The sequence below is a fragment of the Serratia myotis genome (genome assembly GCF_027474885.1).
Lineage (GTDB): Bacteria > Pseudomonadota > Gammaproteobacteria > Enterobacterales > Enterobacteriaceae > Serratia > Serratia proteamaculans.
Genome location: NZ_CP099707.1, coordinates 2,126,950 through 2,242,292, shown reverse-complemented (window position 1 = coordinate 2,242,292; position 115,343 = coordinate 2,126,950). Strand labels below are relative to the sequence as shown.

At 55.0% G+C, this 115,343-nt stretch carries 104 protein-coding genes (1 of these 104 running past the window's edge); 46 read left to right on the top strand and 58 right to left on the bottom strand.

What is annotated here, in order from left to right; translation table 11 throughout:
• Window positions 1-74: 74 nt before the first annotated feature.
• The 3 genes from NHG65_RS10645 to NHG65_RS10635 all read right to left on the bottom strand — a co-directional run bounded on the left by NHG65_RS10645 (window position 75) and on the right by NHG65_RS10635 (window position 2,541).
• Entirely contained in the window at window positions 75-818 is a 744-nt protein-coding gene (locus tag NHG65_RS10645; protein WP_499183291.1) for a DUF3658 domain-containing protein, read from the bottom strand.
• 249 nt (window positions 819-1,067) lie between these two features.
• Window positions 1,068-2,144, bottom strand: coding sequence for an SMP-30/gluconolactonase/LRE family protein (locus tag NHG65_RS10640; RefSeq protein WP_207977861.1), 1,077 nt, complete (start codon window positions 2,142-2,144; stop codon window positions 1,068-1,070).
• A 187-nt stretch (window positions 2,145-2,331) separates the two neighbouring features.
• Window positions 2,332-2,541, bottom strand: a complete 210-nt coding sequence (locus tag NHG65_RS10635) for a hypothetical protein (RefSeq protein WP_037422351.1) — start codon at window positions 2,539-2,541, stop codon at window positions 2,332-2,334.
• 174 nt (window positions 2,542-2,715) lie between these two features.
• Here NHG65_RS10635 and NHG65_RS10630 point away from each other — a divergent pair, with 174 nt between their 5' ends.
• Window positions 2,716-3,066: a GFA family protein gene (locus tag NHG65_RS10630; protein ID WP_207977860.1), complete on the top strand. Its 351-nt coding sequence runs from the start codon at window positions 2,716-2,718 to the stop codon at window positions 3,064-3,066.
• Window positions 3,067-3,101: 35 nt separating this feature from the next.
• Here NHG65_RS10630 and rhaM read toward each other — a convergent pair whose 3' ends face one another.
• From rhaM to rhaB, 4 genes are read right to left on the bottom strand one after another with little or no spacing between them, the layout of a single operon-like run.
• Window positions 3,102-3,416 (bottom strand): L-rhamnose mutarotase, encoded by a 315-nt coding sequence (gene rhaM, locus NHG65_RS10625; RefSeq protein WP_499183290.1) that lies wholly within the window; start codon window positions 3,414-3,416, stop codon window positions 3,102-3,104.
• The gene (rhaD, locus tag NHG65_RS10620) at window positions 3,413-4,249 is read right to left on the bottom strand and encodes a rhamnulose-1-phosphate aldolase (RefSeq protein ID WP_261415900.1); all 837 of its coding nucleotides are present in this window, start codon (window positions 4,247-4,249) and stop codon (window positions 3,413-3,415) included. The genes rhaM and rhaD overlap by 4 nt, the downstream gene beginning before the upstream one ends.
• Before the next feature lie 9 nt (window positions 4,250-4,258).
• A complete protein-coding gene (locus NHG65_RS10615; protein WP_499183289.1) occupies window positions 4,259-5,515 on the bottom strand; it encodes an L-rhamnose isomerase in 1,257 nt (418 codons plus the stop codon).
• Entirely contained in the window at window positions 5,512-6,984 is a 1,473-nt protein-coding gene (gene rhaB / locus NHG65_RS10610) for a rhamnulokinase (protein ID WP_499183288.1), read from the bottom strand. The genes NHG65_RS10615 and rhaB overlap by 4 nt, the downstream gene beginning before the upstream one ends.
• 288 nt (window positions 6,985-7,272) lie before the next feature.
• Here rhaB and rhaS point away from each other — a divergent pair, with 288 nt between their 5' ends.
• Window positions 7,273-8,097, top strand: a complete 825-nt coding sequence (gene rhaS / locus NHG65_RS10605) for an HTH-type transcriptional activator RhaS (protein ID WP_219015980.1) — start codon at window positions 7,273-7,275, stop codon at window positions 8,095-8,097.
• A 60-nt stretch (window positions 8,098-8,157) separates the two neighbouring features.
• Window positions 8,158-8,976, top strand: a complete 819-nt coding sequence (gene rhaR / locus NHG65_RS10600; protein WP_499183474.1) for an HTH-type transcriptional activator RhaR — start codon at window positions 8,158-8,160, stop codon at window positions 8,974-8,976.
• Here the strand turns inward: rhaR and rhaT are convergent, their stop codons facing one another.
• Window positions 8,977-10,011 carry an L-rhamnose/proton symporter RhaT gene (gene rhaT / locus NHG65_RS10595; RefSeq protein WP_085116351.1) on the bottom strand — a complete coding sequence of 345 codons (1,035 nt, stop codon included), beginning with the start codon at window positions 10,009-10,011 and terminating at the stop codon, window positions 8,977-8,979.
• A 303-nt stretch (window positions 10,012-10,314) separates the two neighbouring features.
• Between rhaT and aldA the strand changes: the two genes are divergently transcribed.
• The gene (aldA, locus tag NHG65_RS10590) at window positions 10,315-11,754 is read left to right on the top strand and encodes an aldehyde dehydrogenase (protein WP_499183287.1); all 1,440 of its coding nucleotides are present in this window, start codon (window positions 10,315-10,317) and stop codon (window positions 11,752-11,754) included.
• Between the two features lie 35 nt (window positions 11,755-11,789).
• On the opposite strand, the gene NHG65_RS10585 is transcribed toward aldA, so the two are convergent.
• Entirely contained in the window at window positions 11,790-12,206 is a 417-nt protein-coding gene (locus NHG65_RS10585) for a DUF2000 domain-containing protein (protein WP_099064856.1), read from the bottom strand.
• Between the two features lie 207 nt (window positions 12,207-12,413).
• On the opposite strand from NHG65_RS10585, the gene NHG65_RS10580 reads away from it, so the two are divergent.
• The 4 genes from NHG65_RS10580 to NHG65_RS10565 all read left to right on the top strand — a co-directional run bounded on the left by NHG65_RS10580 (window position 12,414) and on the right by NHG65_RS10565 (window position 16,122).
• The gene (locus NHG65_RS10580) at window positions 12,414-13,637 is read left to right on the top strand and encodes an MFS transporter (RefSeq protein ID WP_499183286.1); all 1,224 of its coding nucleotides are present in this window, start codon (window positions 12,414-12,416) and stop codon (window positions 13,635-13,637) included.
• A gap of 107 nt (window positions 13,638-13,744) precedes the next feature.
• Window positions 13,745-14,491, top strand: coding sequence for an SDR family NAD(P)-dependent oxidoreductase (locus NHG65_RS10575; protein ID WP_207977840.1), 747 nt, complete (start codon window positions 13,745-13,747; stop codon window positions 14,489-14,491).
• Window positions 14,492-14,507: 16 nt separating this feature from the next.
• Window positions 14,508-14,726, top strand: coding sequence for a tautomerase family protein (locus tag NHG65_RS10570; protein WP_099064853.1), 219 nt, complete (start codon window positions 14,508-14,510; stop codon window positions 14,724-14,726).
• Window positions 14,727-15,000: 274 nt separating this feature from the next.
• Window positions 15,001-16,122, top strand: a complete 1,122-nt coding sequence (locus NHG65_RS10565) for an AI-2E family transporter (RefSeq protein WP_099064852.1) — start codon at window positions 15,001-15,003, stop codon at window positions 16,120-16,122.
• A 107-nt stretch (window positions 16,123-16,229) separates the two neighbouring features.
• Here NHG65_RS10565 and tnpA read toward each other — a convergent pair whose 3' ends face one another.
• The 3 genes from tnpA to icd all read right to left on the bottom strand — a co-directional run bounded on the left by tnpA (window position 16,230) and on the right by icd (window position 18,980).
• Entirely contained in the window at window positions 16,230-16,688 is a 459-nt protein-coding gene (gene tnpA, locus NHG65_RS10560; RefSeq protein ID WP_129935314.1) for an IS200/IS605-like element IS1541C family transposase, read from the bottom strand.
• A 225-nt stretch (window positions 16,689-16,913) separates the two neighbouring features.
• Complete coding sequence (locus NHG65_RS10555; protein WP_499183285.1) at window positions 16,914-17,312, bottom strand: hypothetical protein; 399 nt, start codon at window positions 17,310-17,312, stop codon at window positions 16,914-16,916.
• A 414-nt stretch (window positions 17,313-17,726) separates the two neighbouring features.
• Window positions 17,727-18,980 carry an NADP-dependent isocitrate dehydrogenase gene (gene icd, locus NHG65_RS10550; RefSeq protein WP_099064850.1) on the bottom strand — a complete coding sequence of 418 codons (1,254 nt, stop codon included), beginning with the start codon at window positions 18,978-18,980 and terminating at the stop codon, window positions 17,727-17,729.
• A gap of 132 nt (window positions 18,981-19,112) precedes the next feature.
• Here icd and rluE point away from each other — a divergent pair, with 132 nt between their 5' ends.
• The 5 genes from rluE (at window position 19,113) to purB (ending at window position 23,441) form a co-directional block, all read left to right on the top strand.
• Window positions 19,113-19,739 carry a 23S rRNA pseudouridine(2457) synthase RluE gene (rluE, locus tag NHG65_RS10545; RefSeq protein WP_099064849.1) on the top strand — a complete coding sequence of 209 codons (627 nt, stop codon included), beginning with the start codon at window positions 19,113-19,115 and terminating at the stop codon, window positions 19,737-19,739.
• 34 nt (window positions 19,740-19,773) lie between these two features.
• Window positions 19,774-20,220: an NUDIX hydrolase gene (locus tag NHG65_RS10540; RefSeq protein ID WP_099064848.1), complete on the top strand. Its 447-nt coding sequence runs from the start codon at window positions 19,774-19,776 to the stop codon at window positions 20,218-20,220.
• Between the two features lie 95 nt (window positions 20,221-20,315).
• A complete protein-coding gene (mnmA, locus tag NHG65_RS10535; RefSeq protein ID WP_499183284.1) occupies window positions 20,316-21,419 on the top strand; it encodes a tRNA 2-thiouridine(34) synthase MnmA in 1,104 nt (367 codons plus the stop codon).
• A gap of 2 nt (window positions 21,420-21,421) precedes the next feature.
• The gene (gene hflD, locus NHG65_RS10530) at window positions 21,422-22,048 is read left to right on the top strand and encodes a high frequency lysogenization protein HflD (protein WP_085116342.1); all 627 of its coding nucleotides are present in this window, start codon (window positions 21,422-21,424) and stop codon (window positions 22,046-22,048) included.
• 22 nt (window positions 22,049-22,070) lie between these two features.
• Window positions 22,071-23,441 (top strand): adenylosuccinate lyase, encoded by a 1,371-nt coding sequence (purB, locus tag NHG65_RS10525; protein WP_112348289.1) that lies wholly within the window; start codon window positions 22,071-22,073, stop codon window positions 23,439-23,441.
• Window positions 23,442-23,492: 51 nt separating this feature from the next.
• Here purB and NHG65_RS10520 read toward each other — a convergent pair whose 3' ends face one another.
• From NHG65_RS10520 to pdxR, 3 genes are all read right to left on the bottom strand, one after another.
• Window positions 23,493-24,194 (bottom strand): GNAT family N-acetyltransferase, encoded by a 702-nt coding sequence (locus tag NHG65_RS10520; RefSeq protein WP_207977835.1) that lies wholly within the window; start codon window positions 24,192-24,194, stop codon window positions 23,493-23,495.
• Window positions 24,195-24,214: 20 nt separating this feature from the next.
• Window positions 24,215-24,667 carry a GNAT family N-acetyltransferase gene (locus NHG65_RS10515; protein ID WP_499183283.1) on the bottom strand — a complete coding sequence of 151 codons (453 nt, stop codon included), beginning with the start codon at window positions 24,665-24,667 and terminating at the stop codon, window positions 24,215-24,217.
• Window positions 24,668-24,808: 141 nt separating this feature from the next.
• On the bottom strand, window positions 24,809-26,320 hold the full coding sequence (gene pdxR, locus NHG65_RS10510) for a MocR-like pyridoxine biosynthesis transcription factor PdxR (RefSeq protein ID WP_499183282.1): 1,512 nt from the start codon (window positions 26,318-26,320) through the stop codon (window positions 24,809-24,811).
• 292 nt (window positions 26,321-26,612) lie between these two features.
• Here pdxR and NHG65_RS10505 point away from each other — a divergent pair, with 292 nt between their 5' ends.
• The 6 genes from NHG65_RS10505 (at window position 26,613) to NHG65_RS10480 (ending at window position 34,069) form a co-directional block, all read left to right on the top strand.
• Window positions 26,613-27,329: a gluconate 2-dehydrogenase subunit 3 family protein gene (locus tag NHG65_RS10505; protein ID WP_151415165.1), complete on the top strand. Its 717-nt coding sequence runs from the start codon at window positions 26,613-26,615 to the stop codon at window positions 27,327-27,329.
• Window positions 27,329-29,107: a GMC family oxidoreductase gene (locus NHG65_RS10500; RefSeq protein ID WP_261415887.1), complete on the top strand. Its 1,779-nt coding sequence runs from the start codon at window positions 27,329-27,331 to the stop codon at window positions 29,105-29,107. Before NHG65_RS10505 ends, NHG65_RS10500 begins: the two co-directional genes overlap by 1 nt.
• An 18-nt stretch (window positions 29,108-29,125) precedes the next feature.
• Window positions 29,126-30,406, top strand: coding sequence for a c-type cytochrome (locus tag NHG65_RS10495; protein WP_499183281.1), 1,281 nt, complete (start codon window positions 29,126-29,128; stop codon window positions 30,404-30,406).
• Between the two features lie 322 nt (window positions 30,407-30,728).
• The gene (phoP, locus tag NHG65_RS10490) at window positions 30,729-31,400 is read left to right on the top strand and encodes a two-component system response regulator PhoP (RefSeq protein ID WP_020826469.1); all 672 of its coding nucleotides are present in this window, start codon (window positions 30,729-30,731) and stop codon (window positions 31,398-31,400) included.
• Between the two features lie 5 nt (window positions 31,401-31,405).
• Entirely contained in the window at window positions 31,406-32,863 is a 1,458-nt protein-coding gene (phoQ, locus tag NHG65_RS10485; protein WP_099064865.1) for a two-component system sensor histidine kinase PhoQ, read from the top strand.
• 84 nt (window positions 32,864-32,947) lie between these two features.
• Window positions 32,948-34,069: a ribosomal protein uL16 3-hydroxylase gene (locus NHG65_RS10480; protein ID WP_099064841.1), complete on the top strand. Its 1,122-nt coding sequence runs from the start codon at window positions 32,948-32,950 to the stop codon at window positions 34,067-34,069.
• Between the two features lie 48 nt (window positions 34,070-34,117).
• Here the strand turns inward: NHG65_RS10480 and NHG65_RS10475 are convergent, their stop codons facing one another.
• On the bottom strand, window positions 34,118-35,206 hold the full coding sequence (locus tag NHG65_RS10475) for a malate/lactate/ureidoglycolate dehydrogenase (RefSeq protein ID WP_499183280.1): 1,089 nt from the start codon (window positions 35,204-35,206) through the stop codon (window positions 34,118-34,120).
• An 85-nt stretch (window positions 35,207-35,291) separates the two neighbouring features.
• Window positions 35,292-36,521 carry a peptidase T gene (gene pepT / locus NHG65_RS10470; RefSeq protein WP_219015972.1) on the bottom strand — a complete coding sequence of 410 codons (1,230 nt, stop codon included), beginning with the start codon at window positions 36,519-36,521 and terminating at the stop codon, window positions 35,292-35,294.
• A 368-nt stretch (window positions 36,522-36,889) separates the two neighbouring features.
• Between pepT and NHG65_RS10465 the strand changes: the two genes are divergently transcribed.
• Window positions 36,890-38,449: a PTS transporter subunit EIIC gene (locus tag NHG65_RS10465; protein WP_499183279.1), complete on the top strand. Its 1,560-nt coding sequence runs from the start codon at window positions 36,890-36,892 to the stop codon at window positions 38,447-38,449.
• Between the two features lie 25 nt (window positions 38,450-38,474).
• A complete protein-coding gene (locus NHG65_RS10460; protein WP_499183278.1) occupies window positions 38,475-39,860 on the top strand; it encodes a family 4 glycosyl hydrolase in 1,386 nt (461 codons plus the stop codon).
• A 17-nt stretch (window positions 39,861-39,877) separates the two neighbouring features.
• On the opposite strand, the gene NHG65_RS10455 is transcribed toward NHG65_RS10460, so the two are convergent.
• The 7 genes from NHG65_RS10455 to NHG65_RS10425 form a co-directional block, all read right to left on the bottom strand.
• Window positions 39,878-40,591, bottom strand: coding sequence for a MurR/RpiR family transcriptional regulator (locus NHG65_RS10455; protein ID WP_261415878.1), 714 nt, complete (start codon window positions 40,589-40,591; stop codon window positions 39,878-39,880).
• Between the two features lie 113 nt (window positions 40,592-40,704).
• Window positions 40,705-41,541: a Sir2 family NAD+-dependent deacetylase gene (gene cobB, locus NHG65_RS10450; RefSeq protein ID WP_085116325.1), complete on the bottom strand. Its 837-nt coding sequence runs from the start codon at window positions 41,539-41,541 to the stop codon at window positions 40,705-40,707.
• A gap of 10 nt (window positions 41,542-41,551) precedes the next feature.
• Window positions 41,552-42,472 carry an N-acetylglucosamine kinase gene (gene nagK, locus NHG65_RS10445; RefSeq protein WP_112348074.1) on the bottom strand — a complete coding sequence of 307 codons (921 nt, stop codon included), beginning with the start codon at window positions 42,470-42,472 and terminating at the stop codon, window positions 41,552-41,554.
• A gap of 55 nt (window positions 42,473-42,527) precedes the next feature.
• On the bottom strand, window positions 42,528-43,775 hold the full coding sequence (gene lolE, locus NHG65_RS10440; RefSeq protein ID WP_012006427.1) for a lipoprotein-releasing ABC transporter permease subunit LolE: 1,248 nt from the start codon (window positions 43,773-43,775) through the stop codon (window positions 42,528-42,530).
• Window positions 43,775-44,479: a lipoprotein-releasing ABC transporter ATP-binding protein LolD gene (lolD, locus tag NHG65_RS10435; protein ID WP_085116323.1), complete on the bottom strand. Its 705-nt coding sequence runs from the start codon at window positions 44,477-44,479 to the stop codon at window positions 43,775-43,777. Before lolD ends, lolE begins: the two co-directional genes overlap by 1 nt.
• On the bottom strand, window positions 44,472-45,674 hold the full coding sequence (gene lolC / locus NHG65_RS10430) for a lipoprotein-releasing ABC transporter permease subunit LolC (RefSeq protein ID WP_085116322.1): 1,203 nt from the start codon (window positions 45,672-45,674) through the stop codon (window positions 44,472-44,474). The genes lolD and lolC overlap by 8 nt, the downstream gene beginning before the upstream one ends.
• Window positions 45,675-45,791: 117 nt before the next feature.
• Entirely contained in the window at window positions 45,792-46,433 is a 642-nt protein-coding gene (locus NHG65_RS10425; protein ID WP_085116321.1) for a helix-turn-helix transcriptional regulator, read from the bottom strand.
• A gap of 86 nt (window positions 46,434-46,519) precedes the next feature.
• On the opposite strand from NHG65_RS10425, the gene NHG65_RS10420 reads away from it, so the two are divergent.
• Both NHG65_RS10420 and mfd read left to right on the top strand, forming a co-directional pair.
• Window positions 46,520-47,503, top strand: a complete 984-nt coding sequence (locus NHG65_RS10420) for a threo-3-hydroxy-L-aspartate ammonia-lyase (RefSeq protein WP_413478651.1) — start codon at window positions 46,520-46,522, stop codon at window positions 47,501-47,503.
• Window positions 47,504-47,654: 151 nt separating this feature from the next.
• Complete coding sequence (gene mfd / locus NHG65_RS10415) at window positions 47,655-51,134, top strand: transcription-repair coupling factor (protein WP_499183277.1); 3,480 nt, start codon at window positions 47,655-47,657, stop codon at window positions 51,132-51,134.
• A gap of 33 nt (window positions 51,135-51,167) precedes the next feature.
• On the opposite strand, the gene NHG65_RS10410 is transcribed toward mfd, so the two are convergent.
• On the bottom strand, window positions 51,168-52,268 hold the full coding sequence (locus tag NHG65_RS10410; protein ID WP_499183276.1) for a GGDEF domain-containing protein: 1,101 nt from the start codon (window positions 52,266-52,268) through the stop codon (window positions 51,168-51,170).
• A 198-nt stretch (window positions 52,269-52,466) separates the two neighbouring features.
• Here NHG65_RS10410 and NHG65_RS10405 point away from each other — a divergent pair, with 198 nt between their 5' ends.
• Window positions 52,467-52,952 carry a heme-degrading domain-containing protein gene (locus NHG65_RS10405; protein WP_099062349.1) on the top strand — a complete coding sequence of 162 codons (486 nt, stop codon included), beginning with the start codon at window positions 52,467-52,469 and terminating at the stop codon, window positions 52,950-52,952.
• A 230-nt stretch (window positions 52,953-53,182) separates the two neighbouring features.
• The gene (dauA, locus tag NHG65_RS10400) at window positions 53,183-54,871 is read left to right on the top strand and encodes a C4-dicarboxylic acid transporter DauA (protein ID WP_499183275.1); all 1,689 of its coding nucleotides are present in this window, start codon (window positions 53,183-53,185) and stop codon (window positions 54,869-54,871) included.
• 247 nt (window positions 54,872-55,118) lie between these two features.
• Here dauA and kdsA read toward each other — a convergent pair whose 3' ends face one another.
• The 7 genes from kdsA to NHG65_RS10365 form a co-directional block, all read right to left on the bottom strand.
• The gene (gene kdsA, locus NHG65_RS10395) at window positions 55,119-55,973 is read right to left on the bottom strand and encodes a 3-deoxy-8-phosphooctulonate synthase (protein WP_207977810.1); all 855 of its coding nucleotides are present in this window, start codon (window positions 55,971-55,973) and stop codon (window positions 55,119-55,121) included.
• A gap of 33 nt (window positions 55,974-56,006) precedes the next feature.
• Window positions 56,007-56,816, bottom strand: a complete 810-nt coding sequence (sirB1, locus tag NHG65_RS10390) for an invasion regulator SirB1 (RefSeq protein ID WP_085116314.1) — start codon at window positions 56,814-56,816, stop codon at window positions 56,007-56,009.
• Complete coding sequence (locus NHG65_RS10385; RefSeq protein WP_499183274.1) at window positions 56,813-57,211, bottom strand: SirB2 family protein; 399 nt, start codon at window positions 57,209-57,211, stop codon at window positions 56,813-56,815. Before NHG65_RS10385 ends, sirB1 begins: the two co-directional genes overlap by 4 nt.
• Window positions 57,212-57,262: 51 nt before the next feature.
• Window positions 57,263-58,099: a peptide chain release factor N(5)-glutamine methyltransferase gene (gene prmC / locus NHG65_RS10380; protein ID WP_112348082.1), complete on the bottom strand. Its 837-nt coding sequence runs from the start codon at window positions 58,097-58,099 to the stop codon at window positions 57,263-57,265.
• Window positions 58,099-59,184 carry a peptide chain release factor 1 gene (gene prfA / locus NHG65_RS10375; protein WP_012006414.1) on the bottom strand — a complete coding sequence of 362 codons (1,086 nt, stop codon included), beginning with the start codon at window positions 59,182-59,184 and terminating at the stop codon, window positions 58,099-58,101. Before prfA ends, prmC begins: the two co-directional genes overlap by 1 nt.
• Window positions 59,185-59,217: 33 nt before the next feature.
• Entirely contained in the window at window positions 59,218-60,480 is a 1,263-nt protein-coding gene (gene hemA, locus NHG65_RS10370; RefSeq protein ID WP_099062354.1) for a glutamyl-tRNA reductase, read from the bottom strand.
• A gap of 263 nt (window positions 60,481-60,743) precedes the next feature.
• Window positions 60,744-60,887: a hypothetical protein gene (locus NHG65_RS10365; protein WP_157765420.1), complete on the bottom strand. Its 144-nt coding sequence runs from the start codon at window positions 60,885-60,887 to the stop codon at window positions 60,744-60,746.
• A gap of 305 nt (window positions 60,888-61,192) precedes the next feature.
• Here NHG65_RS10365 and lolB point away from each other — a divergent pair, with 305 nt between their 5' ends.
• From lolB to prs, 3 genes are all read left to right on the top strand, one after another.
• Entirely contained in the window at window positions 61,193-61,816 is a 624-nt protein-coding gene (gene lolB, locus NHG65_RS10360) for a lipoprotein insertase outer membrane protein LolB (RefSeq protein WP_499183273.1), read from the top strand.
• Window positions 61,813-62,679: a 4-(cytidine 5'-diphospho)-2-C-methyl-D-erythritol kinase gene (gene ispE / locus NHG65_RS10355; RefSeq protein WP_499183272.1), complete on the top strand. Its 867-nt coding sequence runs from the start codon at window positions 61,813-61,815 to the stop codon at window positions 62,677-62,679. The genes lolB and ispE overlap by 4 nt, the downstream gene beginning before the upstream one ends.
• Before the next feature lie 171 nt (window positions 62,680-62,850).
• Window positions 62,851-63,798, top strand: a complete 948-nt coding sequence (gene prs / locus NHG65_RS10350) for a ribose-phosphate diphosphokinase (RefSeq protein ID WP_004943207.1) — start codon at window positions 62,851-62,853, stop codon at window positions 63,796-63,798.
• Window positions 63,799-63,988: 190 nt separating this feature from the next.
• On the opposite strand, the gene ychH is transcribed toward prs, so the two are convergent.
• Window positions 63,989-64,267: a stress-induced protein YchH gene (gene ychH, locus NHG65_RS10345; RefSeq protein ID WP_085116308.1), complete on the bottom strand. Its 279-nt coding sequence runs from the start codon at window positions 64,265-64,267 to the stop codon at window positions 63,989-63,991.
• 313 nt (window positions 64,268-64,580) lie between these two features.
• On the opposite strand from ychH, the gene pth reads away from it, so the two are divergent.
• The gene (pth, locus tag NHG65_RS10340) at window positions 64,581-65,171 is read left to right on the top strand and encodes an aminoacyl-tRNA hydrolase (RefSeq protein WP_261415872.1); all 591 of its coding nucleotides are present in this window, start codon (window positions 64,581-64,583) and stop codon (window positions 65,169-65,171) included.
• Between the two features lie 311 nt (window positions 65,172-65,482).
• Window positions 65,483-66,643 carry an RNA-guided endonuclease InsQ/TnpB family protein gene (locus NHG65_RS10335; protein WP_499183473.1) on the top strand — a complete coding sequence of 387 codons (1,161 nt, stop codon included), beginning with the start codon at window positions 65,483-65,485 and terminating at the stop codon, window positions 66,641-66,643.
• A gap of 36 nt (window positions 66,644-66,679) precedes the next feature.
• Here NHG65_RS10335 and NHG65_RS10330 read toward each other — a convergent pair whose 3' ends face one another.
• On the bottom strand, window positions 66,680-68,209 hold the full coding sequence (locus tag NHG65_RS10330; protein ID WP_499183271.1) for a SulP family inorganic anion transporter: 1,530 nt from the start codon (window positions 68,207-68,209) through the stop codon (window positions 66,680-66,682).
• 332 nt (window positions 68,210-68,541) lie between these two features.
• On the opposite strand from NHG65_RS10330, the gene ychF reads away from it, so the two are divergent.
• From ychF to NHG65_RS10310, 4 genes are all read left to right on the top strand, one after another.
• Window positions 68,542-69,633, top strand: a complete 1,092-nt coding sequence (gene ychF, locus NHG65_RS10325) for a redox-regulated ATPase YchF (RefSeq protein ID WP_085116305.1) — start codon at window positions 68,542-68,544, stop codon at window positions 69,631-69,633.
• Window positions 69,634-69,821: 188 nt separating this feature from the next.
• Window positions 69,822-70,979 carry a merozoite surface protein 3b gene (locus NHG65_RS10320; protein ID WP_283603039.1) on the top strand — a complete coding sequence of 386 codons (1,158 nt, stop codon included), beginning with the start codon at window positions 69,822-69,824 and terminating at the stop codon, window positions 70,977-70,979.
• Between the two features lie 65 nt (window positions 70,980-71,044).
• Window positions 71,045-72,451, top strand: coding sequence for a coiled-coil domain-containing protein (locus tag NHG65_RS10315; RefSeq protein ID WP_283603038.1), 1,407 nt, complete (start codon window positions 71,045-71,047; stop codon window positions 72,449-72,451).
• A 45-nt stretch (window positions 72,452-72,496) separates the two neighbouring features.
• Window positions 72,497-73,888, top strand: coding sequence for a DUF6384 family protein (locus NHG65_RS10310; protein WP_499183270.1), 1,392 nt, complete (start codon window positions 72,497-72,499; stop codon window positions 73,886-73,888).
• 56 nt (window positions 73,889-73,944) lie between these two features.
• Here NHG65_RS10310 and NHG65_RS10305 read toward each other — a convergent pair whose 3' ends face one another.
• The 10 genes from NHG65_RS10305 to ebgR form a co-directional block, all read right to left on the bottom strand.
• A complete protein-coding gene (locus NHG65_RS10305; protein ID WP_261426836.1) occupies window positions 73,945-74,538 on the bottom strand; it encodes an ATP-dependent Clp protease proteolytic subunit in 594 nt (197 codons plus the stop codon).
• A 44-nt stretch (window positions 74,539-74,582) separates the two neighbouring features.
• Entirely contained in the window at window positions 74,583-74,921 is a 339-nt protein-coding gene (locus NHG65_RS10300) for an SRPBCC family protein (RefSeq protein ID WP_207977794.1), read from the bottom strand.
• Window positions 74,918-75,232: an ArsR/SmtB family transcription factor gene (locus NHG65_RS10295; protein ID WP_207977792.1), complete on the bottom strand. Its 315-nt coding sequence runs from the start codon at window positions 75,230-75,232 to the stop codon at window positions 74,918-74,920. Before NHG65_RS10295 ends, NHG65_RS10300 begins: the two co-directional genes overlap by 4 nt.
• Before the next feature lie 82 nt (window positions 75,233-75,314).
• Window positions 75,315-76,586 carry a NupC/NupG family nucleoside CNT transporter gene (locus NHG65_RS10290; RefSeq protein ID WP_207977790.1) on the bottom strand — a complete coding sequence of 424 codons (1,272 nt, stop codon included), beginning with the start codon at window positions 76,584-76,586 and terminating at the stop codon, window positions 75,315-75,317.
• Window positions 76,587-76,711: 125 nt separating this feature from the next.
• Window positions 76,712-77,650 carry a pseudouridine-5'-phosphate glycosidase gene (locus NHG65_RS10285; protein ID WP_207977788.1) on the bottom strand — a complete coding sequence of 313 codons (939 nt, stop codon included), beginning with the start codon at window positions 77,648-77,650 and terminating at the stop codon, window positions 76,712-76,714.
• A complete protein-coding gene (locus NHG65_RS10280) occupies window positions 77,647-78,765 on the bottom strand; it encodes a PfkB family carbohydrate kinase (protein ID WP_499183269.1) in 1,119 nt (372 codons plus the stop codon). Before NHG65_RS10280 ends, NHG65_RS10285 begins: the two co-directional genes overlap by 4 nt.
• 420 nt (window positions 78,766-79,185) lie before the next feature.
• Complete coding sequence (locus NHG65_RS10275) at window positions 79,186-80,676, bottom strand: amino acid permease (protein WP_219015959.1); 1,491 nt, start codon at window positions 80,674-80,676, stop codon at window positions 79,186-79,188.
• Between the two features lie 121 nt (window positions 80,677-80,797).
• Window positions 80,798-81,250, bottom strand: coding sequence for a beta-galactosidase subunit beta (locus tag NHG65_RS10270; protein ID WP_207977786.1), 453 nt, complete (start codon window positions 81,248-81,250; stop codon window positions 80,798-80,800).
• The gene (ebgA, locus tag NHG65_RS10265; protein ID WP_499183268.1) at window positions 81,247-84,342 is read right to left on the bottom strand and encodes a beta-galactosidase subunit alpha; all 3,096 of its coding nucleotides are present in this window, start codon (window positions 84,340-84,342) and stop codon (window positions 81,247-81,249) included. The genes NHG65_RS10270 and ebgA overlap by 4 nt, the downstream gene beginning before the upstream one ends.
• Window positions 84,343-84,529: 187 nt before the next feature.
• Window positions 84,530-85,510 carry a transcriptional regulator EbgR gene (gene ebgR, locus NHG65_RS10260; protein ID WP_261415853.1) on the bottom strand — a complete coding sequence of 327 codons (981 nt, stop codon included), beginning with the start codon at window positions 85,508-85,510 and terminating at the stop codon, window positions 84,530-84,532.
• 362 nt (window positions 85,511-85,872) lie between these two features.
• Between ebgR and ygjJ the strand changes: the two genes are divergently transcribed.
• Window positions 85,873-86,943, top strand: a complete 1,071-nt coding sequence (gene ygjJ, locus NHG65_RS10255; protein ID WP_499183267.1) for a protein YgjJ — start codon at window positions 85,873-85,875, stop codon at window positions 86,941-86,943.
• A gap of 17 nt (window positions 86,944-86,960) precedes the next feature.
• Window positions 86,961-89,333 carry an alpha-glucosidase gene (ygjK, locus tag NHG65_RS10250; RefSeq protein ID WP_499183266.1) on the top strand — a complete coding sequence of 791 codons (2,373 nt, stop codon included), beginning with the start codon at window positions 86,961-86,963 and terminating at the stop codon, window positions 89,331-89,333.
• Window positions 89,334-89,383: 50 nt separating this feature from the next.
• Here the strand turns inward: ygjK and NHG65_RS10245 are convergent, their stop codons facing one another.
• From NHG65_RS10245 to NHG65_RS10235, 3 genes are all read right to left on the bottom strand, one after another.
• Complete coding sequence (locus NHG65_RS10245) at window positions 89,384-89,809, bottom strand: universal stress protein (RefSeq protein ID WP_099062374.1); 426 nt, start codon at window positions 89,807-89,809, stop codon at window positions 89,384-89,386.
• Between the two features lie 165 nt (window positions 89,810-89,974).
• Window positions 89,975-91,381, bottom strand: a complete 1,407-nt coding sequence (locus NHG65_RS10240) for a cytochrome-c peroxidase (protein ID WP_499183265.1) — start codon at window positions 91,379-91,381, stop codon at window positions 89,975-89,977.
• Between the two features lie 332 nt (window positions 91,382-91,713).
• Window positions 91,714-92,232 carry a hypothetical protein gene (locus NHG65_RS10235; protein WP_499183264.1) on the bottom strand — a complete coding sequence of 173 codons (519 nt, stop codon included), beginning with the start codon at window positions 92,230-92,232 and terminating at the stop codon, window positions 91,714-91,716.
• 238 nt (window positions 92,233-92,470) lie between these two features.
• Here NHG65_RS10235 and metQ point away from each other — a divergent pair, with 238 nt between their 5' ends.
• From metQ to lhgO, 5 genes are all read left to right on the top strand, one after another.
• Window positions 92,471-93,286 (top strand): methionine ABC transporter substrate-binding lipoprotein MetQ, encoded by an 816-nt coding sequence (metQ, locus tag NHG65_RS10230; RefSeq protein ID WP_099062377.1) that lies wholly within the window; start codon window positions 92,471-92,473, stop codon window positions 93,284-93,286.
• Between the two features lie 192 nt (window positions 93,287-93,478).
• Entirely contained in the window at window positions 93,479-94,513 is a 1,035-nt protein-coding gene (locus tag NHG65_RS10225; protein WP_099062378.1) for a TAXI family TRAP transporter solute-binding subunit, read from the top strand.
• A gap of 9 nt (window positions 94,514-94,522) precedes the next feature.
• Window positions 94,523-96,481, top strand: coding sequence for a TRAP transporter permease (locus NHG65_RS10220; RefSeq protein WP_499183263.1), 1,959 nt, complete (start codon window positions 94,523-94,525; stop codon window positions 96,479-96,481).
• A complete protein-coding gene (locus NHG65_RS10215) occupies window positions 96,471-97,187 on the top strand; it encodes a FadR/GntR family transcriptional regulator (RefSeq protein ID WP_499183262.1) in 717 nt (238 codons plus the stop codon). Before NHG65_RS10220 ends, NHG65_RS10215 begins: the two co-directional genes overlap by 11 nt.
• Window positions 97,188-97,189: 2 nt before the next feature.
• Window positions 97,190-98,380: an L-2-hydroxyglutarate dehydrogenase gene (gene lhgO, locus NHG65_RS10210; RefSeq protein ID WP_207977777.1), complete on the top strand. Its 1,191-nt coding sequence runs from the start codon at window positions 97,190-97,192 to the stop codon at window positions 98,378-98,380.
• Window positions 98,381-98,440: 60 nt separating this feature from the next.
• On the opposite strand, the gene NHG65_RS10205 is transcribed toward lhgO, so the two are convergent.
• From NHG65_RS10205 to NHG65_RS10185, 5 genes are all read right to left on the bottom strand, one after another.
• Entirely contained in the window at window positions 98,441-100,534 is a 2,094-nt protein-coding gene (locus NHG65_RS10205; RefSeq protein ID WP_207977774.1) for a right-handed parallel beta-helix repeat-containing protein, read from the bottom strand.
• Between the two features lie 147 nt (window positions 100,535-100,681).
• The gene (locus NHG65_RS10200; protein WP_207977772.1) at window positions 100,682-101,599 is read right to left on the bottom strand and encodes a sugar ABC transporter substrate-binding protein; all 918 of its coding nucleotides are present in this window, start codon (window positions 101,597-101,599) and stop codon (window positions 100,682-100,684) included.
• Window positions 101,600-101,660: 61 nt separating this feature from the next.
• Window positions 101,661-102,689, bottom strand: a complete 1,029-nt coding sequence (locus tag NHG65_RS10195) for an ABC transporter permease (RefSeq protein WP_112348103.1) — start codon at window positions 102,687-102,689, stop codon at window positions 101,661-101,663.
• Window positions 102,690-102,706: 17 nt separating this feature from the next.
• A complete protein-coding gene (locus NHG65_RS10190) occupies window positions 102,707-104,191 on the bottom strand; it encodes a sugar ABC transporter ATP-binding protein (RefSeq protein ID WP_099062385.1) in 1,485 nt (494 codons plus the stop codon).
• A 77-nt stretch (window positions 104,192-104,268) separates the two neighbouring features.
• Window positions 104,269-105,198: a sugar ABC transporter substrate-binding protein gene (locus tag NHG65_RS10185; RefSeq protein ID WP_085116285.1), complete on the bottom strand. Its 930-nt coding sequence runs from the start codon at window positions 105,196-105,198 to the stop codon at window positions 104,269-104,271.
• Between the two features lie 535 nt (window positions 105,199-105,733).
• Here NHG65_RS10185 and NHG65_RS10180 point away from each other — a divergent pair.
• The 3 genes from NHG65_RS10180 (at window position 105,734) to dcuR (ending at window position 109,018) form a co-directional block, all read left to right on the top strand.
• Window positions 105,734-106,576, top strand: coding sequence for a class I fructose-bisphosphate aldolase (locus NHG65_RS10180; RefSeq protein WP_499183261.1), 843 nt, complete (start codon window positions 105,734-105,736; stop codon window positions 106,574-106,576).
• A gap of 123 nt (window positions 106,577-106,699) precedes the next feature.
• On the top strand, window positions 106,700-108,301 hold the full coding sequence (locus NHG65_RS10175; RefSeq protein ID WP_499183260.1) for a sensor histidine kinase: 1,602 nt from the start codon (window positions 106,700-106,702) through the stop codon (window positions 108,299-108,301).
• Window positions 108,302-108,304: 3 nt separating this feature from the next.
• Window positions 108,305-109,018, top strand: coding sequence for a two-component system response regulator DcuR (dcuR, locus tag NHG65_RS10170; RefSeq protein WP_413502531.1), 714 nt, complete (start codon window positions 108,305-108,307; stop codon window positions 109,016-109,018).
• Between the two features lie 38 nt (window positions 109,019-109,056).
• Here the strand turns inward: dcuR and NHG65_RS10165 are convergent, their stop codons facing one another.
• Window positions 109,057-109,605 carry a nuclear transport factor 2 family protein gene (locus tag NHG65_RS10165; RefSeq protein ID WP_099062389.1) on the bottom strand — a complete coding sequence of 183 codons (549 nt, stop codon included), beginning with the start codon at window positions 109,603-109,605 and terminating at the stop codon, window positions 109,057-109,059.
• Window positions 109,606-109,625: 20 nt separating this feature from the next.
• Window positions 109,626-110,723, bottom strand: a complete 1,098-nt coding sequence (locus NHG65_RS10160) for an NAD(P)-dependent alcohol dehydrogenase (protein WP_207977767.1) — start codon at window positions 110,721-110,723, stop codon at window positions 109,626-109,628.
• Window positions 110,724-110,840: 117 nt separating this feature from the next.
• Here NHG65_RS10160 and NHG65_RS10155 point away from each other — a divergent pair, with 117 nt between their 5' ends.
• Window positions 110,841-111,773, top strand: coding sequence for a LysR family transcriptional regulator (locus NHG65_RS10155; RefSeq protein ID WP_099062391.1), 933 nt, complete (start codon window positions 110,841-110,843; stop codon window positions 111,771-111,773).
• Between the two features lie 38 nt (window positions 111,774-111,811).
• On the opposite strand, the gene pcaD is transcribed toward NHG65_RS10155, so the two are convergent.
• Window positions 111,812-112,609 (bottom strand): 3-oxoadipate enol-lactonase, encoded by a 798-nt coding sequence (pcaD, locus tag NHG65_RS10150; RefSeq protein ID WP_499183259.1) that lies wholly within the window; start codon window positions 112,607-112,609, stop codon window positions 111,812-111,814.
• Between the two features lie 131 nt (window positions 112,610-112,740).
• Between pcaD and NHG65_RS10145 the strand changes: the two genes are divergently transcribed.
• Window positions 112,741-113,649, top strand: a complete 909-nt coding sequence (locus NHG65_RS10145; RefSeq protein ID WP_099062542.1) for a LysR family transcriptional regulator — start codon at window positions 112,741-112,743, stop codon at window positions 113,647-113,649.
• On the opposite strand, the gene NHG65_RS10140 is transcribed toward NHG65_RS10145, so the two are convergent.
• The 3 genes from NHG65_RS10140 to fabV all read right to left on the bottom strand — a co-directional run.
• On the bottom strand, window positions 113,646-113,999 hold the full coding sequence (locus NHG65_RS10140) for a hypothetical protein (protein WP_176979083.1): 354 nt from the start codon (window positions 113,997-113,999) through the stop codon (window positions 113,646-113,648). The genes NHG65_RS10145 and NHG65_RS10140 overlap by 4 nt on opposite strands.
• A 17-nt stretch (window positions 114,000-114,016) precedes the next feature.
• The gene (locus NHG65_RS10135) at window positions 114,017-114,346 is read right to left on the bottom strand and encodes a hypothetical protein (RefSeq protein ID WP_499183258.1); all 330 of its coding nucleotides are present in this window, start codon (window positions 114,344-114,346) and stop codon (window positions 114,017-114,019) included.
• Window positions 114,347-114,772: 426 nt separating this feature from the next.
• Window positions 114,773-115,343 carry the end of an enoyl-ACP reductase FabV gene (gene fabV, locus NHG65_RS10130; protein ID WP_085116277.1) on the bottom strand. It continues 629 nt past the right edge of the window, so only the last 571 of its 1,200 coding nucleotides appear in the window; its start codon lies off the right edge, out of view; it ends in the stop codon at window positions 114,773-114,775.

Genomic DNA, 115,343 nt, shown 5'->3' with positions numbered 1-115,343 from the left:
CAGGCCGGAGAAAAATGCTTTGACCGATTTTTTCCATGTCACCGCACAAATAACACAACGCCGGGCGAGCAGGGTTAAGCCTGTCGTACCTGGAGCCGGTTCATGTTCACGCCACCTGTCTGCGCCTGCAATACGCCCTGTTCAATCAGCGCATACAGACGAAAATTCAGAAAGGTGTCACCTACTCCATGGGGCGAATTCACCATCGCGTTACCCACCACCCGGGAACCCTGGGTAAAGTCGCTCGGGCAATGTTGCAGCAACAGTGGGTCATGGAAATCCAGCGTTTTCCCCTGCACTTCACCCTGCGTAAAGATCCGCACCGGGTCGTTCTCCTTCAGCAGACGGTGCCAGTCGGCAATGAGCGCCACTTTGTCTTCTGCCGTCAGCTCAGTCCGACGAACCCACAAGGATTCGAGCGTTTCAATCGGACAACTGCCAGTGGCTTCGCTTCCGGCAAGTTCAGTGACGTTGACGATAAACACTGAACGCTCCCCCAGCAAAGGCAACAACGCGCGCAACATCAATTGCTCATCGGGATTGTCGCTAATCCACAGCGTCATCTGCCCGCTGACGGAGGACAACTGCATTCTCAGATTTTCCATCGCCGTCAGGCGCTGGGAGGAAGAGTCCCATTCGGGGGCGTGAATAGAGTGATGCAAATCTTGAAACCAGCGGGAGCGGGTCTGTAGACCCCGATCGTCATCCAGTGCGTACAGCGGCCCAAATGACAGATTATCGGTGAAATCCAGTACGTTCTCTCCCGGGTAAGCCAACCGCACGCAGCCACCCGACAGGGCAATATGCACATCCTTCATTAACGCTCTCCTCCGCCTGTTCCCTAAAATAATCCTGAGGTGAATTTTGCCAACTTTCTCCCGCTGTCACTAGACAAAAAATCCTAATTTGTCTGGTTGAATGGCATAAAAAAACCGCCCTGGGGCGGTTGATTATCGGGAGCGGGATTTATTTCAACGCTTCCTGGATGGCATCAGCCATCGGGCCAATGTGTTTTTCAGCGGCTTTCAGCTGAAAATCCACGCCCCGTCGGTGGGCGCTACGGCCCTTCATGGCGACCCGGTGACGTTCTGGCCATCGCTAAACGCCACCTTGACGAGGCTAAACTCGCGCGTGCGATCGGCATTGGCCGTATCGGCAAAGAGACGGGGATAACGTGAATTGACGACCCAAACCTCGCCATCCTTGACAGCCGCCGCAGTGGGTCCATCCAATCCCGGCGGCGTGGCAACCGCGGTAATGCGGGCGCTAGCCCAGCCGTCGGATGAAGAAAGCAGCGTCACATCCCCCGACATGCCCCGCCCGGCGCCGGGGAAAGACTGTACCACCACCAGGGTGTCAGGGCTTTTGAGACGTAACCCGTCAGGCCCTTTCAGACGCTGTGGCAGCTTGATTTCGCTTAGCGCGTGCGTTCCATCCAGCGCCACCTTCCACAACAGACCACGGGAATAGTCCCCGGCGATCAGGTAGCCGTCCGGGTGGTAAACAATGCCGTTGAGATAGGGTTTTGCCCCCGACGCCGCAGTGGTCGTGACCGGCATCAGGCGTTCGGAACGCACCAGTATCGAAACCGCCTTGGTTGCCTGGTCGATTTTATAAATCTGCGGTTGAAAACTATCGGTAACGTAAACGTTGCCTTGCGCATCGATGGTCAGATCGTTGGCGAGCGTCGATCCTTTGCTCAACGGCGAGAAATCATATATATGCTGCAGTGCACCGGTGTCGAGATCAAACTCAAGCACCTGCGCGACGCGATTGCGCGTACCGGGTGAAGATTTGAGCGCAATGCCTACATCTTCGTTGCAGACCAGCACGCGGTTGCGCACGGCGTCAACGACAATACCGGAAGTCGTGATTTGTGAACGACCGACGGCGAAACGCCTGTAGCGCCCATCCTCATAAACCAGGCCAATCTGCCCGCCGCGCAGCGACGAAACCAGAAACGCCCCGGAGTGTTCATTCCAGGCAATGCTCTCGGGATATCCCCCAGCGATATCGGGGACAAAGGTGATAACCTGCGCGCCCTGGGTCGGCGCGGCAGTCGCAAAGAACAAGACGAAGCTGACCAGCAGCGTAATCCCACCAAAGCGCAGCGGTGAAGTTGATGATACGGTGTTCTGGAACATGACAGGAAACCTGGTAATTAACCGGATCTGCATAGTAGGTTGGGGCTGAAAACAGCACTAGTCGGAAAAAAAGCAATACGCTAATGAAAAAATCACAGCAATCATGCGGTGGGTTGCTCAACCTGGTTCGCCAGCGAAACGGCACAAAAAAAACCGCCCTGGGGCGGTTGATTATCGGGAGCGGGATTTATTTCAACGCTTCCTGGATGGCGTCGGCCATCGGGCCAATGTGCTTTTCAGCGGCTTTCAGCTGAAAATCCACGCCGTTACCGTCGTTGGTATCGGACAGCGTGGCCTTGATCAGTTCCAGCGCCGCTTGCACCGCCACCAATCTTTTATGCTGCTCATCCGTGATCGGTTTGGAGCTCATCGTAGCCGGGTAGTATTGCTCTAACATCGTTCTCTCCTTGTGATTACGCTAGTGACTAACTTAACAGAATTTAAAGGTATTTCTAATGGGTCGAACCACAGAATCCACATTCTCCACGCTGATATATGCCCCAGCCAAATCAATCCGGTGAATAAGTGAACTATAATTGCTCAATCTGAGTTTTCCAGCAGGTGAACCATTATGTCCTTTAAAGGAAGCTGTCACTGTGGCGCCGTCACCTTTACGGTGAACGCCGATCTGCCCCATGAGGCCCTGAGTTGCAACTGTTCAATCTGCCGCCGTAAAGGCATGTTGCTGGCGTTCTTCCCGATCGACAGCTTTGTACTGAACAGCGGCGAAGACTTACTGCGCGGTTATACCTTTAACAAACACATCATTCAGCACCAGTTCTGCCAAACCTGTGGCACCGAGGCCTTCGCCTACGGTAAAGGCCCGGATGGCGCGGCAATGTGCGCCGTCAACCTGCGCTGCGTACCGGAGCTGGCACTGGATTCGTTGAAGATCCATCCGTTTGACGGTGCCAGTGCCTGAACGGAAATCAGGCGGGGTATCCCCCCGCCTGCCGACTATTCCAGATAAAACACCTCGGTTAACACCTCACTCACAGGGCTGTTATCGGCATGGCTGGGCATCAGTTCACGCATCGACAGCCACCAGCGTTGGCATACTTCGGTCGCCGCGACGGCCTGCCAGCGTGCTTCCGACTCAATATCAACCACGGCAAACAGCAGGCTGCGGCCGCTATCAAGGAAGATACTGTAGTGATGCACGCCGTGTTGCTTTAAGGTCTGCGCCAGCTCCGACCAGATCGGCGCATGCCGACGCTGATACTCCTGATGCGCGTCGGGGTTTACCTGCATCACAAAGGCCTTGCGGATCATAGCTCACGCACCACATTAAGCGCCGCCGCCCAGGGCTTCACCTCAAAACGTTCACCGAGTGCGATCAACTGCGTTTTACTGATGGTTTGCTTCATCCCCTGCATCGACAACACCTTCACCAGTACCTGAGCCGATTTTTCAGCAGTGTCGATCAGGCCAAAAGCTTCGTCCAATGACGGGCCGCTGGCGAAAATACCGTGGAACGGCCACAGTACCAACGAGTGTGAACACATCTGCTGCGAGGTATGCTCACCGATCCCGTCGGTGCCCGGAACCATCCAGGGCACGATACCCACGCCGTCGGGGAACACCACCAGACACTCGGTGCTGCCTTCCCACAGCATACGGGTGAAGCTTGCCGAGTCCAGCTCCAGCACGTAACTCAGGGCAATCAGATTGGTGGCATGACAATGCATAATCACCCGGTCGCGCCCCTCGGTCAGGGTTTTACGCACGCAGTGTGACTGGAAATGTGATGCCAGCTCCGACGTTGGCACACCACCGTTGGTCAGCCCCCAATAAATGCTGTAGGCGTGGCCGTCTTCGCTAATCCGCAGCAATACCAGGCTGTCGGCCGGGTCGAGCTGCACATTGCGGAAAAACTTGCCGGAACCGGTCACCAGGAACCAGCAGTTGGCCAGTTCCACCGCCGGTTGGCTCAGTTCGACGCGGCGCGGCTGCGGATAAAAATCCGCCGCGAACGGCTGCACCTCCTCGTCCAGCAGCCGCAGGCTGACGTTGCCACCGTTACGTTCGTCCCAGCCTTTCAGCCACATATCCGAGGTGGCTTTCACCATGCCCTGAACAAACCATGAAGAAAGAAGTTGTTGCATACGGCGCCCTTAACGTTGATTGAGAATTTGTTTTTCGTACTGGCGAACTTCGCCAAGCCAACCGGCATCGGCGGGTACTTCATGGCGCAGGCAATACATTTCCCAGACCGCCTGCCACGGCAGCGATTTCTGCTCTTCCAGCATTGCCAGCCGGGCGGTGTAATCGCCGGCGTTTTCCAGACGGCGCAGCGATTCCACCGGTTCCAGCAACGCGCGTAGCAGTGCCTTGCGGGCATTGCGCGTACCGATCACCCAGGCTGCGATGCGGTTAATGGATGCATCAAAGAAGTCGAGGCCGATATGCACCTTGTCAAACAGACCGTGACGCACAATTTCATGGGCGATGGCCTGGGTTTCGTCATCCAGCAATACCACATGGTCGCTGTCCCAGCGCACCGGACGGCTGACGTGCAGCAACAGGCGTGGCACGAACAGCATGGCGGTGGAAATCTTGTCGGAAATCACTTCGGTTGGATGGAAATGCCCGGCATCCAGCGTCAGCGCCACCTGGCGGCTGGTGGCATAGCCCAGATAGAACTCGTTAGAGCCGACGGTGTAGCTTTCTGCACCAATGCCAAACAGTTTGCTTTCCACCGCGTCGATATGGTGCCGGGGATCCAGCGGTTGGCTGATCACCTCATCCAGTGCGCTTAGCAGGCGTTGTCGTGGTGCCATCCTATCAACGGTGAGATCTTTCATGCCGTCCGGCACCCAGATATTCATCACCGACGGCGTGCCGAGCTGCTCGCCGAAATAGGCCGAAATACGGCGGCTGGCCTGGCAGTGTTCGATCCAAAAGCGCCGAATCGCCGGATCGGCGTGCGCCAGGGTGAAGCCGTCACTGCTCAAGGGATGTGAAAAACAGCTCGGGTTAAAATCCAGTCCCAGATGATGCTCCCTGGCCCATTCCACCCAGTGGCTAAAATGCGCCGGTTCAATAGCGTTACGCTCCACCGGCACCTCGCTTTCCAGATAGATCGCATGCAGGTTCACCCGCTTTGGCCCCGGGATCAGCGACATGGCGCGTTCCAGATCGGCGCGGAGCTGGTTGGCGTTGGTTGCCCGGCCCGGGTAATTACCGGTGGCCTGAATGCCGCCGGTCAGGGCCGCCTGCGGATTTTCAAAGCCGCGCACGTCATCGCCCTGCCAGCAGTGCATCGAGATCGGAATGCTGTCCAACTGCGTCAGCGCCTGCTCGACGTCGATGCCGAGATCCTCAAAACGCTGTTTGGCGAGCGCAAACGCCTGTTCAATAGGTCGGGTCATAAGCAAAGCTCCTTGATCGCGGGATTAAGCGTCTGAAACCGCAGCCAGCCGGCCGTAAATGCCCCGAACGGCTGCGGTGAAAAAGTCTGTTGCGGGAAGTTGTCGGCCACCAGCAGTCGGAAGGTAGCGACATCTGCCACCTCACCCAGCGCGATCAATTGGCTGCCGATGTTACCCAACGTCGAGGCTTCGATTGGCCCGGTTGACAGCGGGATCCCGCAGGCGTCGGCACAAAGTTGGTTGAGTAAAGGGTTCTGGCTACCGCCGCCGACGATATGCAAGTGGCTGAAGGGTTGTCCGCGCAGGGTCTGCAACTCGCCCAGCACCTGTCGGTAAAGCAGCGCCAGGCTGTCGAAAATACAACGCGCCAGCGCCGGCGGGCTATGTGGCGTCGGCATGCCCTGCTCGACACAGGCCTGCTGGATCTCAGCCACCATCGCCACCGGGTTGATAAAGCGCGGATGGTTGGGATTGATCAGCGATCGACAGCCCGGCTGCGCCGCGGCCTGCTCGACCAGTTGGCACAGGTCCGTGATATTCAACTCCTCACACACCCGCTGCAGCAGCCACAGTCCCATAATGTTCTTCAGCACCCGGTAACGCCCTTCGACGCCGCCCTCGTTGGTGATATTGGCCGCCTGTGCTGCCGCACCGGTGCAAGGGTGCCGACTCTCAAAGCCCATCAACGACCAGGTACCGGAACTCAGGTAGGCGGCGTGTTGATCCTGCAGCGGCGTCGCCAGCACTGCACTGGCGGTGTCATGAGTGGCTACTGCAATCACCGGTACCTGCACCCCACTGGCCATCCGCCAATGCCCGACGGTATTCCCCGGCGCTGTCGGGTGACCGAACCAGGCGGCTTTGGCACCGGCCCAGGCCAGCAATTCAGGATCCCAGTCGCCGCTGTGAATATTCAGCAGTTGGCTGGTGGTCGCGTTGGTATATTCCCAGTTCAGTTGCCCGGTAAGCCGGTAATACAGGTAATCCGGGATCAGCAAGGCATGAGCGACACGTTCCAATAATTCGGGGTGACGTTGACTGAATGCGCGCAACTGATAGAGGGTATTGAAAGGTAAAAACTGGATGCCGGTGCGTTGATACAGCCATTGGGTGCCCATCTCATGCTGTGCCTGTTGCATCAGCCCGTGGGTGCGGCCATCACGGTAGGCAACCGGCAGCCCAACCCGCCGCCCTTCGCTATCCAACAGCAGATAATCCACACCCCAGGTGTCGATCCCTATGCTGTCCGGCGTGACGCCTTGCTGATCCAACTGCTGCAGCCCCTGACGAATGGCGTGCTCCAGTCCATCGATATCCCAACAGTCGTGGCCGTCGATCGACACCAGGTGATTACGAAAGCGGGTGACTTCCTGCAGGCTGATGCTCCGGTCGTCGGACTGATAGCGGCCCAACATCACACGGCCACTGGAGGCACCAAGATCGATGGAGACAATATTGCGAGTGCTCATGGGGTGGCTTCCTGATGAATCGATGGCATCAGTCTAAAACCCCAGGCAAACGACACCTTATCACCACTGCCAGCCTGTCAGGCGGGTTGGCAATACGGCAAAGATTTACGCGATACAGCTCACGTTTTGTTTTTTTTACCGCCTGTGATGCCGCGCGCACTTTGGCATTTTTCCGCGCCATTCTTGATAAATGAACGCAGTGTGACGCCTTTTTACGTTGCAAATTAAAGGCGACCGCCCGACGCCTCCTTTAGTATCTGTTACAAATTGGTTAACGGAGATCGAAAGATGGCGATGCTGTACGGCAGTGATTTTTTCGCTTCAAGCCCCTACCCGGTCGCGATTGAACCGCGGGAACCCCAGTCGAGCTTTCCTGAACATCATCATGATTTTCACGAAATTGTGATTGTGGAACAGGGCGCAGGAACCCACGTGCTGAACGGTCGGCCGCAAACACTGTGCAGCGGCTGCGTGTGTTTTATCCGCGACTGCGATCGCCATCTCTACGAGCAAACCGATAATCTGCATCTGACTAACGTGTTGTACCGTGGCCCTAACGCCTTCCGCTTTCTCGCCGGGCTGGATCAACTGTTGCCGCTGGCACAGGATCAGCAGCCGCACTGGCGTATCAACAATAAATTGCTGGCACAGGTGCAAATTATTATTCAGCGGCTGGAGCAGACCCCTGTGGCATTCAACCTGGAGCATTTGGCACAGCAGGAGCTGCTGTTTATGCAATTGCTGGTGCTGTTACGTCAGGGCTGTATCGCCACTACCGTTGACGATCAGGAAGGTCGTTTGCGGCGGCTATTGGACTGGCTGGCGGATCACTACAGTGATGAAATCAAATGGGATGAGTTGGCGGAGCGTTTTTGCCTGCCCTTGCGCACCCTGCACCGCCAGATGAAAAAGCAGACCGGCAATACTCCGCAGCGTTACCTCAACCGACTGCGACTGCTGCAGGCACGGCAAATGCTGCGTCAGGATGAAATCCGCATCACCGACATTGCCTACCAATGCGGATTTGGTGACAGCAATCACTTTTCCACGCTTTTCAAACGTGAGTTCGGCTATTCCCCCCGTACTCTACGGCAGAACGATTTCTTAACCTGAGGTGCCACGGTGAAAAGCCCACTTCTGTTGGCCAAAGAGGATTATCTGCCATCGGCACTGATGCCGGTGGCGGTTGCCGATCGTGCGCCCCAATCGTCATTTCCGCCGCACATGCATGAGTTCAGCGAAATCGTCATTGTCTGGCGCGGTAACGGCATGCACGTACTGAACGATCAGCCGTGGCGGGTGACCTGTGGCGATATGTTTTATATTCGCGACCGCGACTGCCACAGCTATGAATCGGTCAATGATCTGGTACTGGACAATATTCTCTACTGCCCGGAACGCTTCCAACTGGCGATTGGCTGGGCGGAACTGCTGCCACCGGACCGGGCTCAGCATCAATCTCACTGGCGGCTAACCACCCGGGGAATGGCACTGGCACGCAGTGTGATCCAGCAGTTGGCACTGGAAAGTCGTAAAACCGACCTGCTGTCGATCCAGCTCACCGAGGCGCTGTTTCTGCAACTGGTGCTGATCCTGCGTCGTCATCGCTATGCCGTCGGGCAAGACGACCAGTTACCGGAAGGCGAACAGCTGGATTTGCTGATGGCAGCCGTTCAGGGAGACAGCGGTGCACATTTTGAGCTGGAGGCATTCTGCCGACATCATCAACTGGCAGAGCGCAGCCTTAAGCAACTTTTTCGACAGCAGACCGGCATGACCATCAGCCACTATCTGCGCCAGTTGCAACTCTGCCGGGCAAAATCCCTGCTGCGCGGCAGTGATGAACTGATCGGTGAAGTGGCTGCCCGCTGCGGCTTTGAGGACAGCAACTATTTCTCGGTGGTGTTTACCCGTGAAACCGGCGTCACCCCCAGCGCCTGGCGTCAGCGTTTTAAACGCGCCGAACGCCCTGCCGCCGGGGTAAAACGCTGATCACCCCGCCATGCCCAAGCCAACAACGTTGGCGGCCAGAATGATCGTCAGGCAACCGATGCACAATACGCTGACCGGACGACGGCCGGCGTTTTTCCACTCTCTTAGCAACAAGCCCACCAGACCGCCACACAGCACATAGAAACTCATATGCAGCATCCAACTGATAAAGTCGTACTGCGCGGGAATGTTGGCATGGCCCCAGGCATAGAAGAAGAATTGCAGGTACCACATGGTACCGCCGAGCAATGAGAACAGTACGTTGGCCACCAGCAGCGATTTGGCCTGCGAGAAATCAGCCTTGACTGACAGATCCGCTTTGACCGCCAGGCGAATAAAACAGTAGGCCAGGTTAACCAGTGCCCCGCCCCCCATGATCACCACGTAGCTTGGCAACGCCACGTACAGCGGATCAATCCCCAGATCCGCTGCGGCCTGGTGCATAGGTTTGGCAGCATCCATCGCAAACGACATACCGGCGGAGAAAATGCCGCACATCACCGCCAACAGCAGTCCTTTGCGCAGATTAAACTCTTCGGCGCGGATACCCATCGCCCGCTCTTTCAGCACCCCTGCCCACGAAACAATCACCACGCCAATCAGGGCAATGGCGACGCCCAGCAGCGTCAGCTTGCCACCGGCGGAGCTGAACAACGCCACAAAGCGCCCCTGCAACAGCGGGGTCATCAGCGTGCCCACCACCAGCGTGATGCCAATGGCGATGCCAATCCCCATCGACATGCCCAGATAGCGCATGGTCAGGCCGTAATTGACGTTACCAATGCCCCACATGGCGCCAAACAGGAACACCGGCAGCAGGGTCGACAGGCTGAAAGCACTGTAATAGCGCCAAAAGTCCGGCAGCAGCACATAGCTCACCGCCCAGGGCAGGATCAACCACGACATCAGGCCACCGATCGACCACATGGTTTCCCACGACCAGCGACGGACTTTTTTGAACGGGGCATAAAAACAGGCGGCGCTGGCAGCGCCCACCAGATGCCACAGGATTCCCAACATGACAGCGTTATTCATTATTATTGATTCCTTCGTTGCTTGTGATGAGGACAAAAAACAGGCGTGAAGGAGTCTATGAATATTGCCCGGCGCGCAACCTTAGCCTGACTGCCAGTTCTGACGGAAGCTGGCAAAATCCAAGGGATAACGCTGACCGGGATCACAATTTCATCGCAAGGCTGCATGGGTTGAAGGCAACGACCTGAAGAGGATGGTCAGAATGCCATTCTGGCGGCGAAGCTGGCAGTGAGGCAAAGGTTTTTAACACAGGAAGGTCATTACCATAACAAGGCATTAATAATAATCCTGTGGAGCCCTGCCATGACCCAGAACCAAAAACGGATGTATATAAACGGTGAATTTGTTGCCCACCACACTGGGCGCTGGATTGATGTCATCAACCCGGCCACCGAACAAGTGATGATGCAAATCCCGCAAGGCGGTGCGGACGAAGCCAGACGGGCCATTGATGCCGCCGAGGCCGCACAACCGGGCTGGGAAGCGTCACCGGCGGTTGAGCGCGGCCAATGGCTGCATCGGCTGGCCGCCGGCGTGCGAGGCAGAGAGCCGGAACTGACGAGGCTGATCGTCGCCGAAGGCGGGAAAACGCCCGAGTTGGCCAAGGTGGAAGTGCTGTTTACCGCCGACTACCTCGACTATATGGCCGAGTGGGCGCGCCGCTATGAGGGTGAGATCATCCAGAGCGACCGACCGAATGAAAACATCTTCCTGTTCAAAAAAGCCATCGGCGTGGTGGTCGGTATCCTGCCGTGGAACTTCCCGTTCTTCCTGATTGCGCGCAAGGCCGCACCGGCGCTGCTGACCGGCAATACCATCGTGATCAAACCCAGCGAACTGACGCCAGGCAATGCGTTGCTGTTTGCCGAGATCGCAGATGAAATTGGCCTGCCGCCCGGCGTGTTTAACCTGGTGACCGGCTACGGGCCGGAACTGGGCCAGGCGCTGACGGCCAATCCGAAAGTGGGCATGGTCAGCCTGACCGGCAGCGTCGGCGCCGGTGTCGCCACCCTGCACGCCGCTGCGGACAACGTCACCAAGGTGTCGCTGGAATTGGGTGGCAAAGCCCCGGCGATTGTGATGGCCGACGCCGATCTCAGTCTGGCCGTCAAAGCCATCGTCAGCTCACGCGTCATCAACAGCGGCCAGGTATGCAACTGCACCGAACGCGTTTACGTACAGCGGGACATTTATCCGCAGTTTATGACCCTGTTGACCGAGGCTTTCCGTCAGGTGACCTTTGGCGATCCTAATCAACAAGCCGGGCTGGATATGGGGCCGTTGATCAGCGCAGAGGCGGTTCAACGGGTGGAAGATAAAGTGGCGCGAGCGGTCAGTCAGGGCGCGACGCTGGTAATGGGCGGCAAGCGCGAGGCTCGCAGCGGGTACTTTTTCCCACCCACCCTGCTCTGCGACGTACAGCAAGAGATGGAGATTATGCATCAGGAAATTTTCGGTCCGGTGCTGCCGGTCAGTTGCTTCGACAGCTTTGACCAGGCGATGGCTATGGCCAACGACAGCGAATACGGTCTCACCTCATCTATTTTCACCCGTGACCTCAACGTGGCGATGATGGCGATCAAGCAATTAAAGTTCGGCGAAACCTACGTCAACCGTGAAAGCTTTGAAGCAATGCAAGGCTTCCATGCCGGCTGGCGTAAATCCGGCATTGGCGGTGCCGATGGCCGTCACGGACTGGAGGAATACCTGCAAACCCAGGTGGCCTATCTGCAGTTTCAGTAATTAATGCGCCTATTGCGGGGCCCCATCACGGGGCCTCAGCGGTAAACGGAGAACTTTTTGGTTAGTGGTTTGAGCTGTTCGGTATCCCCGTACAGTGCTACCGCCACGAACTCCAACTTTTCATATTCGGTGTTGGCGGTATCGGCGATTTGTTGCTCTGCCGAATGTGACAGCATGGTGGTGGTAAAGAAGTTGGCCAGGACGCCCTCTTCCTTGCATTTCAGGACCAGATTACTGAGCTGGCTGCTGTTTTTTGCCTGCAGGATCACGATCGGATAATGGCTCATATTGGCGCTTACGCCTTCGATAGCGCTGGGATAATGATGAAATTCGCGCTGTTCGATCAGATCGGTAATCCCCGCCGTCAAATGGCAGGACGCATTGAACAGGGTTGCCGGTTCATGGTTGCGGTTCAGGATGATATAAAACTTCTTCTCGTTGTCGCTGTACATACACTTCTCCTTGGTGAAGCAAGTGTTTTACCCGTCCCTTAAATAAGTTTCAATGATGTAGATCAGCCAAGCATGGCTACAGGGTAATAGCGCGGCTCGGCAATAAAGCTCGAAATGTGCGGTTCTGACAGCCAATAGAGCCACAATTGAACTGTCGATAATTTCGGCATAACGCATAGTCTGATTTTTATCTCCCAGGAGAAAATCATGACTGCGACCAGGCTCGACGCCGTGGGCTCAGCGCCAGCCCCCGCCACGCAGTGGCCGGCAATCGTCAATGTGCTGTTCGCCGGTATTGCCGTGGCGCTGCACGTGGGCAAAGCGACTATTGCCCTGCCGGAACTGCAGCACCAATTCGGCCGGTCGCTGGAGTCGCTGAGCTGGATTATTTCGGCCTTTCCATTTATCGGCGTGTTCGGGGGCATCGCCGCCGGGCAACTGGTGCGCCGCTGGGGCGATCGTCGCTTGTTGGGCCTGGGCTTGGTGATCGTCAGCATTGCCAGCTTCGCCGGAGCGACTCAGCACGACTTCACCGGCTTGATCGTCACCCGGGTTATCGAAGGGATCGGCTTTGTCATTGTGGTGGTGGCTGCACCGACCGTGCTCACTCGGGTGGTGGCACCGCAACAACGTAATCTGGTGTTCAGCATCTGGAGCACCTTTATGCCGGCGGGCATGGCGATCTCCCTGTTCTTCGGCCCGCACTTCGCCGACTGGCAACAGAGCTGGGTCGCCGGTGGCATTCTGACCCTGCTGGCGGCGCTGTTGTTACCGTTCACCACGCCGCGCATCGTGACAACCGCCGCTGCTGCCACGACGGTGAATTTGCGTCAGGCGCTGGCCAGCATCCTGCGTGCCCGGCAACCGCTGCTGCTGGCCCTGATCTTCACCACCTATAACCTGCAGTTTTTCGCCGTGATGGCCTTTCTGCCGATATTCCTGATGCAGCGCATCGGACTGACACTGGCCGCGGCCGGCGGTGTCAGCGCAGCGGTGATTGCGGTCAATATTCTCGGCAATCTCTTCGCCGGTGTATTGCTGTCGCGTGGCCTGCAAGCCCGTACCCTGCTCGCCATTGCCAGCATGCTGATGGGGCTTGCCGGAGCCAGCGTCTTCCTTTCGGCCACACCGAATGCCATGCTGGTTCCACTGTGTTTAATGTTTAGCGGTATCGGCGGCATGCTGCCCGCCACCATTCTGGCTGCAACACCGGCGGCTGCACCCCAGCCCACGTTGATTCCCCTGAGTCTGGGGTTAGTGATGCAGGGCATTTATCTCGGTCAGGTGATCGGCCCGATTGTCTTGAGCACTCTGGTGGCCTATGCCGGGTGGACAGCGCCCTCCTTTATGGTGTTGGCCGCTGCGGTTCTGGGAAGCCTGTTGGCGTTAACGCTGACATCCAGGGTCAAAAATCCACCAGGCGGCGCATGACTCATTACACCATGTATAAAATCAAATGACTCTGAGCCCATTTTTCTCTTCGCACATAAGCATTATCGTTTCAGCCACACCAATAATGACTTTATAGAGAACAGATAATGGACAGAGTAAAAACGGTTATTGTTACTGGCGCATCCAGCGGGTTGGGTTTCGCTATTGCACAGGCTTACCTGGCACGCGGTTACAATGTGGTGGGGAATGCACGCTCGCTGGACCGTTTGCAGGCGGCAGCAAACCAGCTCGGTAATCCTAAAAACCTGCTGCTGGTTCCCGGTGATATTGCCCAGCCGGAAACCGCAACTCGTCTGTTCGAACAAGCGGAAGAAAACTTTGGCCAGGTCGATATTCTGATCAACAACGCGGGGATTTTCCTGTCCAAACCGGTGACAGACTATACGGAGGAAGATGTCGACGCGATGTTGGCCACTAACCTGAAAGGATTCTTTTATCCCTCACAGGCCGCCGCTCGGCACATGATGCCGCATGGCTCCGGGCATATTGTCACCATTACTGCCGCCATCGCCATGCAGCCCATCAGCAAGGTCCCTGCACTGCTGCCGGTTATGGTCAAGGGCGGGCTAAATCAAGCCACCCGTGGGCTGGCATTGGAAATGGCACCGCATAATGTGATGGTTAACGCCGTCGCCCCCGGCATTATCGCCACCCCACTGACCATGAGTCATCAGGATGAAGAAAGCCTGACGTTTATGAAAAAAATGGCACCGACCCACCGCATTGGCCAGCCACAGGATATTGTCGATGCGGTGCTGTACCTGACCGATTCCAACTTTGTCACCGGCACTATCGTCACCGTTGACGGCGGCACTACTGCCGGCGTCTGGTAATCAAGGAGAACCTGCAATGCCCTATGTAAATATTAAAGTCACCGACGAAGGGGTCACGGCGGAACACAAGCGCCAATTGATCGAAGGGGTCACCGAGTTGCTGGAACGCGTGCTGAATAAGCCTCGCCACGCCACCTTCGTGGTGATTGACGAAGTTGCTACCGACAACTGGGGCATCGGCGGCGAAACCGTCACCGCCCTGCGAACCAGGGAGAGAAGTGAGGTTAAGCGATAACTCTCCCTGTTTTTCCCCCTCAATCCCCTCGCCGCGACCATCCAACCCGAACCTGAAAATGGGGTTGGATGAGTCAGGTACAGGGGATTTTGTACGACTTCCCGGCTTAAATATCCCTACAAAATACAACATTATTAATAAGTTTTATTAATTGTTCGCGCATAAAATCCGCTACCTGTTACGCGTTTGTAATGATAGGGTTTGTTCTTCAAGAAGTGTCAGTGTCAGTGAATACCGGCATTGGCAGGCAAAATCTATCATCAGAGGGACGGGTATGATGTCTAAGGGTATTTCAAAGGGATTCTTTATTCTGATCCTTTTTATAGTGACCGCGGCTTTTCTGGACGTATTGGGTCCCTATTACTCGTCAGTGCTGTGGGCCATCATCCTGGCGGTGATTTTCCACCCGGTGAAACAAAAACTTAAGCAGTATTTGGGCGACCGCAATGGCCTGGTGTCGTTTTTGACGCTGGTAGTGATCTGTCTGATCGTATTTACCCCCTTGGCTATTATCGCTTCTTCACTGGCGATTGAGCTTAACGTCGTCTACACCAAATTACAGGGCAATAACACCCAATTCCCGGTCATTGTGGCCGATACCCTACAGTTACTCCCCAACTGGGCGCGTCATTTCCTGACAGAGCACAACCTCGACAACGCGGCTGAAATACAAAAGAAACTTTCGGAAGTGGCTCTGCAGGGTGGGCAATACCTGGCCGGTAGCGTGTTCCTGATCGGCAAAGGCACGTTCAACTTTGCCGTTGGCTTTGGCGTGATGCTTTATCTGCTGTTCTTCCTGCTGAAAGATGGCGCTTATCTGGTTAATCTGACGCTCCAGGCGCTGCCATTATCCGAACACGTTAAACATCATCTGTTTGTGAAGTTCGCAGCCGTTTCCCGCGCGACGGTAAAAGGCACGGTCGTGGTGGCGGTAGTGCAAGGCGCGCTCGGCGGCCTGGCGTTTTACTTCACCGGCATTGAAGGCAGCCTGCTGTGGGCCGCGTTGATGGCCTTCCTGTCGATCATCCCTGCCGTCGGTTCTGCCATTATCTGGGTCCCCGCCGCCATCTATTTCTTCGCTACGGGTATGCTGTGGAAAGGCCTGTTCCTGGTGGGCTTCTTCGTGGTGATCATCGGTTTAGTCGACAACATTCTTCGTCCACTGCTGGTGGGTAAAGACACCAAGATGCCGGATTATCTGATCCTGATTTCAACCCTGGGTGGCATGGAGATTTACGGCATTAATGGCTTCGTCATCGGCCCGCTAATCGCCGCCCTGTTCATCGCCTGCTGGAATATTCTTTCCGGCCGCGACAGTGCAGCAACCACCGATGAGATTGATGAAGATTTTATCGAGGAAGGCAAGAATCATCCGGACGCCACCAAGGCGGATTGAATAAATATCCTCCGGCATAGCCGGAGGTTTTTCATATGCGCCTATAAGGCTCTGTTACCAGCCGCGCCCTAACAGGCGCATAGCAATCTGACATTTGCATCTATGGATTACTTACGGCCCGTAAACGGGCTACCTGGATACGGGATCGAGAGTTGCTCACCCATTTTATCCTCTTCCAGTTGGTGCTTTATGTATTCTTGTATCCTGGCCGTGTTTTTCCCTACCGTATCAACGTAATACCCTCGGCACCAAAACTCCCTGTTACGGTATTTGAACTTCAAATCCCCAAACTGCTCATAAAGCATCAGGCTGCTCTTTCCCTTCAGGTACCCCATAAACCCCGATACACTCATCTTCGGCGGGATTTCCAGAAGCATATGAATGTGATCCGCACAGCATTCCGCTTCCAGAATATTCACGTTTTTCCATTCGCACAGCTTTCTTAAAATACTGCCAATCGCTTTGCGTTTTTCCCCGTAGAACACCTTTCTTCGGTACTTCGGCGCAAAAACTATGTGATATTTACAGTTCCATCGGGTGTGCGCTAAGCTCTTTTCGTCCCTCATTGGGACCCCCTTTTGATTTCTTGTTGAACATTTGCAGTTGCCAGACCGCAAACTGTTTTAACAAATCAAAAGGGGTTTTTATAACTGGCTCAAAGCTGAAAGCTTTACTGAACCCCCAGCCTAGCTGGGGGTTTTCTGTGCACAATAAAAATCCCCTGTTAACAGGGGATTTAAAGTTAAACATTAACGAATACTCCGCACAGAGCGGAGTATTTCACAACGACATTATGCCGATTTAATCAACCGCGTATAATTTGCCTGAACCGTTGGTCCCCAAACGCCATCACGTTGCCGCACAGTACCGCCAACAATATTCTGGAACCCGACGCACTCACCATGAACGCAGATCACAGCACTGAATAAGGTTCGCTCATTTAAGCCATGAGTCTGCATGTAAACATCTGTTGGAAGCGGTTTGCCTGCCGCATCAATGGGAATTTCCAACATGCTCACGCTGTGGTTGCCAAATGATTCCCCCTCGCTGAATTTATATAGCTCAACGTAGTTCTTCCAAACTTCCACACCATCAACTTTATAATGACTTTGCAACTCTGTCAGCGACGCACCTGCATCATCTTTCATTGCAATAGTATCGAATCCAAACTCAATTGTTTGATTGTCCATTATTAATCTCTCTCTGCCTTTCCATTTTAATTATCAGGTTACAAACCCGAGCCATTGTCGATAACGACGCGGTCAGTTTATGTGGCATGGGGGGTATAACATACTGAATGCCGTTGTTTGGTCCCTTGGTAAACATTGGAGTATATCGACATGCAAGGTGTGTTTTTTGGGGAGGGTCAGTCCTGAGAAGCTCAGACCAACAACAGAACATATAAAGGGGATTAACAATGTAGACAATTTTCCACGAACAGCACTTGCTATCATCATGAACGGGCCAAGGATTGGTTCATTATTGCCCTCTAAATAGGAGGGTTTCATGCAGATTTTGATAACTTATTTTGATAACCGTTGCAATTTGAATAATAAAAAACGGGAACCATTAGGTTCCCGTTATCATTTAACGCTAAAACACCATTACATGTGTTTAACGATAGCGTCACCAAACTCTGAACATTTCAGCAGCTTAGCGCCTTCCATCAGGCGTTCGAAATCATAGGTCACGGTCTTGGCAGCAATTGCGCCTTCGGTGCCTTTAACAATCAGGTCAGCCGCTTCGAACCAACCCATGTGGCGCAGCATCATTTCTGCAGACAGGATGATGGAACCTGGGTTCACTTTATCCTGACCGGCATACTTAGGTGCAGTGCCGTGGGTGGCTTCGAACAGGGCGCAGTCGGAACCGATGTTGGCGCCAGGTGCGATACCGATACCGCCAACCTGTGCGGCTAGGGCGTCGGAGATGTAGTCACCGTTCAGGTTCATACAGGCGATCACGTCGTATTCAGCCGGACGCAGCAGGATTTGCTGCAGGAAGGCATCGGCGATCACGTCTTTAACCACGATCTCTTTACCGGTGTTCGGGTTCTTGATTTTCAGCCATGGGCCGCCGTCGATCAGCTCACCGCCGAACTCTTCGCGCGCCAGTTCGTAGCCCCAATCCTTGAAGGCACCTTCGGTGAACTTCATGATGTTGCCTTTGTGAACCAGGGTCACAGAGTCGCGGTCGTTGGTGATAGCGTATTCGATCGCTGCACGAACCAGACGTTTGGTCCCTTCTTCAGAGCATGGCTTCACGCCGATACCGCATTGCTCTGGGAAGCGGATTTTCTTCACGCCCATTTCGTCGCGCAGGAACTTGATCACTTTGTCTGCTTCAGCAGAACCGGCTTTCCATTCGATACCTGCATAGATGTCTTCGGCGTTTTCGCGGAAGATCACCATGTCGGTCAGCTCTGGGTGTTTAACCGGGCTTGGGGTGCCCTGGTAGTAACGCACCGGACGCAGACATACGTACAGGTCCAGTTGCTGGCGCAGGGCCACGTTCAGGGAGCGAATACCGCCACCGACTGGGGTAGTCAGCGGGCCTTTGATGGCAACGCGGTAGTCACGGATCAGATCCAGGGTTTCTTCCGGCAGCCACACGTCTTTCCCGTAAACGTGAGTGGATTTTTCACCGGTGTAGATTTCCATCCAGGAGATTTTACGTTCGCCGTGGTAGGCCTTTTTCACTGCTGCATCAACCACGTGAATCATAGCAGGGGTAACGTCAACGCCAATGCCGTCGCCTTCGATAAACGGAATGATCGGGTTATTCGGAACAACCAGTTTACCCTGGGCATCGACCGTAATCTTTTTACCTTCTGCCGGAACAACTACTTTGCTTTCCATCAACCTCTCCTTCAAGCGCAATTTTTGTTAATGCTTTGTAAGATGCGTGTAGATACTACTGGAATTTTCTGTCCGCGCCAATCCGAAACGGATTCGGTTATAATGCGCCTATCATCCGTAATCTCAACTGTTATGAAAAAATTCCCTGTTAGAAATCACAAAGTTAAACGATTCAGCCCGCCTGATGCCGCCAAACCCGCTGTAGCACAAGGGCCGCGTCGCGTGGTGTTATTCAACAAGCCCTTCGATGTGTTACCCCAATTTACCGATGAGGCCGGCCGCACCACGCTGAAAGAATTCATTCCTTTTCCCGATGTTTATGCCGCAGGACGCCTGGATCGCGATAGCGAAGGATTATTGGTGTTAACCAATGACGGCAAACTGCAGGCACAGCTCACCCAACCGGGCAAGCGTACCGGTAAGGTATATTACGTGCAGGTCGAGGGGGCACCGCAGGACAGCGATTTGGCTCCCTTGCGCAGCAGCGTCACGCTCAAAGATGGCCCGACCCTGCCGGCTGGCGTAGAGTTGGTCGCCGAACCACAATGGCTGTGGCCGCGCAATCCACCGATCCGCGAGCGCAAATCAATCCCGACGGCCTGGCTGAAAATCACCCTGTACGAAGGGCGAAACCGTCAGGTACGTCGCATGACTGCACATATCGGCTTTCCTACCCTGCGGCTGATTCGCTACAGTATGGGTAATCTTTCATTGGGAGAACTGCAACCCGGTGAATGGAAAACCCTTGATTCGCTGTAATCAGTCCGCCAAGCCGCCGTTGTAAGGGGTCGCCATGTTTAAACCACACGTTACCGTTGCCTGCGTGGTTCACGCCGCCGGCAAGTTCTTGATTGTCGAAGAGACTATCAACCATAAGGCGCTCTGGAACCAGCCGGCCGGTCATCTTGAGGCCGACGAAACCCTGGTGCAGGCCGCCGAACGCGAACTGTGGGAAGAAACCGGCATCCGCGCCACGCCGCAGTCATTCCTCAAGCTGCACCAGTGGATCGCGCCGGACAACACGCCGTTCCTGCGTTTTTGCTTTGTGATTGAGCTGGAACAGCCGTTGCCGACCGAGCCGCACGACAGCGATATCGACCGCTGCCTGTGGTTGAGCGCCGACGAGATTTTACAGGCACCCAACCTGCGTTCCGCGCTGGTAGCGGAAAGCCTACGTTGTTATCAGCAGCCGGAGCGCTACCCGCTATCACTGGTCAGCAGCTATAACTGGCCATTTTGAGATGAATAAGTGCCGTGCGCCGACGAGGCCAACGTGGTAAAATCCTGCGCTTGTTTTTTATCAGCACGGTTAGTGTTCAAGTTCGCGAGATCCCCATGTCAGACAACAGCCAGAAAAAAGTAATCGTCGGTATGTCCGGCGGCGTCGACTCTTCCGTTACTGCCTATCTGTTACAGCAACAGGGCTATCAGGTCGCTGGGCTGTTTATGAAGAACTGGGAAGAAGACGATGACGAAGAATACTGCTCCGCAGCGACCGATCTGGCCGATGCGCAGGCGGTGTGCGACAAACTCGGCATCGAACTGCATACGGTGAATTTCGCGGCAGAGTACTGGGACAACGTGTTTGAGCTGTTCCTTGAAGAGTACAAGGCCGGCCGCACGCCGAACCCGGACATCCTGTGTAATAAAGAAATCAAATTCAAAGCCTTCCTGGAATTCGCCGCAGAAGATCTGGGGGCCGACTTTATCGCCACCGGTCACTACGTGCGCCGTCAGGACGTGGACGGCAAAAGCCGTCTGCTGCGCGGTGTCGACGGTAACAAAGACCAGAGCTACTTCCTCTACACCCTGAGCCACGAGCAGGTCACACAAAGCCTGTTCCCGGTCGGTGAATTGGAAAAACCGGAGGTACGCCGCATCGCCGAACAGCTGGAACTGGTCACCGCCAAGAAAAAAGACTCCACCGGCATCTGCTTTATCGGTGAGCGCAAATTCCGCGACTTCCTCGGCCGTTACCTGCCTGCACAGCCGGGCCCAATTGTTAGCGTCGACGGTCAGACCGTCGGTGAACATCAAGGTCTGATGTACCACACCCTGGGGCAACGCAAAGGGCTGGGCATCGGCGGCATGAAAGACAGCAGCGAAGATCCGTGGTACGTGGTGGACAAAGACGTCGCCAACAACGTACTGGTGGTCGCGCAGGGGCATGAGCACCCGCGTCTGATGTCCGTCGGGCTGATCGCGCAACAACTGCATTGGGTTGATCGCCTGCCGCTGAGCGGGCCGTTCCGCTGTACGGTGAAAACCCGTTATCGCCAGCAGGATATTCCTTGCACCGTCACCCCGCTTGACGAACAACGCATCGAAGTGCGTTTCGACGAGCCGGTTGCCGCCGTCACCCCAGGCCAGTCAGCCGTGTTCTATCAGGATGAAATCTGCCTCGGCGGCGGCATTATTGAACAGCGTTTACAGGAGTAATCGTGGCGAAGAATTATTATGACATTACGCTGGCGATGGCCGGGATCAGCCAGACCGCACGTCTGGTTCAGCAGTTGGCACACGAAGGCCAATGCGATCGCGAGGCCATGAATATCTCGCTGAGCAGCCTGCTGCAGATGGATCCTCCTTCCACGCTGGCGGTGTTCGGCGGTGAAGAACGCAATCTGAAAATGGGTCTTGAGACGCTGATGGGCGTCCTCAATGCCAACAATAAGGGCCTGGCCGCCGAGCTGACCCGCTACACCATCAGCCTGATGGTGCTGGAGCGTAAGCTCAATGCCAATAAGCAGGCGATGAACCAGCTTGGCGAACGTCTCGGCCAGCTTGAGCGTCAACTGGCGCATTTTGATCTGGAATCAGACACTATTATCAGCGCGCTGGCCGGCATTTATGTCGACGTGGTCAGCCCGCTCGGGCCGCGCATCCAGGTGACCGGTTCACCGGCAATCCTGCAAAATCCGCAGGTACAGGCCAAAGTTCGCGCCACATTGCTGGCCGGCATTCGTGCCGCCGTGCTGTGGCAACAGGTTGGCGGCAGCCGCCTGCAGTTAATGTTTTCCCGTAATCGTCTGTTTAAACAGGCGCAAAATATCGTTGCTCATTGTTAATAGATCCCAGGAGTTGCTACCGATGGAATTATCCTCACTGACCGCCGTTTCACCCGTTGATGGACGCTACGGTGATAAAGTCAGCGCACTGCGCACCATTTTCAGCGAGTACGGTCTGCTGAAATTCCGTGTGCAGGTTGAAGTACGTTGGCTGCAAAAACTGGCCGCCTGCGCAGAAATCAAGGAAGTTCCGGCTTTTGACGCCGACGCAAACGCTTTCCTCGACAAGATCGTCGCAGAGTTCAGCGAAGAAGACGCGCAGCGTATCAAGACTATCGAACGCACCACCAACCACGACGTGAAAGCGGTTGAGTATTTCCTGAAGGAAAAAGTGGAAGCGGTCCCTGCCCTGCAGGCGGTGTCCGAGTTTATCCACTTTGCCTGTACCTCCGAAGACATCAACAACCTGTCGCATGCGCTGATGCTGCAAACGGCACGTCAGGATGTGGTGCTGCCGTACTGGCGTAAAATCATCGATTCAATCAAGGGTCTGGCGCTGGAATACCGCGATATTCCGCTGCTGTCTCGTACCCACGGCCAGCCTGCCACCCCGTCCACCGTCGGTAAAGAATTCGCCAACGTGGCCTACCGGATGGAACGTCAGTTCCGTCAGTTTGAACGCGTAGAAATCATGGGTAAAATCAACGGTGCGGTCGGCAACTATAACGCCCACATCGTCGCTTACCCAGAAGTGGACTGGCATATCTTCAGCGAAGAGTTCGTCACCTCGCTGGGCATCACCTGGAACCCGTACACCACTCAGATCGAGCCGCACGACTATATCGCCGAGCTGTTTGACTGCGTAGCGCGTTTCAACACCATTCTGATCGACTTCGACCGTGACGTTTGGGGTTACATCGCGCTGAATCACTTCAAGCAGAAGACCATCGCCGGTGAAATCGGTTCTTCCACCATGCCGCACAAGGTTAACCCGATCGACTTCGAAAACTCCGAAGGCAATCTGGGCCTGTCTAACGCGGTGCTGGGCCACCTGGCCAGCAAACTGCCGGTTTCCCGCTGGCAGCGCGACCTGACCGACTCCACCGTGCTGCGTAACCTGGGCGTCGGCCTGGGTTATGCGTTGATCGCCTACCAGGCGACCATGAAAGGCATCAGCAAGCTGGAAGTGAACCAGGCACACCTGCTGGACGAACTGGATCACAACTGGGAAGTGTTGGCCGAGCCGATCCAGACCGTGATGCGCCGTTACGGCATCGAAAAACCCTACGAGAAGCTGAAAGAGCTGACCCGCGGCAAGCGCGTGGATGCTGCCGGTATGCAGGCGTTTATCGATGGACTGGCATTGCCGGAAGAAGAGAAAACTCGTCTGAAAGCCATGACCCCGGCTAATTACATTGGCCGCGCCGCGACCATGGTCGATGAACTGAAGTAATCGCTATACTGCTAAAACAAAGAGGCGGCCAAATGGCCGCCTCTTTAACATCTACCCCATCAACGCCTGCAGCCGTTTTTTCTGCTGCCCTTGTGCGTCGAAGTTGTCGGGATCCAGCCACTGCTCAAACCCGGCCCTGATGGTCGGCCAACGGTCGGCAGTTATAGCAAACCAGTCGGTGTCCCGGCTGCGGCCCTTGGTGACCAACGCATATCTGAAAGTGCCTTCATACTTGAAACCGAATCTCGCCGCTGCCTGTTTGGAGGGGGCGTTATGGCTGTCGCACTTCCATTCACAGCGGCGATAACCCAAATCCTCAAACAGGTGTCGCAGCATCAGATAAATCGCTTCGCTGGCGCTGGAGCGCTGCTTCATCGCCGGTGACCAACTGACATGACCCACCTCCGCCACGCCGTTAGTTTCATCGATGCGCATGTAGGCCACCGTCCCGACCGGAGCCTGGCTTGCACGGTCAAACACCGTCAGGTTCACCAGCGTGGCATTCGCCTGCAGGGTGGTCAGATGCTGCAACATCGCCGCCGGGCTGTCCGGCCGCTCTATCGATAAATAGGTCCAGTCCCGGCCATCCGGCGCCTGCTGGAAAGCGCTGAACAAAGCGCCATGATCCCGCTGCGCATCAAGCTGTTTCAGGCGGCAAAATCGCCCGTCGAGCGTCTTGCCGGTTGGGCGTTTCACTACCCGCCAATCGGCTAATGACTCGCCGACCGGCTGACCGAATTGATTGATCACCATACAGCCTCCACTACCTGTCGTTAACGTTCGTAAACAACAAACGAAGTTCTTCGACCTATTTTGTCATACAAGGAACGGGCCGGAGCATTATATTCCTGCGTCGTCCAATAAACCCGATCGCTGCCTTTTTCGTCCGCCAACTGATAGGCCTGCTCGAATAACTTTTCGGACACCTTCTTGCCACGCGCCGCTGGCGAAAAATAAAGATCTTCAATATAGCAATAACCCACCGAACTCCAGGTGGAAGGATGGAATATCAGGTTCATTAATCCCAATAAATTGCCGTCTTTATCTTCTGCCACCAGGCCATAAACCTGCGGATCCTCACATAAACGTCCAAAGGTGTGATCGGTGACCTGCGGCTTAATATCCGCGCGATAAAAATGAAGATACCCTTGCCAAAGCTCTAACCACTGGGGTTTATCAGCGTTTTGTAATTTACGAATTGTCACTTCATTGTGTACTGGGAGCATAATGCCTCTCTGGTTTTAAGCTGTTATTTCCAGAGGAGAAATAACGGAATACCAGCAGGATACACCGGCCAATGCCCACTGAATACAGACCAATCAACAACAGCGGGCAGACCAATTCCAACGAACTCACTCTGTTCAGATCTATTCTGGAAGCGTGCTGAGAATCGATGATAACTTTTTGATAAATTTTACAATTTCGTCCGGAGCATAGGCCGCAAAGCCGAATACCAACGCGCCTTCGCCCGGCGGATGGGTATAAAAATCAATCAATCCATAGACCTTCATCCCCTGCGCAGCAGCAGCCTGGATCAACTGCCGTTCGGTTGCCGCGTCCGCCAGCGGGCAAACCAGTTGCAGCCCCCCCTGTGGCAACCGCGGTTGAGTCCAGGGGGCAAGATACTGATGCACCGCCGCATGTAAAATCTCCAGTCGGGCCTGATATATCTTGCGCATATTTCTTAAATGTTCGGCATAAAAATCGTCATTGATAAATTTGAATAACGTCATCTGGGGCAGTGCCGAAGTATAACCATCCTGGAATTGTTTAGCCGCCACCATAGGTGGAATTAATTGCGGCGGAACAATAAGAAAGCCAATGCGTAACCCCGGGAACAGACTTTTACTAAAAGTACCGATATATAACGTACGTTGGTACTGATCCAGCCCCTGTAATGATGCGGTGGTCAACCCGTTATAATTGAACTCGGAATCGTAATCATCTTCAATAATCCAGGCCTTTTCACGTTGCGCCCACGCTAATAACTTCAGTCTTCTTTCAATGCTGAGCGAATATCCCAGAGGGTAATGATGAGAAGGGGTGATATAAACGCCCCGCCCGCCCTCTTTGGTCTGAACCAACTTATCGATATCCATACCCAATTGATCCACCCCAATCGGCTGAGCGATTAAGCCCGCCGACTGAACCAGTTTTTTCGCGCCCTGATACCCGGGCTCTTCAACAAACACCCGGTCACCGGGATTAAACAGCACCTGGGTACACAGCGAGAGCGCCTGCTGGGAACTGGTCACCACGATCACCTGCTCAGCACTGGCCTTAACGCCCCTTTCCCGGCGCAGATACTCGATAATTTCCTCTCTCAACTCCACCAGCCCCTGAGGATCGGCATAGCCCAACAGGCGTTCGGCCCCCTGGCGCACCGCCTGCCTTTCCAGTTGCAACCAGCTATCGATAGGGAACAAGCGCAAGTCGGGCATTGAGGGGGTCAATGAGCCGCTGCGGCGGGTATGTGGAGCATGGGCAGCAATCAGCAGGGAGCGGCCGTGTGCACTCAGCTCCCGCTCCACCAACAGGGCATGACCCGTATGGTCGACCGCCAGCAGTTCACGACCGATCAGGGTGTCTTGCTGGTAACTGACGAAGCTACCGCGCCCAACGGCACGGGCAATGTAGCCCTCCGCTTCCAACTGGCCATAGGTCAGTTCGACGGTATCGCGAGAAATAGCCAGTTGAGCCGCCAGAACCCGGCTGGGCGGCAGTTTGGCCAGGTAACACAGCTCGCCCGCCGTCACCTGCTGTTTGATCGTCAGGTGCAGCGCAGCCTTGCGCGTCATCCCCTGTCGTAAATGCTGATTAAAGATTGCCTGTATCGCCTCTGTCGAAACGCCCTGTTGGCTGTCACTGCTGTGTTTCATGCTGCTCCGGATCAGAGGTCCGCCGTGTCTCCGGAGAATAAACCGGTAACGGAGATGTTGATTAATTGATCTAAATCAATCTAGTTGTGAACAAAATGTTTTGAAACAGATCATCCGTTGTTTGATTTACAGCGCCAGCCCTACACTAATACAACCATACCAGTAGCTTGCTACTAATGTGGTTGTCTACTTTATTACCCGTCCCCGCCTGTTTACCGCTGCTGGATAGCAGCGGCGTTGGCCGGTATTGCCAACGCGGGCATTTATTGTGAAGCATGTTCAAGGTGGAATTATGTCACAACAGCACAACTCTTCGCCGCCCCGGCGTAACTTTCTCAAAAAAACCCTGGCGTTGATCCCGCTGGCCGCCGCCGGCAGCAGCATTCTGGCACTGGATGCCAAGGCTGCCCCCGCTGCCGGCGTATCGGAGCACTACGTTCCGGTCTATTTCAACGCAGATGAATGGCGTTTTCTGCTGGCGGCCTGCGATCGGCTGATCCCCACTGACGATAACGGCCCAGGCGCAGTCGATCAGGGCGTGCCGGTGTTTATCGATAGGCAAATGGAAGCCCCCTACGGCCACGGCGGCTTATGGTATATGCACCCACCATTCGTTCCTTCCCCGCCGCAACTGGGCTATCAGTCCAAGCTGACGCCACGCGAAACCTACCGAATCGGCATCCGCGAAGTCAATGCGCACTGCCAGCAACAGTTCCAAAAAGGGTTTGCCGATCTCGATCACGCCGAGCAGGAACAACTGCTGGCTGCGCTGGAGCACGGCCAACTGGATTCCGAAGACCTGCCCGGCAAGGCGTTTTTCGACCAGTTGCTCACCAACACCAAAGAGGGCTACCTGGCCGATCCGGTGCATGGCGGTAACCAGACGCTGGCGTCATGGAAAATGATCGGTTTCCCCGGCGCACGTGCGGATTACACCGACTGGGCCAATCGCCCCAATCAGCCTTATCCCCTCGGGCCGGTCAGTATCTCAAGCAAAAGGAATGCATAATGAGCGCAATCAAGAAGCCAGCGGTAGACGTGGTCATCGTCGGATTTGGCTGGACCGGCGCCATCATGGGGATGGAGTTAACCGAAAGCGGGCTTAGCGTGTTGGCACTGGAACGTGGTGAGCAGCGTGATACTTATCCGGACTTCGCCTATCCGCGCATTGCCGATGAACTGACCTATGGCATTCGCATGAAACTGATGCAGCCGATGGCCAACGAGACGGTCACGGTACGTCACACCCCGGCAGAATTTGCCGTGCCCTACCGTCAACTGGGTTCCTTTTTGCCGGGCAACGGCGTCGGCGGTGCTGGTGTGCACTGGAACGGCATGCATTGGCGCGCTTTGCCGTCCGACCTGAAGCTGCACACCACCCTCACCGAAAAATACGGTGCCAAGTGGATCCCGGAAGGCATGACGCTGCAGGACTACCCGTTGAGCTATCAGGAGCTGGAGCCCTACTTCGACAAGTTCGAAAAGGTCTGCGGCACGGCGGGTAAAGCCGGTAATCTGCGCGGGCAAATCATCAAGGGCGGCAATCCGTTCGAGGGACCACGTAACAGCGAATACCCCACGCCGTCGCTGAAGCCGCTTTACTCCGGTTCGCTGTTTGGCACCGCGGCCGAGTCGCTGGGTTATCACCCCTTCAACGTGCCCGCCGCCAACTGCTCCGTCCCCTACACCAATCCCTACGGCGTCCAGCTCGGTCCCTGCAACTACTGCGGCTACTGCGAACGCTTCGGCTGCTTTATGTATTCCAAAGCGTCACCACAGAGCACCATCCTGCCGGTGCTAACCCAACGTAAAAACTTTGAGCTACGCACCCAGTCGCAGGTGATCAAAGTGAATCTGGACAGCAGCGGCAAGAAAGCCACCGGCGTGACCTATATCAACGCCCAGGGACAAGAGGTGGAGCAACCGGCCGATCTGGTGATCCTCAGCGCCTTCCAGTTGCATAACGTCCGCCTGTTACTACTGTCCGGCATCGGTAAACCTTATAACCCGGTCACCGGGGAAGGCGTGGTCGGCAAGAATTACGCCTACCAGATGAACAGCGGTATTTCGCTGTTTTACGATAAGGATACCCACTTCAATCCGTTTATCGGTGCTGGCGCCGCCGGTATGGTGATCGACGATATGAACGGGGAGAACTTCGATCATACCGGTTTGGGATTCATCGGTGGGGCTTACATCTCCGCTACCCGCACCGGGGGCCGACCGTTGCAGCAAATGACGCTGCCGCCGGGCACACCCGGTTGGGGCAGCGGCTGGAAACAGGGCATCAAGGATAACTATTTACACAGCATGAGCCTCGGCTCCGAAGGATCGGTGATGCCGTACCGCGATTGCTATCTGGATCTGGATCCTACCTACAAGGACGGCTACGGCCTGCCGCTGCTGCGTATGACGTTTGACTGGAAAGATAATGAAATCAAAATGACCCAGCACATCACCAGCAAAATGGTGGATATCGCCAACGTCATGAAGCCCAAACAGATGTCGGTATCGGTGATGAAAGCCGGCGATCATTACGACGTGCGGCCTTACCAATCGACCCACACCACCGGCGGTGCCATTACCGGCGATAACCCAGCCACCAGCGTGGTGAATAAATACCTGCAATGCTGGGACGTGCCAAACGTATTTGTCACCGGTGCCTGCGCCTTTCCGCAGAACCTGGCCTATAACCCCACCGGCATTGTCGGCGCGCTGGCCTACTACTCGGCCGAGGCGATCCGCACTCAGTATCTGAAAAACCCCGGTCCTCTGGTTCAGGCCTGATAGCATAAGGAGCTTCACATGAAAGGACTTACCCCCTCGCTGCTGGCGCTATTGATGCTGGGTGCGACCACGGTACAGGCAACTGACGACCCACAATTGGCGGCCCGGCTGCAACACGGGGAATACCTGGCGCGCGCCGGTGACTGTGCCGCCTGTCATACCGGCCCCAGCGGCGTACCCTTTGCCGGCGGTCTGAAAATGACCACTCCGGTCGGTGCCATCTACTCCACCAACATTACGCCGGACAAACAAACCGGCATCGGCGAATACAGTCTGCAGGAATTCAGTGACGCCTTGCGCAAAGGTATCGCTCGCGACGGGACCCGGCTCTACCCGGCGATGCCCTATCCCTCGTTCGCCAAAATCAGTGATGGGGACGTTCGCGACCTGTACCTGTATTTTACCCGGCAAGTTAGGCCTGTGGCTCAGCCCAATAAAGACAGTGACATTCCCTGGCCGCTGAATATGCGCTGGCCGCTGGCCATGTGGAATCTGGCGTTTCGCGAAGACGGCGCCTATCGGCCGGATACCACACAAAGCCTCGACTGGAACCGCGGTGCCTATTTGGTCCAGGGGCTGGGCCACTGCGGCTCCTGCCATACGCCGCGCGGTATTGGCTTCCAGGAAAAAGCGCTCAACCAGAGTGACGACGCCTATCTGAGTGGTGGCACACTGGAAGGCTGGCATGCCACCAACCTGCGCGCGGATGCGGTAACTGGCCTGGGCAAATGGAGCACGGAAGATATCACCCGCTTCCTGAAAACCGGCCATAGCCCCCGTTTTGCCGCTTTCGGTGCAATGGTTGACGTGGTACAGGACAGTACTCAGTCCCTGAGCGATGCCGATTTACGTGCCATCGCGGTTTATCTGCAATCCTTGTCGGCCGGCAATAAGGAAAAGCCGCTGATGCAGGACGGTGGCGCGGCCAAAATGCTGTTAAACGGCGATGTCAGCCGCCCGGGTGCCCAAACCTATCTGGATAACTGCGCCGCCTGTCACCGCAGCGACGGCCAGGGCTATCGCGACACCTTCCCACAGTTGGCGCACAACCCGGCGCTGTTAAGTGATGATCCGTCCTCGCTGATCAGTATTATCCTCAACGGCTCCCGCACGCCAGTCACCGTCGGCGCGCCCACCGGGTTGACCATGCCAGACTTTGGTTGGCGTCTGAACGACGAGCAGATTGCTCAACTCGCCACTTTTGTGCGCAGCAGCTGGGGCAACGATGCACCGGCGGTCACCGCCGCTCAGGTACAGGAAATCCGCAAAAACAGCGTCAGTAAACCGACCCAGCCTTAAATACTTCAGGGGCCCGGAATCGGGGGCCCCTCTCCCCACCTCGCAGCCTCTCTCGTTTAAGTTTGGTTTAACTTTGCCTCCGCATTGTTTATCCAGCGTTTATTTGATGTTGCCGATAATGACCACGCACCGAAAATCGATAGCGCTATTTCCTGCCAAGGCTCTGCGTCCCTTGCGGTAACAGCCGGTTATACCTACCATAACGTCAATATAACGATCAGATGGCCTAGGTTGTCGCACGCTATCCCTCACACGCCAAGAGCGTGTTACCTTTACAGCGTGGGTGACAGGATGTTCACCCGCCGATTTACAGGAGTCTGCCATGCGAGTACTGGTTGTTGAAGATAACGGTTTATTGCGCCACCACCTCTCCGTACAGATGCGTGAAATGGGCCACCAGGTTGATGCAGCAGAAGATGCCAAGGAAGCCGACTATTTCCTGCAGGAACATGCGCCGGACATCGCGATTGTCGATCTCGGCCTGCCGGGTGAAGACGGCCTGAGCCTGATCCGCCGCTGGCGTGCCCACCAAATGAAATTGCCTATTCTGGTGCTGACCGCACGCGAAAGCTGGCAGGACAAAGTGGCGGTGCTGGAAGCCGGTGCCGACGACTACGTCACCAAGCCGTTTCATTTGGAAGAAGTGATTGCCCGCATGCAGGCGCTGATGCGCCGTAACAGTGGCCTGGCTTCCCAGGTGATCGTCTTGCCGCCGTTCCAGATCGACCTTTCGCGTCGCGAGCTGAGCGTCAACGAACAGCAAATCAAACTGACGGCGTTTGAATACACCATTATCGAAACCTTAATCCGCAACGCTGGCAAAGTGGTCAGTAAAGACTCGCTGATGCTGCAACTGTATCCGGATGCCGAACTGCGCGAAAGCCACACTATTGACGTACTGATGGGCCGTTTGCGTAAAAAGCTGCAGGCCGAATACCCACAGGAAGTGATCACCACGGTTCGTGGCCAGGGCTATCGTTTTGATGCGAAGTGAACATGATGTTCAACAAAGATAAAAAGCCGTTTTCACTACGCGCCCGCTTTTTGATGGCTACCGCCGGGGTGATCCTGGCGCTGTCGCTGTCCTATGGTCTGGTCGCGGTCGTGGGGTATATCGTCAGTTTCGACAAAACCGCCTTCCGCCTGCTGCGTGGCGAAAGCAATCTGTTCTTCAGCCTGGCCCAGTGGAAAGACAACAAACTCACCATCGCTATTCCGCCCGATATCGATCTCAACTTCCCTACCCTGGTGTTTATTTACGATGATAAGGGCAAGCTGCTGTGGAGCCAGCGCCAGGTGCCGGAGCTGGAAAAACGCATCAATAAAGAGTGGCTGGAAGAGTCAGGTTTCTACGAAATTGACACCGATACCCGCATCAGTAGCGAAGTCCTGGGTAACAACCCCAAGGCGCAGGATCAGCTCAAAGACTATGACGACAACGACCAGAATGCGCTGACCCACTCGGTAGCGGTCAACACCTACGCGGCGACTCCACGGTTACCCGCGTTGAGTATCGTGGTGGTCGATACCATTCCACAGGAGCTGCAGCGTTCTGACGTGGTATGGGAATGGTTCAGCTATGTGTTGCTGGCTAACCTGCTGTTGGTGGTCCCCTTGCTGTGGCTGGCGGCCTACTGGAGTTTGCGGCCAATCAAGGCGCTGGTGAGTCAGGTCGGCGAACTGGAGAACGGTGAACGAGAACAGCTCGACGAAAATCCCCCCAGTGAGCTACGCGGACTGGTGCGCAATCTGAATATTCTGGTGCGCAACGAGCGCCAGCGCTACACCAAATATCGCACCACGCTTTCCGATCTGACCCACAGCCTGAAGACGCCATTGGCGGTGCTGCAAACCACCCTGCGCTCACTGCGTACCGGCAAGCAAACCACCATCGAGGAGGTCGAGCCGATCATGCTGGATCAGATCAGCCGTATCTCCCAGCAAATCGGCTACTACCTGCACCGCGCCAGCATCAATTCGGGACAAACGGTGCTGACACGTGAGATCCATTCGGTACCGGCCCTGCTGGATAGCCTGAATGTGGCACTGAACAAGGTCTATCAGCGTAAAGGCGTGGTGATCACCCTGGATATTTCGCCGGAAGTGACCTTTATGGGGGAAAAGAACGACTTTATGGAAGTGATGGGCAATGTGCTGGAAAACGCCTGTAAATACTGCCTGGAATTCGTTGAAATCACCTCTCTGCACTCCGATAAATACCTCACTATCGTCATCGACGACGACGGTCCGGGCATTCCGGAAAGCAAGCGCGAGCTGATCTTCCAGCGCGGTCAACGGGTAGACACATTGCGCCCGGGTCAGGGCCTGGGATTGTCGGTAGCGGCGGAGATTATTGAGCAATACGACGGCTCCATTACCATCAGCGACAGCCCACTGGGCGGAGCCCGCATGCAGGTCACTTTCGCTCGTCAGCACGATTCCCACCATAACGAGTAAATTCTGTTGTTAAGGCCCCGATCCACGGGGCCAAACTTCCGTTATAATCGCTCTCAGGCTCACTCCACTATCCTGGAATAGAACATGGATTATCAATTAGATCTGGACTGGAACGATTTTTTGCAACGTTATTGGCAAAAGCGTCCGGTGATTCTGAAGCGCGGCTTCAAAAACTTTATCGATCCGATCTCCCCGGATGAGCTGGCTGGGCTGGCGATGGAAAACGAAGTGGACAGCCGTTTGGTCAGCCACCAGGACGGCCGCTGGCAGGTTGCGCACGGTCCCTTTGAGAGCTTTGACCACCTGAGCGAGAACAACTGGTCGCTGCTGGTGCAGGCGGTGGATCACTGGCATGAGCCTTCCAGCGCGCTGATGCGCCCGTTCCGCCAACTGCCGGACTGGCGGATGGACGATCTGATGATTTCGTTCTCGGTCCCGGGCGGCGGCGTAGGTCCGCACCTCGATCAGTACGACGTCTTTATCATTCAGGGCACCGGCCGCCGTCGCTGGCGTGTGGGCGACAAAGTGCCGATGAAGCAGCTTTGCCCGCATCCTGACCTGCTGCAGGTTGAACCTTTCGACGCCATTATCGATGAAGAAATGGAACCGGGCGATATTCTGTATATTCCGCCGGGCTTCCCGCATGAAGGTTACGCGCTGGAAAACGCACTGAATTATTCCGTGGGCTTCCGCGCCCCCAACGGTCGTGAACTGATCAGTGGTTTTGCCGACCACGTGCTCGCGCGCGAGCTGGGCAGCAAACGCTATAGCGATCCAGACATTCAGCTGCGCGAACATCCGGCGCAAGTGCTGCCACAGGAAGTCGACGCGCTGCGCCAGATGATGCTGGACCTGGTTCAGCAACCGGAACACTTCCAACAGTGGTTCGGTGAGTTTATCTCTCAGACCCGCCACGAACTGGACGCAGCACCGCCAGAGCCACCTTATCAGGCCGGAGAAATCTACGAACTGCTGCAACAGGGTGAACCCTTACAACGCCTGGGCGGCCTGCGCGTATTGCGCGTCGGTGACCAGTGCTTTGTGAACGGCGAACTGATGGATACCGAGCATCTGCAGGCTGTCGATGCGATGTGCCAGAACTTCAGCGTTAATGCCGCCCAATTGGGTGACGCGGTGGACGATCCTTCGTTCCTGGCGTTGTTGACCGCGCTGATCAACAACGGCTACTGGTATTTTAAAGACTGAAGCTGACAAGATTCTAATCAGGCCACCCGCTTAGGCGAGTGGCTTTTTTTATGCCCGCAGCGCCCTGCTCTGGTAACCGTCCAGCTCATCGTCCGGCATGCCCGCCTGTTTCGCCGCCGCGCAAATCTGCTGCCAGGTATTGGCATCTATCGGGATCCCCTGCTGCAACCGCGCCTCGCGGTTCGCTTCCTCCCACTCCCCCGGCACCTCAATCGGCCGGCCATCGCTTGAAGGGGAAGCCTTCACCCAGTCGATAAACGCCTCTGCCTCGCTTTGCATCTCAGGCGCGGCGAAGGCCTCTGGATTGAGGATAATGGTGGTCATGCAGTTGAAAATGGCGTCGCTGTCGGACTTCAGGGTAGCGCTATGGGTAGTACGCCCACCGGACAACGCGCCGCCGAGAATTTCGCACAGGGTGGCCAGCGCGTAGCCTTTATGCGCACCGAACGGCAGCAACGAACCAAACGGCGACTGGTGCATCACTTTGGGTTCATTGGTCGGTTGGCCATGTTCGTCAATCAGATAGCCCGGCGCGACTTTCAAGCCTTTGTTGTAGGCCACGCGGGTTTTGCCAAAAGCGATGCCGCTGGTGGCGAAATCCAGCAGCAGCGGTTTTTTATCTGCACGGGGGAAAATGACGCAGAAGGGGTTAGTGCCAAAACGACGATCGCTGCCACCGAAAGGCGCCACCATCGGATCACCCACCACGTTGACGAAATGGATGGAGATAAAACCGGCACGCGCGCACTGTTCAGCCCAGTGACCAATGCGGCCAATATGGTGCGAGTTATTCAACGCCACCGCCGCCAGGCCCAGTTGGCGGGCGCGCTCGATACCTTTGTCCATCGCCTCGCTGGCGACCACCTGGCCAAAACCCTGACCACCGTCAATCGTCAGTACCGCACCGGCGTCGCGCACCACCTCGGCATGAACATTCAGTTGCAAATGCCCCTGCGCCAGCGATGCCATATAGCTGGGGATCATGCCGACGCCGTGCGAATCGTGTCCGGCCAAATTGGCCTGAACCAAATGTTCGGCCACTAATTCGGCCTCCCGATCCGTACTGCCGGCATGGCGCCAAATGGCCTGCACAAACTGCTCAAGGCATTGGCGATCGATACGGTGTTCAGTGCTCATGATACGGCTCCTTGTGCTGAAAATAGCTTCCACACTAGGAGCAAATCATTGTTACGGCAAGCCATTATGATCATCGCCATCGAGGCTATTGGGTACGTTCTGCCGTTAGCGCGGCGATGCGCATAATCACGGCCACCGCCTGCTCCATCCCTTCCAGCGACACAAACTCATGCTTGCAATGATAGTTATAACCGCCGGTAAACAGATTCGGGCACGGCAGGCCACGGAACGACAACTGAGCCCCGTCGGTACCGCCGCGGATCGGCTTCATGATCGGTTCAATATCACATTCACGCATCGCCTGCTGCGCCAGCGCAATCACATGCGGATGTTCCGCCACCTGTTCACGCATATTGTAATAACTGTCTTCGATCGTCACTTCGATATAGCAATCCCTCGGCAGGCCTTTACCTATCTGCTGAGCGACTTCAATCATCCGACGTTTACGCGCTTCAAACCCCTCACGCTCGAAATCCCGCACAATATAGTGCATTTCGGCACGCTCAACGCTGCCCTTGAGGCTGCTTAGATGATAGAAACCCTGATAACCGGTCGTGGTTTCCGGGGTTTCATCCGCAGGTAATGCCTGTTGAATGCGTGTCGCCAGTGACAGAGCGTTCACCATCACGCCTTTGGCGCTGCCGGGGTGCACGTTATTACCGACAATTTTCACCGTTACCGATGCCGCATTGAAGTTTTCACATTCCAGTTCGCCGACACCGCCACCGTCCACGGTATAGGCCCACTCGGCGTTGAACTCTGCAACATCAAAAAAACGCGCGCCCTTGCCCACTTCCTCATCCGGCGTAAAGGCCACGCGGATATCACCATGGGGGATCTTGCTCTGTTGTAGCCGCACCATCGCGGTCAGAATTTCGGCAATACCCGCTTTATCGTCGGCGCCGAGCAACGTTTTGCCGTCGGTGGTGATCAGCGTCTGCCCCAGCATCTGGTGCAGGATCGGGAACATCACGGGTGACAACACTTCATCACCAATACCCAGAGCGATATCTCCGCCGCGGTAGTTTTCGACGATCTGCGGGTTAACGTGTTTACCGGTAAAATCCGGTGAAGTATCCAGGTGGGCAATAAACCCAATGGCCGGGACAGACCAGGCAACGTTCCCCGGCAAAGTCCCCATCACGCAGCCATGCTCGCTGAGCGACACCCGATCAAACCCCAATTCAATCATTTCTTGCTGCAATGCACGCGCCAGCTTCATTTGCCCGTCGGTGCTCGGCACATGTTTGACGTTCGCTTTGGATTGCGTGTCGAATGAGACGTAGTTAAAAAAACGATCTAGTAGTTTATCCATGGTATCCGCCCTCAGAATATCGCGTTTCATTATGCGGAACCGATCCGGATCAAATATTGCGACAGGTCATTTTTAGCCAGATTTAACGAAAATCATTAAACCCCGTGATGATTGCTCGAGTTGATTAAGCCGTCATCCCCGAAGTCAGCCCCACAAACTGCAGCAGGTTGCGCTTTTGTGTGACCCGCTTCACGACGGGCACCGGTTGTCAGCCGCTGAGCACCGGTACCTAATTCCGCCGGTTAATTGCATCGCCGGATCTTTCCTCCTATAACTGAACCAAGGCAAAGTTTGCCTTTTCTCTTTTGTTATCCAGGGAGCTTTATCAAAAACGTCGTTATCCATTAAAATATAAAAAAGGAACTGCCATGAAAGGTATTATTGATAATATCTTAAGCAAGCTGCAGCTATTTTCCAAAGCCATGATGGGGCCGATATTTTTCCTGCCGGTGATTGGCCTGATCCTGGCATTAAGTTCTATTCTCACTAACGCCACGTTGGTTAATGAAAACTCCAATGTTTTTCATGTTGGGAAAATGATCGGCGACACCTTCTGGCCGCTATTTGGCAATCTGGGGCTGATATTCTGCATCGGTATTACCTATGGGCTGGCCAGGGATAAAAAGAGCGAAGCCGCATTGGTTGCGGTGATGTGTTTTATTATGTTTCTCGGTGCCAACTCCTCTTATTTACAGCTGAGCGGCCACGTGGCGCAAAAAATTAACGGCGAATTCTACGGCACCGGACAGACTGAACTGCTGGGATTCACCGTGGTGGATATGGGCATATTTCTCGGCCTGATCCTCGGCATCACCATTGCCTGGGTGCATAACCGCCTGTGCAACATCGAACTGAATGGCGTGTTATCGGTTTATGGCGGCTCCAAACTGGTGCTGATTGCCATGACACCGGTGATTGTGCTGTACGCCATCGCCTTCAGCTACCTGTGGCCGGCTATCTCGCACGGCCTGATTTCGCTGACCGGCTTTATGAAAAGCTCCGGTTCGCTCGGGGTGTTCGTCTACGGCTTCTTCGAGAAATTCCTCATCCCCACCGGGCTGCATCACTTTATCTGGTCCCCGTTCCAGCTCACCAGCATTGGCGGCTCGATCGTGCAGGATGGCCACACCGTCTCCGGCTCGCAGGCCATTTTCCTGGCCTATATGCGTGACCCCACTATCTCGCCGCTGATGAATGAAGCCCTGCGCTTCTCGCAACAGGGCATGGTGACCATCTTCGGCCTGTCCGGGGCGGCTCTGGCGTTTTATCACACCGCCAAACCGGAAAAGAAAATGCTGGCCAAGGCGCTCCTGATCCCGGCCATCACCACCTCGATTCTGGTTGGCATCACCGAACCCATCGAGTTTACCTTCCTGTTTATCTCGCCACTGCTGTGGGTGATCCACGCGGTACTGACCGCACTGTCGCAGGTCGCCTGCAATCTGTTCGAGGTACGGCCCTGGGGCGCCAGCGGCCTGATTGAATTCCTGGTGTATAACCTGCCGCTACCGGTGTCCCTCACCCGCTGGCCGCTGTACGTAGTCATTGGCCTGGTCCAGTTTGCAGTCTATTACCTGGTCTTCAAAACGCTGGTACTGAAACTCAATTTAAAAACGCCAGGCCGCGAGGATGACGATGAGGTCAAACTTTATTCCAAGCAGGAGTATCAGAACAGCAAGAATCAACCGGGTGAATTGAGCGGAATTATTATTCGCGCACTGGGTGGCAAAGACAATATTGTTTCCGTCGATAATTGCTTCACCCGACTCAGGGTCGAATTAAAAGATATGCAACTGGTGGATGAACCGGCATTAAAGAGCACCGGAGCCAAAGGCGTGGTGAAAAACAGACGCGAGGTGCAGGTTATTTATGGCGTCACCGTTGGCAAGGTCAAAAATCAGGTCGAAAAATATTTAGCAGCACTCTGACACTTATTAATTTGGGAGATATCGAATGAAATTAACCGTTCTGGGTGGCGGCGGCGTACGCTCGCCGTTCCTGGCCAAATCCATCGCCTATAACGCCCACCGCATCGGCGTCACCGAAGTGGTGTTTATGGATACCGATCAACATAAACTGGCTATTTACGGTGCCATCGCTCAAGGGGTATTCCAGCGCATCCGCGGTGATATCACCTTCAGCCTGACCAGCGATCCACAGCAGGCGCTGAGCGGCGCGGACTATATCATCACCACCCTGCGCATCGGCGGTGAGGAGGGTCGCATTTATGATGAACGTATCGCGCTCGACCATCAGGTTCTGGGGCAGGAAACCACCGGCGCAGGCGGCTTCGCCATGGCAATGCGCTCAATACCGGCAATTATCGACTATTGTCGACTGATCGAACAACTGTCGTCTCCCAACGCGGTGTTGTTCAACTTCACCAATCCTTCCGGCATGGTGACCGAAGCGATCATCAAATCCGGCTTTAAACGCCAGGTGTACGGCATCTGTGATGCGCCCAGCGAATTTATCCGCGAACTGGCCGAGCTGTTGGGTTGCCGCGAGAGCGAATTGAGCATTGACTGCTTCGGGTTGAATCACCTGTCCTGGTTCCGCAATGCGCGGGTCAACGGCGTACCGGTGACTGAACGGCTGCTGGCGGATCCACGCCTGTATCGCGACACCTGTATGAAGTACTTCTCACCAGAGCTGGTCGAACTCTCCGACAACCTGATGCTCAACGAGTATCTGTATTACTACTACTACCGTGAACAAGCGATCGCCGCTATCGTCAGCGCCGGTGAAACCCGCGGCGAGCAAATTGCGCAGATCAACCGGCAGATGCTGGCAGACTTGGCCGAGCTGGACATCCCGCACCAGCTGGATCAGGCCTTCAGCCTCTACTTCCGTCATTATCTGACGCGTGAAAACTCGTATATGCAGCGCGAGTCCAGCCAGGGTAAGGTGAAAGAGCGAGAAATGCTGACGCTACAGCAGTTTATCGAACAACCTGACAGTGGTGGCTACGCCGGCGTGGCGATCGATATTCTGGAGGCGGTGAACAGTGGCCAGCAAAAACGCGTGGTGGTATCAATGCAGAACAACGATACGCTGGACTTCCTGCATCCTGAAGACGTGATTGAAATCAGCTGCGAGCTAAGTAGTGCAGGTATTCACCCGGTGAAAATGCGCGATATTCCCGACACGCAAAAAAACCTGATCGCCCGGGTGAAAGAGTACGAACGGCTGGCCGTAGAAGCTATTCTGGAAGGTAACCGCAAAAAGGCCATCAAGGCGTTGATGGTGCACCCGCTGGTGAACTCTTACTCGCTGGCAAAAACGCTGGTGGAGGAGTACTTGCAGGCCCATCAGCAATACGCTGAACATTGGCATTAATCCCTGCGGCGCGGCCTTCAGCGGCTGCGCCGTTCGAACCAGGCCTTGATCAGGTTTTCAAAGCCCAGCAAGCAGTGGCCGAAGAACGGATTGGGATAATAGATATCATGGTCATACTTCTGCCGATCTTCATAAATAAAGCTCATGTCAGCCTGCTGGGCCAGCGGGCTATCACCGTCACCGCAAAATGCTGCCAACTGGATATTGTTGCGTTTCACCGCCTCGCTCCAACTCAGCGCCGAGCTGCTGTTGCCCGACTTTGAAATCACGATCACCATGTTGAAACGAAAACGCGTCTCCCGATCGAGAATATCGAAATCCGGCCACAGCGACAGATAACTGTCGATGCCCAGGGTCATAAACTTGTTGTACATGTACTGCGCCACCAGCTGCGAGAAACCGCTGCCGTGGATCAGAATTTTGCCGCCGTCGAGCAAGTCAAGAAACTGCGCCTGTTGCTGCAGGCTGAACGCTGCAGGTGCCGGCCTTTCAGCCAGATAGGCAGGCGCCATTGCCAGGTTGAATTTGATAAAATACACCAGCTCCAGATAGCCGCGAAAGCCCAGCTTCTTGGCCAGCCGCACCAGCGTCGACGGCGAGCTGTAGCAACGGGCAGACACCGCCCGGATGCCTTCGTCGATGCAGGCGTCAGGGTTATCCAGAATGCAGTTGAGAATAGCCAGATCCGTTTTGCTCAGATCCGTCTGGCTGAATACCTGTTTGAAATTCACCGTCACCCCGTGGCGCTATTATGACGAAAGAAGGCGGGTATTTTCTGGATGGGCAGTTCGCGGAGCGCCAGGCATAACCCCAGGGAGCAAAGGCTTGTCCCCCGGGGCCGCACTCATGGCTGATCGGCTCTTGCGACTTTCCCTACCAGGAATTTGTGCACAAATCGCGGTACCACGGCACTGGCCTGGCCATAGTGTTTTTCATCGAACTGGCTCTCGACCTGGCTGGGCTCCAGATTCAGCTCCATGGTATGCGCCCCGCCCAGTCGCGCTTCATGTACGAAACCGGCGGCCGGATAAACATGACCCGAGGTGCCAATGGCAACAAAAAAGTCGGCCTTGGCCAGCGCCTGATAAATTTCGTCCATGCCCAGCGGCATTTCGCCGAACCACACGATATGTGGCCGTAGCGGTGCCGGGAATTGGCAGCAATGACAGCGATCGTCGACGCTGAGATCCTCCGGCCAGTCAAATACCTGCCCCGAGCTGGTGCAACGCACTTTCAGCAGTTCGCCATGCATATGCAGCACCCGCGAACTCCCGGCACGTTCGTGCAGGTTATCGATATTCTGCGTCACCAGCAGGAAATTATCGCCCAGCCAGGCTTCAAGATCCGCCAAGGCACGGTGTGCAGCGTTAGGCGCAATGTCCGGCGACTGCAACTGGCGGCGGCGCTCATTGTAAAACGCCTGCACCAGTTGCGGGTCACGCTGGTAGCCTTCCGGCGTAGCAACGTCTTCCACCCGGTGCTCTTCCCACAACCCGTCTGCGGCGCGGAAAGTACGGATGCCCGACTCAGCCGAGATGCCGGCCCCGGTCAACACCACGACAAACGGCTTTTTCAGCTCGGCGGCCGCCATGGTGTCGCGATGAAAAATTCGCGAACGAAAGCGCTGATGCAGCACATGCTTACTCTTGCGAAACTGACACAGCCGATGGCGAGTGTGCATTACTCTCTCCTTACTTTTCCCTGTTGACCAAATTGAGGAACGCGGCCCCGCGTACCCCGCCAGCGTCTCCGTAGCGCGCTTTTTCAATCCGCGGCAACTTGGCCACGCGCAACAGATGCGCCGGTAAACGCTGTGGCAACGCCTGGTAGATCGCCTCAAAGTTCGACAACCCACCGCCAATCACCACCAGATGAGGATCGATGATGGTCAGCAGGTTACCCAGGCAAATCGCCAGCACGTCCATAAAACGTTCGACGTGAGCCACGGCCTGCGGCTCACCCGACTGATAATGCGCAATAATCTGCTGCGCAGGCAAGTGCTGCTGGTAAAAGTGGGCGTACATCCACTCAAAACCGCGGCCGGAAATGTAATTTTCGATGCAACCCTGATGACCGCAGCCACAGGGAACGCGAGGTATATCACGCCCCAGCACCTCAAGCGCATCCACCGGCAGGCGGAAATGACCAAATTCACCGGCGATATAGTTACGCCCGGAGACCACCTTGCCATCGACGATCAATCCGCCGCCAACCCCGGTGCCGAGAATGATGCCCAACACCGTCGGATAGTGACGGAACTCCTCGTCCCAGGCTTCCGACAGCGCAAAGCAGTTGGCGTCATTATCAATGCGCACTTCGCGGCCAATCAGTTCAGCCAGGTCATGCGGCAACCGCTGCCCCATGGCCGCAGGCACGTTGGCGGTGAACACCGTGCCGTCATCATCGTTAGGCAGCCCCGGAATGCCGATGCCCACCATGCCCTGCTGGCCGCAGAACGCATCCGCTTCAAAGGTCAGATCGCGCAGCGTCGTCAGCAATTGCTGGTAGTCATCACGCGGCGTCGGCACTCTTTTTTGCCAAATGCGCTGCAGGTCTGCGTCGAATACGCCCAGCTCAATCTTGGTGCCGCCCATATCGAAACCGTAGTACATAACCCACCCTCAGGCTAAAAAAATGGGGCGGCATCTCTGCCTCCCCTGATTTTGATTATTGTCCGCTCAACACTCGCGCCGGATCGATACGGCTGGCACGCCTGGCCGGATACCAGCTAGCCAACAGGCTGAGCACCAATGCGGTCACCAATACTATCACCACGTCCAGCCAGTGCAGCTCGGAAGGCAGGAAGTCGATGAAGTAGATATCTCCCGACAGGAATGAGTGCCCCATCAGTTTTTCCAACCCTTTGATGATGTTGGTCAGTTGCAGCGAGGCGATCACCCCGACCACCACACCGCTGACGCTGCCCACCAGCCCGGCCAGCAGGCCGTACCAGATAAATATGGCGCGGATAAACCCGTCTTTGGCACCCAAAGTCCGCAGCACGGCGATATCGCCGCTCTTGTCCTTCACCGCCATCACCAGCGTGGAGACGATGTTAAAACAGGCAACGCCAATCACCAGCACCATCGCCAGATACATAATGGCGCGGATCATCTGGATATCGCGGTACATATAGCCGTAGGTGCCAATCCAGCTCTTGATATAGACGTAGGAGTTGGTGACTTCACCGGCGTCACGCACCAGTTTATTGGCGGCAAACACGTCGTTAACCTTGATAGCGATACCGGTCACGCTGTCGCCCATATCCAGATATTGCTGGGCATCGGCCAAAGGCACCATCGCCAGGCTGTGATCGAGCTGGCCGCTAAGCTGCAGAATACCGGTCACGTGCAGACGAATGCGCTTCGGCTGCAACAGCTTCATTTGCGGATCGCTGTTGGGGATCATCACCGTCACATAGCTGCCCTGCTTGACGCCCAATGCATCCGCAACGCCCTTACCGAGGATCACCTGCTGTTCACCGCTTTTGAAATTGGCCCAGGCATCGCCCTGCACGTATTTCGGCAGCGCACTGAGCTGGTTCTCCTGCTGCGGGTCAACCCCTTTGACACCGACCGCACGCAACTGCGCGCCGTTTTCCATCAGACCGGTAAAGTTGATATAAGGGGCGGCGGCCAGGATACCCGGCACTTTCTCCACCCGTTGCAAGATTGACGACCAGTCTTTGAACGGCTGTTTCACCGGTTCGATTTCACCGTGCGGCACCACCGCCAAAATACGGTTCTTCAGTTCGCGCTCAAAACCGTTCATGGCGCTCAGGCCGACAATCAGCACCGCCACGCCCAGCGCAATACCGATGGTGGAAATCACCGAGATCAACGACACCATGCCGCCACGTTTACGCCCGCGGCTGAAACGCAGGGCCGTCAGAAAGGAAAGTGACGCACCCGCCATTACTCAGCCCCCAACAGGGTCAACTGGGCCTGCAGATGGCCATCGGCCATTTCCAACTGGCGACTGAGTCGCTTGGCCAGTTGCAGGTCATGGGTCACCACCAGGAACGCGGTGCCCTGGCGTACATTCAGCTCACCGAGCAGATCAAAAATGCTGTCGGCGGTGCGTTTATCCAGGTTGCCGGTTGGCTCATCCGCCAGTACCAGCGACGGATTATTCACCAGCGCACGGGCAATCGCCACGCGCTGACGTTCACCGCCGGACAACTCTGAAGGCCGGTGCTTGCTGCGTTTGGCCAGGCCGACCGCGGTCAACATTTCCATCGCTTTTTCCTGCGCCTGCGCCGGTTTCATCCCGCCGATCAACAGCGGCATAGCGGCGTTTTCCAACGCGGTAAAGTCCGGTAACAGGTGGTGGAACTGGTAGATAAAGCCCAACTGGCGGTTGCGCAGCTCGGCCTTGGCGGCCGAAGACAGGGTGTTCAGCGACTGGCCCTTGTAAATCACCTCGCCGGACGTCGGTGAATCCAGCCCGCCCAACAGGTGCAACAGCGTACTTTTCCCTGAACCCGAACTGCCGAGGATCGCCATCATCTCGCCCGGCTGCATGGCAAAGCTGACATTGCGCAGTACGTCGGTATGCAGGTTGCCTTCCTGATAGGTCTTGCACAGGTTTTCACACTGCAACAAAAGATGGTTACTCATAACGTAAAGCCTCAGCGGGTTGTACGGCGGCAGCGCGCCATGAAGGGTAAAGCGTGGACAACAGGGAAACCGCCATCGCCGCCACGGCGATGATCGTCACCTGCAGCGGATCAACCGCCACCGGCAGCGAAGCGCCGTCAATCAATGCGCCAAGGATAGGCATCAGGTTATTCAGGTTGGTGGCCAGCAGCACGCCAAGCAGCGTGCCAAGCAACGAACCGATAATGCCGGCGCTGGCGCCCTGCACCATAAATACCGACATAATTTGCCGACGCGTCAGGCCCTGGGTCTGCAGAATGGCCACTTCGCCCTGCTTCTCCATCACCAGCAGGCCGAGCGAGGTAATAATGTTAAATGCCGCCACTGCCACGATCAGGCTGAGCAGCAGCCCCATCATGTTCTTCTCCATGCGCACCGCCTGGAACAGCTCGCCCTTACGTTCGCGCCAGTCTTTCCATTCGGTGCCCTGCGGCAATTTCTGTTGGCTGAGGGTATCGACCGTCAGCGGCTGCTGCAGGAACAGACGCCACCCGGTGATATTGCCGGCCGGATAGCGCAGCAGGCGCGAGGCGTCCTGCTGATTAACCAGCATCTGGGTACCGTCAACCTCACTGTTCGCGTGGAAAGTACCAACCACGGTAAACAGACGTTGAATGGGAATACGGCCCATCGGCGTAAACTGGCTGGCGCTCGGCACCATCACCCGCAGCGGATCGCCACGCTTGACGCCAAGCTGCCCGGCCAACTGCTCGCCGATGATAATGTTGTACTGGCCCGGCTGCAGCTGTTGCTGCTTGACGTTCACCAGGAACGGCGTCAGCGGATCGGCTTCGTCGGGGTTCACCCCCAGCATCACACCCACCGCCACGCTGCGGGCGCTTTGCAGCACCACATCACCGGTGGTCAAAGGCGCAACACGGCTGACGCCCTGCAAGCCCTGCACCACCGATGCCGGGACCTGCTGAGGGTTGATCGACCCTTGCGGACTGGTGATCAACGCCTGCGGCATCAGGCCGAGAATGTTGTTTTCCAGATCCTTTTCGAAACCGTTCATCACCGACAATACGGTGACCAACGCCATCACCCCCAGCGTAATGCCGATGGTGGAAAGCCAGGAAACAAACCGCCCGAAGCGGTCTGAGGCCCGCCCGCGCATGTAGCGCAGGCCAATGAATAACGCGACAGGTTGATACATGAAATCCGTTTTGTTGCCGTAGCTTAAGCAAAGTGATCAAGGATAATAAAGGCTATACCCCGTTTAGGGAACCACCCTGACGCCTTTTATTCCGCCGATCCTCCTAACGGCAGCACGTCACCCGGCGTCACGCTTTAACAGGTTGTAAACCGACACCCGCGAAATACCCAATGCTTCCGCTACCATGGTGGCTGCCCCACGCAGTTGCAGATACCCCTGTTGCTTTAACAGTTGGATCACCTGAAAACGCTGGTCGGAAGAGAGTGCGCGTGGCGCGCTGGCATGCGAAGCGGCAAAGTTATTGATCACCGAGGCAATATCCGACAGCGAACGTGCGCCTTCGGCAACCGGCTGTGGCGTGCTCTGCACTACGGCGGTCAATTGTTGCAGGATGGCCGTGGCGCTGTTGAAGATCGAGACGTCCAGATTCAGGCAGATCGCGGCGACATAGACTCCCTGGCTGTTGCGCAGGCCAATTGACGTACTCTTGGCGGGGCGGCCGTCCGGGAAGGCATTGGCATAGTTTTGCACCACATCAGGGAAGTCTGGCGAAGCAATACGCTCCAGCCCCATTTCGCTGGCGGCGTCGCCAATACTACGGTTAGACAGATTATTGGCGATGGCGACGATAGCATGGTCTGGCTGCGTCAGATCGTGCAGCACCACTTCGCAACTGGGGGCAAACATGGTGCCCAGTGCCTGAACAATTTTTTCTGCTTCACGCAGCAACAGCGCATTTTCCTGCCTGAGATCGCTCATTGAGTTAACCATTTGACAATAACTTTACAAAGAGTAAATTAAAATCTTCGTGTTATCAATCAACCTTTCACCTACGCGAGGTCGCCATGAGTTCAACGCCCCACTGTATTACCGCCGCCGATATCTCTACCGCCGCAGAAATCCTGAACGGGCATGCCATTCGCACGCCAGTCATGACCTCGCAGCAGGCCGATCGCCATACCGGCGCGCAGTTGTTCTTTAAATGCGAGAATTTCCAGCGCGTCGGCGCCTTCAAGTTTCGCGGCGCGTACAATTCAATTGCTCAATTGAGTGAGGCGCAACGCAAGGCAGGGGTGATTGCCTTCTCCTCCGGCAACCACGCACAGGCCATGGCGCTGGCGGCGCGGGAGTTAGGGGTCAGCGTAACCATAGTGATGCCACACGACGCGCCGGCCACCAAATTGGCGGCAACGCGGGGTTACGGTGCCAACGTGGTGATTTATCAGCGTCACAGCGAAGACCGGGAGGCCATTACCCAGCGCCTGGCGGCCGAGCATGGCCTGACCATGGTGCCCCCCTATGATTATCCGCAGGTGATTGCCGGCCAGGGGACCGCCACCAAAGAGTTGATTGAGGAAGTTGGGCCGTTGGATGTGTTGCTGGTCTGCACCGGCGGCGGTGGCTTGCTGGCCGGCAGTGCGGTGGCGGCACACCACTGGTCACCGGGCTGTCGGGTATTCGGCGTGGAGCCACAGGCGGGTAATGATGTGCAGCAGGCATTCCGCAGCGGCCAGCCGGTACAGATCCCGGTCCCCAAGACCATCGCCGACGGCGCACAGACTCAACAGGTGGGTGCGTTGACTTTCCCAATCATTCAACACTACGTCGAGGATATTTTGACGGTCAGCGACCCACAGCTGTGTCGGCAGATGCGCTTCTTTATGGAAAGAATGAAAATGGTGGTCGAACCGACCGGCTGTCTGGCCGCGGCGGCGGCGATGAACTCGCTGCTCGATCTGCGTGGCAAAAAGGTCGGGGTGATCGTCAGCGGCGGCAACCTCGACGTCGATAAAATCACCGACTATCTCGCCATGGCGGCACAAGAATAATGCCGCCAGACGGTTAAATATCCACCGACAGACTGTAGCTTCGCGTTTTTACCTGTGTCAGTTTACTGCCCAGTGGGCTAGAATTACCGGGTAAAGGCGCGGTGTTATTTGTGCCGGGGCGAAATTTAACACATTGATTAAAGATACCTTAATGAGCATCTCCGATAACCGTAACCGTTCCGCATCGTCACCCTCCCGTTATTCCCTGCCTGAGCGCGCGGGCGATTTGCGCCAACTGGGGCAACTGACCGGTTCGGCCTGTGCCGTGGAATGCGCCGAGATCGTCGAACGTCATAACGGGCCGGTGATGCTGATCGCCCCGGACATGCAAAATGCCCTGCGGCTGCGCGACGAAATTCAGCAGTTTACCGATCAAATGGTGACCACGCTGTCCGACTGGGAAACTTTGCCCTACGACAGTTTCTCGCCGCATCAGGAAATCATCTCCGCCCGCCTGTCGAGCCTGTACCACCTGCCTACCATGGTGCGCGGCGTCATTATTCTGCCGGTCAATACCCTGATGCAGCGCGTTTGCCCGCACGAGTTTCTGCACGGCCACGCGCTGGTGATGAAAAAAGGCCAGCGCCTGTCACGTGACAAATTACGCGCCCAACTGGAACAGGCCGGCTACCGCAGCGTCGATCAGGTGATGGAGCATGGCGAATTCGCCACCCGCGGTGCGCTGCTCGATCTGTTCCCGATGGGCAGCGAAGAACCTTACCGCCTCGATTTCTTCGACGACGAGATCGACAGCCTGCGCACCTTTGATGTCGACAATCAGCGCACGCTGAGCGAAGTCGACGCCATCAACCTGTTGCCGGCTCATGAATTCCCGACGGATAAAAATGCCATCGAGCTGTTTCGTAGCCAATGGCGCGAGCAGTTTGAGGTGCGCCGCGACGCCGAACATATTTATCAGCAGGTCAGCAAAAGCACCTGGCCGGCCGGTATCGAATACTGGCAACCGCTGTTCTTCAGCCAACCGCTGCCGTCGCTGTTCAGCTACCTGCCGGACAATACGCTGATCGTCAATACCGGCAATCTGGAAAGCGCCGCCGAACGCTTCTGGCAGGACGTTAACCAGCGCTACGAGAGCCGCCGAGTCGATCCCATGCGTCCGCTGCTGGCACCGGACAGCCTGTGGTTGCGGGTTGATGCGCTGTTTGGCGAGTTGAAAGCCTGGCCGCGCATGGCGCTGAAAACCGAAGAGCTGCCGGCCAAGGCCGGTAACACCAATCTGGATTATCGCGTACTGCCGAGCCTGGCGGTGCAAGCCCAGCAGAAAGCGCCACTGGACAACCTGCGCCACTTTATTGAAAGTTTTGACGGCAGCGTTATTTTCTCGGTCGAAAGTGAAGGTCGCCGCGAAACGCTGCAGGACCTGCTCGGCCGTATCAAGCTCCGCCCTTCGCTGATCCAGCATCTCGATCAGGCCGAGGCGGCGGGCCGCTACATGATGGTCGGTGCCTCCGAACGCGGTTTCCTCGACGGCATGCGCAACCGGGCCTTGATCTGCGAAAGCGATCTGCTCGGTGAACGCGTCAGCCGTCGTCGGCAGGACAACCGCCGCACCATTAATACCGATGTTCTGATCCGCAACCTGGCTGAGCTGCACCCAGGCCAGCCGGTGGTGCATCTGGAACACGGCGTTGGGCGTTACGTCGGCCTGACCACGCTGGAAGCCGGTGGTATCAAGGCCGAATATCTGATCCTGTCCTATGCCGGTGAAGACAAACTTTACGTCCCGGTCTCATCACTGCATCTGATCAGCCGCTATGCCGGGGGCGCTGACGATAACGCGCCGTTGCACAAACTGGGCGGTGATGCCTGGTCGCGCGCACGGCAAAAAGCCGCCGAGCGGGTACGGGACGTGGCGGCAGAATTGCTGGATATCTATGCCCAGCGCGCTGCCAAAACCGGTTTCGCCTTTAAACATAACCGCGAACAGTATCAACTGTTCTGCCAGGCCTTCCCGTTTGAAACCACCCCGGACCAGGAGCAGGCGATCAACGCCGTGCTGAGCGACATGTGCCAGCCACTGGCCATGGACCGTCTGGTATGCGGTGACGTCGGCTTCGGCAAAACCGAAGTGGCGATGCGCGCCGCCTTCCTGGCGGTGGAAAACGGCAAACAGGTTGCGGTATTGGTGCCCACCACCCTGCTGGCACAGCAGCATTTCGACAACTTCCGCGATCGCTTTGCCACCTGGCCGATCCGCATTGAGATGATGTCGCGCTTCCGCAGTGCCAAGGAGCAGCAACAGGTGATGGACGATGCCGTTGAAGGCAAAGTGGACATCATCATCGGCACCCACAAACTGCTGCAGAGCGATCTGCGCTGGAAAGATCTGGGGCTGCTGATCGTCGATGAAGAACACCGATTCGGCGTACGCCACAAAGAACGCATCAAGGCAATGCGCGCCGATGTGGATATCCTGACGCTGACCGCTACGCCTATCCCACGTACGTTGAATATGGCCATGAGTGGCATGCGTGACCTGTCGATTATCGCCACGCCGCCGGCTCGTCGTCTGGCGGTAAAAACCTTCGTACGCGAGTACGACAGCCTGGTGGTACGTGAAGCTATCCTGCGTGAAGTGCTGCGCGGCGGCCAGGTTTACTACCTGTACAATGACGTGGAAAATATTGAAAAAGCCGCAGCAAAACTGGCAGAGCTGGTGCCGGAAGCGCGTATTGCCATCGGCCACGGCCAGATGCGTGAACGCGACCTGGAACGGGTGATGAACGATTTCCACCACCAGCGTTTTAACGTGCTGGTCTGCACCACCATTATCGAAACCGGCATCGACATTCCCAGCGCCAATACCATTATCATTGAGCGTGCCGATCGCTTCGGGCTGGCCCAGCTTCACCAGCTACGTGGCCGCGTCGGACGTTCGCACCATCAGGCCTATGCCTATCTGCTGACACCGAACCCGAAAGCCATGAGCACCGACGCCCATAAACGGCTGGAGGCCATCGCATCACTGGAAGACCTGGGTGCCGGCTTTGCCTTGGCCACTCACGATCTGGAGATCCGCGGCGCGGGCGAGCTGCTCGGTGAAGACCAGAGCGGCCAGATGACGACCGTCGGCTTCTCACTGTATATGGAACTGCTGGAAAGCGCGGTGGATGCATTGAAACACGGGCGCGAGCCGTCGCTGGAAGATCTCACCAGTAACCAGACCGAAGTGGAGCTGCGTATGCCGGCCCTGCTGCCGGATGATTATATTCCGGACGTTAACACCCGGCTGTCGTTCTATAAGCGCATCGCCAGCGCGAAAAATGATGGTGAGTTGGAAGAACTGAAGGTGGAACTGATTGACCGCTTCGGCCTGCTGCCGGATGCGGCGCGTAACCTGCTGCAAAGCGCGGCGCTGCGTCAGCATGCCCAACTGCTTGGGATCAAGCGCATCGAGGGCAATGAACGCGGCGGGTTTATTGAGTTTGGCGAGAAAAACAAGGTCGACCCAGGCTATTTGATTGGGCTATTGCAAAGCAATCCGCAGGTCTATCGCCTGGATGGGCCGAGCAAGCTGAAATTTATGCTGGATCTGACCGATCGCCAGAAACGCCTGAAGTTTACCGAGGAACTGCTGAGCGCATTCCGCGAGCATACGCTGGCCGCCTGATCCATGACCCCTCCTGAGTTCGTCAGGAGGGGTCTATCGATGCCGAAAGCCTTCACCGAGCGGTGAGTACTGCATCAACCGGCTACAGACCACCTGATTTTTCCCCCGACGTTTGGCGTCATACAGCGCTTCGTCCGTCACCTCTATCGCTTTATCTATCGCCATACCGGGTAGATACAGTGACGCACCGATAGAAATGGTGATCCGCGTCTCGCGGCCCGCATCCAGCGAAAATACCCTTGCCTCTATGCTGTGACGGATCCGTTCCGCCACCCCACCAATCACCGCCGGATCATAGCTGGCGGTAATCACCATAAACTCCTCTCCCCCATAGCGACCGACAAAATCTTCGCTGCGCACGCTGTTTTTCAACAGCTGGCCGACCTGAGTCAACAGCAGGTCCCCGGCCAAATGACCGTAGGTGTCGTTGATACGCTTAAAATTATCCAGATCGAGGATCATCAGCCCACAAGGGCGCCGTTCTGCGTATTGCGCCATCAACCGGTTGTCAACGCTGGCGCGGTTACTGATGTGGGTCAGGCTGTCAATGGTGGCTTTATCGCGCATCGAGAAATAGGCGCGGATATGCCGCTCTTTGAAATTGAGCGCATGATAGCAAATGGCCAGGCACAGGGCCGAGATAGCCTGATACAGCAACACATCCAGCCACAGCGTCCGCATATCAACCAGGTACCAGACCACCGTGATGCGGTATAGCGCAATCAAGCCGATAGTCAGATAAAACACCCGGTTCGACTTTCTCAGCCAGACCCGCGACAGCAGCAGGGGAATGATGATCGAACCGATAAACAGGTTATCGACGGTAAACCCACCGCTCAACGCCAACAACATCAGATAACACGCCAGTCCGCTGATCGCGCCGCCATAGAAGGTGACCAATATCATCGGGATCATGGCAAAGCTGTAATGCACGTTGCCGATCAACTCCAGTTGGTTCTGGTTCAAAAGCAACACCGCCAGCCCGGCCATCAGGCCAAAAAGCAACCGTTTCCAGCGCTCCGACTGATAGGAAAAGGGCGAGTTTTTGCTGAGGGCAAAATAACTGACCGACAGGGTGGCGTAGGTAATGCACGCGTCGCTATACAGGGCAGGAATGGAAGCAACGTAAGTCATAAATATTTGGCAGGCTCCAGGGAGTCGACAGGCTAGTTAGTCACGAATTTGAGAACGGCTCCCTGTCTCATCCATTTCGGCATGGCATATATTACCCAGTTTAATAATAGATTAGCAGTTCTATGTTATTTCCAAGGTATCTATCCCACTTCAGCGGTTCAGGATAGTCTGTTAGCCACCTAGAGAGGAGGAACAAGCATGAATATCGATGATGATTTGCACGCGCTGTCCAAACAGGAAACGGCGTTGACCTTCAGTCATTTTGACCATAACACCGCCTGGGAGCTGGGCGTGGCCTTGAAATCCGCCGCAGAGCAGCGCCATCTGTCGATCGCCATCGAGATCCAGCTTGCGGGGCAAACGCTGTTTTATTACGCCATGCCCGGTACCACGCCCGATATTGCCGACTGGGTGCGACGTAAACGCAACGTGGTGAATCACTTCCACAAGAGTTCTTACGCTATCGGCCTGCGTCTGCAACAGCGGCAATCGACGCTGGAAGAACGCTATGGCCTGAGCATACGCGACTACTCAGCGCACGGCGGTGCCTTCCCGGTTAATTTGACCGGGCTTGGCTGCATCGGCACCATCAGTATTTCCGGCTCGCCACAGCTGGAAGACCATAATCTGCTGGTTGGCACCCTCGCCCGTTTTCTCGGCTTATCCCTGCCAGCGGTACATTAAGCAGCAAAAGCCCCTCTATTCTATCCGGGCTGGCCGCCAGAGCCGCGGCCAGCCTACCCCCTGGAATTTACTGCCTTTTTGAAAGAGCCTGATTCTGATTTTCCGCAGCGCATTGATGTATATCTAGGAATCACCGTCGCAACAGGCGTATGGTGTCTATCAGCTATTCGAGACGGACCGCCTCCGGCCCGCCATTCCGTTCTCTTTTATAGACTTGGTTTACACCTTAGATGAAAACGCATGAAATTAACGGCATTCGGCCGTTCAGCGCATTGATTGACGCCTGTTGGCGAGATCCTTATTCCCTGCAACGCCTGCTAAAAGACGCCATCGCCGGCGTCACCGTCGGTATTATCGCTATCCCCCTGGCAATGGCACTGGCGATTGCCAGCGGCGTCCCGCCTCAATATGGCTTGTACACGTCGGCAGTCGCCGGGATTGTCATCGCCATTAGCGGCGGCTCACGCTACAGCGTTTCCGGACCCACCGCCGCCTTTGTGGTGATCCTCTATCCGGTTTCGCAGCAGTTTGGCCTGTCTGGCCTGCTGATTGCGACTCTGCTTTCCGGGCTGTTTTTGGTGCTCATGGGGCTGGCTCGCTTCGGCCGGTTGATTGAATATATTCCCCTGTCGGTGACGCTGGGCTTCACCTCCGGTATTGCCATTACCATCGCCACCATGCAGGTGAAGGATTTCTTCGGTCTGCAAATGGCGGAAGTGCCGGAACACTATGTAGGTAAGGTCTACGCCCTGCTGCAGGCGCTGCCTACGTTGGACATCGGCGATACGCTGATCGGCGCGGTGACCCTGTTGATCCTGATATTCTGGCCGAAGCTTGGCCTGCGGGTGCCAGGTCATTTACCCGCATTGCTGGCAGGCACCGCGGTGATGGGCATTCTGGCGATGTTTGACCACCCGGTGGCCACCATCGGCTCTCGCTTCAGTTACCTGCTGGCCGACGGCACTCAGGGCCATGGCATCCCGCCCATTCTGCCGCAGTTGATGCTGCCGTGGGATCTGCCGGCCGGTGACGGCAAGCCGATGGTTCTGAGTTGGCAGACGATTTCCGCCCTGCTGCCGGCGGCGTTCTCCATGGCCATGCTGGGTGCGATTGAATCCCTGCTGTGTGCCGTGGTGCTGGATGGCATGACCGGCAAGAAGCACAACTCCAATACCGAGCTTATCGGCCAGGGCGCGGGCAATATCATCGCTCCGTTCTTTGGTGGCATTACCGCCACCGCCGCCATTGCGCGTTCTGCGGCTAACGTGCGCGCCGGGGCTACTTCGCCGGTATCCGCCATTATCCATGCGTTGCTGGTGCTGTTGGCGCTGCTGGTGCTGGCGCCGTGGCTGTCCTGGCTGCCGCTGGCGGCAATGGCGTCGCTGCTGCTGATGGTCGCCTGGAACATGAGTGAAGCCCACAAGGTGGTCTACCTGCTGCGACGGGCACCGAAAGACGACATTCTGGTGATGCTGCTGTGCCTGTCGCTGACGGTGCTGTTCGACATGGTGATCGCCATTACCGTGGGCATCGTGCTGGCTTCGTTGCTGTTTATGCGCCGCATTGCACGCATGACGCGCCTGAGTGAGCTGAGCGCCGAAAACGGCCGTCTGGTACTGCGGGTGAATGGTCCGTTATTCTTCGCCGCCGCCGAGCGCATTTTTAATGAGCTACTGGTGCGCAGTGAAAGTTATGACGTGATTGTCTTGCAGTGGGATGCGGTACCGGTGCTGGACGCCGGGGGGCTGGATGCCCTGCAGCGCTTTATCGAAGCCCTGCTCCCGGGCAAGCAACTGGTGATCACCGATATGCCGTTCCAGCCGTTGAAAACGCTAGCGCGGGCACGGGTACAACCGATTGAGGGGAAACTGCATTTCTACGCAACGCTCCCCGAGGCGCTGACAGCGCTAAACACCTGAAAAACCAAAAGCCCGACAAGTCGGGCTTTAATATATTCATCAAATCGTCTTTAAGCCCGAGATACTCGGGCCTAGCGCACCGTGGGGCCATTATGGGACACGTCCGTGTGTCCCACCCTACAGGCCGACAAAGTCGTTCCAATTTGCTCCCGGCAAATTGGTCGGCAACTAAAGTTGCTACGACCCCATCGGCACGCTCTCCCTAATAACAGGCCTTATCAACCGTCTGAGAGTTTACTTATCGCACTTAGTTGCTGGTATCCAGCTCTGGGAAGCTCTTCACCAGATCGTCGATGGCTTTCATCTGCACCAGGAACGGCTCCAGCTTGTCCAGCGGCAATGCGGACGGGCCATCACACTTGGCGCTGTTCGGCTCTGGGTGTGCTTCGATAAACAGCCCCGCCAGACCTACCGCCATACCGGCACGCGCCAGTTCGGCAACCTGCGCACGACGACCGCCGGATGCAGCACCAAACGGGTCACGGGTTTGCAGGGCATGGGTCACATCGAAGATCACCGGATGGCCACCAGTAGCATTCTTCATCACGTTGATACCGAGCATGTCGACGACCAGGTTATCGTAACCAAAGTTGCTGCCGCGATCGCACAGGATCACCTTGTCGTTTCCGCCTTCCTTGAACTTGTCGACGATATTGCCCATTTGGCCAGGGCTGACGAACTGCGGTTTCTTGACGTTAATTACCGCACCGGTTTTCGCCATCGCTTCCACCAGATCGGTCTGGCGAGCCAGGAACGCTGGCAGCTGGATCACGTCAACCACTTCGGACACCGGCTGCGCCTGTGAGGCTTCATGCACGTCGGTGATGGTTTTCACGCCAAAGGTTTTTTTAATTTCTTCGAAGATCCTCATCCCCTCTTCCAGGCCCGGTCCGCGGTACGAGTGGATAGAAGAACGGTTGGCTTTATCAAAAGAGGCTTTAAAAACGTAAGGGATGCCCAGTTTTTGCGTCACGGTGACGTAGTGTTCGCAAATGCGCATCGCCAGATCGCGCGATTCCAGCACGTTCATACCGCCAAACAGCACAAACGGCAGATCGTTCGCTACGTTGATGTCACCAATGCTAACCACTTTCTGTTTCATGCTTTCGCCTTTGTTGATGTTAAATCAAATGAATTAATGCAGCGTGACCTGTTTCGGTTCAATCGAGTGGATCTGTACTTTGATCACTTCGCTGACCGGATCTTCAGGACACTGTTCGACAAAATAATTGAGATCGGAAATGGCAATATGGTTGCATTCCAACTGGGCGTAAATCAGCCCACGGTCGCGGATTTCATACGGGTCATCCGGATCGAAGCACAGCACCGTTTCGCTGGCCCGCAACGCCATTTCCATCTGTTTTTCTTCCATCAGGGCAGCTTTCAGCGTATCCAGCATCTTACGCACCACCATGACGTTTTCTGACTCATCGAGATCGTCGTCTTCCAACTCGGCGCCCAGACCCAGGTTGCCCTTGATCCACACTTCCAGCTGATGCTCGTTCAGCGTTTCACCGTTCAACGGGTTGATCAGCCACATCTCTTCATCCAGCCAGTCTGCCCGCAGGATCAGTTGGGTGGGGAAAATCACCGGCAGCAGCGGTAAATCCAGATGCGCGGCGATGTGCAGGAAAATGGTGCCGAGCGAGACCGGCGTGCCCTGGCGCCCTTCCAGCACCTTGTCGAGCCAAATCGCGTCGGACAGGCGATACACGCCACCGGCACCGCCAAAACCCCAGGTTTTGAAGAACAATTCAATGAGTGCGTCCAGTTGCTGTTCCTGGCTGAGATCCTTCGGCATCGCCGCACGCGCGTCGTCGACCAGCTGTTGCAGCTTACGTTCGACCTCGGCGGTGGGGAAATCTCGCCGCACGGACTGCGAAACCAGGATCACGCCCGCGCTCAGCAGCGCGGTGTTAAATTCAAAATCAGCAATGCTACTCATAAGTATCCCATCAGAAACGGTATTTTCGTCGTGGCAAGTTTAATTATCAGGTACAGACAGCCCAACGCCAGCACAAACGCCAGGGTGCGCAGGTTCTTACTTTTGGTCTTCTTGCCCAATGCGACGTAGCCAAGCAGGATATAGATAATAACGCCAAACAGCTTCTCGGTCAGCCACGAGTCCATACCCAGCAGCGGATAAAACTTGAACATCACCACCAACGCAATACCACTGGCGAACAACACCGTATCATTTATGTGCGGCGTTATCTTCACCCAGCGCTTGTTCATCATGGCGGAATTACGCCATTTCCAGAAAAAGCGCAGCACAAACAAGATAATACTGATGGCGACCGTCAATAAATGCAGATGTTTTAACGCCGAGTAGACTGCCATATTGCTTCCTTTTATTTATTCGCTGTGTGCTTTGTTATTGTTGGTTTTCAGTTACTGCTGCGGCCATTGGCCAAACGTCACGCGATCGTTATCTCCGTAATCACGGCGGGTAGCGATCGAAATAAAACCGGCGGCCTGCAGCAGTGCGCGCACGCTCTCACCCTGCTGCCAGCCATGTTCCAGCAGCAGCCAGCCCTGAGACTCCAGATAGTGCGGTGCCTGCTGCACGATAGCGGACAAATCCGCCAACCCATGCTGCTGCGCGACCAGCGCGCTGCTGGGTTCAAAACGTACGTCGCCCTGCGCCAGATGCGGATCGGCGGCGTCAATGTAGGGAGGATTACTGGCGATCAGGGCGAAAGTCTGGCCGGCCAGCGGCGCAAACCAACTGCCCTGAAGGAATTGTGCGTTGCCGATCTTCAGCTTCTGCGCATTATGCTGCGCCAGTGCTACCGCTTCAGGCTGTAAATCAACACCGGTGACCTTGCAGTCCGGGCGTTCACTGGCCAGTGCCAGCGCAATCGCACCGGTGCCGGTGCCGAGATCGAGGATGTGGCAAGAGGATGACGGCAAGCGTTCCAGCGCCAGTTCCACCAGGCATTCGGTGTCCGGACGCGGGATCAGGGTCGCCGGTGATACCGACAGCGGCAGCGACCAAAACTCACGTTCGCCGATCAGGTAAGCCACAGGTTCGCCACGTTCGCGGCGAGCCAGCAGCCTTTCCAACTGTTCCTGTTGTTGCGGCGTCAGCAACGTTTCGCCGAACGCCATCAGGAAGGTTCTGGCCCGGCCGGTCACAAAACCCAGCAGGATTTCTGCATCACGCCGGGCGCTTTCGCTCTGCCTCAACCGGGCAACTGCCGCCTTCAGCCAGCATTGATAGTCCATTACTCTGGCTCAGCGGACAGCGCGGCGAGCTGGTCGGCCTGGTATTCCTGCACAATCGGTTGGATCAGCATGTCCAGCTTGCCTTCCATCACCTCGTCCAGACGGTATAGCGTCAGGTTGATGCGGTGATCAGTCACTCGCCCCTGCGGGAAGTTATAGGTGCGGTTGCGATCGGAACGGTCGCCAGTGCCCAACAGGTTGCGGCGGGTTGAGGCCTCTGCCTGCTGGCGCTTGGCCATTTCGGCGGCACGGATACGCGCGCCCAACACCGACATCGCCTTGGCTTTGTTTTTGTGCTGTGAACGTTCGTCCTGACACTCCACCACGATGCCGGTCGGCAAGTGGGTAATACGGATTGCCGAGTCGGTGGTGTTAACGTGCTGGCCACCGGCACCGGAGGAACGGAAGGTGTCGATTTTCAGATCGCCGGCATTGATCTCCGGCAGTTCGGCTTCCGGCACCGCCGGCATCACTGCCACGGTACAGGCGGAGGTATGAATACGCCCCTGCGACTCGGTTTCCGGCACGCGTTGTACGCGGTGACCACCAGATTCAAATTTCAATTGGCCGAAAACGCCATCGCCAGAAACCTTGGCAATCACTTCTTTATAGCCGCCGTGCTCGCCTTCGTTGGCGCTCATGATCTCGACGCGCCAGCGACGCGTTTCTGCATAACGGCTGTACATACGGAACAAATCGCCGGCGAAGATCGCCGCTTCGTCGCCGCCGGTACCGGCACGCACTTCCAGGAAGCAATCGCGCTCATCATCCGGATCTTTCGGCAACAGCAGCACTTGTAATTGCTGCTCCAGTTCTTCCGTCGCCGCCTTGGCGTCTTTCAGCTCTTCCTGCGCCATTTCGCGCATTTCCGGGTCATCCAGCATCATTTCTGCCGTGGCCAGATCGTCTTGCACCTTACGCCATTCAAGGAAACAGCGGCTGACATCGGTCAACTGTGCATATTCGCGCGACAATGCGCGGAACCGATCCTGCTCGGCAATAACGCCGGCATCGCCGAGCAACGCCTGCACTTCTTCATGGCGCTCTTGTAACGCTTCCAGTTTGGCAACAATAGAAGGCTTCATGCGTGGTATTAAACCCTGTTAATAAAGAGAAAACTAATGCTGATCCAGCCCGAGGCTGTCGCGTAATATTTGCAACCGCTCCACGTCGCCATCGCCGGCGGCCTGTTGGAGGGATTTGGTAGGGGCATGAATAAGACGGTTGGTCAGCCGGTGGGCAAGCTCGTGGATAACCTGCTCCACGTCCGCGCCCTGCGCAATGGCAGCCAAGGCTTTGGCTTCCATTTCCGCACGGATCTGATCGGCCTGCGAGCGGTAGTCGCGGATGGTTTCTACTGCGCCCTGTGAGCGCAGCCAGGCCATAAAGTTGATGCTTTCCTGCTGAACAATCGACTCAGCCTGCACCGCCGCGGCTTTGCGCTGCGCCAGGTTGCTTTGAATGATGGCGTGCAGATCGTCCACGCTGTACAAATAGGCGTTGGCCAGCTTGCCCACTTCCGGTTCGATATCGCGCGGTACGGCAATATCCACCAACAGCATTGGCTGGTTGCGGCGCGCTTTCAGCGCTCGCTCCACCATCCCTTTACCGATGATCGGCAGCGGGCTGGCGGTAGAACTGATGATAATGTCGGCGTCCGCCAGGCGTTCGTCGATTTCCGGCAAGGTAATCACTTCTGCGCCAACTTCGTCCGCCAGCAGCTGAGCGCGTTCGCGGGTGCGGTTGGCAATAATCATATGCCGCACTTTGTGTTCGCGCAGATGACGCGCCACCAGCTCAATGGTTTCACCGGCGCCCACCAACAATACGTTCAGTTCGGCAAGGGATTCGAAGATTTGGCGCGCCAGGGTACAGGCGGCAAAGGCCACGGACACCGCACTGGCACCGATTTCGGTTTCGGTACGTACGCGTTTGGCGACGGAGAAGGATTTTTGGAACAGACGTTCGAGCTCACCCGACAGTGACTGCCCGCGTTGGGATTCGGCAAAAGCTTTCTTCACCTGCCCGAGGATTTGCGGTTCGCCCAACACCAGCGAATCCAACCCGCTGGCCACGCGCATCAGGTGGCTGACAGCTTCATCACCGTGGTGCCAGTACAGGCTTTTACTCACTTCTTCCGGGCGCAGGCGGTGGTACTCACACAGCCAGGTGACCAGCTGTTCGTGAATATGTTCCTGTTGCTCCACGCTAAGATACAGTTCGGTGCGGTTGCAAGTAGACAACACGACACCGCCCTGCACCAACGGTTGTTGGAGCAAGCTGGTAAGCGCCTGTTCGATAGACTCTGGGGAGAAGGTCACCCTTTCACGCAGAGAAACCGGAGCGGTTTTGTGATTAATACCTAACGCCAGCAGGGTCATTGCTTCGAGTAATACTTCTTTTGGTACGGGTTCTCGTTGAACGGCATTCTACTTGATGCGCGGGATCAATAAAAGGCACAACCGCATCTTCCGTCCAATCGCTGAAATAGACAGCATCAATGAGTGATTAGTTATAAATACAACAAGATAAGTAATAATTTGACGACATAACATACTGAATTTTAGTGCAGTATGCGATATTCCGCACAGTATTCAGTAAAACGGGGCGACCTGAAGAGCGGTAACGATCAAATATTCGGCGCTTACCAGCCCAAAGTGCCGCAGCGATAGGTAGGATCCAGCAGGAAAGAGACCTGTTGGCAAAAAACATGTTTGGCCTGCAGATAGAAAAATGCCGAGCCCGCAAGGCACAACAGCGAAATAATGATTCGGACGGCAAGTTTCATAACCTTCTGTTCTCCCCCGGGATAGACCCTTGCAGTATACCGCCCCCTACATCAACCAAACACTAACGGCAGTAACGCCCCACCCCAGAGATATTCTTGCGCCCAGAGCAGCACGGCGGTGCGATTGTGTTAATCTTATCAGCAAAGATAACGCATAATCCCGCGCCCAATAACGGTAACAAAGCCGGGAATATTCAACACGATGCAGCAAAAAATTGACGTACCGGCGCTGCCCCGCTAGCGTAAATGCAGATACCCAGGTCTCGCTGTGCGTGCCCGCAAGGACAAAAGGACAAGAGAAAGTTATGCCAATCCGCAAAGTTAGTTTGCTACGCCTGATCCCATTGGCCAGTCTGGTACTGGCCGCCTGTACCACCACCAAACCCAGCGGCCCGGCCACCAGCCCGACGTCGCCACAGTGGCGTGCCCACGAGCAAGCGGTGCAACAGCTTGACCAATATCAAACCCGGGGCTCTTTCGCCTACCTGTCAGACCAGAAAAAAGTCTACGCACGCTTCTTCTGGCAACAATATTCGCCGGATCGTTACCGCCTGCTGCTGACCAACCCGCTTGGCAGCACCGAGCTTGACCTCAACGTACAGAAAAACGTGGTGCAGTTGACGGACAATCAGGGCAAACGCTATGTCAGTGATAACGCCGAAGAAATGATCCGCAAGCTGACCGGCATGGCGATCCCGCTGGATAACCTGCGCCAGTGGATGCTCGGCCTGCCGGGTGAGGCCAACGACTTCAAGCTCGATGACCAATATCGCCTGAACTCGCTGACCTACCAACAAGGTAGCCAGACCTGGACCGTCGACTACCAGGACTACGACAACAGCCTCAAGCCACAGCTGCCAAGCCGCCTGGAGCTGAAACAGGGTGACCAGCGCATCAAACTGAAAATGGACAATTGGACGCTTAAATGATCCGTCAGTGGCCATCGCCAGCTAAACTCAATCTGTTTTTGTACATTACCGGCCAACGCGAAGATGGCTACCACCTGCTGCAAACGCTGTTCCAGTTTCTGGATTACGGCGACACCCTGACCATCGACGCGCGGCAGGATGACCGTATCCATCTGCTGACCCCGGTGGCCGGGGTGCCGGATGAGCAAAACCTGATCGTCCGTGCCGCCCGTCTGCTGCAACAGCATTGCGATCGTCACGGGCTAAACACCGCCCCACGCGGTGCCGACATCAGCATCGATAAACGTCTGCCGATGGGGGGCGGACTGGGTGGCGGGTCTTCCAACGCCGCCACGGTATTAGTGGCGCTAAATGAACTGTGGCGCTGTGGCTTGAGCGACCAACAACTGGCGGAACTGGGGCTGGTCCTCGGTGCTGACGTGCCGGTGTTCGTCCTTGGGCATGCGGCCTTTGCTGAAGGGATCGGTGAGCGTTTGCAACCGGCCAATCCACAGGAAAAGTGGTATTTGGTGGCCCATCCAGGGGTCAGCATCCCTACCCCGGTCATTTTTGGCGATGCAGAATTAAAAAGAGACACCCCGGTTCGCCCGTTAAATGTGCTGTTACAGGCAACTTACGCAAATGATTGCGAACCAATAGCAAGAAAACGTTTTCGCGAGGTTGAACAGCTTGTTTCTTGGCTGTTAGAATACGCGCCGTCACGCCTGACTGGCACAGGTGCTTGTGTGTTTGCTGAATTCGACACAGAAACCGCCGCCCGTCAGGTGTTAAATCAAGCCCCGGAGTGGATATGTGGTTTTGTAGCGCGTGGCGTTAACGTCTCTCCCCTACATCGCATTCGTTCCGGGCAGATTGAACCGTAGTTCTCGTTTCGCTGCGCAGAGTCGTTCACACCTGGCCCTGTAATCCCTGCGCCGCTGCGGTTTCAAATTTTTTTTACACACCCGTATGATATTGCGTCGGCATCGCTAACTGCCCCTTGGCGGAGGCCGAATGACAATATCTTCTCTGGACGCATGCCTGAGGTTCTTCTCGTGCCTGATATGAAGCTTTTTGCTGGTAACGCCACCCCGGAACTAGCACAACGTATTGCCAACCGTTTGTACACCAGCCTTGGTGACGCCGCAGTAGGTCGTTTTAGCGACGGCGAAGTGAGCGTGCAAATCAACGAAAATGTACGCGGCGGTGATATTTTCATCATCCAGTCCACCTGTGCCCCTACCAACGACAACCTGATGGAACTGGTTGTTATGGTAGATGCCCTGCGTCGCGCCTCCGCAGGTCGTATTACTGCTGTTATCCCTTACTTCGGCTATGCCCGCCAGGATCGCCGCGTGCGTTCTGCTCGTGTGCCAATCACCGCCAAAGTTGTCGCCGACTTCCTCTCCAGTGTAGGGGTTGACCGCGTTTTAACGGTAGATCTGCACGCTGAACAGATCCAAGGCTTCTTCGATGTTCCGGTAGATAACGTGTTCGGTAGCCCGATCCTGCTCGAAGACATGCTGCAACAGAATCTGGTGAACCCAATCGTGGTTTCCCCGGACATCGGCGGCGTAGTGCGCGCCCGCGCTATCGCCAAACTGCTGAACGATACCGATATGGCTATCATCGACAAACGCCGCCCACGTGCGAACGTTTCTCAGGTGATGCACATCATTGGTGACGTGGCAGGCCGTGACTGCGTGCTGGTTGACGACATGATCGACACCGGTGGTACCTTGTGTAAAGCCGCTGAAGCGTTGAAAGAACGTGGTGCCAAGCGCGTATTTGCCTACGCGACACACCCGATCTTCTCCGGTAACGCTGTGGAAAACATCAGGAACTCGGTGATTGATGAAGTGATTGTCTGCGACACCATTCCGTTGTCTGCAGAAATCAAGGCACTGAAAAACGTACGTACTCTGACGCTGTCCGGCATGTTGGCTGAAGCCATCCGTCGTATCAGCAATGAAGAGTCAATTTCTGCGATGTTCGAGCATTAATCAGACTTCTTTTCGGTGCGGTGCCCTGCCGTACCGGATCGATCGATTGATTTCCCGCCAGCAGAAAAAAGAAAAACCCGTTGGTGCATCAGCAGCAACGGGTTTTCTACGGGTAGTCGAACATAACCTTAGACCTAAATACGCGGCAGTTCTCCCTTGCCGTAACGCCGATTCCCTTTTGTTTTTTTAATCAATGTGACGAACGATGGTTATCGTTACGGCAGCGTTTATCAAAATGTTTTATCCACCAGTAACGATCCGCCACCTGCTCACGCCCGCCGATACGCGCACCGACCAGCCATAACAACGCGCCCACGAAGATACTCATGATTGCGCCATGGGCGAAAAACTGTGGCAAATTAAACTGTGATACTTCAGCAAGAATGTTGTATCCCACGCCGACGATCATCACCACCAGCCCCAGCCCCATAAAAAAGTTACCCATTTTGTTCACGTTTCTACGTTTCATATGCCACCTCCATAGTGCCATTGGCCAACCGGGATAACTCAGTAAATGGTTAACCCACTTTGATAAGTTAAGTATAGCCCCTGGCTCGACAAGGTGATTGCGTAGGCGATCACAAATGGTAAAGAAAGCATGACAAAACTTTACTTTAAGCAAGTAATTAGTTAACAAATTGAATGATTCCGCTAATGAATTACTCGCCAGGCTGAAGATATCCCCCCACTAACACCACGCACCACATCAGGATTTTGTCATTCGCGGCGCAGGCAGGTAGACTAATGCCCTTTCCATTATCTCGATCATAGCGAATCTCCCCGTGAGCAGTATTAAATTGATAGTCGGCCTGGCGAATCCGGGTGCTGAATATGCCCAGACGCGACACAACGCCGGCGCCTGGTACGTCGATTTATTGGCCCAGCGCCATAACCAGCAGTTGAAGGAAGAGAGCAAATTCTACGGCTACACCGCCCGACTGAATTTGGCCGGTCATGACGTGCGGCTGCTGGTGCCCACCACCTTTATGAACCTCAGTGGCAAAGCCGTGCTGGCCATGGCCAACTTCTACCGTATTGAGCCGGACGAAATTCTGGTGGCGCATGACGAGCTGGATATTCCACCCGGTGTTGCAAAAATCAAACTGGGTGGCGGCAACGGCGGGCATAACGGGCTGAAAGATATTCAGAACAAGTTCGGCAATAACCCGAACTTCTATCGCTTGCGCATTGGCATTGGCCATCCGGGCGATAAAAACAAGGTGGTGGGTTTCGTGCTCGGCAAGCCACCGGCCAGCGAGCAAAAAATGATTGATGAAGCGATCGATGAAGCCGCGCGTTGCACAGAAGTCTTGCTGACTGACGGTTTGGAAAAAACCGTTCGCCGCCTGCACAGCTTTAAGGCGCAGTCCTGACAGCGCTTGCAGCGGGCATTACGCCCGCTGCTGACCCGCTTAGCATTTGCCCCGAAAACCCTCGCCCCTCGGGCGGGGATATAAGGGGAGCTAATCAGGTGTTTTCTGCGGGGGTACGTAGGTTTTCAGTGTTTCGATTACAGCATCGCCAGCCCTACAAGTGAAATAAGAGCGCGACAAAAATGGACAACTCATTTGCTGCCCCAATGGCAACGGCGAAGATAACCGGTCAACTTATAGTGATGCACATTTTCTGGTCAAAGGCTTCCTAAGGTCATACAGTACAAGCTGATTATCGGTGAGCGTCCATGATGAAAAGAGCCACTAAAGTACGCCTGTACCCGACGACCGAACAGGAGGCATTCTTGAATGCTCAGTTCGGCGCGGTGCGTTTTGCGTACAACAAAGCTCTGCATATCAGCCGTCATAGGTACCAGAGACACGGCGTATCGGTCAGTATTAAGCGTGACCTGAAACCGTTACTGGCGGTAGGAAAAAGATCCCGTCGTTACCATTGGCTGAAAGACTATGATTCACTGGCGTTGCAGCAGGCGGTGATTAATCTTGATACCGCTTTTGGACACTTTTTCAGGCAACGTGCTCGCTTCCCCACCTTTAAGCACAAGCAGGGCAAACAATCCAGCTATCACCCCAACGGCAAAGTATTAACCGACGCGATCCAGTTGCCAAAAATGACACCGATGAAAGCGGTTATTCATCGCGATATTATCGGTAAAGTGTCCAGTATCACCGTCAGTCGTGGTGCGTCAGGAAAATATTACGCTTCAATACTCTGTGACGATGGGCTGGCCGCGCCAGCCAAACCCGCACTGATAACCCACGTAACCGGTTGTGATTTGGGTCTGACCCATTACCTGATCCAGTCGAACGGCAAAAAAATAGCCAACCCACGGCCTCTGGTACGCGCCAGCCGTAATCTGCGGCGTAAACAAAAAGCGCTGTCACGAAAGATAAAAGGTAGTGTAAACCGGGCAAAAGCGCGCTTACGGTTGGCGAAATGTCACGAGCATGTGGCGAATGCCCGCGCTGACTTCCAGCATAAATTGTCTCGTACACTGGTTGACGAAAACCAAGCGGTCATTGTTGAGACACTGAAAGCAGCAAACATGATGAAAAATCACCGGCTGGCGCGGCACATTGCTGATGCGTCGTGGTCTGGGTTCGTGATGAAACTGGAATACAAAGCAGAACAGGCCGGCAAACACCTGGTGAAAATTGATCAATGGTTTGCCAGCTCTAAAACCTGTCATTGTTGCGGTTATAAAATGGCGGAAATGCCGCTGAATAAACGTATCTGGCCATGCCCGGCCTGTGGTGTTGAACATGACCGCGATATTAACGCAGCCATCAACATCCAGCGCAAGGGCATAACGGAATTACAGGCGGCGGGACTCGTCGTTTCTGCCCATGGAGGCCAGCATAAATCCGTCATATCGACGGTTGCGGCCTGAGAAGTGGGAAGCCTCGCCGTTTACGGCGGGGAGCAGTCACGTTCGCAGCTTGAAGGTTTCCTCACCGACGTTGGCATCGTCGGTCTGATAGCCTTCTTCCGCCACGTAATATTGCGGATCGTCCAGTTCATGGCTGCAAAACGGGCCGGCCTGCTTTAACAAACGCACGCAGTCGCCGCTCAGGTGGCGCAACCGAATGGTTTTCCCTGCCGCCAGATAGCGCGCCGTCAGCTTATCAATCGCTTCTACCCCACTGGAATCCATCACCCGGGTACCGGCGAAATCCAGCACCACGTTTTGCGGATCGTTTTTCGGTTCGAACAGTTCGGCAAAGGCCGCGGTGGAACCAAAGAACAGCGGACCGTCCAGTTGGTACACCGCAACTTCGCCCTCCACCCGATGCTGACGCACACGAATACGCGCCTGCTGCCAGGCAAACACCAGCGCCGAGATAATCACCCCGCTGATCACCGCCATCGCCAGATCGGTAAAGATAGTGATCAGGGTGACCAGCAGCATCACCAGCGCATCCGCCTTCGGCATCCGACGTAAGCGGCGCAGCGAACTCCATTCAAAGGTGTTGTAACACACCACCAGCATCACCCCAGCCAGTGCCGCTACCGGCAGCAGGCCGATATAGCCCGACAGACTGACCACAAACAGGATCAGCAGTATCGCACCGACAACGCCAGAAATACGCCCGCGCCCGCCCGAAGTGAAGTTGATGATCGACTGACCAATCATCGCGCAACCGGCAAAACAGCCAAACAGACCGCAAATAGTGTTGCCCGCGCCCTGAGCGATGCTCTCGCGGTTACCGTTACCCTTCTTACCGCCCATTTCGTCGAGCACCGTCATGGTCAGCAGCGATTCAATCAGCCCCACCAGAGCAATCACCAGGGCATACGGCAGTACTACTTTCAGCATTTCCAGATTGAACGGCGCCATCGGCAGGCTGAAATGCGGCAAAGCGCCGGAGATATCCGCCAAATCGCCGACCCGCAAGGTATGCAGGTTAAAGCCAATCGCCAGGGCGGAAACCACAATCAATGCCGCTAACGAAGCCGGGATCACCCGGGTCAACCGTGGGAACAGCACTACCACCAGGATCGCCAACGCCACCAGTGCGTACATCAGCAGCCCCTGCCCGGCAATCATATGCAATTGCGCCAGCATAATGACAATAGCCAGGCCGTTGACGAAACCGTGAATGGCTGGCAACGGTACCAGACGAATAAACTTGCCCAGCCGGAAAACGCCGATCAGGATTTGGATCACCCCGGCGAAAATCGTTGCCCACAGTACGTATCCCATACCGTGCTGCGCCGCCAGGCTCATCAGCACCACCACGATCGAACCGGCCGCGCCCGACACCATACCCGGTTTGCCGCCAAACAGTGCGGTTACCAGGCCGATAATAAAGGCGGTATGCAGCCCGACGATCGGGGAAAGTCCGGCGACCAGCGAAAAGCCGACCGCTTCGGGGATCATGGAGACCGCCACCACAAAGCCCGCCAGCACCTCGTTCTTGACGGCCGACAGCCTGAAGTTGTTCAGGTTAAACATGGATTATTCACTTCTGACAGATAAAACACATTCCCGCAGCACGGGAACCGGAACCGCATGGCGCGGCGAACCTCAGGAGGGGGGCAACTCAGGGTGGACTGGGCAAGAAGTGCATCCGGCGCGTTTCCTGTAGGTTAATCAGAAGTGTCAGTATGTGTAAATGTGATCCAAATCTCAATCAAAAACCGGCATTCCCAGCGCATTTGCCCCCCAGCACACAGCCAGATCGAGAAAAACGGCCATTACGTGTATAATGGCGCCATTATTTCGTCCTTTATGCAGTGGGTTAAACCTAACCGGCTGATAGTTAAGATATTTAAGGTGATAACAACATGGGATTCAAATGCGGTATCGTCGGCTTGCCTAACGTAGGCAAATCCACCCTGTTCAACGCGTTGACCAAAGCGGGTATCGAAGCAGCCAACTTCCCGTTCTGCACCATTGAACCTAATACCGGTGTGGTGCCGATGCCCGATTCGCGTCTGGACCAGTTGGCCGAGATCGTTAAACCTCAGCGCATCCTGCCAACCACCATGGAATTCGTCGACATCGCCGGCCTGGTGAAAGGCGCGTCCAAAGGCGAAGGCCTGGGCAACCAGTTCCTGACCAACATCCGTGAAACCGAAGCTATCGGCCACGTGGTGCGCTGCTTCGAAAACGACAACATCATCCACGTGAACAACAAGGTTGACCCGGCTGACGACATCGACGTCATCAATACCGAGCTGGCCCTGTCGGATCTGGACACCTGCGAACGCGCAATCCACCGCGTACAGAAGAAAGCCAAAGGCGGCGACAAAGACGCAAAAGCCGAACTGGCCGCACTGGAAAAATGCCTGCCGCAGTTGGAAAACGCCGGCATGCTGCGTGCGCTGGATCTGACTGATGAAGACCGTGCAGCGATCCGCTACCTGAGCTTCCTGACGCTGAAGCCAACCATGTACATCGCCAACGTCAACGAAGACGGCTATGAGAACAACCCATACCTGGACAAAGTGCGTGAAATCGCTGCGACCGAAGGCTCGGTAGTGGTTGCCGTGTGTGCTGCGGTTGAATCCGATATCGCCGAACTGGAAGACGAAGACCGCGCCGAGTTTATGGCTGAACTGGGTCTGGAAGAGCCGGGCCTGAACCGCGTGATCCGCGCCGGTTACGAGTTGCTGAACCTGCAGACCTACTTCACTGCTGGCGTTAAAGAAGTGCGCGCCTGGACCATCCCGGTTGGCGCGACCGCCCCACAGGCCGCCGGCAAGATCCACACCGACTTCGAGAAAGGCTTTATCCGCGCACAAACCATCGCTTTTGACGACTTTATCACCTACAAGGGTGAGCAAGGCGCTAAAGAAGCCGGCAAAATGCGTTCAGAAGGTAAAGACTACATCGTCAAAGACGGCGACGTGATGAACTTCTTGTTTAACGTCTAAACCTCGCCTTCTGCTCCAAACTCTAAAATCCACGCCAAGGCGTGGATTTTTTGTTTTCTGATTGTTTGAAATCTACAGCGAGTATCGGCAAAGCATCTGACGACGGGACCAGTAATTACAGATGCCCCGGCTGGCGCTATAATGCGTTTACTTTCAATGGCAGGATATGTCCCGATAAGGAATTAATCATGAATAACGCGCTGGCTTCGTACACCACCAAAGCCATTCAGAAGTTGCAAAAACTGGGGATTATCCTTTCGCCTGAAACTGATTCCCCGATCCTGTCCTTACTGGATGCAGTCGCCGATCTGGACAATAACCGCGTGATCGCCATTGGCCGTACTCTACAGCAGCAAAGCGCTTTTAACGCCGTGGTGCGCGATAACATCAGCAACATGGACGTAGCCAATCGGCAGGCAAAAGTCGTCTCTGCATTTGATTCAATCCGTAAAGATGCCACTCAGATGGTCGGTTGGCTGGAGGACGGCAAGCTTGACGTTATTGAACGTATGAAATCGGGTTGGATGACTCTGCGCCGCGGATCTATCCCCGACCGTTTCAACGATATCAAACAGACCTATTTAGAAGTGGCCAGAGCGTCAGAAGAACAAATCAGCCGTGAAAAAGCCATTTTGGAAGCCTATCAGGATTTTCGATTTGGTCTGAAACAGGCCTATGTCGATGCTCAAACTTTACTGACCGCAGCGCAGGATAATTTACAACAAAGCCGCCAGTTATTGCAGACGGCACAAACTGCCACTGAGCAATCGCAGAGTGATGACAACATCACCCGAGCCCAGTTGGAGCTGACACGTGATGAAGCATTGAGGGCCATGCAGAAAGAAGACGAACGTTATCAGATTGTCAAAGACCTGGCGGATAATCTAATGATCGCCTACAACGCTGCCGAAGCCGTTTTTGCTCGTTTGCAACAGACTAACGCCATTAAAGAGCGGGTCTACCGCCAAAGTGTCACCTTCTTCAGCACTAACGAAATTGTCTTTACCGCCCTGTCAGCCTCCATGACGTCGCTACAGGGGTTGGCCGAAAGCACCGAAACGCTGGAGGCGATGAAAGCGGGTATCAATGATGGCCTAAGCAATATCGCGACACAGGGTAGCAAGCAGCTTGAAGTTGGTCTGAGGGCCGGCTATGGCACTACCATCAAGGCCGATTCTGTACGCTCTTTGGTTAATGCCATCGTCTCATTCCAAGAGTCCAGCTACCGGATGATTGAGGAATTGCGTACCGAAGCGACAAACAATGCCAATGAGCTAGCCTCCGTCGTTGAAGATGGGAAACGTCGTTTTACCGAAGTCATTACCAAGGCAGAAACATCCCGCTAAATTTACAAGGGATCCCCTTATTGGTTCCAACCAGGATGATTAGGGGGTCTGACACGGAGTTATTGATGCACGCCTACGAACTTGGCCGAAAACTGGCAGCCCTATCGGACCGGGCCAGAGCGGCCCTATCTGGAATTGAAATCAATCAGGCAGATGCTCGCCACCTGCAACTGGTGCTGAAACAGCAAATCGCCAGCCTCTATCACCAGATGGCCACAGTATTGCTGAAAGAATCTCCTCGCGTTGGCGAAATGGCAAACGTGCAGAAATTATTGAATAAACTTCAGCAAGAGATTGCCCAGTCTCAGCACGCCTTACAGCTCAGCGAGAAAGAAATCGAGAACCGACATGCTCAGTTGCAACAGCTGCATGAAGAAATAAATCGGCAAGAAGATGTACGGGATCGGCAACTAGAACAAAATATTGATGCTGTAGCAGCCAGGCAGTTGATGGTTAAAAGCAGTCAGGATGTCAGCCAACATGAAAACAGCCATAAGGAATTAATGGCTGAAACGACCACCAAGCTGGGGGAGTACCATCAGCAACGCATTTTCATGTTCCTGGAGAGAAAAAGCTATGGGCAACCGGGATATTCAGCCTGGCCGCTGTCGCGCAATCTCGATAGCTGGCTGGCACGAATTAGCCACTATCCCAACAACGCAGCCAATTACCGGATGCTCCTGTCACTGCAAAAGGAATCTACCCGGCGTCTGCTGGAGCTGCAAAATCAAACCAAGCAACAGACCAATGAATATCAACAATATGTACAAGACGTCGAAAAGAATCTACAGCTGCCCACGCTGTATCTGAATCTCAACGCGCTAGAAAAAATACTGAGTTCCACACAACAAGAAATCCGCAACCAGCAAAATAAGCTGCAGGAATACGCTCAGGGCGAAGGTGAGACTTACAGCCAGATAACCACACAGCTCTCGGCGCAAATGGCCTTATTGCCTTTGGATAAGCTGGATATTCTGGTGGCGAAAACCGAGACGCCGACTGACGATCGCCTGTTGGAAGAGCTGAGAGAACTGCAGCTTGAAGAGAAATCAATCGCAGAAAACCTGCTACAGCAAGAGATCGAGGCTCAATTAGCCCAGCGCCGTGCCACTGCCGCCATCGAATTGAACAATCAATTTTCGGCGCAGGGATATGACAATCCGATTTATGAGTACCAATGGGGATGGTCAGATAAACCGGAGGAACTGTTTGAAAACTACCTTTCCGGTGCCATCAGTCTGAAAGCGGTATTGCATAAATTGGATATGATTACCCACCGACTCCCGCCACCATCGGCAACTGCCAGAGCCTCGTCCGGTTCGTGGGGAAATTCATCCGCACGGAGCTATTCGTCTGGCGTCGGATATAGTTCTTCATCTTCATCGTCGTCCTCCTCTTCCGGCAGCGGTGGTGGCTTCAGTTCTTCCTCTTCAACCGGCGGTGGCGGGTTCCGCACTACGGATAGTTTCTGATGAAAGATATCTATGCCCTAAACACAACCATCGGGAGTATGGCCCATGAGTGAGATTAAATTAAGCGACCAACTGGGTGCCATGGCCATTATTGACTCACTCTATGCACAGCGAATTGCACTGGACGAACATTTGGATCTGCCCAAATTACGCCAGAAAATTACACAACGCATCCGTGATTACTATCAGTCCAGTGGAACCGACATCGACGATAAACTGATTGAGCAGGGAGTTAAAAATTGGTTTTCACAGCGCCTGCGCTATCAGACAAACAAAATGAGCCTGGGCCAACGCGCTGCTGCATTCCTGTACATGACCAGTAAGCAGTGGCTGACGGGACTTGCTATCATCCTTGTTGCACTGGCCCTTGCCTGGAAGCTGAGTCTTTACATAGGCCAACACCAACTTGCCGCGCTGGAAAAGAACATAGCGACCCAAACCAGCCAAAGCAACCAAATGGCGGCGCAAGCGCAGACGTTATCTGACCAACTCAGCAAAATGAAACATGAGCCGTTCATCTATGCAAAAGTACCCGCCGACCAGATAATCGCGCAGGCGGAAAACCTTTTGTCCAATTTCCAGTCCCGCCAAGCCGCTCCGCTTGTCTCCGCAGAAAACACACCACAAAGGTTGGACATTCTTACTGTGGCGAATCAGCAAAACCAGGCATTACTCACGCAAGTGAGGACGCTAATGCTCCGTTGGCCACTACTGCAAAAATGGGACAGTATCCTCAGCAATATGGATAAAGATCCGCAGCTGCAAACCTATCTCAAATGGGCGCCCGACCTGACAGGGAAATTAGCCGAAGCCACCTTAGCGCTGTCGAAAAACGCCGCAGATACGCAGATCAAAATCGAGACAGCCTTCAAGGCTTATGACCGTGAACGTATGCGTGATGGCTTATATTTCACGATGGACCAAAGAACGCAGAAACTGCGTAATCTCAAGCTTTCCCGCCAGGACCGAGTAAAGGTCGATAACGATATTAGCTATGCGCGCAATCTCATCGCTCGTGCAGACCTCAATGACCGGGTTATTCCCCCTCTTTGGCTAGAGGCCTTGGCAGGACTGGACTACACCTATGATCTGATCATGCAACCGCTGACGCTGACCATTATCGATCGGGTGGGCGAGAAGTCGGGAGTAGAACGCACATACGATAATTCAGGTGGTAAAAGCTGGTATTTGATCGTGGAAACACAAACACCAAGCCATACACCTTTCCCAATATCAGTAAAAGACAGTGAAACCGGTAGGAAAACGCGAACTAGTCAATTCGGTATCCGAGTTTCGCAAAAAGAGTATGAGAAGTTAAAAAAAGACAAGCTGGATGACGGTCACATAGATCATGCTCTCGTCGGTAAAAAACCTGCCGGCCAATTGAACTTTACCTACACTCGCCCAGTTCAGGACGGCGTAATTACCGAGTGGTGATCATTACTCGACGCCATCCCCCAAAGTCGCGCAACCGCGCGGCTTTAATTTAACCCTCACCGTCCCCGCAACACCGAGTCCACCAGCCCCCATTCCACCGCCTCATCGGCACTCATAAAACGGTCACGGTCGAGAGCACGCTCGACCTCTTCATAGCTGCGGCCACAATGTTTGGCATAAAGCGTGATTACGCTGTGCTTGGTGCGTTTCATTTCTTCGGCGTGGATCAGGATATCCGATGCCTGGCCCTGAAAACCGCCCAATGGCTGATGCACATGCAGGCTGGCATTGGGCAGCGCCATGCGGTGGCCGGCTTCCCCGGCCATCAGCAGAAAGGAGCCCATCGAACGCGCAGTCCCCATACACAGGGTGTGCACCGGCGCATGGATGTAATTCATGGTGTCATAGATGGCAAAGCCGCTGGTGATCACCCCACCCGGCGAGTTGATGTAGAGGTGGATCGGTTTCTCCGGGTTTTCGGCCTCCAGAAACAGCAACTGCGCACAGAGTATTTCGGCCACCTGATCGTTAACCTCCCCGTTCAGGAAAACGATACGGTCACGCAGCAATCTCGAATAGATATCGAAAGAACGTTCTCCCTGACTGGTCTGTTCAACCACCATAGGGACGAGCAGCATCGATTCACGCATGGGTGAACTCCTGTTTTCAGGTGTGGAATAGAGAATGTCAGGCGTCAGGCGGCGCGCATCAGGTGCCGTCCACTGTCGTTCGCCGCCGTCAGTCGCACATCGTCCAGCCGATGGATTATGCGTAACAGGCTACCGCCAGCGGCGCTGGGCAGAATTTGCAGGGTTACGGTGCTTTCGAGGAACGGCGGTTGGTCATCACGCATCCGGTAGCTGATTTCCGTTCCCGGCGTCACCACAACCGGTTCGGCGTCGGCCAGCACGGCATTCGGTAACCATTGTTCGCGCAATGCCGGGATACCCACCGCCCGCCAGACTTTCTCGGGTGGCGCATCAAGTGAATATTCCAGCACCAGCGGCGGCAGGTTGGCATCGGTCTGGTTCATTGATCCATGTCCTTTAGCAAAATATTCAGCTTCTCGATACGCTCCGGCCAGAAGGCACGGTACTTATCCAGCCACCGGGCAATCAATGCCAGCCCCTGCGGGTCAACCTGATAATTGACGAAACGGCCCTGCCGCGCCTCGCTTACCAGACCAGCCTGACGCAACACTGCCAGGTGCTGGGACATCGCCGATTGGCTGATGGGCATGCCTTCACGCAGGGCACTGGCATTCATGCTACCCGCGGCCAGTTTTTCGAAGATGGTGCGGCGGGTAGGATCCGCCAACGCCTTAAAGATGTCATTTTCATTCATGAATACACATTAGTATCCACTTATCTAATGCGCAAGTTTATAGCGTGAGATAATCCCCCAATAGCCAACAAACAGGCCATTATCATAATGATGCGGTCAACGCCCCAAGACCAATAAACAACCCGGCGATAGTGGCGCTCATCAGGTTGGATAACGTCGCTGCCAACAAGGCACGCAGACCCAGGCTGGCGATATCCGAAGCGCGCTCTGGCGCAACCGCGCTGAATGCTCCCACGACTACGGCGATCGATCCAAAATTGGCGAACCCACACAGTGCAAAGGAGATAACCGCGATGGTTTTTGTATCCAGCACTGCGACGGTATCTTTGAGGTAAGTTGAAAAATTCACGTAAGCGACAAATTCGTTGATCGCCAACTTCTGGCCTATCAGCCCGCCTACCAGGCCCGCGTTGTCCCAGTTAACCCCCATGATGTAAGCCAACGGCGCGAACAAATAGCCGAACAGCCTTTCCAGGCTCAGCTGTTCCCACCCCAGCAGGCTACCCACTCCGCCGATCAGGCCATTGATCAGCGCAATCAACGCCACAAATGCCATCACCACGGTGGCGACACCCACCGCAATTTTCAGGCCCAGCATGGCACCGCTGGCCGCCGCTTCGATAATGCTTGCCGGACGTTTGTCACTAAACGACATCTGGCTGAATTCAACCTGCGAAACCTCGGTGGCCGGGCTGAGCATGCGTGCGAACAAAATCCCGCCGGGGATCGCCATTAGCGAAGCCGCCAGTAAATACTCAATCGGCACGCCCAGCCCGGCATAGCCGACCAGCATCGATCCGGCGATTGATGCCATCCCGCTGCAAATCACGGTAAACAGCTCATTGCGGCTCATCTTGTTAATAAAAGGCTTAAGCACCGCAGGCAGTTCGTTTTGCCCCAGGAAGATAGTGGTTACTGCGGCAAAAGCCTCGACCTTGCTGATCCGCAACATCTTTTGGAAAACATAACCCAGTACATTGATCACCCATCCCATCACGCCGAGGTAATAGAGAATTGAGATCAGTGCGGTAATAAAAATAATTGCAGGCAGAACATGGAAAGCGAAAACAAACCCGGCACCGTCAAACAGCACATTCATTTTCGGCCCCACCAGCCCACCGAAAATAAATGAACTACCGGCATCGCTGTAAGAAATCACTTTATTGACCCCGCCGGCAATGGCATTAATCACCCACTTCCCCGCCGGTACATAAAGCATAATCGCGCCGAGCAAAATCTGTAGAATTAAAGCGCAACCTACGGTTCTCAGGCTAATGCGCTTTCTGTTATTTGAAAAAATAAAAGCAATAAGGAGAAGAATACAGATACCTATTAAGCTGCGGAGTAAGTCCATAAATCCATCCCTTTATACCCAGCGTTGAAAGGAGAAAGAGACAAGGCTGTCCCCTCCACCTTCCAGGCTGGAATTTTTATTTAGTGTTGGTTATCAGGGTAAAAATTAAGGAAACTACTGTCGTCTCAGGCGGCCTCTTGCTGATAGCAACAGGCGATCTGCGCCGCCAGTTTGGCATTGTTGAACACCAACTGAATATTGGCCGTCAGGCTATCGCCACCGGTCAGTTCAGCCACCCGGGCCAGTAAGAACGGCGTGCTGTCTTTACCCTGAACCCCCTGTTCTACCGACTCGCGCACCGCCCGTTCAATGGCCGCATTAATTTTGTCCTCCGGCACCGCATACTGCGCCGGGATCGGGTTAGCGATCACCATGCCGCCCTCCAGCCCCGCCTGCCATTTGGTGGCCATTGCCCGGGCGATTTCCGCCGGGGCATCCAACTGAATGCTGACGGTGAATGGGCTGGTGCGGCAAAAGAACGCCGGCAGCGTTGGAGTCTGGTAGCCAATCACCGGCACCCCGTGGGTTTCAAGATATTCGGTGGTCAGCCCCAAATCTAAAATAGACTTGGCCCCGGCGCAGATCACCGCCACGTTGGTTCTGGCCAATTCTTGCAGGTCCGCAGAGATATCAAAGGTGTGCTCGGCACCACGATGCACTCCGCCAATGCCACCGGTGGCAAACACGTGGATACCCGCCATCTCGGCAATGATCATGGTTGAGGCTACGGTGGTGGCGCCGTGTTGACCGGCGGCGACGATAAAGGGCAAATCCCGGCGGCTCACTTTCGCCACTTTGTGGCCTTCTTTGCCCAACAGTTCGATTTCCTCACGGCTCAGCCCCGCCTTCATGCGGCCATTGATAATGGCGATAGTGGCCGGTACTGCGCCGTTATCACGGATTTTTTGTTCAACCTCCAGCGCGGTCTGCGCGTTTTGCGGGTACGGCATGCCGTGGGAAATAATGGTGGATTCCAGAGCCACAACCGGGCGTTTGTTGGCCAAAGCTTCGGCAACTTCCGGTGAAATATCCAGATAGTCATGGGAAATAACATTGTTTTTCATGATTGTAGCTCCAACAGTTTTTGAACGCTGCCGTTCGACAGGTTAGGGTTATTAGTCAATTCGGATGAGAGGGTTAATGCCGAGCAGCCCTGAGCAAAACGAATACTGTCTGCCAGCGTCATGTCCTCCAGCCAGCAGTGGGCCAGGCCTGCCATCATGGCGTCACCGGCACCGGTGACATTAACGATGTCGACGCTCAGTGGCCGCGACCAGCCGTGTTGCCCGTCAATCTCGCTGTAATAAACGCCGGCGGGCCCCATGCTGAGGGCTAATCGTTGCACCCCCTGCTGATGAAACCATTGGGCAACGGGCGGCGCGTCCTGAGGCCCGTGGATCGCCATGCCGCTGAGGACTTCGGCCTCCAGCCGATTCGGCTTAAGCGTATGAATGTGTGAGAGCCAACGACGAATTTTGGGCGCTTTAAACGCCGATACGGTGTCAACAAACACCGGTACATTGCCAGAATGGCCAAATAACCAGGCCAACGCGTCCTCGGTGAGATTGCAATCAACCACCAACACGCCGGCATGCTGGATCAGATCTTTGGAGGTGGCTAATAAGGCTGGCGTGAGTTTCTCGAGGATCCGCATGTCGTTAATAGCCACCAGCATTTCACCGCTGTTATCGAGCAAAGAGACATAGGTTGAGGTATTTTCGCCGTGCAGTTTATGGAAGTTGCCGATATGCACTCCCGCCAGCTTCGCCTGCTCCAACAATGTTTCACCATAGAAGTCGTCGCCGACAACGGAAATAAGGTGACATTCCCGCCCTAATAAAGCGACATTCTGCGCAATATTTCTGCCTACGCCACCGGGCGTACATTTTATTTTTCCCGGGTTAGAATCCTCATACACTAATTTAGATGAGGCATAACCACAGACGTCCATATTGGTTGAGCCGACAGTAACCACATAGCTGTGCTCCGACAATATATAACCCTTGCCTTTTATATATCCCTTATTCATTAAATTCATTATGTGTCCGGCGACACCAGAGCGGCTAATACCTAAAACATCGGCAATTTCCTGCTGTGGGATCAAAGGATCACGTCTCAGAAGATGCAATATCTGTTTTTCTCTGCTGGTCATATTGGACACTTGTTTGTTTTTAAACATGAGTTCGTTTTATAACGAGCCTGAAAAACAGTAAAGTGCGATTTATAGTTTTAGCGGGGAATTGGGAAGGCGATCGTAAGACGGATGAACGGAGTTTCAGGAGTAATTATGTGATAGCCATCAACTTATAAAAGTGGTTATGACGCGTTAACTCAGCCAAAAATAGTCATTAGATCTAATGCAGCATTTTATTCTTTTAATAATCTTCATAAAACAAACGGATAGCACTTTCTGATGTAGAACCTAACTTTTGTTGGGTTGTTAGAATTCTATCGATTTAGACGACAAAAGGGGGAACCGAAGTTGCTGCCTAAAGCGACGGCTTTCACATATGTCTTGAAAAAAAATGGCGGCCTGTGAACCCGGCCGCCCTTTAATGCCCTCAGCCAACGCCGAGGGGCCAGTTTAATCAATGATGGATCACAAAGCGGTACAGCTCAGATCGCCCGCCGGCGCCTTTTTGCCATCCTGCGACTCAAGCACAATTTTCGCCAACGGCGTGTCCTCGTCATAGCGGGCCTGAGCATCCAGACTCTTGGAGTAGCGGTTGTATTTCCACCAGGCGTAGCCGAGGAAGATCACCAGGCCACCGACGTTATAAAACACAATGGTCACAATGCTCGCCCCGGTGGGGAAGGTTGAAGCGACAAAGCCCACGGCAAAGATGACGATCAGCGTGCTGACAATCGCGATCCCCTGCAACCGGGAGCCCATCTTGAAATCACGCTGCACCCGGTCGTACTTTAAACGCAGATTCAGGTAGGCCAGCATAATGAACAGCGGCGGCAGCATGGATGCGGCGGCGGTCATATTGATCAGCGTGTTCATCAGGTCCTGCACACTGTCAGAGCCCAACGTCGGGATCAGCATCAGTGGGATCACGATAAAGAACTGCAACCAGGCGGCGCGGGTCGGCACACCATGCTTATTCAAGCGGATGGTTTTCTCGCCAAAGATACCTTTCGGGATCTCGGTAAAGAAGATTTTTACCGGCGCTGCGGTCCACATCAGCAATGAGCCAAACATCGCGGTAAAGGAAATCAGACCGACGAAACGGTTCATCAGCACCGCCGGCAGGCCAAAGTGCGCCGACAGCCCTTCAAATACCTGCACCGTACCGCCGGTAAAGTGCAGATCGGTACGGCTAACGAACACGTTAAGCAGTAAGGATGAAACCGAATACAGCACGCCGATCACCAGCCCGGAAAGAATGATCACTTTCACAAATGAGCGACTGCCGCCCTTCACGTCATTGACATACACCGCCACCGACTCGGCCCCGCCCGCCGCCTGGAAAATCCATGCGGTGATACCGAGGAAGGCCCAGTTAAAGTTGGGGGTGATGGCTTCCACCGTGATCGGGTTGGCCGGTTCGATACCGCCAATCACCGCCGCACCGGCCAGGATGATGTAAGAGAAGGTCAGCAACAGCATCAACGAAGAGGTGACCGAGGTCATTGGTCCCAACAGCTTGGCACCGCTGTTGGAAATATAGGTCGAGAACGCAAACAGGAAAATACTAATGATCGCGGTGGTCAATGGCGTAAAGACGTAGTCATAGCCCAAGAACGCGTAAGAAGCGTAAGCGATGACCCTCGGCAGCAGCGCGGTAAAAAAGAACAGATTCACAAACCAATAGGTATAGGCGGTCATAAACGCCCAACGCCCGCCCAGGGCGCTTTTTACCCAGGCGTACACCCCAGCCTCAGAGTTCTTGTTCAGTGACACGAACTCGGCAATGATCAGACAGAAAGGAATAAAATAGATAATGGTCGCCACCAGGAAAACCGGGGCGGAGGCAATGCCAAGCTGAATATTATTATTGATCACATTATTGAAGCTGAACACTGCCGCGAACGTCATCGCCAGCAAACCGAACTTGCCGATAGTATTTCTATTCGACACAGCCATAGACACTCTCCGAAATTTTGTAGGGTACTTAATCGGTTTATTTCCCTGGGTCTTTCAAGCTGCAGCCTTGCCAACTGCAACCTGAAAGCGAAAGGACTTATTTTTTAATAAGAGATTTCCGCTATTTATTGAGGAAATAGCTGTCTTCTACCGTCACTTTTAAAATGACTTTTTTTACCTGGTGACTCTGTTTAAATCGATAAGCCTGGTGGTTCTCAAAAATAACCACCTTGCCCTGGCCCACAGGATGTAACTCGCCCTGCCCGTTGAAAAACTCGCGATCGGTTTCGTCCTGATAGGCCACCACCGAGGTCAGTTCGCACTTGTCGGCCACCTCAATCGTTTCCTGGCCGGCCAGATAATAGTGAACATCAAAATAGCGACGATTCCCCTCCAGCCAGTCATGCTGTTGGCTCGTGCCGGAGGCCAACCGGTAAACCAGCGAATCTCCTACCGAATAAAAGACATTCGGCTCGATGTGATTAATATTATTGATGGCCTCCATACAGCGTTGCCATTTTTTCCCGGCGCGGTAAATAAGCTGAAACTCCGCTAATGATTCGATAATAATCATAAGTTCGCCTCTTCTGACTGAGCGTTATTATTGGCCGGTGCGAAATGATATCCGGCCAGCGTGGAAGCCTCAGTTTCCTGCCGGTTAAAAGGCACCAGCGTAAAGCCGTAACTGAACGGCGACAGATAAACCCGATAGGAGTCCAACACTTCCGAGCCCCAGGAGTTGGAGCCCAGACCCAGGATTTGATCGTCGAGGTTTAGCGTCAGATAGTCGCTTTCTCGCAGTTCATTAATATGTTGAGCCTGATGCAGCATCTCGGCGCTATAAGGCCACAGGCTGAAATTGATCGGCCGCCGCGGCTGGATAAAGATCCCTTTGCCGTTACCGTCCTGCAGACTCAACCAGCGCACCTCTTGCCGATTGCCGTTATCCTGCGGGAACGGATAATGCTCAAACAACTCGCCCACCCGCTGCTGATAATGGCCGATCAGGTTGGCCTGACAGCTGTCCTGGTAGTTTTCCCCCGGCCCACGGCCGTAGTATTCCACCTGTTCGAAACGGCGGCTGAGGCCGAAATCCAGGCCAATCTTCGGGATCACCTGCTGGAAATTGCCGTAAGGCTCGCCAGACAGATCCAGACTGACGTGGCCCTGCGGAGATATCTGCCAGCGGTAACGGCAACGCATACCAAAATCAAACACCGGTGGCGCAATCAGTGTGCGGACTTCAATCACCACATCGTCCCCCTGTCGCTCCCACTGCAGGCTGCGGAAATGGTGCTGCATGATCTGCAGATGGTTCGGCTGCCAGATCCCCTCATACTCCTGCTTATGGTTGTCGATTACCGGCTTGAAGAAGGAAAGATGCGGCGCACGCCCCACTACTTCATCCCCCGATACTTGCCACGACAGCAGTTCGCCGCTCAGGCGCGAGAAGGTCAGGCTAAAATTGTCGCCGCTGACGATCATTTGATGGTTTTCGTCGTGGCATTGCAGCGCAACAGTCTGCTCGCCGATCGGTGGCGGGCTGAGTAACGGCGTGGCGGATTGCAGCAGATGCTGATACTGCCCCAGCAGCTGTCCGCTGGCGCTGTAACGGGTGGAGCTGTCTTTATACACCTCGACGTCAATGAAGGTTTCTTGCGCGCTCAGCGCCAATTCCGGCAGATGGATCTCTTCAAACTCGCCCGGTTGCAGGTGCGGCAGCTTGACGTCATAGCTGGCCAGTTGCCGACCACCGGCCTTGATGCTGACCTTGAGCGTAATGTCGGCCAGCGAACTGAACCAATAACGGTTTTTGACCCGCAGCACCGGCTGCCTCTCGCCGACGCCGCTCACCTCTACCGGACACAGCACCTGCTTGTATTCACGCAGGCCAGGGCCAGGACGCTGATCCGGATAGATCAGCCCATCCATGCAGAAGTTATAGTTATTCGGGTAATCACCATAATCACCGCCGTACTGATAGCGCTCACGCCCCTGCTCGTCATGACTCAGCAAGCCGTGATCGCACCATTCCCAGATGTAATGCCCTTGCAGACTGGCATGGCGGTTAAACACCGACTGGTATTCGAACAATCCCCCTGGCCCGTTGCCCATGGCGTGGGCGTATTCACACAGGATCCGTGGCTTCGGGTGAGGGTATTCACCAAACGCATTCATCATGGCCACACGGGAATACATGGTGCTGATCACGTCGACCACTTCCGCATCCCGGTCTTCTTCGTAGTGCACCAGCCGGGTGGCATCGAGCGCCTTGCAGCGTTTGGCCATCGCACGAATGTTACAGCCATACCCGGACTCATTGCCCAGTGACCAGATAATGATGGAGGGATGGTTTTTCTGCGCCATCACATGGCGTTCAATGCGCTCGACGTAGGCCTTTTCCCAACGAGGATCGTCGGTGATACGGCTAATATCGTCGACGTTGGCAAATCCGTGGCTTTCCAGATCGGTTTCCGCCATCACAAACAGGCCATAGATATCGCACAGCTCGTAAAAACGCGGATCGTTCGGGTAATGGGCGGTACGCACCGAGTTAATGTTGTGCTGTTTCATCAGCACGATGTCACGCTCAACCCGCGCCATATCAACGGCCCGGCCTTTGCGGTGATCGTGGTCGTGGCGGTTAACACCATGCAGTTTCAGGTAGCACCCATTGATGTGGAATAAGCCGTCACGCACGCTGATTTCACGGAACCCGACCCGTTGCGGCACCACAGACAACAGATTGCCGGCATTGTCGTACAGGCTGAGCAGCAGCTGATACAGGTAGGGGTGTTCCGCATTCCACTGCTGCGGCTGGCTAACCGGGATCTCAAACCGGCAGGTGGCATCCGGGCCAACACTGAGCTCATTCGCCCACTGTTCTGCGACGCAGGCCTCACCGTCAAATAACTGCGCCTGCAGCCGATAACCACTGGCCACACCCTGGCCCAGGTTCCGCAGTTCAACCTCTGCCGCCAGAAGCGCATCGCAATACTGCTCATCGAAGGTGGTGACCAGAGTGAGGTCATGAATGTGCGTGCGTTGCTGCCCGATCAGATAAACATCACGGAAGATGCCTGCCATCCACCACATGTCCTGATCTTCGATATAGGTCGAATCGGCCCACTGCATCACGCGCACGGACAGCAGGTTGTCCCCGGTTTGCAGGTAGTCGCTGAGATCGAACTCGGCGGTCAACCGACTGCCTTTGCTGAAGCCGACGTAGTGCCCGTTGAGGTAAACCTCAAAATAGGTTTCTACGCCGTCAAATTTGATGATGACCTGCTGATCGGCCCATTCGTCATCGAGGGTGAAATGACGTTGGTAGGCACCGGTCGGGTTGTTGGTCGGAACATAAGGCACGTCGATCGGGAAGGGATAGCCTTCATCGGTATATTGCAGTTGACCGTGCCCTTCCATCTGCCACATGCCCGGTACGGTGATTTCGCCCCATTCCGCCATCGGCTGGCGGTAGAACGCCTCCGGTACCCGCCCAGGATGATCGAAATAGCAGAACTGCCAACGCCCGCTCAGCAACCGGAAGCCCAAACTGGCGTTGCGATCAAAACTCAATGCCTGCCTGGCATCCCGATAGCTGAAGAAACTCGCCCGCGGCGGTAAGCGATTCTCCGACTGCTTTTCTATGTTTTCCCAATTATTCACGTCACGTCTCCCGACAGCTTTCAATGGGAGAACGATAGTAAATATTTAGTAAAAACTACAGATCATATTTACCTAATGACGACGGGATCACAATAAATATTAAATGTCTTTTTTAATCATGACGTTAATTTTTACTCTGGCGGGCGTCCCTGTGCAGCAGCCAACGGCATGCGGCACAGGGTGTTTTTCAGGCGACGGTAGTGTCGCGCAACTGAAGTGAGCTGGGGACGAAGATCGATAAAGGGACGGTTCGCTCATCGCGAATGCGCTCCGTCAACAGGTTGACGGCCTGGGCGCCCATGGTTTCTGAAGGAATACGCACCGTTGATAAGGCAGGGAAAATAAAGCGTGCAGTGGGAATATCGTTCACACTGATCAGCGCAATCTGCCCGGGAACCTGGATCCCATTTTCATGCAGGGCGCGCAATACGCCGATAGCGATAGAGTCGGTCGCCACCAACAGGGCCGGAGGATAATCGGTAGCTCGCTCCAGCATTTGCCGCGCACACTGGTAACCCGCCTGGCTGCTGAAATCACCGGTGTAAATATCCTGGGGCTGTACTACGTTTTTCAGCCGGCCATACTCGACAAACGCCTGCTCGCGTTGGTCGGCAAAGGCCGGATCGTCGCGTCCGCCGATAAATCCAATGCGTGAATAGCCGCGCCCGATGAAATAGTCGATCACCTTCTGACTGATTTGGTACAAATCAACATTAACGCAGTCGAACTGCGGATCTTCAACCACGCCATCCAGGAACACCACCGGCACTTTTTGTTGGCTCAGTTGCTCGTGCAGCACAGGTTGCGGCCGACCGATAACCAGCAGACCGTCCGCCGCAGGCAGCGGTTTTTCACCGTTGAAGTCGTAGCAGGCCACCAACGAAATACCCAGCTTTTCGCATTGTGTTTCAATGCCATAACGCATCGCCAGATAGTAAGGATCGTTAATCTCGATGCCTTGCTTATAGGTGAACAGCGCGGCGAATGTTAGCCGGTGCCCGCTGTGACGTTTTGAAGGCTGGACTTTGTATTCGAGACGCTCCGCGGCTTCCAGAATTTTTTGCCGGGTTTGCGCTTTCACGCTCAGAGTGGGGTCGTCATTCAGCACTCGCGAAACGGTAGCAACAGACACGTTCGCAGCTTCTGCGATTTCCTTCAGTGTGGCCATAAAGTCTCAATGGATAGACAAAAACGCTAGCTTACCGGGACAGCGCCGCAAGGTATACGCCCTGCTGACCCCTCCCCCCAGAAACTTCCCCATCGCGCCCTGTGCGACGGTTCAGCCTGTTCGCAATACCACTAGCGAAGATACCGATTTCATCCTTTGTGATCAAGTTAACGATTTACTGATTTAGCGATATTTTTTACTAAATATTTTACTAATATAACTGCCGTTTTACCGTCTTGCTTAAGACGGTTTTTTATCTCCTCCCAGGGAAAAGGGGCCGACCCACAGGGCGTTAATGGATCACGTTGACAGGCATCTCGCCATGTTGACCGTCCAATACCCCCAAACTGATGCGTGTCCAAATGAAAATAAGAGCTAATAATAAATTTTTACCCGCTTTACTGCTGATTTTACCGCTGGAATTAACGGCGCAGGAGTCCGTGGTCCCCGCAGAACATAACGTCCTCCCGCCGCCAGAGTTAACAACCACCGAGGCTACCGCCCTGCGCTTTTACGGTGAGCTGGGCATCGGCGGCAGCGTCTATCTCAACGGTGAGCATCAGCATAAATACAGCGACGGCACCTACATCGAGGGCGGGCTGGAAATCAAACACGGCCACTGGTTCGGCCTGATCTACGGCGAGGGCTGGACGGTACAGGCGGACCACCAGGGTAATGCCTGGGTACCGGACCACAGTTGGGGTGGCTTTGAAGGCGGCATCAACCGTTTTTACGGCGGCTATCGCACCGACGACGGCACCGAAATGATGCTCAGCGTACGCAATGACTCCTCACTGGATGATTTGCAATGGTGGGCCGACTTTACCCCGGAATACGGTTATGTGATCCCCAACACCCGGGATCTCTCCTATGCCGCCAAGCTGCAAAATCTGACCGGGAAGTTCCGCTACAGCATCACCGCCGCACCGGAAAGCCGCATTGATGAGAGCAAGGCATTACTGCACTTTGGCAAATATGACCGCTACTCGGACAAGTACACCTACCGCGCCATGGTCAACGGCTACACCCAATACGATCTGCAGGAAGAACTGACGTTATTGAACGGCCTGGAAATCACCGACGGCATGGGGCAACTGTACTTGCTGGGGCTGAAAGGCAAAAACCTGGCCGGACGCGTCTGGCACCACACCGGTAAGGGGGACAGCAGCAGCCACCCGGGCTCGGAATCAGGCCTGATGCTGAGCGCTATGGTTGAAGCCACCCAAGGGCTGTATTTCTCGACCGCCTACAGCTACGCCCGCCACCGGCTGGACAATGCGCCGGACACCGTCACCTCTTACGCGCAGGCCGGTATCTGGTACGAGTATGGCGGCGGCAAATTCGCCACCGCGCTGGACAGTAAATTCTATATGACCAACGACAGCACCGACGCCAGTAACTCGGTGTTTCTGATGCAGTATTTTTATTGGTAACCGACAAGGCAAATATAATGAATATGATGAATAAACTGCCGCCTTTGGCCGTGGCTATCACTCTGGCAATATCGGGCTGCTCCTCGCACCCGGGTAACGAGAACACCTTGCGGGCAGACGCCTACAAAAATGTGATTAATCGCAGCGGCGCGCCGCACTACATGCTCGATTATGATTTTGATGAACATCAGCGTTTTAACCCGTTCTTCGATCAGGGCGCCTGGCACGGTCATTTATTGCCTGACGGCCCAGAGGGTGCCGGCGGCTTCCCCGGTCCGGCACTGCTCACCGAAGAGTACATCAACTTTATGGCCAATAATTTCGATCGGCTGAGCCTGTATAAAAACGGTAAGAAAGTAAATTTCAGCATGACGGCCTACAGCATTCCCGGTGCGTTGATCCAGCAACTCACCGCACCAGGGATCACCGTCAATCTGACGTTACGTTTCGCTAGCGCACGCACCTCGCTGTTGGAAACCCAAATCATCACCGATACGCCGCTGGAGCTGGTGTGGGATGGCGCACTGCTGGAAAAATACTATGCCAAACAGCAGAAACCGCAGTCACCTCAGACTATCGAACAGGCCTTCCCAGGCTACACGCGACATATCCTGCCGACCGCAGATGGCCTGCGGGTCACCTTTGGCAAGGTGCGTGCGGCCTCGCAGCTGATGACTTCCGGTCAGTCCGAATACCAAATTCATAAATCATTGCCGCAGCACACCAGGGTGAACGGCCATCAGTTCACCGCCACAGCCCAAATTTCTGGCTCTACCACCCTTTACACCACCTACTCTCACCTGCTCACCGCTGCTGAAGTGCAGCAGGAACAGGGAAAAATTGCCGCTATCCTCGCCAACCCGCAACAGTATATGACCGCTTCGGCACGGCGTTGGGAAAGCTATCTCAGCAAAGGACTCACCAACCCACACGCCACCCAGGCACAGGAACGTGTGGCGGTGAAAGCGATAGAGACATTAAATGGTAACTGGCGCGGCGCGGCCGGAGCGATGAAGTTTGATTCGGTGACCCCTTCGGTGACCGGGCGCTGGTTCTCCGGCAACCAGACCTGGCCCTGGGATACCTGGAAGCAGGCTTACGCCATGGCGCATTTTAATCCTGATGTCGCCAAAGATAATATCCGCGCGGTGTTTGCCTTCCAGACTCAGCCGGATGACCCACTTCGCCCATGGGATGCCGGTTTTATCCCCGATCTGATCGCCTACAACCCCAGCCCGGAACGCGGCGGTGACGGCAGCAACTGGAACGAACGTAATACCAAACCCAGCCTGGCGGCCTGGGCGGTGATGGAGGTGTATAACACCACCGGCGATAAACAGTGGCTGGCCGAGATGTATCCGAAACTGGTCGCCTACCACAACTGGTGGCTGCATAACCGCGACCATAACGGCAACGGCGTACCGGAATATGGCGCAACGCGGGATAAGGCGCACAATACGCCGGATGGCCAGATGCTGTTCACCGTGAAACTCGGGCAGCATGAGAAAACGCTCGCCGGGTTGAACAACTACGATCGGGTGGTGCGTTCCGGCCACTACGACAGCATCGAAATTCCAGCCCAGGTTGCCGCCTCGTGGGAGTCGGGCCGCGACGACGCTGCCGCCTTTGGTTTTATCGACCCGGATCAATTGGCCCGTTATCTGGCAAAAGGGGGAAAAAGGCAGGACTGGCAGGTGAAATTTGCCGAAAACCGCGCGCCGGACGGCACCCTGCTGGGCTATTCATTGCTGCAGGAGTCGGTGGATCAGGCCAGCTACATGTACAGCGACAACAAGTATCTGGCCGAGATGGCCGATATTCTGGGTCACAGCACCGATGCCACCGCCTTCCGCAGCAAGGCCGATAAGCTGGCGGATTACATCAATACCTGCATGTTCGACCAATCCAGTGGCTTCTTCTACGACATTCGCATCGAAGATAAACCGCTGTCCAATGGCTGTGCCGGTAAACCTATTGTCGAGCGCGGCAAAGGGCCGGAGGGTTGGTCACCGCTGTTTAATGGCGCTGCCAGTCAGCAACATGCCGATGCGGTGGTTAAAGTGATGAAGGATCCCCGTGAATTCAACACCTACGTGCCACTCGGTACGGCGGCGCTAACCAACCCGGCTTTCGGCGCAGATATTTACTGGCGTGGGCGGGTATGGGTAGATCAGTTGTATTTCGGGCTGAAAGGAATGGAAAGCTATGGCTACCGTGCCGATGCAATAGCCATGGCACAGGCTTTCTTCAACCATGCCGACGGGCTGGTGACTGACGGGCCGATCCGCGAAAACTACAATCCGCTGACCGGTATGCAGCAAGGGGCCCCCAACTTCTCCTGGAGCGCCGCGCATCTGTATATGTTGTATAACGACTTTTTTACCCAGTAATCTCGCCGTTACCCTGCCAGGCCGTTCAACTGGCAGGGGTTTCGGTCGGACTAGGATTTAATCGGGATCACCAGCACGTCGACATTCAACTGGTTAATCGCATGGCGGGTTGAGGAAAACAGTTTGTTCCACAGATCGTGGTGATGGCCGAAGATCACCAGATCAATGCTTTTATCCACCACCGCATTCTGCAATTGTTCAGTGAAATCACCACGCCCAATAATCACCTCGTTGATCGGGTAATTCACGTTTTGGGTCAACGGCTCCAGCTCTTTCTTGATCTTGTCGTCAAAAGACCCACCATCGTAGCTTTTCTCCGAGAAACCAATTGCCGCATGGTAGGTATCGTAATAAATATCCACGTAGATCAGGGAAAGTTTAGCCTGCAGCGCAGCGGCCAACCGCGCGCCTTTTTCCACCAGCCGTTTGCCATCTTCACTCAGGTCGGTAGCGATCACAATATGTTGGTAGCACATAGCGCCTCCTGTCATTGATTCAGTAGAGACCCCTGCTTCCGCTATAACATTAGCGTTATATCGTTACGGTTAATTTTAGTTCAGAACGAGTGACCGGCGAAGATATTACACTGGAATAGCCCCGTTGCCGGGGCCAGATGAGAAGACATTGAGTGAAATGCGAAGTTAACGACGTTGTTCCTGATTTTGCTGATAAGGGGTATAGACCCCGGACAGACTATTAAGGAAAGCGACAATATCATCCACGTCCTGCTGCGGCAGTTCGCTACCCACCTGATAACGCAGCATCAGTTTGACGGCCTGATCCAGCGTAGCGACATCGCCACGATGAAAATAAGGCGCGGTCAGCGCGACATTGCGCAGACCCGGGACCTTCTGACGCAATCTGTCACGCGCTTCGCTGGTGACATTCATTCGCCCAATATCTGCCGCGGTAATCTCACCAAAATTGAAATCACGCTTCAGCCCCAAGGGTTCAAAGGATCGCCCACCCAAGATGGTTCCTCCATGGCAAGTGGCGCATTTGTTGTCTTTAAATAATTGGTAACCGCGCTTTTGCTGCATCGTCATGGCATTCTCATCGCCACGCAGCCAACTATCGAAAGGTGAATCTGGGGTGATCAAGGTTTTTTCAAATTCGGCAATGGCATCCGTAATATTCTCGCCGCTGAATCCCTGCGGATAAACGGCGACAAAATCGCGGGTCAGCACCGGATCCTTGTCGAGCTTATTGATAATTTCATCCCAGGATTTGGAGGCCATTTCTATCGGGTTTAATGGGGGTCCACCGGCCTGTGCCTGTAACGTCGGCGCCCGGCCATCCCAAAATTGTTCGCTATTGAAAACCGAGTTAAACACCGTTGGTGCGTTAATCGGCCCCACCGCGCCACCCACGCCAATTGAGGTTTTTCTTCCGTCTACGCCCCCGGTATTGAGTGAATGGCAATGAGCACAAGAAAGCGTGCTATCTCCCGAAAGACGAGGATCGTGATACAGTCGAAAACCCAATGCCACTTTTTGTCCATCAACAGGCAACCCCTTGGGGATCGGTTGAATCGGTTCATTACGGTGCTGTTCCGCGGCCTCGTTGCTTGAGTAATAACGCGCCCGCTGTTGCGCTATCCAGCCGAGGATGATCTCCCGCTCCTCAGAATTTATCTGTCCCGCCCAATGCAAAGCTACATAGCGAGTCGGCGGCATGGTTTTGTGCTGCATGACCCACTCAATTTTATTCAGATCGCTTTGCATCGGCGGTTTATCTTTAATCAGGGCGCTGCGTACCGGCTCCAGACTGAAAGACGAGTAACCCAGACGAATATCGTACTCCATCAACTGCTTGGCTACCGGGAAAGAAGCGTAAAACGGAAGTTCGGCTGACGGGGTATGGCAATAGTCACAGCCCTTTTCCCTCAGCAACCCAAGCACCTGGTTATTCTGTTCCACAGAGGAACGGAGTACCGAACTATTCTGATTACGCTGGGTATCGAGGTACCAGACATAACCGCACAAGCCGAAATAAATTAGCGCAATCCCTGCAATGGAAATTGCCGAAATACGGATGACCTTTTTCATTTCTCTATCCTTATGAGACATTGCCGACCCAATAACCGCCGTAAACCATAATAAACAGCGGGGCAATGACATTATTGATAAACATCAATAATTCTCACAGGTGTAACCTATAGCTGAAATAGCACTGACCTATCAACGATGAATTTCAAATTCCACATAAATACTCAAAACATTAATTTAGCAAAGATAAAATCAGTACTCATTCATTAAATTAATGCCCATTGGAATAATTAAGCAATGCTAAAGCGATAAGAATAAAATAATTTTTTGACGGGGGGAAAGATAACCGCAGGCAGCACTCGCACAGAATAACTGGCGAGCGCTGCCTGAGATCAACGCACGCGCTGCGCTTCAAACCAAACGTTGCACACCGACAGGATCAGCGTGTTGGCATCTTTCAGCAGCACATTGTCTCCCGGTACGCCATCGGTGCCCTGATCGGTGATGCCTTTGATCTGGGTATCGGCATGCTGGATCATCACCCGCTCGACCGCCGGCGTACTGATGCCCAGCATCGGGAAATCGATATAGGAGCTGCTGCCGGAATTGTCTTCGACAAACTCCTGCGCCTCTACCGTGCTAACGGTGGCCCCTTCGTTTTTCAGCGCTGTACCGTTCCAGTTAAAGCCATCGGCCTGGTAACTGAGTTTACCGCCAATCAGGCCTTTCGCCTGTTGTTCGCCCCAGCAACCAACGGTTTGCGTCGGCAAGATCTTGCTGACATGCCAGTTGCCCAGCAGCGTTTTAGGGATAGGTTCCACCACCGCATCCGCCGCCTGCACCTGAGTCGCTGATACACAAGTCAAAACCACCAATGGCAGCAGCGCCTTGCGCCACATGTTAAATCGCATTTTATTTTCCTTTGGCTATTCGCGCCCCTGTCGGGCTTTCCGACATCATAATGAGCCGGTGGAACCTGCGTCAAAACAAACTGAGTATCAGGGCACAAACAGGGCGGATGCGGCTCATAGCAAATCGCTATTAATCATAGTGAATCAGTATTTTATTTTAGCCAGACGATTATCTAGAGTCACTGCCACTCTTCAGCCTGCAATAACCAGCAGGCTATTTTGACAAGGACTCTGGGAAATGACATTGACGCTAAAAAAACTCGCCGCCACGCTGGCAGTAACCAGCACCCTGCTACTGACCGCCTGTGGGCCGGCTGCACAAGACAACCACCACATCAAGGTCGGTATCAGTTCCGGCATCGATCAGTCGCTGTGGGCCGTGGTACAGAAGGTTGCCAAGCAAAAATACGATTTGGATGTGGAAGTGGTCACCTTCAATGATTACGTGCTGCCCAATGAGGCGTTGAATAACGGCGATTTGGATATCAACGCCTTCCAGCATAAACCTTATCTGGAAAAACAGATCCAGGAGCGTGGCTACAAACTGGTGGCTGTAGGCAACACCTTCGTTTATCCGATTGCCGGTTACTCGAAAAAAATCTCTGCCCTCAGTCAACTGCCGGACGGCGCGCAGGTCGCAGTACCGAATGATCCCACCAATCTCGGCCGCTCACTGCTGCTGTTGCAAAAACAGGGGCTGATCGGGCTGAAGGACGGCGTCGGGCTGCTGCCGACGGCGCTGGATATCGTCAGTAACCCGAAGAAATTGAAAATCGTTGAGATCGAAGCGCCACAGTTGCCACGCGCGCTGGACGACAAACAGGTTGCACTGGCGATTATCAACACCAATTACTCCAGCCAGATCGGTCTGACGCCGGCCAGGGACGGGCTGTTTGTCGAAGACAAAAACTCACCCTACGTCAATATCTTCGCCAGCCGGGTAGATAACCAGAACAACGAAAACGTTAAAAATCTGGTCAAGGCTTACCAGACCGACGAAGTGGCCGCCAGCGCCGCCGAAATCTACAAGGGCGACGCGGTTAAAGGCTGGTAATTTGCCCTTCACCCCGTGGCGACCGTCACGGGGTTCCTCCATCCCCCGGCTTTATCTCTCGAGTTTTTCGCTCACATTTCACCCACCCAGATCACAAATCGAACACTGCCCGCTAGGTGAAAAAAGCTGCAATGTTGTATACAAGTTTGCGTAAATGTTTTCTATTTGTTTCAAAAACCTTTGGTGAAAATAATGAAAAATAGAAAAATCAAACTGTTACTGATTGCAGGTGCAATGGTCGGCGCCGCTGCACTGGCGGTAGCCGGTAAGGTGGAAAATGCCGACAAGACCTTTCTTTCTGTTGCCACCGCCTCCACCGGCGGAACCTACTATCCGATGGGCGTCGGGCTGGCCAATGTATGGAGCAACCGTCTGAAGCAAAACGGCATCCAGGTCAGTGGGCAGTCCTCCGCCGGATCGATCGAAAATATCGACCTGCTGCAAAAGAACGAGGCACAGCTGGCAATTCTGCAAAGCCTGATCGCCGTCGAGGCTTATGAAGGGGTGCGTAATTTTGAAGGCCGTGCCTACAGCCACCTGCGTTCAATCTCCATGCTGTGGCCGAACGTGGAACACTTTGTGATGCTGGAAAACAAGGTGAAGGACGGCACGCTGAACGATATCGCCGGGACCCGTTTCTCGGTGGGCCCGCAGGCCAGCGGCACCGAACAGTCGACGCTGATCATTTTGCAGGGGGTGAACCTGAGCAAGAAATCGCTGACCGCAGAGTACCTGGGCTACGGCGACACCGTTTCGGCCATGCGCGACGGTCGGCTCGACGGTGGCGCATTGCCCGCCGGAGTCCCGGCGGCGGCGGTAACCGACATGTACGCCAGCGGCGTGCCTTCGCGCATTCTCAACGTCACCGACGAACAACTGGCCAGCATCAACGCCATCGCCAACTCCTGGTTCCGCTTTGATATCAAAGCCGATACCTACCCGCGTCAGAGTAAAGCGGTGTCCACCATCGCCCAGCCCAATATTCTGGTAGCCCTGAATGGCCTGGATGAAAAGCTGGTGTATGACCTGACCAAAACCCTGTTTGAAAACCTGCCGGAGGTGCATCAGGTGCACAGCGCCGCCAAATACATTTCGCTGGAAAACGCGCTGAAAGGGGTCTCGGTACCGCTGCACCTCGGCGCCTACAAGTATTATCTGGAGGCCGGGGTCAGCGTGCCCGACTATCTGATCCCACCGGAAGCGGCGACGCTGACCGCCAATCGATAAGGAGGCCGTATGAGCACTAACAACCTGTCACCGCAAGATGCCATCGATCTGGATAAGGAAGCCGGAGCCGGTAGCCGGCCGTTGAGCGGCATCTATTTGCAATTGGCCACCCTGTTGGCGATCGCGATATCCGTCTATGCCATTTACGCCAACGCGTTGTCGAATACCCAGGAGTTTTACCGCAATACCACCTTCCTTAGCGGCATCCTGATCCTGGGCTTTATTTTATTCCCGGTTTCACCCCGCTACGCCACCAGCAAATTCAACCGTTGGGACTACCTGTTTATCATCCTGACGCTGGTCAGCTACGGCTATTTCTACGCCAGCTATCTGGACTTGCACGTGGTGCGCAAAAGCATTCCCAATACCACCGACTACGTGATGGCAGTGATCGGCATCGGCGTCCTGTTTGAAGCTGCGCGCCGCACCACCGGTTATTTCATCCCCGGACTGGCGACCTTCGCTATCATTTACGCGCTGTTCGGCCAGTACTTTATGGGCATCTTTGGCCACGGCGGCTTCTCGTTCGAGCGCTTGCTGTACCGGCTGTTTATGACCAGCGAAGGGATCTTCGGCATCACCCTGTCCACCGCCTCCACCGCCATCGTGGTGTTTATTCTGTTTGGCGCTTTTCTCAGCGTCAGCGGTGCCACCGCGTTGTTTAACGATTTGGCGCTGGCGATCGCCGGCCGCCGTCGCGGTGGCCCGGCGCAGGTTGCGGTGATCTCTTCGGCGTTGACCGGCTCCCTGAGCGGCAGCGCGGTGGCCAACGTCGCCACCACCGGCACCTTCACCATTCCGCTGATGAAAAGTATCGGCCTGTCGGCGCGCTTTGCCGGTGCGGTCGAAGCCACCGCGTCCACTGGCGGAATGATCATGCCACCGATTATGGGTGCGGCAGCCTTTATCATGGCCGGTTTCCTCGGCATTTCTTACACCACCATTGTGATGGCCGCCATCATCCCCGCGCTGCTGTATTACGCGGCGTTGATTATCGCCATCGATCTGGAGGCCAAAAAGCAGGGTCTGAAAGGCATCAGCAAAGAAAATATTCCTAAAGTGAAGGCGGTGCTGAAAGCACGCGGGCTGCTGTTACTGCCGCTGATCATTGTTATCGGCACCCTTCTGCTGGGCAAAACGCCGATCTACGCCGGGTTCCTCGGCATTATTTCGATCATCGTCGCCAGTTGGATCACCCCTGATACTTCGGTGCGCATGACACCGAAAAAAATCGCCACCGCGCTGAACGAAGCGGCGCGCGGCTCCATTCAGGTGACGGTGGCCTGCGCCGCCATCGGGGTGATTATCTGCGTGGTGACCATGACCGGTATCGGCTCGACGCTGGCGTTCAACATTGTCGCCATGACCAACAATACCCTGTGGATGATCCTGCTGGTGGTGATGTTGGTGTGTATCGTGCTGAGCATGGGTCTGCCCTCGACCGCCTTGTACATCGTGGTGGCCGTCACCGTTTCCCCGATCCTGATCAAGGCCGGTGTGATGCCACTGGCGGCGCACTTCTTTGTGTTCTGGTTTGGTGCCCTGTCCAACATTACCCCGCCGGTGGCACTGGCCAGTTACACCGCCGCCAGCATCGCCCGCGCCGATCCGATGCAAACCTCCTGGGACGCGGTGCGGCTGGCGCTGCCGGGCTTTATCATCCCGTTTATTCTGGTCTACAACCCGATGCTGCTGATGCAGGGTAACGATCTCAACGCGTTGTCGGTGATCCATATGGTGATCAGTGCACTGGTAGGGATTTATGCGCTGTCGATCGCCAGTGCCAATTTCTGGATGATGAAAACCCACTGGCTCGAGCGGGTGCTGTTCACCGTCGCGGCTATCCTGCTGATTAAACCGGGTCTGCTGACCGATCTGGGCGGCGCGGCGCTGATTATCACCGCGGCGTCGGTACATCTGCTGCGTTTCAGGCGGAGCACTGCGCAGGGGGCGCTGAATGGTCAATAAAGTTACGCGACAGAAGGCCTCACATCAGGTACTGGCGCAGTTGAAAGCAGGCATCAGCGACGGCAGCTTCCCGGTCGGGGAAAAGTTGCCGTCGGAAAACACGCTGGCGGAGGCATTTGGCGTCAGCCGGGTACCGGTGCGAGAAGCGCTCGGCATACTGGAAGTCAGCGGAATTATCTCCTCGCGCCAGGGGGGCGGCCATCGGGTTGAGCAACACTCATTGCTGAGCAAGTACCCGCCGCTGGTGATGGAAATTGCCGACCCCAACGAGGTGGAAGCGCTGCTGGAAATGCGTGAAGTCATTGAGCAACAGGCGGCCCGCATGGCCGCCGAACGCCATACCGCCGCAGATTTACAGGCGATTGAGCAGGCGTTTAATGATTTCAAACGCTGCACCCTCGACGACGGCTTGATTGGTCACCAGCAGGATTACCTGTTCCACCGCGCCATCATGCAGGCCTCACACAACCCGTTTTTCGTCCAGATCCTGGATAACATGCACGAGCTGTATCTGGGCGTGCTGGTGTATTCACTGAGCAAAAATCTGGGGCGGCAAGCCGAACGCCAGCGGGTGACCGACGAACACCAGCGGGTGCTTCTGGCGATCAAGGCTCGTGACCCGGCGGCAGCCACTGCCGCCATGCAGAATCATCTCAGCAACGTACGCGGCAAATTGCGCCGCCTGGATAATGAGGAATTAGGGTAACCATGCATGATGTGATCATTATCGGTGCCGGTCTGGTCGGGTTGGGCGTCGCCAATGCGCTGCAGGAAGCCTCCCCATCACTGCGCATCCTGATACTGGAAAAAGAGAGCGGCCCGGCGGCACACCAAAGCGGCCATAACAGCAACGTGGTGCATTCCGGCATCTACTATGCCCCCGGCAGCCTCAAGGCACGGCTGGCCAAGCTGGGTAACCAAAGCATGTTCGCCTTCTGCCGCGAGCACGACCTCTATCACGACCAATGCGGCAAGGTGATTGTAGCGACCCAGTTGAAGGAGCTGGATTTACTGGAAAACATCTATCAGCGCGGGTTGCAAAACGGGTTGGCGGTCAGCCGGCTGTCGCAGGCGCAGTTAAGGGAGCGCGAACCGCACGTCAACGGGCTTGAGGCGCTGCTGGTACCGGACGCCGGTATCGTCAATTACAGCCAGGTAGCGGCAAAACTGGCGGAAATTATTCAGCAACGCGGTGGCGAGATCCACTACGGGCAGCAGGTCGAGGGCATCAGCGAAAGCAGTGACGACGTCAGCGTTCGCACGCAGCACGCGCAGTATCAGGCCAAATGGCTGGTTAACTGCGCCGGTCTGTTCAGTGACCGCATCGCCGCCCTGGCCGGTTACCAGACGGGCATGAAGATCGTGCCGTTCCGTGGAGAGTATTACGTGCTGAACGACGAGAAAAACTATCTGGTGAATCACCTGATCTACCCGGTGCCCAACCCGGACTTTCCGTTCCTCGGCGTGCATTTCACCCGTATGTATAACGGCAAGCGTGACGTTGGCCCCAATGCGGTGCTGGCATTCAAACGCGAAGGTTATCGCAAATGTGACTTCAGCCTGCGGGATTTGAGCGAAGTGCTCGGCTATCGGGGGTTCTGGAAGATTGCCGGTAACTATCTGGGGGAAGGATTGGCAGAAGTCCGGCGTTCCCTGTCACGGCAGCGCTTTACCGAAAATGCACGACGGTTGATCCCCGAACTGCAACCGGAAGACATTCAGCCCGGTCCGGCTGGCGTTCGTGCTCAGGCCCTGACCGCCGACGGCAAACTGGTGGACGACTTCCATTTTGTGAAAGGCCGCCGCTCGCTGCATGTTTGCAATGCGCCCTCCCCGGCGGCAACCGCCTCGCTGGAGATCGGCCGTGAGATCGTGCGGCAGCATCTTTCTTCACTGTGAGGGTTAATAACTCTTTTACCATGCTGAGGAAAAATGGCGCTGCATGCAGCGCCTGATAGGTTAAATTCCGCTATTACAACGTGTGGTCAGCTGTAGCGCTGGCAGGGTTATCGTGCTTGCCGTCGGATTGGTTAGTGTAAAGGTCACCGTGCCTGCCTCAGTGACGCATACCGTACTTTTCACTCGCTTTGGATTCTGGTTGAACTTCACTCCGTTAGCGACAAAAGTGGACTGCACTGCCGCCAATTGCGCATCAATATCCAGGCTAGCTCCCGCCGCCAGGGTTACGTCCTGGGCCGTTGACGTGACGATCAAATCAACAAAGTCGCCGCCCACCCACTCGGGGTCAGCCCCCCCTGTTACGCAACTATATTTACGCGCAAAACCCGGCACAGCCCTAACGTTATACACCTCGTCCCCTACCCGAGCATCGATGTCTGTCGGCATTTGGCTGTCATAACGGAATTCCCGACGGCCATAGGCGCAAGCATCCATCTGAATCCGACGAATGCTGCCAACACCAATCTCAAACTTGGTTACCGGCACAAAGGCAGTGTCGAATACGTTCTTCCCAATAACGGTGTTTGGGCCGTAATCCGCACCAATAAAATACAATCCGGCGAAGGAGGAGTTAAGCTGCACAATGTTATCGGCAAACACAAAGTTGCCTGGGTTTGACAGACGGATATGCCCCTGATTGGTGTCAGTTACCCGGTTCCCGACAAAGCTGCCACCCGAACCTAATTTAATGTAATTGCTACCGGATCCAGCATTAGTGAACGTCGACCCCTCAAAAAAGTTACCGTTGGTCGTACAACCACTCGCGGAAAGCGCAATCTTGCAGTTCAGTACACGGTTGCCGGTAACCGTCGCTCCGGTCGCAGAAATACCGGGATACTCCGCCAACGGGCTGGTGCCACAGGTATCCACCTGGTTATTGGCGATAAGCGCATACTCAACCTTAATGTCAGTCAGGGTCGTGAAACTGATGCCATTCTGAACCGAATTACGCACAGTGTTGCCTACACATTTGCTGCGTCTAATCGGATTCTTTTGCGGGTTATTACTCAGCTCATTGTCGACAATAATGCCAAAACGATCGACGCCATCGACAAAGTTATCTGCCACCTCCCAGTCTTCGATATTGGTGAATGCAATGCCGTAAGAGAGGTTGGTGAGTGAGTTGCCCTGCACCAGCAAATTCTGGAAAAAAGTCGTTGAACCGCCATTTTCATCGTTGAGGGTGATCCCTCCACCACGATGACCTTGGGCGGTATTGGGCGAACCAATAGCGTCGTACAACCGATTATTGAGGATCTTACCGTCAAAACTGGGGGTTGAAGAGGTCTTCAACAATATCCCATCGCCGTTATGATGATAAATTTCGTTATCACGCAGCACCCAACGGCGGCTGCCGCGCACCGCAATCCCCTCTTCACCCAATTCATGACACTTATTGCGGTAAACCTCAAAACTCTCCGACTGTCGGATACTGATGGCATCGGTATGCATAAACAGGTCGAGATCGTACAAGCGGAAACGCTGGCCGCCATCAATAAATAACGCAGTAGCCTGCTTAGACCACAGACGCGTGGGGTCGCTGCCTTTGCGGCTCAACGTCAGGCCGCTGAACGAAAAATCCGTTTTATTAACAAAGGTTAGCATCGTCAGCGTCGTCTTATCACTGTCCAGATAGAGTTGCCCGCCTCCACTAATGGCACAAAAGCCAGGCGCATCAAGCGGAGCAAAGGGGGTGTTGGCATCAATATCCGCCAGACGATAACGGCCTTCGAATACCATTTTTTGCGGCGTCTGTGCGGTGGCGATTGCACTCGCGTAACGGAACAGGCTTTTAAGCGCCGGATAATCATTGGCAATACCATCGCCCACGGCACCAAACATCTCCGGGTTTAATACAGAATCGGCATCAAGCACCCGCATCCAACAATAGGGTGAACTGGCGGGCTGGGTAATATAGATGCATCCATCAAGGGTAACCCCACTGGCTGGGATCGAAACAAAGGTGCCGCCTCCCAGCGTACTGCGAATTTGTTTACTTAACCGCGAGGCATCAAAGGCAGTCACCGTCATCAAGGTACCGGTAGGTGCCGTTTGCTGAGCCAGAGCAACAATATCTATGCAGGTATCGGTCATGGTACATCTCCTCGTAACGGCATGATTGCCGCCAGATAACTGTATATAAAAACAGTAACCCATAAAATCTGCCAGCCGATAGCACAACAAAAAAACCAAAAAAAAGCGCTGCCTAAGCAGCGCCATTACCAAGCTGTAAAACTCTGGCTATTTCGCCACGTACTTTTGCATATTGGCCGGGGTCACCAGTTCAAACGGGATCCAGTAGTAAGGATCCAGCTTTTCGCCTTTGATCATGCGCTGCGCCACGTCAACCGAGGCTTTGCCCTGACCAACGGCATCCTGAAATACCGTCACCTGCATCTTGCCGGAAGCTAACGCCTTCAGGCCGTCCGGCGTGGCGTCGATGCCGCCAATCAACACCTTGCTGTCCTGCTTGCCGGCCTGCTGCAACGCCATGATCGCGCCAATCGCCATCTCGTCATTATTGGCAGCGACGATATCGATAGACTCACCGTTGGTGACCCAATTCAGCATCAGATCCATCCCCTCGCTGCGCGAATAGTTGGCGCTCTGCTTTTGCACTACCTTCATTTTCGGGTACTTGGCCACCACCTGCTCTACATCCTTGGTACGTTGCAGTGCACCGGCATCGGTCAGGTTACCGATCATCACCGCCACGTTGCCCTGGTAGTTGGCCAGCCGCGCCAGCTCTTCCATCTGCAAGGTACCGGACTGCCTCTCGTCGGAACCAACAAACACCACGCCGGAGGGCAGCTTGCTGTCGCCCGGCGTGCGGTTCACGTACACCAGCGGAATGCCCGCTTGAGTCACCATTTTAGTGATAGCGGGCGTACCCGCCGAGTTGACCGGGTCGACAATAATCGCGTCCACCCCGGCGCTGATAAAGTTCTGCACCTGATCGGTCTGGCGGCCAACATCGCCGCGGGCATCTTCGAACTGCACGCTGATGCCGCGCACCTTGGCCTCTTTGTCGATCGAATGACGAATGATGGTCAGGAAATTCTGGTCGAAATAGGCCATCGACACGCCGATGGTTTCCGCCAGCACCGAGGTGGAACAGCTGAACGCCGCCACCAGCACGATTCTTTTTATGTATTTCATGATGATCCCCTGAGATAAAAAAAACCGCCGGGCAAGGTGCACCGGCGGAGTTTTACGGCAATCAGTGTTTTTTACGGTTACGGTGCATATCGATAGACACCGCGGCGACGATAATCACGCCTTTGATAATGTCCTGAATATAAGAGTCCACACCGATAAAGGTGAAACCACTTTTAATCAGCCCGAGGATCACCGCGCCAATCAAGGTGCCGGTAATGCGCCCGACGCCGCCCATCAGGCTGCTGCCGCCGATCACCGCCGCCGCGATGGCGTCCAGTTCGTAGGACATCCCCATGCTCGACTGGCCGCTGCTGACGCGCGCCGCCAATACCACACCCGCCAAGCCTGCCAGGCCGCCGGCAATGGTATAGACCGTCACCAGGTATTTATTGACGTTAATGCCGGACACCCTGGCCGACGTCATGTTGCCGCCGATGGCGTAGATGTATTTGCCGTAGCGGGTGTGCTTCAGTGCGATGTGGAAGATCACCGCAACTACCAGGAAGATGATCACCGGCATCGCGCCCTGGCCGATTGAGGTAAAGCCGTCGGACAGGAAGCTGATCGGGTTACCCTGGGTGTAATACTGGGCCAGGCCGCGTGCCGATACCATCATGCCCAAAGTCGCGATAAAAGGTGGGATACCGGTGCGGGTAATCAGGAAACCATTGATAAAGCCGCAGATAATACCCACCCCGATCCCCGCGCCGATCGGGATCGCCGCCGGCAGGTCGAGCAACGCCGGGTACATCGGTGAAATGCTGTCCGACGTTTGTGCCAGGCTGGCCGCCACCACCGCGGTCAAGGCAATCAGCGAACCGGAGGAAAGGTCGATACCGGTGGTGATAATGACCTGGGTAACCCCCACCGCGATAATGCCGATAATCGCCACCTGCAGCACAATCAGCAGCAGACGGTTAGGGTTCATCAGGAAGGACTGGTCGCGGATGTACCAGCCAAGAATTTCAAATACCAGCGCGATGCCGAGCATCACGATAAAGATGCCGGTATCTTTCGGCATTTTGCCACTCAGACCGGCGAACAGCGGCGCTTTACCCGCAAGCGGCTTCTCAACTTTTACATTACTCATGGGAATTCACCTTTGCGTTATTCAGAGGCCAGCGCCAGGATGGTTTCCTGATCCGCTTCTTCTTTATCCAAAATGCCGGTAATACGGCCGCCGTGCATCACCATCACCCGATCGCTCATGCCGAGGATTTCCGGTAATTCCGATGACACCAAAATAATGGCGACGCCACGGTTCGCCAGTTCGCTGATCAGGCGATATATTTCCGCCTTCGCTCCCACGTCAATACCGCGTGTTGGTTCATCGAGGATCAGTATTTTCGGCTGGGCCAGCAGCCAGCGGGCAATAAGGACCTTCTGCTGATTACCGCCGCTCAGGTTATTGATGATTTGATCCATGGTCGGGGTTTTGATGTTGAGCTTTTTGATCTGCTCCATGCAGTCCTTGGCCATTTGCACGTGGCTGACAAAGCCATTCTTGCCGATGTACTCCGACAGGTTGACGATGCTCATGTTCTCGACCACCGACAACACCAGGAACAGTCCGGATTTTTTGCGGTCTTCGGTAAGGAACGCCAGCCCGAGTTCAATCGCCCTGGAGGGGGAATCCACCTTGGCCGCCTTGCCCTCGATAAATATGTGGCCGCCGTCCGCCGGGTGCATGCCGAACAAACTTTCCATCACTTCGCTGCGACCGGCTCCCACCAGCCCGGCGACGCCGAGGATCTCGCCGCGCTTGACGCTGAACGAGATATCGTGAAACCAATCGGCACGCCGTAGCCCTTCGACGCGCAACACTTCCTCGCCAATATTGTTGTTGAATTTGGGGAACATCTGGGTCAGTTCGCGCCCCACCATCATGGTGATCAGCGACTGTTTGGTCAGGTTCTCGGTTTTATCGCAGGCGATAAAGGTGCCGTCGCGGAAGATGCTCACCTCATCGGTGATGGCGAAAATTTCGTCCATCTTGTGGCTGATATAAATAATGCCTTTTCCCTGATCACGCAGTTCGCGAATGATGGCGAACAAATGCACCACTTCGCCCTCGGTCAGTGCCGAGGTCGGTTCGTCCATGATCAGCACGTCCGCGTTGTAGGAAACCGCCTTGGCAATCTCCACCATTTGCTGGTTGGCAATGCTCAGTTCACCGACCAACGTCTCAGGTTTGAGTTTAATGTTCAGTCGCACCAGCAGTTCGCGGGTTTGCTTGTTCAGTTGGTCATGATTAACAAAGCCCAGCTTTGCCGGTTCACGACCCAGCCAGATGTTTTCCGCCACCGTCATATAAGGCACCAGGTTGAGTTCCTGGTGAATCATGGAAATACCCGAATGCAGCGCCTGCAGCGTGTCACTGAAGGTCACCGGTTGGCCTTTTATTTTAATGGTGCCTTCATCGGGGTGATAAATACCGATTAAACATTTCATCAGCGTGGATTTGCCCGCGCCGTTTTCTCCCATTAACGCGTGTACGCTGCCTGGTTTGATTTTAATTGAGACTTTATCCAGCGCTTTCACGCCGGGAAACTGCTTACTGATGCCTTCAGCCTCAAGAACATAGGGATACATACTGATAACCTCCGCCGTTCGTCAATGCATCCCTGCCGGGTCAAGGCGGCAGGGATATAACTGCGCTGCCTGAACGCTTATTTTCTGTTCTTGTCGGCAAATTCTTGATAGTTGGCCTTGGTGATCAGCTGATACGGGATCAGGACGTTGCTTTCCACCTTCTCGCCTTTTACCAGCTGAATGGCGGTTTGCACCGCACCTTCGCCCTGCCCTTTGGCATCCTGGAACACGCTCAATGCCAGATCGCCCTTCTTGATGTATTCCAGTGCATCCGGGGTGCCATCAACGCCGGCCACCAGTACGCCACTTTTCTTCGCCTGCTTCAGCGCCAGAATGGCACCAATTGCCATTTCGTCGTTGTTGGAGGCGATGGCATCAATCTGCTGCCCGGTCAGCGCCCAGTCGGTGGTAATGTCGACGGCTTCTTTACGGCCCCACTTGGCGGTTTGTTTGTCGAGGATTTTGATGCCCGGATACTTGGCTGCCACCTCTTCCACGCCGCGTGTGCGGTCGCGGGTCGCTTCATTAGACAATTCACCCATCAGGATCATCACGTTGCCCTTGCCGTTCATCAGCTTGGCCAACTCTTCCATCTGCAGCTTGCCGGCCAGTTTGGAGTCCGAACCGACATAGGCCATGCCCGCAGGCAGCTTGATTTCCGGGCGGCGGTTGACGAACACCAGCGGGATCTTGGCGTTTTCCGCCAGTTTGATCATCGGCTTCACGCCCTGGGTATCGACCGGGTTGAGGATGATGGCGTCTACGCCCTGGCTGACAAAGTTCTCAACCTGTTGGATCTGCTGGGCGATATCCCCTTTTGCATCTTCAAATTGACCACTGACGTTGCCGTCCTGTTTCATTTTGCTCTGCATTGACTGGCGCAGGATGGTGAGGAAATTGTCATCGAAAGCAGCCATTGAAACGCCGATTTTGATGTCTTTTGCCAACACGCTGGCCGGCAACATGCACATCAATACCGAGGTGACGATCAGTTTCTTCAGCTTCATGTTCTGTACCCTTTAATTGTTAGAGTGAAGAGGCCTGTTGATTTGACAGCTAATGAAAAATATTTTTTACATTCAAACAACAATCCGGTCGGTGTTATCCCTTTGATACGGCAGATTTATCGCTTTTTTACCGTATTCAGATGGTGTGTAAAACTTTGATCAATGTCTCAAAATAGATTAAAAACAACACTTTAAAATAAACACACTCTCAGGGCATTTAAGCCACCCAGTCATTATCAAATGTTTATTTCATAATTGAGATTATTGAAACTTTTTAACTCAAACAAGCGAAACATGCGTTTTGGAATGGGCAAGTAACAAAAACATGACACGGATCTAACAAATGGCGCAAAAGTCACCAGCGCGTTCGTGACTTAAGTGCGTTCAACTGCCGGCAACGCCCTGCGGTGATGAAAAATGGCACTGCGAATTCTCAGTAAATGTGCGAGCGAGCACGCAGTTTGCGGATCCGCGGTTTCATCCCCTGCGTTACTCGACAATACTGAATGAACATGTATTTTCAGGAGGATCTGACATGCAGCACAGCAGTAAGGTACGGATGAACCGGCTGTTTAATAACGGCAAATGCCTCGACGTGGCGATTGATCATGGCATTGCCAATGAACCGGACTTTTTAATCGGCCTGGAGGATATCGAACGGGTGATGGACAGCCTGATCGTCGCCCGGCCCGACGCCATTCAGGTCAACTACGGTCAGACGGATTTGCTGCAACGCGCAACGCAACGCGATAAACCGGCACTGGTGATGCGTACCGACGTCGGCAATGCCTATAACGCCGCACGCCACCGTGAAATGTGGGCGGTGTTGCATAACCCGGAGGCACCGATCCTCGCGGCGCTGCAGATGGATGCGGCCGCAGTGGTGGTTAACCTGTACCTGATCCCCGATGAACCGGGCATTTTCCGCCAGTGTGTCGAGAATATCGGCCGCCTGCGCCATGCCTGCGATCGCTATGCCATGCCGCTAATGATTGAACCGCTGGTGATGGCGCCGGCCGGTCAGGGCGCGGCCTACGGTTCGCTGGGCGACGTAGAAAAAATGGTGCCATTGGTGCGCCTGGCACGTGAACTGGGCGCCGACATCATCAAGGCCGATCCGACCGAACGGGTGGAAGACTTCCACCGCATCGTTGAAGCGGCGCGTTGCCCAACGCTGGTACGCGGCGGCGGTAAAGGCGAACTGGGCGCGGTGTTGGAAAAATCCGCCGCCCTGATGGCTCAGGGAGCATCCGGCATGGTGTATGGCCGCAACGTGTATCAACACAGCACCCCCTCGAAAGTGGTTAGCGCGCTGATGGCGATCATCCATCAGGGTGCCAGCGGCCAGCAGGCGCTGGAAATCTACCATCAGCCCTGAACGCTCGCTTTTGTAACTAAAATAATCCTTCCCCCGGCGGCAGCATGTTATAACCTGCTGCCGGTCGCTGCCCTGCGTTCCATTCCCCGCTATTATCCTGACAGGCCCATTCGGAGAACCGCCATGCCAAAACAACGGATACCGCTGAAGCTCAGCACTACCCTCACGTTGATGGTGTCTGCCATCGTCGCTTCGGTGTTGCTGGTGGTATATGCGCTGTTTTTTGTGCAGATGAGTCACCAAGGGCAAGACCAGCAACGCCAGAAGGCGATGGCGATTGCCGAAACGCTGGCACTCTCCAGCAACGTGGTTGACGGCCTGCTGCGGAAGGATCACAGCGGTGCGGTCCAGCGTTTCGCCGAGCAGGTGCGCCACCAAAACGAATTACTGTTTGTGGTAGTGGTGGACATGAAAGGCATCCGCTACTCACATCCCAAACCCTGGCTGATCGGCCAGCATTTTATCGGTGAAGATTTGGAACCGGCACTGCGCGGTGAAACCAACAGCGCCATCAATCGCGGTGCGCTGGCGCCGTCACTACGGGTATTTTCCCCGGTCTACGACAGCGAACGGCGGCAGATTGGCGTGGTAGCACTCGGTATTGCGCTCGATACCGTCCACCGGGTGGTGGACGAAAGCCGCTGGATCATCTATTGGACCCTCGCCTTTGCTGCACTGGTCGGCACACTCGGCATTTTCTTCCTGGTGAAGGCGCTGAAGCGCATCATGCTCGGCTTTGAACCCTACGAAATCTCCAACCTGTTTGAACAGCGCAACGCCATGCTGCAATCGATTAAAGAAGGCGTCATCGCGGTCGATAACCAGTCACGTATTACCATTGTTAACGACGAAGCCAAACGTCTGCTGCGCCAGAGCGGGCCATTCGAAAATCTGCTGCTGGAGTCTGCCAGCAAATATTGGCCGGCCCAACTGCATCTGGCGGAGGTGCTCGCCAGCGGTAAACCGCTGCGTGACCAGCAGATCAGCTTTAACGGCAGTGAACTGCTGACCAATACCGTGCCGGTGATCGTCAAAGGCCAGGTGATTGGCGCTATCGCCACCTTCCGCGATAAAACCGAGATCAGCCAGTTGGTGCAGCGCCTGAGCGGCATGGCGCACTATGCTGATGCGTTGCGCGTCCAGTCGCATGAGTTTATGAACAAGCTGCATGTGATCCTCGGCATGCTGCACATGAAGGCTTATCAGCAGCTGGAAAACTACATCATCAACACCGCCAGCACCTATCAGGAAGAGATCGGCGCACTGCTGCGAAAAATCCAGTCACCGGAGGTCGCGGGCTTCTTTATCGGCAAAATCAGCCGCGCCCATGAAGCCGGTATTGAGCTGACCATTGATGAAGCCAGCCTGCTGCCGGAGACCGACGATGCGGAAACCACTCACGTGCTGATCAGCGTATTGGGCAATTTGATTGACAATGCGATTGACGCTATCGATAGCGTTGAGGGGCACGAGATCAACCTGAGCTTTCATCACAATGAGAATCACTTACACTGTATAGTCAGCGACGACGGCCCCGGTATTGATCCGACTCTCGGCGCTCGTATTTTTGAACAGGGCGTTTCCACCAAGGGACCGGGGCGCGGTATCGGCCTGGCGCTGATCCGCAGCAGCCTGGAGAAGCTGGGCGGCAGCATTGATTTTGAATCCGAACCGGGTGAGCTGACCCAGTTCTTTGTCCATATTCCCTATCAGGCCAAGGGCTGAACCATGATTAACGTATTGATTATCGACGACGACCCGATGGTGGCGGAGTTAAACAAATACTACCTGAGTCAGGTGAGCGGTTTTCACTGTCAGGCGACGGTTGCCACCCTGGCGCAGGCGCGCGCGCTGCTGGCCGACGGCGAAGTCAGTATTGATCTGGTGTTGTTGGATATCTATATGCAGCAGGAAAACGGGCTGGACTTGCTGCCCGGCCTGCGAGAGCTGGGTGAAAAAACCGACGTCATCATCATTTCTTCCGCCAGCGACGTGGATACAGTGCAACGGGCTTTGCACTACGGCGTGGTGGATTACCTGATCAAACCTTTCCAGTTCGGACGTTTCAAAGAGGCGTTGAGCAACTACCAGCAGCAGTCGCAGATCCTGGCGCAGCGCGAATTCTCGCAGAGCGATGTCGATAGCCTGTTACGTCGTCAACCCAGCAGCAGCGAAGGGAAAAAACTGCCGAAGGGGCTCACCAGCATCACGCTAAGTACGGTGTGTGAATGGATTGAGCAACAGCACGACGGGGAATTTTCGACCGATAATCTGGCCAATGCCATCGGAATTTCACGAGTTTCCTGCCGCAAATACCTGATTTACTTGGCGGAGAGCGGCATTCTCGGCACCCGCATTCTGTACGGTACCACCGGCAGGCCGGTCTATCTTTATCAGTTAAAACCCGATGCCATTGCCCTGTTGAAAGAGTATTGCCGCTAACCGAGGCCCCCGGAACATGCCGGGGGATCAACGGGCCGTTATTGTGTTTTACGGATCAGACCAAAATCACGCAGCGCCACATACGGGTTCCAATATTCGCGGGCGCTGGCAATCTGCCCATCGTTGATAGTCACGATGGCAATAAACTGCTGATTATAATCGCCACCGCTTTGTTTGATTTTACCGCTGCTGGTGTATTCAAACACAAACACGCCGGGCTCCGCCGTCACCACTTTTCTCCAGCCTTTCCAGTCGGCATATTTCAGATCGCCAAGGTATTCGCTCATACCGGTAAAGTAACGGGTCATGTTTTCACGCCCCTTGGAAGCCGTGGCGAAAAAGCTAAAGTCCTCCACTGGCGCATAAGGCAGTTCAAACACCCCCTGCGGGGTAAAATATTTGGCGACGTTGGCCGGTTTCTCCGACCAGCCGTTCAGGCTGCGCCAGTAAAACTCGGCAACGTCGTTAACGTCGTAGCCCGGCTGCAGATAATACAGCCCCTGTTTTTCGATAATATGGTCGTTGGCCTGCACGGATGCAGCCGCACCCATCAGCCCCAGCAGGGCCGCTGAAAAGAGTTTTTTCATGTTATTTACCTTGTGAGGGATTACATACGTATTACGGCTTTAATGGTTTCACCGGATTGTGAATCCGCCATCGCCTGGTTAATGTCATTCATGGCATAAAAACGGATCAGGCGATCGATCGGGAAGCGCCCCTGTTGGAACAACTGTGCCATCATGGGAATAAACACCGCCGGCGCCGCATCGCCCATAATGGAACCCTGCACTGCCCGCCCGCGGATCAGATGCATGATGTCGAGCGGCAAGGACTCGCCCTGCGGCACCACGCCGGTCAGCACACATTTGCCATTTTCCGCCAGCACCCGTACCGCATCAGCCATCACACCCGCATGCCCGGCGGCTTCGACGCTATAATCCGCACCGTGCCCACCGGTCAGTTGGTTAATCACTTCAGCAACGTCCGTCGTTTTCGAGTTGATCACCGTGGTGGCACCCAGCTCTTTGGCCAGCGCCAGACGGTTATCCTTGATATCCACCGCCACAATCTGACCGCAACCCACCACCCGGGCCGCCATCACCGCCGCCAGGCCCACAGCGCCCAGACCAAACACCACCAGCGTGGAGCCCGCCTGTGCTTGTAAAGTGTTAATCACGGCACCCGCACCGGTCATCAGCCCGCAGGCCAACGGCCCCAGGTACTCCAGTGGGATGGTTTTATCGATCGGCACGATACTGCTGGCATTGACCACCGCGTATTGCGCAAAAGAGGACTGACCGAAGAAATGGCTGTGCACATCGCCATGCTCATCACTCAGGCTGACCGAGCCGTCAGCACGCTGGGCCAGCCAGTTCAGTGGCACATGCTGGCGGCAATAGGTCGGCATGCCAATGCTGCACTTGTCACAGGAGCCACAAGAGGCCAACGACAACACCACATGATCGCCAGGCGCTACCTTACTGACCCCGGCCCCCACCCGCACCACCACCCCGGCACCTTCGTGGCCAAGTACCACCGGTGCCGGCATAGGGATAATACCTTTGTGGGCTGCGATATCGGTATGGCACAGGCCGGTAGCCACCAGTTTTACCAGGACCTCATCGGCGCGGGGCTCGCCAAGCTGTAACTGCTTAAGGGAAAATCCCCCTACTGCGCCCTCACTGACTGCTGCTGTAATTTCCATATACTCTCCCACTGAGACTGATGCTATTGCTTCGATGTGGGGCAGTATAAGATGCGTTATTGGGCGCAAAAAGATGCCATACTCTGATTCACTGTTCTCAAATTAAGGACAATAAGGATGCAGAAAGGCATATTGAAAGACCTGAACGACCTCTACTATTTTGCCCAGGTCGCCCAGTACGGTGGGTTTTCCGCCGCCAGCCGAGCGCTGGATATCCCAAAATCCAAACTGAGCGCCCGCGTGCTGGCCCTGGAGAATCGTCTTGGGGTGTTGCTGTTCCAGCGCACCACCCGTCGGGTCAAGCTGACGGAGACCGGCTCACTGCTGTTGCGTCATGCACAGATAGCGATCAACGAGGCCGAGATTGCCCAGGAACTGATCGACCAAAGCCGGGCTGAACCCTCCGGGCTGGTGCGTGTCAGCTGCCCCAAGGTGGCCGCCGATGTGCTGCTTTCACCCTGCCTGCCGGCCTTTATGGCGGCAAATCCCGGTATTCAGGTGCAACTGCTGGCGAACGATAACCGGTTTGACCCGGTGACCGACAAGATTGATGTGGCACTGCGTCTGCGCCAGCGTAAAGACATGAGTGAAGGCATGATAGCCCGTGAATTGGGCCAAAGCGTGCGTATCCTGGTCGCTTCGCCGCAGTATCTCGCGCAACGTCCCCCTTTAACCGATCCGCAGCAATTGAGCAGCCATGATTTGTTGACCCTGGTCGACGTTGGCGAACAACAAACCTGGGATCTGGAAGGCCCCGAGGGGGAAAAACGGGCGGTGCGCGTGCGCCCGCGGCTGATGTGCAGCGAATGGGGGATCGTGCGCAATGCGCTTTCTCAGCACCTGGGTATCGCGCTGTTGCCGGATATCACCTGCCATCAGGCGCTGATGCAGGGTGAGTTGGTGCGCGTATTGCCACAATGGGCTTGCGCTCCGCTGATTATGCACGCGGTCTTCCCGACCCGTCGCGGCATGCTGCCTTCGGTACGCGCACTGGTGGATTTCCTGGCGCTGAACGTACCGCCGCTGTTGCAGAAAGGGGCGGTTAAATAGCAACAAACCTATCGCCCCCGGCAATGGGTTTTTTAGACTCAATTTCCCAACAGAAAAGTACGTAACGCGGTCACGAAATCATCCGGGCGTTCCACATTAGACAGATGCACCACCGGCAACACCTGTAGCTCTGCCCCTGGCAGGGTTCGGGCCAGCAGCTCACCATGTGACAACGCCGTCACCGTATCGTCACGCCCGGCGATGACTAGCGTGGACGAGGTAATCAATGCCACAGTTCGACGCATATCCAAATCACGCACGGCGGCAAAACATCCTGCCAGCCCTTGCGCCGGCGTGGCCAGGAGCATTGCGCGGAACCGGGCCACCGTCGCCGGGTGCTGTTGCCGGTAATCCGCTGAAAACCAGTTAGCAAGAAACCCCTCAGCAACGCCCTGCATATCAACCGGTGGTTGCAGTTCGGCAATCCTCTTGTCCCATTGTTCCGTCGGCCCCAAATAAGAAGAGGTATTGGCCAGGATCAACTTTTCTATCCTCTCAGAGGCGTGTACGCCAAGCCACTGCCCGACCATGCCCCCTAATGACAAGCCGCAAAAGAACACCCTGCCGAGCTGTAACGCATCCAGTAACTCAAGCACGTCGCGCCCTAACCGCGCGATCGAATAGGCTCCCGAAGGGGCATCCGAGGCCCCGTGCCCCCGACTGTCATAACGCAAGACGGTAAAGTGCGATGATAACGCCGTGATTTGGTCATCCCACATCGCCAACGCGGTGCCGATCGAATTGGATAAAACCAATACCGGCTTATCGGTGTTGCCATCAAACCGGTAGGCGATCTTGCAACCATCCCCGGTGGTAATAAAAGATACGCTGCTCATGTTCTCTCCCACGGCTCTTGAGCGCGGGATAATTCCCTGCGCCCGATATCCACTATGCTAATAGGATTAAAAAAAGCTGACGAGCGCCTTAAGTGACCGGCTGTGTAGCCTGACAGGAACCCATTTTGACTATCAACGATCGCCTCACCGGCATTACCACCTTTGTGCGGGTGGTTGAGGCAGGCAATTTTGCCCTGGCCGCTGAACGCCTGCACCTCACCCGCTCGGCTGTGGGTAAAAGCATTGCCCGGCTGGAGCAACGTCTCGGGGTATTGTTATTTCATCGTAATCCCCGTGGTCTGAACCTGACGCTTGAGGGCCAGGCTTACTACGACCGCTGTCTGCGTGCATTAAGCGAACTGGATGCCGCCGATGCCGAACTCGACAGTGGACGACGGGAGCCGCAGGGGTGTTTACGCGTCAGCGCACCAAAACTGCTGGGCCGCCACTGCATCACGCCGATCCTGATGAGATTGCTCGACAGCTACCCTGAACTGAGGATCGACATCAGGCTTAACGATCGGGTCGCGGATTTGGTTGAGGATGGTTTCGATTTGGCGGTACGTATTGGCCCGCTGGCAGACAGTGCGAGCCTTATCGCTCGCCGGTTAGGAGAGCAATATCTTGCACTTTGCGCCGCACCGGCTTACCTGGCCGCACGCGGCACCCCGGAAGACATCGCAGCGCTTGATGGCCACAGTGGCGTGGCTTACCACCGTTCCGGCGAAGATATCGGTTGGCGTCAGTTGCTGGCGGATCCCGACTTCGGTGATCTGAACATCGATATCCGCCTGCGGGTCGATGATCTGCATTCGCTGGCAGATGCCGCCGTTGCCGGTGCAGGCCTGGTTTGGCTGCCTAATTGGCTGTTAACGCACTATCTGCGCAACGGTGCACTGGTACCGATACTCGGTCACATTAAACTGATACCCAGTGAGATCCATGCGGTTTGGCCGCACACCCGCTATCTGCCGGCCAAGACCCGGGCGGCAATCGACGCGCTGTTGGCGCAGATGCCGGTTTTACTGCAAGGTATTTAGTGACGGTGCTTAAAAGTGGGGAAATCCATCGCCCCACCCGAAGGGTAACAAGGCTTGCCATGCTGTTGCTTGTTTTTCCCGCAGCGGTATTCACCATACTGGGTGTTATGGCGTTTTCGGTTTGCCAGGTCGGCGGCGGCACGCTGTTGTTCCTGCGCTATTGCCTCATCATTGGCCTGCGCCAAAGCTTCTGCGCTCCATATCTTATGTTTTAGCCCACTGCGTTTTTGCTGATAGCTGTCAGCGACTTTATTATCCAGTGGAGGTTCTGCGTGGTACTGAAAATCCACCGATGCCAGAGCGCTGAAGCAATAGCACTGCGCCACGCAGGCGAGAAAGATCCTTTTCATCGATATACTCCCAAAATTCAGTTAACCCGAGGATCCAATGGTGTACCCGCTACCCGTTGATCGACAGACAATGACGCTGTGGCCACCTCGCATTGCCGCTGGCGAATAGCGGACTCCAGTGCTTTGCGCTGAGCGCGTAAAGCGGCGAGCTGCGCCTGTTCCGAGCGTATTTGCTCTACATACCAGAGATGTTGCAACACGCCATTTAACCGCTGCCGATAATCAACGGCGGGGTTCTCCTCCCCCACGGGGGCAGGAGTTGGATGCTTGTCGACAAACGCACAGCAACAGGAAGACGCCAGCAAAGTTAGCGCTGTCGTCATTACAGAAGACAATTTCAAAAGCATAAACTCCATTAAAGCCCATACGGCGGCTCACTCTCATTATATTAACAAGAGTTTCCTTGATGATTAATCAATGGCGCTCAAATAGCGGACAGATTAATTGATGAAAACTAAACGCAAATTAAATAGAAAATACTGAGACTAATAATGGGTGGGGATAATATATTTAGTCAGTTAACGATCTAACACCCTTGATTAGACTATTATTTCGCCGTTGTATATTCGCTTTTAAAATAGACTTAATCATGAGTGGCAGTAAATAAAAAAATACTTTTTTTAGTTTATTAACTCGTATTCAGTCGCGGATAACGTCGAGACAGGCTGCATTATATTTCAATAAGGGGGGAAATAATTTAACTTAAGATAAACAGGATGCAGAACTAAAAAAGGCCGGGATAGCTCCCGACCTTCTCTCAATGCTCGATGGGTTTAGACTAACTCAACCACATCAAACTTAACTTCGCCGCTGAGGTCGGCTTCGTAATCAACACCTTGCAGACCAAAACCGAACAGGCGCAGGAACTCGGCCTTATAGCCCTGGTAATCGGTCAGTTCATTGATGTTGCTGTCGTCGATCTGTGCCCAGATTTCACGGCAGGTGTTCTGCACGTCGTCGCGCAGTTCCCAGTCGTCCAGACGCAGGCGGTGCTTCTCATCGGTATCCGGTGCGGTACCACTGTACAGCTTGGTGGCGAACAGACGCTGGATTTGCTCGATGCAGCCTTCGTGGATCCCCTGCGCCTTCATGATTTTGAAGACGATAGAGATATACAACGGCATTACCGGGATAGCAGAAGAAGCCTGAGTCACCACCGACTTCAGCACGGCAACGTAAGCCGCGCCGCCTTTGGCTTTCAGTTTCTGATCGATGGCCAGCGCCGCACGATCCAGATCTTCTTTTGCTTTGCCCAACGTACCGTGCCAGTAAATTGGCCAGGTCAGGTCGGTACCGATATAGGAGTAAGCTACTGCCTGCACGTTATCTGCCAGCACGCCGGCT

Excerpts from the sequence above, each read along its gene's own strand:
- NHG65_RS10505 (WP_151415165.1), top strand. The coding sequence starts at position 26,613 with ATGTCACAACAGCACAACTCTTCGCCGCCCCGGCGTAACTTTCTCAAA.
- NHG65_RS10420 (WP_413478651.1), top strand. The coding sequence starts at position 46,520 with ATGAGTTCAACGCCCCACTGTATTACCGCCGCCGATATCTCTACCGCC.
- NHG65_RS10480 (WP_099064841.1), top strand. The coding sequence starts at position 32,948 with ATGGATTATCAATTAGATCTGGACTGGAACGATTTTTTGCAACGTTAT.
- NHG65_RS10290 (WP_207977790.1), bottom strand. The coding sequence starts at position 76,586 with ATGGACTTACTCCGCAGCTTAATAGGTATCTGTATTCTTCTCCTTATT.
- ychF (WP_085116305.1), top strand. The coding sequence starts at position 68,542 with ATGGGATTCAAATGCGGTATCGTCGGCTTGCCTAACGTAGGCAAATCC.
- dauA (WP_499183275.1), top strand. The coding sequence starts at position 53,183 with ATGAAAACGCATGAAATTAACGGCATTCGGCCGTTCAGCGCATTGATT.
- aldA (WP_499183287.1), top strand. The coding sequence starts at position 10,315 with ATGACCCAGAACCAAAAACGGATGTATATAAACGGTGAATTTGTTGCC.
- lolD (WP_085116323.1), bottom strand. The coding sequence starts at position 44,479 with ATGAGTAACCATCTTTTGTTGCAGTGTGAAAACCTGTGCAAGACCTAT.
- NHG65_RS10630 (WP_207977860.1), top strand. The coding sequence starts at position 2,716 with ATGTCCTTTAAAGGAAGCTGTCACTGTGGCGCCGTCACCTTTACGGTG.
- NHG65_RS10275 (WP_219015959.1), bottom strand. The coding sequence starts at position 80,676 with ATGGCTGTGTCGAATAGAAATACTATCGGCAAGTTCGGTTTGCTGGCG.
- NHG65_RS10565 (WP_099064852.1), top strand. The coding sequence starts at position 15,001 with ATGATGTCTAAGGGTATTTCAAAGGGATTCTTTATTCTGATCCTTTTT.
- NHG65_RS10140 (WP_176979083.1), bottom strand. The coding sequence starts at position 113,999 with ATGAAAAGGATCTTTCTCGCCTGCGTGGCGCAGTGCTATTGCTTCAGC.
- NHG65_RS10385 (WP_499183274.1), bottom strand. The coding sequence starts at position 57,211 with ATGGCAGTCTACTCGGCGTTAAAACATCTGCATTTATTGACGGTCGCC.
- NHG65_RS10425 (WP_085116321.1), bottom strand. The coding sequence starts at position 46,433 with ATGAGCGATCTCAGGCAGGAAAATGCGCTGTTGCTGCGTGAAGCAGAA.
- pepT (WP_219015972.1), bottom strand. The coding sequence starts at position 36,521 with ATGGATAAACTACTAGATCGTTTTTTTAACTACGTCTCATTCGACACG.
- phoQ (WP_099064865.1), top strand. The coding sequence starts at position 31,406 with ATGTTCAACAAAGATAAAAAGCCGTTTTCACTACGCGCCCGCTTTTTG.
- NHG65_RS10465 (WP_499183279.1), top strand. The coding sequence starts at position 36,890 with ATGAAAGGTATTATTGATAATATCTTAAGCAAGCTGCAGCTATTTTCC.
- NHG65_RS10310 (WP_499183270.1), top strand. The coding sequence starts at position 72,497 with ATGAGTGAGATTAAATTAAGCGACCAACTGGGTGCCATGGCCATTATT.
- lhgO (WP_207977777.1), top strand. The coding sequence starts at position 97,190 with ATGCATGATGTGATCATTATCGGTGCCGGTCTGGTCGGGTTGGGCGTC.
- NHG65_RS10200 (WP_207977772.1), bottom strand. The coding sequence starts at position 101,599 with ATGAAATACATAAAAAGAATCGTGCTGGTGGCGGCGTTCAGCTGTTCC.
- NHG65_RS10155 (WP_099062391.1), top strand. The coding sequence starts at position 110,841 with ATGCAGAAAGGCATATTGAAAGACCTGAACGACCTCTACTATTTTGCC.
- NHG65_RS10305 (WP_261426836.1), bottom strand. The coding sequence starts at position 74,538 with ATGCGTGAATCGATGCTGCTCGTCCCTATGGTGGTTGAACAGACCAGT.
- NHG65_RS10640 (WP_207977861.1), bottom strand. The coding sequence starts at position 2,144 with ATGTTCCAGAACACCGTATCATCAACTTCACCGCTGCGCTTTGGTGGG.
- NHG65_RS10405 (WP_099062349.1), top strand. The coding sequence starts at position 52,467 with ATGAATATCGATGATGATTTGCACGCGCTGTCCAAACAGGAAACGGCG.
- ygjJ (WP_499183267.1), top strand. The coding sequence starts at position 85,873 with ATGAAAATAAGAGCTAATAATAAATTTTTACCCGCTTTACTGCTGATT.
- NHG65_RS10645 (WP_499183291.1), bottom strand. The coding sequence starts at position 818 with ATGAAGGATGTGCATATTGCCCTGTCGGGTGGCTGCGTGCGGTTGGCT.
- NHG65_RS10215 (WP_499183262.1), top strand. The coding sequence starts at position 96,471 with ATGGTCAATAAAGTTACGCGACAGAAGGCCTCACATCAGGTACTGGCG.
- mnmA (WP_499183284.1), top strand. The coding sequence starts at position 20,316 with ATGTCAGACAACAGCCAGAAAAAAGTAATCGTCGGTATGTCCGGCGGC.
- prfA (WP_012006414.1), bottom strand. The coding sequence starts at position 59,184 with ATGAAGCCTTCTATTGTTGCCAAACTGGAAGCGTTACAAGAGCGCCAT.
- metQ (WP_099062377.1), top strand. The coding sequence starts at position 92,471 with ATGACATTGACGCTAAAAAAACTCGCCGCCACGCTGGCAGTAACCAGC.
- NHG65_RS10365 (WP_157765420.1), bottom strand. The coding sequence starts at position 60,887 with ATGAAACTTGCCGTCCGAATCATTATTTCGCTGTTGTGCCTTGCGGGC.
- icd (WP_099064850.1), bottom strand. The coding sequence starts at position 18,980 with ATGGAAAGCAAAGTAGTTGTTCCGGCAGAAGGTAAAAAGATTACGGTC.
- NHG65_RS10245 (WP_099062374.1), bottom strand. The coding sequence starts at position 89,809 with ATGTGCTACCAACATATTGTGATCGCTACCGACCTGAGTGAAGATGGC.
- lolE (WP_012006427.1), bottom strand. The coding sequence starts at position 43,775 with ATGGCGGGTGCGTCACTTTCCTTTCTGACGGCCCTGCGTTTCAGCCGC.
- NHG65_RS10575 (WP_207977840.1), top strand. The coding sequence starts at position 13,745 with ATGGACAGAGTAAAAACGGTTATTGTTACTGGCGCATCCAGCGGGTTG.
- NHG65_RS10180 (WP_499183261.1), top strand. The coding sequence starts at position 105,734 with ATGCAGCACAGCAGTAAGGTACGGATGAACCGGCTGTTTAATAACGGC.
- hemA (WP_099062354.1), bottom strand. The coding sequence starts at position 60,480 with ATGACCCTGCTGGCGTTAGGTATTAATCACAAAACCGCTCCGGTTTCT.
- NHG65_RS10570 (WP_099064853.1), top strand. The coding sequence starts at position 14,508 with ATGCCCTATGTAAATATTAAAGTCACCGACGAAGGGGTCACGGCGGAA.
- NHG65_RS10240 (WP_499183265.1), bottom strand. The coding sequence starts at position 91,381 with ATGAAAAAGGTCATCCGTATTTCGGCAATTTCCATTGCAGGGATTGCG.
- rluE (WP_099064849.1), top strand. The coding sequence starts at position 19,113 with ATGAAAAAATTCCCTGTTAGAAATCACAAAGTTAAACGATTCAGCCCG.
- NHG65_RS10220 (WP_499183263.1), top strand. The coding sequence starts at position 94,523 with ATGAGCACTAACAACCTGTCACCGCAAGATGCCATCGATCTGGATAAG.
- sirB1 (WP_085116314.1), bottom strand. The coding sequence starts at position 56,816 with ATGAGTAGCATTGCTGATTTTGAATTTAACACCGCGCTGCTGAGCGCG.
- NHG65_RS10540 (WP_099064848.1), top strand. The coding sequence starts at position 19,774 with ATGTTTAAACCACACGTTACCGTTGCCTGCGTGGTTCACGCCGCCGGC.
- pcaD (WP_499183259.1), bottom strand. The coding sequence starts at position 112,609 with ATGAGCAGCGTATCTTTTATTACCACCGGGGATGGTTGCAAGATCGCC.
- ispE (WP_499183272.1), top strand. The coding sequence starts at position 61,813 with ATGATCCGTCAGTGGCCATCGCCAGCTAAACTCAATCTGTTTTTGTAC.
- NHG65_RS10635 (WP_037422351.1), bottom strand. The coding sequence starts at position 2,541 with ATGTTAGAGCAATACTACCCGGCTACGATGAGCTCCAAACCGATCACG.
- NHG65_RS10515 (WP_499183283.1), bottom strand. The coding sequence starts at position 24,667 with ATGCTCCCAGTACACAATGAAGTGACAATTCGTAAATTACAAAACGCT.
- NHG65_RS10580 (WP_499183286.1), top strand. The coding sequence starts at position 12,414 with ATGACTGCGACCAGGCTCGACGCCGTGGGCTCAGCGCCAGCCCCCGCC.
- lolC (WP_085116322.1), bottom strand. The coding sequence starts at position 45,674 with ATGTATCAACCTGTCGCGTTATTCATTGGCCTGCGCTACATGCGCGGG.
- tnpA (WP_129935314.1), bottom strand. The coding sequence starts at position 16,688 with ATGAGGGACGAAAAGAGCTTAGCGCACACCCGATGGAACTGTAAATAT.
- ygjK (WP_499183266.1), top strand. The coding sequence starts at position 86,961 with ATGAATATGATGAATAAACTGCCGCCTTTGGCCGTGGCTATCACTCTG.
- rhaR (WP_499183474.1), top strand. The coding sequence starts at position 8,158 with ATGCCGGTGGCGGTTGCCGATCGTGCGCCCCAATCGTCATTTCCGCCG.
- NHG65_RS10135 (WP_499183258.1), bottom strand. The coding sequence starts at position 114,346 with ATGCTTTTGAAATTGTCTTCTGTAATGACGACAGCGCTAACTTTGCTG.
- NHG65_RS10195 (WP_112348103.1), bottom strand. The coding sequence starts at position 102,689 with ATGAGTAATGTAAAAGTTGAGAAGCCGCTTGCGGGTAAAGCGCCGCTG.
- NHG65_RS10585 (WP_099064856.1), bottom strand. The coding sequence starts at position 12,206 with ATGTACAGCGACAACGAGAAGAAGTTTTATATCATCCTGAACCGCAAC.
- mfd (WP_499183277.1), top strand. The coding sequence starts at position 47,655 with ATGAGCATCTCCGATAACCGTAACCGTTCCGCATCGTCACCCTCCCGT.
- NHG65_RS10235 (WP_499183264.1), bottom strand. The coding sequence starts at position 92,232 with ATGCGATTTAACATGTGGCGCAAGGCGCTGCTGCCATTGGTGGTTTTG.
- NHG65_RS10300 (WP_207977794.1), bottom strand. The coding sequence starts at position 74,921 with ATGAACCAGACCGATGCCAACCTGCCGCCGCTGGTGCTGGAATATTCA.
- rhaD (WP_261415900.1), bottom strand. The coding sequence starts at position 4,249 with ATGCAACAACTTCTTTCTTCATGGTTTGTTCAGGGCATGGTGAAAGCC.
- NHG65_RS10495 (WP_499183281.1), top strand. The coding sequence starts at position 29,126 with ATGAAAGGACTTACCCCCTCGCTGCTGGCGCTATTGATGCTGGGTGCG.
- NHG65_RS10330 (WP_499183271.1), bottom strand. The coding sequence starts at position 68,209 with ATGTTTAACCTGAACAACTTCAGGCTGTCGGCCGTCAAGAACGAGGTG.
- pdxR (WP_499183282.1), bottom strand. The coding sequence starts at position 26,320 with ATGAAACACAGCAGTGACAGCCAACAGGGCGTTTCGACAGAGGCGATA.
- NHG65_RS10315 (WP_283603038.1), top strand. The coding sequence starts at position 71,045 with ATGCACGCCTACGAACTTGGCCGAAAACTGGCAGCCCTATCGGACCGG.
- cobB (WP_085116325.1), bottom strand. The coding sequence starts at position 41,541 with ATGCACACTCGCCATCGGCTGTGTCAGTTTCGCAAGAGTAAGCATGTG.
- NHG65_RS10280 (WP_499183269.1), bottom strand. The coding sequence starts at position 78,765 with ATGTTTAAAAACAAACAAGTGTCCAATATGACCAGCAGAGAAAAACAG.
- NHG65_RS10475 (WP_499183280.1), bottom strand. The coding sequence starts at position 35,206 with ATGAGCACTGAACACCGTATCGATCGCCAATGCCTTGAGCAGTTTGTG.
- rhaT (WP_085116351.1), bottom strand. The coding sequence starts at position 10,011 with ATGAATAACGCTGTCATGTTGGGAATCCTGTGGCATCTGGTGGGCGCT.
- NHG65_RS10205 (WP_207977774.1), bottom strand. The coding sequence starts at position 100,534 with ATGACCGATACCTGCATAGATATTGTTGCTCTGGCTCAGCAAACGGCA.
- NHG65_RS10190 (WP_099062385.1), bottom strand. The coding sequence starts at position 104,191 with ATGTATCCCTATGTTCTTGAGGCTGAAGGCATCAGTAAGCAGTTTCCC.
- NHG65_RS10295 (WP_207977792.1), bottom strand. The coding sequence starts at position 75,232 with ATGAATGAAAATGACATCTTTAAGGCGTTGGCGGATCCTACCCGCCGC.
- dcuR (WP_413502531.1), top strand. The coding sequence starts at position 108,305 with ATGATTAACGTATTGATTATCGACGACGACCCGATGGTGGCGGAGTTA.
- rhaM (WP_499183290.1), bottom strand. The coding sequence starts at position 3,416 with ATGATCCGCAAGGCCTTTGTGATGCAGGTAAACCCCGACGCGCATCAG.
- NHG65_RS10460 (WP_499183278.1), top strand. The coding sequence starts at position 38,475 with ATGAAATTAACCGTTCTGGGTGGCGGCGGCGTACGCTCGCCGTTCCTG.
- NHG65_RS10615 (WP_499183289.1), bottom strand. The coding sequence starts at position 5,515 with ATGACCCGACCTATTGAACAGGCGTTTGCGCTCGCCAAACAGCGTTTT.
- NHG65_RS10320 (WP_283603039.1), top strand. The coding sequence starts at position 69,822 with ATGAATAACGCGCTGGCTTCGTACACCACCAAAGCCATTCAGAAGTTG.
- NHG65_RS10555 (WP_499183285.1), bottom strand. The coding sequence starts at position 17,312 with ATGGACAATCAAACAATTGAGTTTGGATTCGATACTATTGCAATGAAA.
- phoP (WP_020826469.1), top strand. The coding sequence starts at position 30,729 with ATGCGAGTACTGGTTGTTGAAGATAACGGTTTATTGCGCCACCACCTC.
- ebgR (WP_261415853.1), bottom strand. The coding sequence starts at position 85,510 with ATGGCCACACTGAAGGAAATCGCAGAAGCTGCGAACGTGTCTGTTGCT.
- NHG65_RS10185 (WP_085116285.1), bottom strand. The coding sequence starts at position 105,198 with ATGAAGCTGAAGAAACTGATCGTCACCTCGGTATTGATGTGCATGTTG.
- NHG65_RS10165 (WP_099062389.1), bottom strand. The coding sequence starts at position 109,605 with ATGAAAAAACTCTTTTCAGCGGCCCTGCTGGGGCTGATGGGTGCGGCT.
- rhaB (WP_499183288.1), bottom strand. The coding sequence starts at position 6,984 with ATGAGCACTCGCAATATTGTCTCCATCGATCTTGGTGCCTCCAGTGGC.
- ychH (WP_085116308.1), bottom strand. The coding sequence starts at position 64,267 with ATGAAACGTAGAAACGTGAACAAAATGGGTAACTTTTTTATGGGGCTG.
- rhaS (WP_219015980.1), top strand. The coding sequence starts at position 7,273 with ATGGCGATGCTGTACGGCAGTGATTTTTTCGCTTCAAGCCCCTACCCG.
- NHG65_RS10175 (WP_499183260.1), top strand. The coding sequence starts at position 106,700 with ATGCCAAAACAACGGATACCGCTGAAGCTCAGCACTACCCTCACGTTG.
- NHG65_RS10225 (WP_099062378.1), top strand. The coding sequence starts at position 93,479 with ATGAAAAATAGAAAAATCAAACTGTTACTGATTGCAGGTGCAATGGTC.
- NHG65_RS10500 (WP_261415887.1), top strand. The coding sequence starts at position 27,329 with ATGAGCGCAATCAAGAAGCCAGCGGTAGACGTGGTCATCGTCGGATTT.
- NHG65_RS10520 (WP_207977835.1), bottom strand. The coding sequence starts at position 24,194 with ATGGTGATCAATCAATTCGGTCAGCCGGTCGGCGAGTCATTAGCCGAT.
- kdsA (WP_207977810.1), bottom strand. The coding sequence starts at position 55,973 with ATGAAACAGAAAGTGGTTAGCATTGGTGACATCAACGTAGCGAACGAT.
- NHG65_RS10285 (WP_207977788.1), bottom strand. The coding sequence starts at position 77,650 with ATGAAAAACAATGTTATTTCCCATGACTATCTGGATATTTCACCGGAA.
- nagK (WP_112348074.1), bottom strand. The coding sequence starts at position 42,472 with ATGTACTACGGTTTCGATATGGGCGGCACCAAGATTGAGCTGGGCGTA.
- NHG65_RS10270 (WP_207977786.1), bottom strand. The coding sequence starts at position 81,250 with ATGATTATTATCGAATCATTAGCGGAGTTTCAGCTTATTTACCGCGCC.
- lolB (WP_499183273.1), top strand. The coding sequence starts at position 61,193 with ATGCCAATCCGCAAAGTTAGTTTGCTACGCCTGATCCCATTGGCCAGT.
- purB (WP_112348289.1), top strand. The coding sequence starts at position 22,071 with ATGGAATTATCCTCACTGACCGCCGTTTCACCCGTTGATGGACGCTAC.
- prmC (WP_112348082.1), bottom strand. The coding sequence starts at position 58,099 with ATGGACTATCAATGCTGGCTGAAGGCGGCAGTTGCCCGGTTGAGGCAG.
- NHG65_RS10160 (WP_207977767.1), bottom strand. The coding sequence starts at position 110,723 with ATGGAAATTACAGCAGCAGTCAGTGAGGGCGCAGTAGGGGGATTTTCC.
- NHG65_RS10410 (WP_499183276.1), bottom strand. The coding sequence starts at position 52,268 with ATGACTTACGTTGCTTCCATTCCTGCCCTGTATAGCGACGCGTGCATT.
- NHG65_RS10335 (WP_499183473.1), top strand. The coding sequence starts at position 65,483 with ATGAAAAGAGCCACTAAAGTACGCCTGTACCCGACGACCGAACAGGAG.